Source organism: Pseudolabrys taiwanensis (assembly GCF_003367395.1).
Lineage (GTDB): Bacteria > Pseudomonadota > Alphaproteobacteria > Rhizobiales > Xanthobacteraceae > Pseudolabrys > Pseudolabrys taiwanensis.
In genome coordinates this window covers 4,737,501-4,852,843 of the sequence record NZ_CP031417.1, presented here as the reverse complement: position 1 = coordinate 4,852,843, position 115,343 = coordinate 4,737,501, and the positions used below count along the sequence as shown (strand labels likewise).

96 protein-coding genes, 1 tRNA gene and 1 riboswitch (1 of these 98 only partly in view) are annotated in these 115,343 nt (G+C 64.5%); of the genes, 44 read left to right on the top strand and 53 right to left on the bottom strand.

The features are described 5' to 3' along the window. The 3 genes in view from DW352_RS23030 to DW352_RS23020 are tightly spaced (at most 50 nt apart) and all read right to left on the bottom strand, a layout consistent with a single transcriptional unit that may run on beyond the window. Nucleotides 1-62, bottom strand: partial view of a TRAP transporter large permease gene (locus tag DW352_RS23030; RefSeq protein WP_115693517.1) — the beginning only. 1,264 nt of this gene lie to the left of the window's left edge; the window shows 62 of its 1,326 coding nt (coding positions 1-62); it begins with the start codon at nucleotides 60-62; the stop codon falls past the left edge of the window. Between the two features lie 9 nt (nucleotides 63-71). Next, nucleotides 72-557, bottom strand: coding sequence for a TRAP transporter small permease (locus DW352_RS23025; protein WP_162827140.1), 486 nt, complete (start codon nucleotides 555-557; stop codon nucleotides 72-74). Nucleotides 558-607: 50 nt separating this feature from the next. Then, on the bottom strand, nucleotides 608-1,675 hold the full coding sequence (locus DW352_RS23020; RefSeq protein ID WP_115693515.1) for a TRAP transporter substrate-binding protein: 1,068 nt from the start codon (nucleotides 1,673-1,675) through the stop codon (nucleotides 608-610). A gap of 351 nt (nucleotides 1,676-2,026) precedes the next feature. Here DW352_RS23020 and DW352_RS23015 point away from each other — a divergent pair, with 351 nt between their 5' ends. The 4 genes from DW352_RS23015 to DW352_RS23000 all read left to right on the top strand — a co-directional run bounded on the left by DW352_RS23015 (nucleotide 2,027) and on the right by DW352_RS23000 (nucleotide 6,791). After that, nucleotides 2,027-2,977 (top strand): LysR family transcriptional regulator, encoded by a 951-nt coding sequence (locus DW352_RS23015; protein WP_115693514.1) that lies wholly within the window; start codon nucleotides 2,027-2,029, stop codon nucleotides 2,975-2,977. 120 nt (nucleotides 2,978-3,097) lie between these two features. Then, nucleotides 3,098-4,306, top strand: coding sequence for a Rieske 2Fe-2S domain-containing protein (locus DW352_RS23010; RefSeq protein ID WP_115693513.1), 1,209 nt, complete (start codon nucleotides 3,098-3,100; stop codon nucleotides 4,304-4,306). Between the two features lie 103 nt (nucleotides 4,307-4,409). Then, complete coding sequence (locus DW352_RS23005) at nucleotides 4,410-5,399, top strand: Bug family tripartite tricarboxylate transporter substrate binding protein (RefSeq protein WP_115693512.1); 990 nt, start codon at nucleotides 4,410-4,412, stop codon at nucleotides 5,397-5,399. Between the two features lie 474 nt (nucleotides 5,400-5,873). Beyond that, complete coding sequence (locus tag DW352_RS23000; RefSeq protein ID WP_115693511.1) at nucleotides 5,874-6,791, top strand: dienelactone hydrolase family protein; 918 nt, start codon at nucleotides 5,874-5,876, stop codon at nucleotides 6,789-6,791. A gap of 198 nt (nucleotides 6,792-6,989) precedes the next feature. Here DW352_RS23000 and DW352_RS22995 read toward each other — a convergent pair. Both DW352_RS22995 and cpdR read right to left on the bottom strand, forming a co-directional pair. Continuing rightward, nucleotides 6,990-7,064 (bottom strand) — tRNA-Val (locus DW352_RS22995). Between the two features lie 67 nt (nucleotides 7,065-7,131). Further along, on the bottom strand, nucleotides 7,132-7,491 hold the full coding sequence (cpdR, locus tag DW352_RS22990; RefSeq protein WP_115693510.1) for a cell cycle two-component system response regulator CpdR: 360 nt from the start codon (nucleotides 7,489-7,491) through the stop codon (nucleotides 7,132-7,134). A 217-nt stretch (nucleotides 7,492-7,708) separates the two neighbouring features. On the opposite strand from cpdR, the gene DW352_RS22985 reads away from it, so the two are divergent. The 3 genes from DW352_RS22985 to DW352_RS22975 all read left to right on the top strand — a co-directional run bounded on the left by DW352_RS22985 (nucleotide 7,709) and on the right by DW352_RS22975 (nucleotide 10,997). Next, nucleotides 7,709-8,596 (top strand): N-formylglutamate amidohydrolase, encoded by an 888-nt coding sequence (locus DW352_RS22985; protein ID WP_115693509.1) that lies wholly within the window; start codon nucleotides 7,709-7,711, stop codon nucleotides 8,594-8,596. A 368-nt stretch (nucleotides 8,597-8,964) separates the two neighbouring features. Continuing rightward, on the top strand, nucleotides 8,965-9,744 hold the full coding sequence (gene hisN / locus DW352_RS22980) for a histidinol-phosphatase (protein WP_115693508.1): 780 nt from the start codon (nucleotides 8,965-8,967) through the stop codon (nucleotides 9,742-9,744). A 308-nt stretch (nucleotides 9,745-10,052) separates the two neighbouring features. Continuing rightward, nucleotides 10,053-10,997: a DUF2778 domain-containing protein gene (locus DW352_RS22975; protein WP_245434224.1), complete on the top strand. Its 945-nt coding sequence runs from the start codon at nucleotides 10,053-10,055 to the stop codon at nucleotides 10,995-10,997. Between the two features lie 86 nt (nucleotides 10,998-11,083). Here DW352_RS22975 and DW352_RS22970 read toward each other — a convergent pair whose 3' ends face one another. Beyond that, complete coding sequence (locus tag DW352_RS22970; protein ID WP_115693506.1) at nucleotides 11,084-11,755, bottom strand: TetR/AcrR family transcriptional regulator; 672 nt, start codon at nucleotides 11,753-11,755, stop codon at nucleotides 11,084-11,086. A gap of 215 nt (nucleotides 11,756-11,970) precedes the next feature. Between DW352_RS22970 and DW352_RS22965 the strand changes: the two genes are divergently transcribed. Both DW352_RS22965 and DW352_RS22960 read left to right on the top strand, forming a co-directional pair. Continuing rightward, nucleotides 11,971-15,129: an efflux RND transporter permease subunit gene (locus tag DW352_RS22965; RefSeq protein ID WP_115693505.1), complete on the top strand. Its 3,159-nt coding sequence runs from the start codon at nucleotides 11,971-11,973 to the stop codon at nucleotides 15,127-15,129. Nucleotides 15,130-15,148: 19 nt separating this feature from the next. Continuing rightward, nucleotides 15,149-16,312 (top strand): efflux RND transporter periplasmic adaptor subunit, encoded by a 1,164-nt coding sequence (locus DW352_RS22960; RefSeq protein WP_115694565.1) that lies wholly within the window; start codon nucleotides 15,149-15,151, stop codon nucleotides 16,310-16,312. Between the two features lie 11 nt (nucleotides 16,313-16,323). On the opposite strand, the gene DW352_RS22955 is transcribed toward DW352_RS22960, so the two are convergent. Further along, complete coding sequence (locus tag DW352_RS22955) at nucleotides 16,324-17,268, bottom strand: alpha/beta fold hydrolase (RefSeq protein ID WP_115693504.1); 945 nt, start codon at nucleotides 17,266-17,268, stop codon at nucleotides 16,324-16,326. Nucleotides 17,269-17,519: 251 nt separating this feature from the next. Here DW352_RS22955 and DW352_RS22950 point away from each other — a divergent pair, with 251 nt between their 5' ends. After that, nucleotides 17,520-17,975, top strand: coding sequence for an Hsp20 family protein (locus tag DW352_RS22950; protein ID WP_115694564.1), 456 nt, complete (start codon nucleotides 17,520-17,522; stop codon nucleotides 17,973-17,975). Between the two features lie 225 nt (nucleotides 17,976-18,200). Here DW352_RS22950 and DW352_RS22945 read toward each other — a convergent pair whose 3' ends face one another. Further along, entirely contained in the window at nucleotides 18,201-18,803 is a 603-nt protein-coding gene (locus DW352_RS22945; protein ID WP_115693503.1) for a hypothetical protein, read from the bottom strand. Between the two features lie 13 nt (nucleotides 18,804-18,816). Beyond that, the gene (locus DW352_RS22940; protein ID WP_115693502.1) at nucleotides 18,817-19,536 is read right to left on the bottom strand and encodes a DoxX family protein; all 720 of its coding nucleotides are present in this window, start codon (nucleotides 19,534-19,536) and stop codon (nucleotides 18,817-18,819) included. Between the two features lie 476 nt (nucleotides 19,537-20,012). Between DW352_RS22940 and gltB the strand changes: the two genes are divergently transcribed. After that, nucleotides 20,013-24,737, top strand: a complete 4,725-nt coding sequence (gene gltB, locus DW352_RS22935; protein ID WP_115693501.1) for a glutamate synthase large subunit — start codon at nucleotides 20,013-20,015, stop codon at nucleotides 24,735-24,737. A 1-nt stretch (nucleotide 24,738) separates the two neighbouring features. Further along, nucleotides 24,739-26,181 (top strand): glutamate synthase subunit beta, encoded by a 1,443-nt coding sequence (locus DW352_RS22930; protein ID WP_115693500.1) that lies wholly within the window; start codon nucleotides 24,739-24,741, stop codon nucleotides 26,179-26,181. Between the two features lie 67 nt (nucleotides 26,182-26,248). Here the strand turns inward: DW352_RS22930 and DW352_RS22925 are convergent, their stop codons facing one another. Then, a complete protein-coding gene (locus DW352_RS22925) occupies nucleotides 26,249-26,974 on the bottom strand; it encodes an SDR family NAD(P)-dependent oxidoreductase (protein WP_115693499.1) in 726 nt (241 codons plus the stop codon). A 97-nt stretch (nucleotides 26,975-27,071) separates the two neighbouring features. Here DW352_RS22925 and DW352_RS22920 point away from each other — a divergent pair, with 97 nt between their 5' ends. Beyond that, on the top strand, nucleotides 27,072-27,464 hold the full coding sequence (locus DW352_RS22920) for a winged helix-turn-helix transcriptional regulator (protein ID WP_115693498.1): 393 nt from the start codon (nucleotides 27,072-27,074) through the stop codon (nucleotides 27,462-27,464). Between the two features lie 286 nt (nucleotides 27,465-27,750). On the opposite strand, the gene DW352_RS22915 is transcribed toward DW352_RS22920, so the two are convergent. Next, the gene (locus tag DW352_RS22915) at nucleotides 27,751-29,505 is read right to left on the bottom strand and encodes an SGNH/GDSL hydrolase family protein (RefSeq protein WP_115693497.1); all 1,755 of its coding nucleotides are present in this window, start codon (nucleotides 29,503-29,505) and stop codon (nucleotides 27,751-27,753) included. 130 nt (nucleotides 29,506-29,635) lie between these two features. Beyond that, the gene (locus tag DW352_RS22910) at nucleotides 29,636-30,976 is read right to left on the bottom strand and encodes a lytic murein transglycosylase (protein WP_115693496.1); all 1,341 of its coding nucleotides are present in this window, start codon (nucleotides 30,974-30,976) and stop codon (nucleotides 29,636-29,638) included. Between the two features lie 181 nt (nucleotides 30,977-31,157). Between DW352_RS22910 and galU the strand changes: the two genes are divergently transcribed. Next, a complete protein-coding gene (galU, locus tag DW352_RS22905) occupies nucleotides 31,158-32,039 on the top strand; it encodes a UTP--glucose-1-phosphate uridylyltransferase GalU (protein WP_115693495.1) in 882 nt (293 codons plus the stop codon). A gap of 157 nt (nucleotides 32,040-32,196) precedes the next feature. On the opposite strand, the gene DW352_RS22900 is transcribed toward galU, so the two are convergent. The 10 genes from DW352_RS22900 to DW352_RS22855 all read right to left on the bottom strand — a co-directional run bounded on the left by DW352_RS22900 (nucleotide 32,197) and on the right by DW352_RS22855 (nucleotide 47,990). Further along, nucleotides 32,197-33,939: an outer membrane beta-barrel protein gene (locus DW352_RS22900; protein WP_162827139.1), complete on the bottom strand. Its 1,743-nt coding sequence runs from the start codon at nucleotides 33,937-33,939 to the stop codon at nucleotides 32,197-32,199. A 262-nt stretch (nucleotides 33,940-34,201) separates the two neighbouring features. Continuing rightward, entirely contained in the window at nucleotides 34,202-35,233 is a 1,032-nt protein-coding gene (hemH, locus tag DW352_RS22895) for a ferrochelatase (protein ID WP_115693493.1), read from the bottom strand. 134 nt (nucleotides 35,234-35,367) lie between these two features. Further along, nucleotides 35,368-36,600 carry a phenylacetate--CoA ligase family protein gene (locus DW352_RS22890; protein ID WP_115693492.1) on the bottom strand — a complete coding sequence of 411 codons (1,233 nt, stop codon included), beginning with the start codon at nucleotides 36,598-36,600 and terminating at the stop codon, nucleotides 35,368-35,370. A 19-nt stretch (nucleotides 36,601-36,619) separates the two neighbouring features. Next, entirely contained in the window at nucleotides 36,620-37,462 is an 843-nt protein-coding gene (locus DW352_RS22885; protein ID WP_115693491.1) for an ABC transporter ATP-binding protein, read from the bottom strand. A 148-nt stretch (nucleotides 37,463-37,610) separates the two neighbouring features. Next, nucleotides 37,611-38,936, bottom strand: coding sequence for an ABC transporter substrate-binding protein (locus DW352_RS22880; RefSeq protein WP_115693490.1), 1,326 nt, complete (start codon nucleotides 38,934-38,936; stop codon nucleotides 37,611-37,613). A 77-nt stretch (nucleotides 38,937-39,013) separates the two neighbouring features. Next, on the bottom strand, nucleotides 39,014-40,090 hold the full coding sequence (locus tag DW352_RS22875; protein WP_115693489.1) for a branched-chain amino acid ABC transporter permease: 1,077 nt from the start codon (nucleotides 40,088-40,090) through the stop codon (nucleotides 39,014-39,016). A 100-nt stretch (nucleotides 40,091-40,190) separates the two neighbouring features. Then, nucleotides 40,191-41,174 carry a branched-chain amino acid ABC transporter permease gene (locus DW352_RS22870; protein ID WP_210209883.1) on the bottom strand — a complete coding sequence of 328 codons (984 nt, stop codon included), beginning with the start codon at nucleotides 41,172-41,174 and terminating at the stop codon, nucleotides 40,191-40,193. 193 nt (nucleotides 41,175-41,367) lie between these two features. Continuing rightward, nucleotides 41,368-42,171, bottom strand: coding sequence for an ABC transporter ATP-binding protein (locus DW352_RS22865; protein WP_115693488.1), 804 nt, complete (start codon nucleotides 42,169-42,171; stop codon nucleotides 41,368-41,370). Nucleotides 42,172-42,370: 199 nt separating this feature from the next. Continuing rightward, on the bottom strand, nucleotides 42,371-44,335 hold the full coding sequence (locus DW352_RS22860; protein WP_425374671.1) for an AMP-binding protein: 1,965 nt from the start codon (nucleotides 44,333-44,335) through the stop codon (nucleotides 42,371-42,373). A gap of 178 nt (nucleotides 44,336-44,513) precedes the next feature. Beyond that, nucleotides 44,514-47,990: an indolepyruvate ferredoxin oxidoreductase family protein gene (locus tag DW352_RS22855; RefSeq protein ID WP_115693486.1), complete on the bottom strand. Its 3,477-nt coding sequence runs from the start codon at nucleotides 47,988-47,990 to the stop codon at nucleotides 44,514-44,516. Between the two features lie 290 nt (nucleotides 47,991-48,280). Here DW352_RS22855 and prmB point away from each other — a divergent pair, with 290 nt between their 5' ends. The 3 genes from prmB (at nucleotide 48,281) to DW352_RS22840 (ending at nucleotide 51,617) form a co-directional block, all read left to right on the top strand. Beyond that, nucleotides 48,281-49,237, top strand: a complete 957-nt coding sequence (gene prmB, locus DW352_RS22850; RefSeq protein WP_115693485.1) for a 50S ribosomal protein L3 N(5)-glutamine methyltransferase — start codon at nucleotides 48,281-48,283, stop codon at nucleotides 49,235-49,237. 101 nt (nucleotides 49,238-49,338) lie between these two features. Continuing rightward, complete coding sequence (locus DW352_RS22845; RefSeq protein ID WP_115693484.1) at nucleotides 49,339-50,559, top strand: MFS transporter; 1,221 nt, start codon at nucleotides 49,339-49,341, stop codon at nucleotides 50,557-50,559. 83 nt (nucleotides 50,560-50,642) lie between these two features. After that, nucleotides 50,643-51,617, top strand: a complete 975-nt coding sequence (locus tag DW352_RS22840) for a Bug family tripartite tricarboxylate transporter substrate binding protein (protein ID WP_115693483.1) — start codon at nucleotides 50,643-50,645, stop codon at nucleotides 51,615-51,617. 119 nt (nucleotides 51,618-51,736) lie between these two features. On the opposite strand, the gene DW352_RS22835 is transcribed toward DW352_RS22840, so the two are convergent. From DW352_RS22835 to DW352_RS22825, 3 genes are all read right to left on the bottom strand, one after another. Continuing rightward, on the bottom strand, nucleotides 51,737-52,663 hold the full coding sequence (locus DW352_RS22835) for a TRAP transporter substrate-binding protein (protein WP_115693482.1): 927 nt from the start codon (nucleotides 52,661-52,663) through the stop codon (nucleotides 51,737-51,739). 244 nt (nucleotides 52,664-52,907) lie between these two features. Continuing rightward, nucleotides 52,908-54,104, bottom strand: coding sequence for an acyl-CoA dehydrogenase family protein (locus DW352_RS22830; RefSeq protein ID WP_115693481.1), 1,197 nt, complete (start codon nucleotides 54,102-54,104; stop codon nucleotides 52,908-52,910). A 143-nt stretch (nucleotides 54,105-54,247) separates the two neighbouring features. After that, a complete protein-coding gene (locus DW352_RS22825) occupies nucleotides 54,248-55,027 on the bottom strand; it encodes an SDR family NAD(P)-dependent oxidoreductase (RefSeq protein ID WP_115693480.1) in 780 nt (259 codons plus the stop codon). Nucleotides 55,028-55,252: 225 nt separating this feature from the next. Here DW352_RS22825 and DW352_RS22820 point away from each other — a divergent pair, with 225 nt between their 5' ends. The 4 genes from DW352_RS22820 to DW352_RS22805 all read left to right on the top strand — a co-directional run bounded on the left by DW352_RS22820 (nucleotide 55,253) and on the right by DW352_RS22805 (nucleotide 57,542). Next, nucleotides 55,253-55,729, top strand: a complete 477-nt coding sequence (locus tag DW352_RS22820; protein WP_115693479.1) for a nucleoside deaminase — start codon at nucleotides 55,253-55,255, stop codon at nucleotides 55,727-55,729. Nucleotides 55,730-55,762: 33 nt separating this feature from the next. After that, the gene (gene nthA / locus DW352_RS22815) at nucleotides 55,763-56,377 is read left to right on the top strand and encodes a nitrile hydratase subunit alpha (RefSeq protein ID WP_115693478.1); all 615 of its coding nucleotides are present in this window, start codon (nucleotides 55,763-55,765) and stop codon (nucleotides 56,375-56,377) included. A gap of 119 nt (nucleotides 56,378-56,496) precedes the next feature. After that, nucleotides 56,497-57,153 carry a nitrile hydratase subunit beta gene (gene nthB / locus DW352_RS22810; RefSeq protein ID WP_115693477.1) on the top strand — a complete coding sequence of 219 codons (657 nt, stop codon included), beginning with the start codon at nucleotides 56,497-56,499 and terminating at the stop codon, nucleotides 57,151-57,153. A gap of 2 nt (nucleotides 57,154-57,155) precedes the next feature. After that, complete coding sequence (locus tag DW352_RS22805; RefSeq protein WP_115693476.1) at nucleotides 57,156-57,542, top strand: nitrile hydratase accessory protein; 387 nt, start codon at nucleotides 57,156-57,158, stop codon at nucleotides 57,540-57,542. Between the two features lie 60 nt (nucleotides 57,543-57,602). On the opposite strand, the gene DW352_RS22800 is transcribed toward DW352_RS22805, so the two are convergent. The 6 genes from DW352_RS22800 to DW352_RS22775 form a co-directional block, all read right to left on the bottom strand. After that, nucleotides 57,603-58,634: a nickel/cobalt transporter gene (locus DW352_RS22800; RefSeq protein WP_245434223.1), complete on the bottom strand. Its 1,032-nt coding sequence runs from the start codon at nucleotides 58,632-58,634 to the stop codon at nucleotides 57,603-57,605. Nucleotides 58,635-58,785: 151 nt separating this feature from the next. Further along, nucleotides 58,786-59,418, bottom strand: a complete 633-nt coding sequence (locus tag DW352_RS22795; protein WP_115693474.1) for a DUF1007 family protein — start codon at nucleotides 59,416-59,418, stop codon at nucleotides 58,786-58,788. A 63-nt stretch (nucleotides 59,419-59,481) separates the two neighbouring features. Beyond that, complete coding sequence (locus DW352_RS22790) at nucleotides 59,482-60,384, bottom strand: cation diffusion facilitator family transporter (RefSeq protein WP_115693473.1); 903 nt, start codon at nucleotides 60,382-60,384, stop codon at nucleotides 59,482-59,484. A gap of 151 nt (nucleotides 60,385-60,535) precedes the next feature. Next, complete coding sequence (locus DW352_RS22785) at nucleotides 60,536-62,131, bottom strand: gamma-glutamyltransferase family protein (RefSeq protein ID WP_115693472.1); 1,596 nt, start codon at nucleotides 62,129-62,131, stop codon at nucleotides 60,536-60,538. Nucleotides 62,132-62,294: 163 nt separating this feature from the next. Further along, nucleotides 62,295-64,352 carry a M3 family metallopeptidase gene (locus tag DW352_RS22780; protein WP_115693471.1) on the bottom strand — a complete coding sequence of 686 codons (2,058 nt, stop codon included), beginning with the start codon at nucleotides 64,350-64,352 and terminating at the stop codon, nucleotides 62,295-62,297. 23 nt (nucleotides 64,353-64,375) lie between these two features. Next, nucleotides 64,376-66,199 carry a heavy metal translocating P-type ATPase gene (locus DW352_RS22775; protein WP_115694562.1) on the bottom strand — a complete coding sequence of 608 codons (1,824 nt, stop codon included), beginning with the start codon at nucleotides 66,197-66,199 and terminating at the stop codon, nucleotides 64,376-64,378. A gap of 122 nt (nucleotides 66,200-66,321) precedes the next feature. On the opposite strand from DW352_RS22775, the gene DW352_RS22770 reads away from it, so the two are divergent. From DW352_RS22770 to DW352_RS22750, 4 genes are all read left to right on the top strand, one after another. After that, nucleotides 66,322-66,579 (top strand): hypothetical protein, encoded by a 258-nt coding sequence (locus tag DW352_RS22770; RefSeq protein ID WP_115693470.1) that lies wholly within the window; start codon nucleotides 66,322-66,324, stop codon nucleotides 66,577-66,579. Between the two features lie 531 nt (nucleotides 66,580-67,110). After that, nucleotides 67,111-68,253, top strand: coding sequence for a type III PLP-dependent enzyme (locus DW352_RS22760; RefSeq protein WP_115693469.1), 1,143 nt, complete (start codon nucleotides 67,111-67,113; stop codon nucleotides 68,251-68,253). Nucleotides 68,254-68,458: 205 nt separating this feature from the next. Next, on the top strand, nucleotides 68,459-69,031 hold the full coding sequence (locus DW352_RS22755; RefSeq protein WP_115693468.1) for a GNAT family N-acetyltransferase: 573 nt from the start codon (nucleotides 68,459-68,461) through the stop codon (nucleotides 69,029-69,031). Nucleotides 69,032-69,143: 112 nt separating this feature from the next. Next, on the top strand, nucleotides 69,144-70,580 hold the full coding sequence (locus DW352_RS22750) for a homospermidine synthase (protein ID WP_115693467.1): 1,437 nt from the start codon (nucleotides 69,144-69,146) through the stop codon (nucleotides 70,578-70,580). Between the two features lie 146 nt (nucleotides 70,581-70,726). Here the strand turns inward: DW352_RS22750 and DW352_RS22745 are convergent, their stop codons facing one another. The 3 genes from DW352_RS22745 to DW352_RS22735 form a co-directional block, all read right to left on the bottom strand. Continuing rightward, nucleotides 70,727-71,722, bottom strand: coding sequence for a WD40 repeat domain-containing protein (locus tag DW352_RS22745; RefSeq protein WP_115693466.1), 996 nt, complete (start codon nucleotides 71,720-71,722; stop codon nucleotides 70,727-70,729). A 152-nt stretch (nucleotides 71,723-71,874) separates the two neighbouring features. Beyond that, a complete protein-coding gene (locus tag DW352_RS22740) occupies nucleotides 71,875-72,930 on the bottom strand; it encodes a CobW family GTP-binding protein (protein ID WP_115693465.1) in 1,056 nt (351 codons plus the stop codon). Nucleotides 72,931-73,014: 84 nt separating this feature from the next. Continuing rightward, nucleotides 73,015-73,473, bottom strand: coding sequence for a protoglobin family protein (locus DW352_RS22735; protein ID WP_115693464.1), 459 nt, complete (start codon nucleotides 73,471-73,473; stop codon nucleotides 73,015-73,017). A gap of 379 nt (nucleotides 73,474-73,852) precedes the next feature. Here DW352_RS22735 and DW352_RS22730 point away from each other — a divergent pair, with 379 nt between their 5' ends. From DW352_RS22730 to DW352_RS22690, 9 genes are all read left to right on the top strand, one after another. Further along, complete coding sequence (locus DW352_RS22730; RefSeq protein ID WP_115693463.1) at nucleotides 73,853-74,749, top strand: metal ABC transporter solute-binding protein, Zn/Mn family; 897 nt, start codon at nucleotides 73,853-73,855, stop codon at nucleotides 74,747-74,749. 60 nt (nucleotides 74,750-74,809) lie between these two features. Further along, nucleotides 74,810-75,640, top strand: a complete 831-nt coding sequence (locus DW352_RS22725) for a metal ABC transporter ATP-binding protein (RefSeq protein WP_115693462.1) — start codon at nucleotides 74,810-74,812, stop codon at nucleotides 75,638-75,640. Between the two features lie 155 nt (nucleotides 75,641-75,795). After that, entirely contained in the window at nucleotides 75,796-76,602 is an 807-nt protein-coding gene (locus DW352_RS22720) for a metal ABC transporter permease (RefSeq protein WP_115693461.1), read from the top strand. Between the two features lie 120 nt (nucleotides 76,603-76,722). Further along, complete coding sequence (locus DW352_RS22715; protein ID WP_115693460.1) at nucleotides 76,723-77,679, top strand: TAXI family TRAP transporter solute-binding subunit; 957 nt, start codon at nucleotides 76,723-76,725, stop codon at nucleotides 77,677-77,679. A gap of 98 nt (nucleotides 77,680-77,777) precedes the next feature. Further along, entirely contained in the window at nucleotides 77,778-79,892 is a 2,115-nt protein-coding gene (locus tag DW352_RS22710) for a TRAP transporter permease (protein ID WP_115693459.1), read from the top strand. After that, nucleotides 79,893-80,261, top strand: a complete 369-nt coding sequence (locus DW352_RS22705) for a DUF1850 domain-containing protein (protein ID WP_115693458.1) — start codon at nucleotides 79,893-79,895, stop codon at nucleotides 80,259-80,261. Nucleotides 80,262-80,274: 13 nt separating this feature from the next. Continuing rightward, complete coding sequence (locus tag DW352_RS22700) at nucleotides 80,275-81,201, top strand: sugar kinase (protein ID WP_115693457.1); 927 nt, start codon at nucleotides 80,275-80,277, stop codon at nucleotides 81,199-81,201. A 96-nt stretch (nucleotides 81,202-81,297) separates the two neighbouring features. Then, nucleotides 81,298-81,570, top strand: a complete 273-nt coding sequence (locus DW352_RS22695; protein WP_210209882.1) for a hypothetical protein — start codon at nucleotides 81,298-81,300, stop codon at nucleotides 81,568-81,570. Nucleotides 81,571-81,651: 81 nt separating this feature from the next. Beyond that, entirely contained in the window at nucleotides 81,652-81,918 is a 267-nt protein-coding gene (locus DW352_RS22690; protein ID WP_115693456.1) for a cysteine rich repeat-containing protein, read from the top strand. 49 nt (nucleotides 81,919-81,967) lie between these two features. On the opposite strand, the gene DW352_RS22685 is transcribed toward DW352_RS22690, so the two are convergent. Both DW352_RS22685 and DW352_RS22680 read right to left on the bottom strand, forming a co-directional pair. Then, entirely contained in the window at nucleotides 81,968-83,569 is a 1,602-nt protein-coding gene (locus DW352_RS22685; RefSeq protein WP_115693455.1) for a regulator, read from the bottom strand. After that, the gene (locus tag DW352_RS22680) at nucleotides 83,566-84,273 is read right to left on the bottom strand and encodes a cysteine hydrolase family protein (protein WP_210210028.1); all 708 of its coding nucleotides are present in this window, start codon (nucleotides 84,271-84,273) and stop codon (nucleotides 83,566-83,568) included. Before DW352_RS22680 ends, DW352_RS22685 begins: the two co-directional genes overlap by 4 nt. Before the next feature lie 278 nt (nucleotides 84,274-84,551). After that, a riboswitch (Fluoride riboswitch) is annotated at nucleotides 84,552-84,616 on the top strand. A gap of 117 nt (nucleotides 84,617-84,733) precedes the next feature. On the opposite strand from DW352_RS22680, the gene crcB reads away from it, so the two are divergent. Then, complete coding sequence (crcB, locus tag DW352_RS22675; protein WP_115693453.1) at nucleotides 84,734-85,108, top strand: fluoride efflux transporter CrcB; 375 nt, start codon at nucleotides 84,734-84,736, stop codon at nucleotides 85,106-85,108. A 147-nt stretch (nucleotides 85,109-85,255) separates the two neighbouring features. On the opposite strand, the gene bioB is transcribed toward crcB, so the two are convergent. Beyond that, nucleotides 85,256-86,239: a biotin synthase BioB gene (gene bioB / locus DW352_RS22670; RefSeq protein ID WP_115693452.1), complete on the bottom strand. Its 984-nt coding sequence runs from the start codon at nucleotides 86,237-86,239 to the stop codon at nucleotides 85,256-85,258. Nucleotides 86,240-86,402: 163 nt separating this feature from the next. Between bioB and DW352_RS22665 the strand changes: the two genes are divergently transcribed. Next, on the top strand, nucleotides 86,403-86,642 hold the full coding sequence (locus tag DW352_RS22665) for a hypothetical protein (RefSeq protein ID WP_115693451.1): 240 nt from the start codon (nucleotides 86,403-86,405) through the stop codon (nucleotides 86,640-86,642). A 69-nt stretch (nucleotides 86,643-86,711) separates the two neighbouring features. On the opposite strand, the gene DW352_RS22660 is transcribed toward DW352_RS22665, so the two are convergent. Further along, on the bottom strand, nucleotides 86,712-87,524 hold the full coding sequence (locus DW352_RS22660) for a TauD/TfdA dioxygenase family protein (protein ID WP_115693450.1): 813 nt from the start codon (nucleotides 87,522-87,524) through the stop codon (nucleotides 86,712-86,714). Nucleotides 87,525-87,559: 35 nt separating this feature from the next. Beyond that, entirely contained in the window at nucleotides 87,560-88,486 is a 927-nt protein-coding gene (locus DW352_RS22655) for a Bug family tripartite tricarboxylate transporter substrate binding protein (RefSeq protein WP_162827137.1), read from the bottom strand. A 212-nt stretch (nucleotides 88,487-88,698) separates the two neighbouring features. On the opposite strand from DW352_RS22655, the gene DW352_RS22650 reads away from it, so the two are divergent. The 3 genes from DW352_RS22650 to DW352_RS22640 are packed head-to-tail and all read left to right on the top strand — an operon-like array spanning nucleotide 88,699 to nucleotide 90,295. Beyond that, nucleotides 88,699-89,613 carry a LysR family transcriptional regulator gene (locus DW352_RS22650; protein ID WP_115693448.1) on the top strand — a complete coding sequence of 305 codons (915 nt, stop codon included), beginning with the start codon at nucleotides 88,699-88,701 and terminating at the stop codon, nucleotides 89,611-89,613. Between the two features lie 45 nt (nucleotides 89,614-89,658). Continuing rightward, complete coding sequence (locus DW352_RS22645; RefSeq protein ID WP_115693447.1) at nucleotides 89,659-89,925, top strand: DUF3297 family protein; 267 nt, start codon at nucleotides 89,659-89,661, stop codon at nucleotides 89,923-89,925. Between the two features lie 28 nt (nucleotides 89,926-89,953). Further along, entirely contained in the window at nucleotides 89,954-90,295 is a 342-nt protein-coding gene (locus DW352_RS22640; RefSeq protein ID WP_115693446.1) for a hypothetical protein, read from the top strand. Nucleotides 90,296-90,321: 26 nt separating this feature from the next. Here DW352_RS22640 and DW352_RS22635 read toward each other — a convergent pair whose 3' ends face one another. From DW352_RS22635 to DW352_RS22625, 3 genes are all read right to left on the bottom strand, one after another. After that, complete coding sequence (locus DW352_RS22635; protein WP_115693445.1) at nucleotides 90,322-91,446, bottom strand: calcium:cation antiporter; 1,125 nt, start codon at nucleotides 91,444-91,446, stop codon at nucleotides 90,322-90,324. Nucleotides 91,447-91,719: 273 nt separating this feature from the next. Next, entirely contained in the window at nucleotides 91,720-94,632 is a 2,913-nt protein-coding gene (gene fdhF, locus DW352_RS22630) for a formate dehydrogenase subunit alpha (protein WP_115693444.1), read from the bottom strand. Nucleotides 94,633-94,772: 140 nt separating this feature from the next. After that, the gene (locus DW352_RS22625) at nucleotides 94,773-96,488 is read right to left on the bottom strand and encodes an NAD(P)H-dependent oxidoreductase subunit E (RefSeq protein WP_115693443.1); all 1,716 of its coding nucleotides are present in this window, start codon (nucleotides 96,486-96,488) and stop codon (nucleotides 94,773-94,775) included. A gap of 168 nt (nucleotides 96,489-96,656) precedes the next feature. Here DW352_RS22625 and DW352_RS22620 point away from each other — a divergent pair, with 168 nt between their 5' ends. The 3 genes from DW352_RS22620 to DW352_RS27510 all read left to right on the top strand — a co-directional run bounded on the left by DW352_RS22620 (nucleotide 96,657) and on the right by DW352_RS27510 (nucleotide 99,581). Further along, nucleotides 96,657-97,586, top strand: a complete 930-nt coding sequence (locus DW352_RS22620) for a LysR family transcriptional regulator (protein ID WP_115693442.1) — start codon at nucleotides 96,657-96,659, stop codon at nucleotides 97,584-97,586. A gap of 450 nt (nucleotides 97,587-98,036) precedes the next feature. Continuing rightward, nucleotides 98,037-99,443 (top strand): L-lactate MFS transporter, encoded by a 1,407-nt coding sequence (locus tag DW352_RS22615; RefSeq protein ID WP_115693441.1) that lies wholly within the window; start codon nucleotides 98,037-98,039, stop codon nucleotides 99,441-99,443. 15 nt (nucleotides 99,444-99,458) lie between these two features. Further along, nucleotides 99,459-99,581, top strand: coding sequence for an MFS transporter small subunit (locus DW352_RS27510; RefSeq protein WP_281011334.1), 123 nt, complete (start codon nucleotides 99,459-99,461; stop codon nucleotides 99,579-99,581). 74 nt (nucleotides 99,582-99,655) lie between these two features. On the opposite strand, the gene DW352_RS22610 is transcribed toward DW352_RS27510, so the two are convergent. From DW352_RS22610 to DW352_RS22600, 3 genes are read right to left on the bottom strand one after another with little or no spacing between them, the layout of a single operon-like run. Beyond that, nucleotides 99,656-100,363: an alpha/beta fold hydrolase gene (locus DW352_RS22610; RefSeq protein WP_115693440.1), complete on the bottom strand. Its 708-nt coding sequence runs from the start codon at nucleotides 100,361-100,363 to the stop codon at nucleotides 99,656-99,658. Nucleotides 100,364-100,373: 10 nt separating this feature from the next. Beyond that, on the bottom strand, nucleotides 100,374-100,916 hold the full coding sequence (gene ppa / locus DW352_RS22605) for an inorganic diphosphatase (protein WP_115693439.1): 543 nt from the start codon (nucleotides 100,914-100,916) through the stop codon (nucleotides 100,374-100,376). Between the two features lie 59 nt (nucleotides 100,917-100,975). Continuing rightward, nucleotides 100,976-102,220 (bottom strand): DUF2336 domain-containing protein, encoded by a 1,245-nt coding sequence (locus DW352_RS22600; protein WP_115693438.1) that lies wholly within the window; start codon nucleotides 102,218-102,220, stop codon nucleotides 100,976-100,978. Nucleotides 102,221-102,613: 393 nt separating this feature from the next. On the opposite strand from DW352_RS22600, the gene DW352_RS22595 reads away from it, so the two are divergent. Together DW352_RS22595 and DW352_RS22590 are read left to right on the top strand one after the other, a co-directional pair. Next, nucleotides 102,614-103,591, top strand: a complete 978-nt coding sequence (locus DW352_RS22595; protein WP_162827136.1) for a tripartite tricarboxylate transporter substrate-binding protein — start codon at nucleotides 102,614-102,616, stop codon at nucleotides 103,589-103,591. A 23-nt stretch (nucleotides 103,592-103,614) separates the two neighbouring features. Beyond that, nucleotides 103,615-104,493: an ABC transporter substrate-binding protein gene (locus tag DW352_RS22590; protein WP_210209881.1), complete on the top strand. Its 879-nt coding sequence runs from the start codon at nucleotides 103,615-103,617 to the stop codon at nucleotides 104,491-104,493. Nucleotides 104,494-104,659: 166 nt separating this feature from the next. Here DW352_RS22590 and DW352_RS22585 read toward each other — a convergent pair whose 3' ends face one another. The 8 genes from DW352_RS22585 to DW352_RS22550 form a co-directional block, all read right to left on the bottom strand. Further along, complete coding sequence (locus DW352_RS22585) at nucleotides 104,660-106,354, bottom strand: formate--tetrahydrofolate ligase (protein ID WP_115693435.1); 1,695 nt, start codon at nucleotides 106,352-106,354, stop codon at nucleotides 104,660-104,662. Nucleotides 106,355-106,512: 158 nt separating this feature from the next. After that, the gene (locus DW352_RS22580) at nucleotides 106,513-107,442 is read right to left on the bottom strand and encodes a methionyl-tRNA formyltransferase (RefSeq protein WP_115693434.1); all 930 of its coding nucleotides are present in this window, start codon (nucleotides 107,440-107,442) and stop codon (nucleotides 106,513-106,515) included. A gap of 120 nt (nucleotides 107,443-107,562) precedes the next feature. Then, complete coding sequence (frc, locus tag DW352_RS22575; RefSeq protein WP_245434222.1) at nucleotides 107,563-109,053, bottom strand: formyl-CoA transferase; 1,491 nt, start codon at nucleotides 109,051-109,053, stop codon at nucleotides 107,563-107,565. 133 nt (nucleotides 109,054-109,186) lie between these two features. Further along, on the bottom strand, nucleotides 109,187-110,917 hold the full coding sequence (gene oxc / locus DW352_RS22570; protein ID WP_115693433.1) for an oxalyl-CoA decarboxylase: 1,731 nt from the start codon (nucleotides 110,915-110,917) through the stop codon (nucleotides 109,187-109,189). Nucleotides 110,918-110,949: 32 nt separating this feature from the next. After that, nucleotides 110,950-111,630 carry a GntR family transcriptional regulator gene (locus tag DW352_RS22565; RefSeq protein ID WP_425374670.1) on the bottom strand — a complete coding sequence of 227 codons (681 nt, stop codon included), beginning with the start codon at nucleotides 111,628-111,630 and terminating at the stop codon, nucleotides 110,950-110,952. A gap of 140 nt (nucleotides 111,631-111,770) precedes the next feature. Beyond that, nucleotides 111,771-113,288, bottom strand: coding sequence for a tripartite tricarboxylate transporter permease (locus tag DW352_RS22560; RefSeq protein WP_115693431.1), 1,518 nt, complete (start codon nucleotides 113,286-113,288; stop codon nucleotides 111,771-111,773). A 106-nt stretch (nucleotides 113,289-113,394) separates the two neighbouring features. After that, entirely contained in the window at nucleotides 113,395-113,901 is a 507-nt protein-coding gene (locus DW352_RS22555) for a tripartite tricarboxylate transporter TctB family protein (protein ID WP_115693430.1), read from the bottom strand. A gap of 31 nt (nucleotides 113,902-113,932) precedes the next feature. Then, nucleotides 113,933-114,946, bottom strand: coding sequence for a Bug family tripartite tricarboxylate transporter substrate binding protein (locus DW352_RS22550; RefSeq protein ID WP_115693429.1), 1,014 nt, complete (start codon nucleotides 114,944-114,946; stop codon nucleotides 113,933-113,935). Nucleotides 114,947-115,343 lie beyond the last annotated feature (397 nt).

Genomic DNA, 115,343 nt, shown 5'->3' with positions numbered 1-115,343 from the left:
CGCAGGAAGAGCATGACGAGCAGAATGGCGATGCCGATCAGGCCGGTCTCAACGGGCGTCATATGAATCACTTAGATTGAAACGGGGTCACGGCGGCGCAGCGCTGCGATGTCGCAGACTGCGTTGTAGGCGCACACGATCGCCAGAAGGACGAAGACGAGAACCACCACGCTGAACACGGGCCACAGGGGAAGCTTCAGCGTGCTCGTGATATCGCCGCCGTGCCACAAATCGAGACCGCCATCGACCGAACGCCACGCCGCCACGGCGGCGAATGCCCCGAGCAGGACATTGCCGATGGCGCTGCAGAGCGGCATCAATCGCGTGTGATGATCCTTAACCAGAAGATCCACCGCAACGTTCTGCCGCTTGATCTGGCAGTAGGGGAGAAAAAGCAGCGCGGTGACCGCCGTACCGATCTCGATAAGCTCGAAGTCCCCAGGCACGGTGCGCGCCACCAGCACGCGTCCGACGATGCTGGCGACGTCCATCAGGATCATGCCGACAAGCACAACGCCACCGGCCAAGGCAAAGTACAGGCAGAGCGCATTGAGCACACGGCCCGTTCCCTGCAGCGTGGTGGCCGGCGGGGACAGCCACTCTCCGCTCATTGTCCAGCCTTCGGCGAATACTTCGCACCCAACTCTTGTGCCCGTGAAAGCACCTGTTGAGCATTGCCGCCAGCGGCGTCCAGCTTCTTGGCCCAGGCTGCAACCACGCTTTCCGACGCTTGGCGAACCTTCGCAGTCTCTTCCGCCGACAACGTGATGAAGGTCGCACCTCCGTCCTTCGAGGCCTTCATTCCGAGTTGGTCGAAGCGATCCATCACCTCGGCCGCCTTCTTCGACATTTCGATGCCGGTACTATCATCGATCAGTTTCTGCAGATCCGGCGACAGCGACTCGTAACTCTTCTTGTTCATCGCCAGCATGAAGACCGCGGTCGTTGGCCGCTGATCGCCGGCCATCAGGACGTGATAGCGGACAAGACTGTTGAGCTTGATCGACGGCAGGACGTCGAACGGCAGCAACGCACCGTCTATCACGCCACGCGACATCATGGACGACACGTCCGTCAATGTTGTCGCGATGGGCGTGGCGCCAATCGCCTCAAGCATCTCGGTCGAGATCTGACCGGGCGAACGTATTTTTTTCAGCTTGAACTGGTCGAATCGCTCCACGGCGGCGTCCTTCATGTGGATCGCGTTGCCCGCGTGAACGTGAAGCAGCAGAATTTTATAGTCCTTGAAGTCGTCGGCGAGCTCTTTCGGCAACATGTCGCGCAACGCCAGGTTGGTCGCCAGCGTACTGCGATGCGTGAACGGCAGCTCGAACACCTCGGTGCGGGGGAACCGACCCGGCGTCGCGCCGAGCAGCGTCCACACCATATCGACGACGCCGTCCTTGACCTGATCGACAAGTTGCGGCTGCCGGCCACCAAGCTGCATCAGGGGATATATATCGATCTTCAGCTTGCCGCCGGAGGCTTGCGACAAATGATCGGCCCAGGGCTTGAGCAGATGCTGCATGGGCGGCACGCTCAACGGCACGTAAGTGTGCAGCTTCAGCCGAACCTCGTCGGCGCGCAGCTCGGAAGTTGAGCCAGCGACCATGGTGGCCAGCAACGCGAACGCCGTCATGCCGGCCCGCAGCCGACACCAAGTCTCGATAATCATGCAGCTCCCCTAGCCGGCGCGCCTTTTGGAGCGCCAAATTTGCTGATGTTAGTTTTATTCGTAACCGTTCATCGGCATTTACATTGATTGCTATCTAATCTTACGAGGCGCCGGGCTGTCTAGGGTCAAAATTGGGCATGCGCTGCAAAAGATTTCGTCAATGATGGTGCGACGCACAGGTCGGCATTCACATGCCGGCACCAGCAACCGGCGCCCGCGAGCAAGGGCTACAACATGATCTTATGCACGGATGAGAGCCGCGAGGTTCATCGTCCTCGCCGAGGCACTTCAACACTCGGTCGCATCCTCCGATTGCTTCTCAACCCGGATATTGCGGTATAGCGTCGCCCCATGTTGCTCGACGGCATCGATATGACACAGTGGCGGCTGCTTGCTTCGCTGGCGGAGACGAACAATCTGTCCGCTGCAGCGGCAAGGATCGGCATCACTCAATCGGCAGCGAGCCATGCCCTCGCTAAGCTGCGCAAGCAGGTCGGAGACTCGCTCTTCGTGCGCAGCGGCGGCGGTGTAACGCCGACACCCTTCGGCGCACGACTGAGCAAAGCGGCGCAGAAAGGGCTGGAGAGCCTAACGGAAGGCCTTGCAACAGAGCATGGTTTCGACCCTGTCACGGCGACGCGTCGCTTCAATATCTACCTGAACGACGTCGGACAGTTGGCCTTTCTGCCGCAGCTCATATCGCTACTGAGCCGCGAGGCTCCGCGCGCTTCACTGAAGGTTCATCAGGTCCCCACTGAGCGTGCGCGCCACGCGCTTGCTGCGGGCGAGGTGGATCTTGCGATTGGCTTCTTCACCAATCTCACCTCGGGCTTTCATCAAAGCCTGCTCTATAGAGCGCAGTACGTCTGCGTTGCGCGTGCGGAACATCCTTTGTTCCAAGCGGGCATGTCTTTGGCGGCGTTCTTGAATGCCGAGCATGCCATTGCCGATCCGAGCGGCATGGCGCATGCAGTGATTGAACAGGCCCTGCATAAGCACGCGGGACAGCGTTTCGTACAGCTCAACATCCCCGACTTCGTCGTGCTTCCGATGTTGCTCGCGGACTCCGATCTCGTCGCGATCATGCCGGCGGGCCTCGCCAATGCGTTCGCGAAGCGCTTGCCGCTCAACGTCATGCCGTCGCCGATACCGCTGCCGAAGTATGATCTTAAGATTTATTGGCACGAGCGATTTCATCGCGACCCGGCCAACAGGTGGCTGCGTCGAGCATTCGTGAAGCTTTTCCGGGGGAACGGGGCGGTGTGGGAGGGCCGGCGCCGGGAACATGAACCTCGGTCATGAAGCTTATGAGGCCCGCGGATTTGAGCTCCGCCGCCCCGCGCGCATAGCCTCGAGTCATTCCAAAGAACGTCTGCGGCGTCGTCGGCCGCGGCGCCAACACGAACGACGTCAGGGGATCCCATGGCCGAAGCCGCGCAGAACCAGCGCCTTTCCGAACTCGTCCGCGACGTACCCGCGGGCCTGGAGCTTGGTCTCCGGAACTACTGGTACCCGATCATGCACAGCGCCGAACTGCCGCAAGGCCAGCCCGTCGGCCTCACCTGCCTCGGCGAGGACCTCGTCGTCTTCCGCGACTCCAAAGGCGCCCCGCAGGTCCTGTTCGACCGCTGCCCGCACCGCTACGTCAAGCTCTCGATCGGCCGCGTCTTCGGCGACGAATTGCAATGCGCCTATCACGGCCTCCGCTTCGCCGGCTCCGGCGATTGCACGCTGATCCCCTGGGAGCAGCAACCCAATGCGGGCATCCAACAGAAGCTGTGCGTGCGGGCCTACAAGGCGGCGGAAGTCGGCGGCATGGTGTGGGCCTATCTCGGCGACGAGAAAGCCTTTCCGGCGCCGCCGATCGAACAAAGCCTTCCGGAAGAACTCTTCGCCGACGACAAGTTCGTGCACTTCTGGCTGCCGACCGAAGTCTGGGACGCCAACTGGCTGCTCGTCGTGGACGGCAGCGATGCCTATCACGCGGTCACACTGCACGTTGAATCGCAGCAGCACGACGCGGTGATGCAGTATCTCGACAACGATGTCGTCACCCAGCTCAAAGGCAATGACGGCAACGCCAAGCGCGCTTCCATCCCGCTCGCCGACCGGCGCGTCCGCATCGTGGAAACCGACGGTCACGGTCTGCGCGGCATCTCCGTCGACCTCGAGGGCAATCACCTCGAACACGGCCACAAGCTCGCGCCGTTGCGCGGCGAACGGTTCAACCTGCCGGGGCTGATCACCAACGCGTTGCGTCCCGTCGACAATGCCGCGCCATACGTGTCGCGGCTGTTTCAGGTGCCGATCTCCTACACGCAGACGCGCATGTTCCGTTATGCCGCATGGCGCGCGGAGACCGAGAGCGAACGCACACATCTGAAGCAGCATTTCGAAAAGGTCGTGAAGCCGCGGCAACTCAAGACCTCGGCCGAAGATCGGCTGATGGCGTCTGTCGGTGGCGATCTCGTTGAATCGCGCGCCAACGAAATGCTGCTGTCGCCGGATCGCGACATGGTGCGCATTCGCCGCCGCATCGCGGCGGCATTCACGGCACAGAAACTGCAAGGGCGCCGGGCACCGGAGCAGGAAGCGACGCCGAGCCGAGAAACCCTCGTGTTCCCCGTCTAGGTTTCGCGCTTCTTGCATCCGATAAAATGTCCCGGCGCAGAAAGCCGGCGCCGGGGCATCGTCAATCTTGACGCGTCGTTATTTGCAGCGAGGTGCACCCGGTATGAAATCGACCATCATGAGCGCGCGCGGCGCGCTTGCGGCATTCGCCCTGTCGTTCGCGACTCTCTTATCAATTCATGTCGCGCGGGCGGAGACTTATCCGTCGCGCACCATCACTCTTGTCGTTCCCTATAGCGCCGGTACCGGCATCGACATCGCGGCGCGTCTGCTCGCCGACAAGATGCAGCAACGTCTCAAGCAGCCGGTGATCGTTGAAAACCGCGTCGGCGCCGCCGGCAATCTCGGCTCGGCTTTTGTCGCCAAGGCGAAGCCGGATGGCTACACGCTGCTGCTGGTCGCCAATACGCTGGCGATGAGCCCAAGCCTCTACGATCTGTCGTATGACCCGCTCACGAATTTGACGCCGGTCGGCATGCTGCTGCGCGGAGCGCTGGTGCTCGTCGTCAATCGCGACGTAAAGGCCACAAGCACCGCCGAACTGATCGCGCTCGCGAAGAGCGCGCCGGGCACCCTCAATTACGGCTCTCCCGGAACGGGAACGCCGCAACACCTCGCAATGGAACTGCTCAAGTCGGCAACCGGGATCAACGTGGTGCATATCCCTTACAAAGGCGCCGCCGATGCCTTGCTCGGCACCATTCGCGGCGAAAACAGCATGGCCTTCGTGCCGGTCCAGTCGGCGTTGCCCAATCTTGGCGACGGCCGCATCCGCGCGTTGGGCATATCGAGCCCGGTGTCGGCGCCGCAATTGGCGAACGTGCCAACGATCGCGGCGCAAATTCACGATCCCAAGTTCGACGTCGACCTGTGGTACGGACTGTTCGCGCCGGCCGACACGCCGCCGAACATTGTCCGCGCGCTCGGCGCCGAGCTGAATGCTTATGCCGCTGCCCCGGACGTGAAGGAGAGACTTGCCGCGCTCGCCTTGGTGCCTTCCGTATCGAGCCCCGGTGAACTCGAACACACGCTCAAGAGCGATATCGTGCGCTGGGGACAGCTGATCAAAACAGCCGGTATCGCACGGCAGTAGTACCGGCCGGTGCCACGCTTCGATCTGATGGACGCCGCCTTCGGGCGGCGTTTCTTTTTTCTGGCGATTGTTCTGACGAGAATCCCGGAAGCCTTCACGTACTCAATCGGCTTCACCGGTCTGGTGCTTCTCGTTTTCGGCGGTACAATTGGCTGTAATCGATGCTGCAGGCGCTTTGGTCAGCGGCCTCGTCGTTTGCGGGCGCATATTCCCTGGCGCACACCTTTGCCGAGTTGGCCACCTTACGCCCGCTACGCAGCCTTACGGATAGGTCGCGCCACGCAAACCTCCGCCAAGCTTTGGCAGACGCCCGCACATGATATTTGTCAAAGGCAAGCGATGTTCGGATCAGGCAAGCTGACAGCAACGGTAGTCTAGCGGTACCGCCAACGAAAACTTTCAAGCCTCGGCATAGATTGAGGCTGCTGACACATTGCGCACGCGGTCCGGCTGACTGTAATCGGACAAGGCTCGATGTCTCCGATGTCTCCGCGGCTTTTGCTCTTACTCTTACTGCTGGCTTATCCGGCGGCCGGTCAGGATCGCGTCGACTGGCTCTCGGCGAGAATATTGGCTGCCGCTGCCCAAGCGGACGACCTGACCTTTCCTACCGAACCAACAGCGCTGTCGGTCACCAGCCCGCGAATGGGTCTGTACAAGCCAGCGGGCCCCGGTCCATTCCCTGCGATCGTGCTGGCACCGCATTGCAGCGGACTTGGCGTGAACGGCGGCTCGCCTAATCTTTCGATAGGTCGCTGGGCCAAAGAGATGCTCGACCACGGTTACATAGTTTTATTGATCGATTCACAGGGCGCACGCGGCGTCGATAGCACTTGTTTTGAGCCGAAGGGGGCCGTCTATCACGTTCGCGGCGCGCTCGACGTATTACAGGCGACGCAGCATCTACGCACGATCGACTATGTCGACAAAAAGCGGATCGCCGCCGTCGGATTCTCTTGGGGTGCCATGGCGGATCTCATCGCCGCGAGCAAACTCTATCAAACGGCCTTTAAGACTGGCTCGGGCTTCGCCGCCTTTGTGTCGATCTATCCTGCCTGCTTCACGTTTGTGACGCCGCATGGCTCGCCCTACGAGATCGTCTTACGCGATATCAATAGACCGGGGCTCATTCTGCTTGGCGGCGAGGATTTGGAAGCCCCGGCGAGCCAATGCGTCTCGAAACTACAGGCGGCCGAGTGGTCCGGCGCGCCCGTGGAGTGGTACGTATTTCCCCACGCCACGCATTGCTGGGATTGCGCACACCTCGACGGCTATTCGAAAGTCGACTTCCGCGGGAATCGCATCACCTACCGGTTCGACGGCGACGTCACCGCCGATACAAAGCGGCGCATGTTCGCCTTTCTCGACATGGTCTGGGCCGGGCAGAAGTAGTCTAGATCATGCGCCGGCATGACCAGCGAGGCTTACGGCTGCTCTTGATCGTGCCGGCACACACCGGGACGCCAATCACGCCACACGGATGGGAGCTTCGGCTCGACATGGAGCCGGATGCATCCGGTCTGCTTGCGGTGCCGTGTCGCCCTCAGGGCCGAGGGGCATCCAAAATCTTCAAATGTTTCAGATTTTAGATGGTGGGCGCGACAGGGATCGAACCTGTGACCCCTACCATGTCAAGGTAGTGCTCTTCCGCTGAGCTACGCGCCCGAATGGGGACCATTTATCGGCTTGCCGGCCCCGTGGCAAGCGCCGTCCGGTTAAGGACATTCGGCCGTCAGGCGGCCAGCATCTTCTGCACTTCGCTGACCAGTTCGCGCAGGTGCACCGGCTTGGACAGCACCTTGGCCTGCTTCGGCGCATTGGAATCGGCGTTCAGCGCCACCGCAGCGAAGCCGGTGATGAACATGATCTTGATGTCCGGGTCGAGTTCCGAGGCCCGGCGGGCGAGCTCAATTCCGTCCATTTCCGGCATCACGATGTCCGTGAGCAGCAGTTCGAACGGTTCCTCGCGCAGCCGCTGGTAGGCCGACAGGCCGTTATCGTAGGAGGTCACTTCGAATCCGGCGTTCTGCAACGCCTTGACCAGGAAGCGGCGCATATCGGTATCGTCTTCAGCCAGCAGGATTTTGGACATTACTTCTTTCGCCCCAGCCCTGAACTTTTTGCCCCCGGCTCCGACTGTCCCACCAGCCGGCCGCACCCGGTCCATAAGCGTTATCCCGGGTAAATATCGGGTGAACCGAAGGCCCGGCTTGGAATTGTACTCCGGCGCATAGACAATAGACGGTATAAGACATAGTGCCCGACCGCCCCGCGAGAGTAACCAGCGTCCTGATGGCCGTCACTCTGCCATGAGCGAATTCCGCGACGAGCTTGACCCGCCGTTCGAGGTCATCGAGCCACCCGCCTGCCGGGCGCCGATCCTGTTCAATTCGCCGCATAGCGGCTCGACCTATCCACGCGATTTTCTCGCGGAATCGCGGCTCGACATCGCCACCCTGCGGCGCTCCGAGGACAGCTTCGTCGACGAACTGATCTCCGGCGTCGTCGGCCACGGTTTTCCGCTGATGCGGGCGCATTTTCCGCGCTGCTTCGTCGACGTGAATCGCGAGCCTTACGAACTCGACCCGCGCATGTTCGACGGCCGGCTGCCCTCCTTCGCCAACACCCGCTCGATGCGCGTGGCCGGCGGTCTCGGCACCGTGGCGCGCGTGGTCGGCGACGCCCAGGAAATCTACGATCACCGCATTCCGGTGGACGACGCGCTCGCCCGCATCGAGGCGCTGTACAAGCCCTATCACCGCACGCTGCGGCGCCTTTTCATGCGGCTGCACCGGGATTTCGGCGCCGCCGTGCTGGTCGATTGTCATTCGATGCCGTCGACCGCCGGCAACCGCGACGAGCGCCCGCGCCCGGAATTCGTGCTCGGCGATCGCTATGGCACCAGTTGCGTCGGCGCGGTGTCGGAGACCGTCGAGGACACCTTGCGCGACCTCGGCTATTCGGTGAGCCGCAACAAGCCTTATGCCGGCGGCTTCATCACCGAGCACTACGGCAACCCGGCCGCTGGCCTACACACCATCCAGCTCGAGCTCAATCGCGCGCTCTATATGGACGAGCGCCGCTACGAGCGCACGGCCGGCTTCGCGAAGGTGGCGGCCGACATGGAAACGCTGGCGCTGCGGCTGGCCGACCTCCCGTATGAAGAGCTGCGCCCCTATCGCGCGGCGGCCGAATAACGATCGCCTCGGCACAAAAAAAAGGGCCGCTCGCGGTTGCAAGCGGCCCAAGTCTAGGGAGGAAACGCCCAAGGAGGGCAGCGGTATCGCTACCGCATTGCAATAAGTTACACCGCGACGCACAAAAAGCAAGACCGAAGACGTGAAATCTCATGCAAAAAACGCATAGGTAAAGCCTACTTTTCGAACCCTGAAATCGTATTTCTTCCCGAATTCGTGGCCGAACTGCCACAAAAGTCAGAATATTGCTCGCGCTTCGGCCAAATTGAGCGCATCTTGCGCCAATCGGGCCGAATCTGCTCTGCAAAAACCTCTGATTGCTAGCCCCTCAAGTCTTGGCTACTTCGGGGCTTCACAAGGCGAGCGGCATGACGGCAGTCGATTTCACAAGCTTCGTAGACCGGCTCGCCAGCGCCTCGGGCGACACCATCCTCCCGTTCTTCCGAACCTCCCTCACCGTCGACAATAAGAAGACCGGCGGTTTCGACCCCGTCACCGCGGCGGACCGGGCGGCCGAGGACGCCATGCGCACCCTCATTCGCAAGAATTTCCCGGCGCACGGCATCCTGGGCGAGGAATACGGCAGCGAGCACGCCGACGCCGAATATGTCTGGGTGCTCGATCCGATCGACGGCACCAAGTCCTTCATCTCCGGCATGGTCGCCTGGGGCACGCTCATCGGCCTGATGCGCTTCGGCGAGCCGGTATTCGGCATGATGCATCAACCGTTTGTGCGGGAGCGCTTCAGCGGCGACGGCGGCGCAGCCGGCTACCGTGGGCCAGCGGGCGACCGCGCGCTGCACGTGCGCCCTTGCGCCTCCCTCAAGGACGCCGTGCTGTTCACCACCTCGCCTTTGCTGATGCAGCCGGCCGACCGCGCCATTTTCCAGCGTGTCGAGAACGCCGTGAAGCTGTCGCGCTACGGCGGCGATTGCTACGCCTATTGCATGCTGGCGGCCGGGCACATCGACCTGGTCATCGAGACCGAGATCAATCCGCACGACATCGTGCCGCTCATCCCCATCATCGCCGGGGCCGGCGGCATCGTCACCACCTGGGAAAACGGCCCGGCGCAAGGCGGCGGCCGCATTATCGCCGCCGGGGACAAGCGGGTTCACGCCGCGGCGCTGGAAATCCTGCAGGCCTGACCCGCCCGAATCGCGCTAAGTTCCCGCCGTGGTACAATTTTCCGGATTTTGGTGAGGCAATAACCATCCCCACCATAATTCTTCCACGGTTACCGGACTTCTTGACTCTTGCGCCACGTGAGTTGGAATCGGGGTGCGCTCAACGGGGACGTCAGCCGCCAGCAATGTCCGACACGTTCGTAATACCGGGTTTGCGTGATCGCATACTTTCGGGCGCGTGGATCCTGCGTGCTCCGGTTACGGCGACGCGCGCCAACGTACGAACCATCGCGATCGCGACTGTGTCCGCGGCCGTGATCGCGGGCGCCATGACCTGGATCGATGGCGCTTCGAGGCCCAAGCACGCGACGAGCGCCGCCGCTCAGCCACTGGCCGATACGCAGCAAACGCCGTCCGTGCCCTTCGCCACCACGATCATCGCCAAGACGCATGATCAGGTCGACAAGCTCGACGGCCTGCTGGCCGATCCGACGCTGCGCTTTTCCGAGTCGTCCGCCTGGAGTCCGGCGGGCGGCCTTGGGATCATGATGATGGCGCCGTCGGCCGCACCGAATAATCGCGTCGCCATCCTGCCGATGCAGGCACCGATGGTCACCGCGGCAAACCCGCCGCCCGCCACCACTACAGCGGAAGCCGACGACGTGCCCTTGCCGCGCGCACATCCGTTGAACATCGCCACGGTGCCGGTCACGCCGAAGAACGCGCCGCCCTCGATCATCGCGACCGCGCCGGAAGCGACAGCCGAGACGAAACCGTCGTCGGACGGCTTGTTCGGCGCGTTCAAGCGTCTCTTCACGCCGGAAGAGAAGAAGCACGTCGCGCCCGTGCTCGCCGCCAATCCGCGCACCGCGATCTACGACATCAGCGCGCGCGCCGTGTACATGCCGAGCGGCGAGACGCTCGAAGCGCATTCGGGTCTCGGCGAATGGCTGGACGACCCGAGCTCGTTCCATCGCAAGGATCGCGGCGTCACCCCGCCGGCGACCTACAAGATCACGCTGCGCGAGAAGCTGTTTCACGGCGTCAAGGCACTGCGGCTGACGCCCGTCGGCGACGCCAAGATGTACGGCCGCGACGGCATGCTGGCGCACAGCTACATGCTCGGCCCCAACGGCCAGTCGAACGGCTGCGTGTCATTCAAGGACTACGACAAGTTCCTGGCGGCGTATAGCAGCGGCGAGGTCGATCAATTGATCGTCGTGCCGCATGTCACGCCGGCCACGGCTTATGCTCAGGCGAACTCGTCGAGCTGATCAATCAGCACCGGCTCGCACCGTCGCATCGGTGCGCGCGGCGGCGCATGGCGCTCAAGCGCCGAAATTCCAACGGCTGTGAGAGTTCAAGCGTGCACCGGCTCGCGCGTGAAAGCGCGCGACGTGCTCCGTGCCTTCTCGCTTTCGTCTTGCAGGACGCCGTCGCGCTGCGCCTGCGCTTCGTGCGCGAAGGCGGCGATCACCGCTTCGGCGATCGAGATGAAGCGGCCACCAGGCCCTTCGGGCCCGACGCTCTGCATGCTGACGCGCGCGCCCTCCATCAGCAGGCACAAGGTGTCGGTGAGCTGGTCGGCTTTCGCGATGCCGGCGGACCGGCACAGGTCCGCCAACCGGTTACGGTGCGTCGTTTTGAATTCTTCGATCACGTGCCGGGCGGGATGATCGTCTTCCGCCAGCTCGATCGCGACATTGGCCATGTCGCAGCCGCGCAGATCGCCGATGGTGCATTCGGCGGCCATGCGGATCCAGGCATAGATCTGTGCCATGGGATCGCCGGGATGGGACATCTCGAGGCTCTGCCAGAGTCCCTCGACGTCGTTCGCAAAGTCACGCAGGCAGGCGATAATCAACTCGTCCTTCGAGCCGAAGTGACGATAGAGGGTCATCTTATTGGTGCCGGCCTGCTCGGCGATGGCGTCAACGCCGATGCCGCGAATGCCGTGGCGGCGAAAGAGATCGCGCGCCGTCTTGATGATCCGTTCCCGGGGCCGCGCAGGACCCGCATCGACTGTGGCCATTTTGCCTCGTCCTCTGCCTCCCCCGACAATTTTTGCGGTGCACCACTTGACCGGATGTTACCGGCTTGTAACATATAGGATGTTACTGACAAGTAACACCCTGTCATGACTCCGTCAAGCTCGATTGGGCCGAGTCAGACCAAAAAACCCTGATTTTTCATAGCCATCCCGAGATACCGCGGGCGGGCTTAAGCGCGCCCCTAGGACGTGACCCCATGGTCAGCTTTTTTACGCACCGCCCCATCTTCTCGTCGGCCATCGCCGTCATCATGGTTCTGGCGGGTTCCATCTGCTATTTCCTGCTGCCCGTTTCGCAGTTCCCGGACATTACGCCGCCGCAGGTCGTGGTTAGCGCCGTTTACCCCGGCGCGAGCGCCCAGGTCGTCGCCGACACCGTGACGACGCCGCTCGAGCAGCAGATCAACGGCGTGCAGGGCATGACGTATATGTCCTCGTCGTCGTCGAACGACGGCTCGTCCACCATCACGGTGACCTTCGACGTCGGCTATCCGCTGAGCATCGCCGCGGTGGACGTGCAGAACCGCGTGGCGCAAGCCTCGGCCGCACTGCCGCCGATCGTCAACCAGGCCGGCATCACCATCAAGAAGCAGAACCCGAACTTCGTCCTCATCGTCAACTTGACGTCGCCGGACGGCTCGGTCGATCCGGTCACGCTCAGCAATTATGCCTATCTGCAGATCGTCGATCCGTTGAAGCGGCTCGACGGCGTCGGCGACGTCCAGATCTTCGGCGAGCGGCGCTACTCGATGCGCATCTGGCTCAACCCGGACAAGCTCGCCAATCTCGGCATCACCGCCGTCGACGTGCAGCAGGCGATCCAGGAACAGAACGTGCAGGTCGCGGCCGGCAAGATCGGCCAGTCGCCCGCCCCTCCGGGCACCGCCTTCGAAATGCAGGTGAACACGACGGGCCGTCTGAGCTCGCCTGAGCAGTTCGGCGACATTGTCGTGCGCTCCGATTCGCAGGCGGGCTCCGTCGTGCGCCTGCGCGACGTCGCGCGCATCGAGCTCGGCGCGTTGCAATATTCGTCGTCCGCCTACTTCGGCAAAGATCCGACCGTCGTCGTTGCGCTGTTCCAGCGACCCGGGTCGAATGCCCTCGACCTTCAGGCCCACGTGAAGGCCAAAATGGAGGAGCTATCGCAGCGCTTCCCGAAGGGCATCGAATACGCGATGCACTACGACACGACGCGCTTCGTTTCCGAGTCGATGCACGACGTCGTCGTCACGCTTCTCGAAGCGCTGGTGCTGGTCGTCTTCGTGGTCTTCGTCTTCCTGCAAAGCTGGCGCACGACGATCATTCCGATCATCGCCATCCCCGTCTCGCTCGTCGCGACCATGGCGGTGATGTATCTCCTGGGCTTCTCGCTCAACATGCTCAGCCTTCTCGGCATGGTGCTGGCGATCGGCCTCGTGGTCGACGACGCCATCGTCGTGGTGGAGAACGTCGAGCGACAACTCGAGGCCGGGTTACCGCCACTCGAAGCGACACGAGTCGCCATGAAGGAGGTGACCGGCCCGATCGTCGCCACCACCGCGGTGCTGATGGCCGTGTTCATCCCGGTCGCCTTCATCCCCGGCGTCACCGGCCGCATGTACAACCAGTTCGCGCTCACCGTCGCGATTTCGGTGGGCATCTCCGCCTTCAACTCGCTGACATTGTCGCCGGCGCTCAGCGCCGTGTTCCTGCGCCATCGCGGCGAGACGACCTTCGCGCCCTTCCGCTGGTTCAATGACGGTTTCGGCTGGATGTCGCACGTCTACGCCAACAGCGTGCGCACCTTGGTTCGCTTCCGCTGGGCCATGATGGCGTTGTTTGTGGCGACGCTCGGCGTCACCTACCTGGTGTCCTTGCGCATTCCATCGACCTTCCTGCCGGTGGAAGACCAAGGCTACTTTTTCGTCGTGATCCAATTGCCTGACGGCGCGGCGCTGGAACGTACCGACGCCGTCGCCGCCAAGGTGCGCGACATCCTGCAGGCAACCCCGGGCGTCGACATTGTCGGTTCGATCAGCGGCCTTAACTTCCTCACCAATGCCCAGCAGTCGAATTCGGCGGTGGAGTTCGCCATCCTGAAGCCTTGGAGCGAGCGACCGCCGGAGCAGAGCGCGACCAACCTGGTCAACCAGGTGCGGCCGAAATTGCTCGGCATTCCGGAAGCCATCGTGCTGAGCTTCGATCCGCCTTCTATTCCCGGTCTCGGCGCCACGGGCGGCTTCGAATTCCAACTCGAAGATCTGGCCGGACGCGGCAGCGTCGCTCTCAACGACGCCGCACAGGCATTGATCGCGGAGGCGCGCAAGCAGCCGGAATTGAACGCGCATCAGCTGTTCACGTCGTTCAGCACGTCGACGCCGCAATACCAATACGACCTCGATCGCAACAAGGCGAAGCTGCTCGGCCTGAACCTGCCGGACGTGTTCAACACCCTGCAGATTTATCTCGGCTCGCTCTACGTGAACGACTTCAACCTGTTCGGCCGCACCTTCCGCGTGACCTTGCAGGCCAACGAAGAATCGCGCGCGTCTTCGACCGACCTCTCGCGCCTCTATGTGCGAAACAACACCGGCGGCATGGTACCGCTGAATACGCTCGGCGAGCTCAAGCCGATCGTCGGGCCGGAGACCGTGCCGCATTACAACAACTATCCGTCGGCGCTCATCAATGGCGGACCGGCGCCCGGCTACAGTTCGGGCCAGGCGGTCGAGGCGATGCAGCGCGCGGCGGCGACCGCCTTGCCGAAGGACTTCGGTTACGAGTGGACCGGTATCACTTACCAGGAACTCAAAGCGGGCTCGATCGCCACGGTGGTGTTCTCGCTCGCCGTCGTGTTCGTGTTCCTCATCCTGGCGGCTCAGTATGAAAGCTGGTCGATGCCGTTCATGGTGCTGCTCGCCGTGCCGCTCGCTTTGTTCGGCGCGCTGTTTGCCCTGTGGATGCGTGGCATGCAGACCGACGTCTACTCGCAGATCGGCTTCGTGATGTTGGTCGGCCTCGCCGCCAAAAACGCGATTCTGATCGTCGAGTTCGCCAAGCGCCGGCGCGAGGAAGGCCTCGACATCGTCGATGCCGCCATGGAGGCCGCGCGTCTGCGACTGCGTCCGATCCTCATGACGGCCTTCGCCTTCATCCTCGGCGTCGTGCCGTTGATGATCGCGAGCGGCGCTGGCGCCGCCAGCCGTCAGTCGATCGGCACCACAGTGTTCGGCGGCATGCTCGCCGCCACCGTTCTCACGCTCGCTTTCGTCCCGGTGTTCTACGTGATCATCGAGCGGATGCGCGAGCGCCGGGCCGACCGGGCGCACGCATCGGGCGGTCACCATGTCCACGGCCATGCAGAGCCGGCCGAATAGGAATTAGGAGTTGGATCTCATGAACAAATGGAAACTCTATGCCGGCGTTGCCGTTGGCGCGGTTGTCCTTGTCGGGGCCGTCCTCGCCATCCGGCCGCTGTTCAGTGAAAGCGCGGGCGCCGCGACGCCGAATCCGGCGATGATGGCGATGCCGGTGCCGGTGACGAAGATCGTGAAAAAGACGATCCCGATCTATCTCGAGTATTCGGCGCGCACCGAGGCGATCCGCAACATCGCGCTGCAGGCGAAGATCGCCGGCTACGTGCAACAGCAGCACGTGCCGGACGGGTCGGACGTGAAGGAAGGCGATCTGATCTATACGATCGATCCGCGCGACTTCCAGGCGGCGCTCGACTCGGCCAAAGCCCAGCTGCAGCGCGACACCGCCGCGCTCGATTACGCGCGCGGCAATGTCGACCGCGGCTCCAGCCTCGCCAGCAGCGGCTATCTCGACAAGAACACCTACGAGCAGCGCACCTCGGCGCTGCGCCAGGCCGAAGCGACTTTGGCGATCGACCAGGCGGCGGTGCGGACCGCCGAGATCAATCTCGGCTACACCAAGATCACCGCGCCGTTCTCCGGCCGCCTCGGCCGCAACCAGGCGTCCGTCGGCGCGCTGGTGACGGCCGCCAATTCGACCGTCAACACGCTGGTGCAGCTCGACCCGATCTACGTGACGTTCAATCCGAGCGAGACCGATCTTGCGACGATCGAAAAGGCGCGGGCTCGCGGCCCGATCCAGGCCGAAGTGTTCGTGCCGGGCGACGACAAGGCGCGTTACACCGGCACGGTGACCTTCATCGATAACAACATCGATCGGTCGACCGGTACCATCGTCGCGCGGGCGACTGTCGCCAACGCCAAGGGCACACTGCTGCCGGGCCAATACGTCCGCGTCCGCCTGGCCGTGAGCGAGAAGCCCGACGCGCTGGTGGTGCCGCAGATTGCCCTCGGCTCGAGCCAGCTCGGTAAGTTCGTCTATGTCGTTGGCAAGGACGGCAAGGCGGAGATGCGTCTCGTCTCGCTTGGGCCCACCGACGGTCCGCTCGTCGCCATCGACAAGGGCGTCGCCGAAGGCGACAACGTGATCAGCGGCAACCTGCAGAAGATCGGACCCGGCTCGCCGGTGCAACCGTTGCCGGTGAAGCAGGCATCGCAGGAGAAGCCGGCGGCGGCTGACTGAGCGCCGTCGCCTTAATAACGCGGTGTGCCGGGCACGAAGGCATCGAAGGCGGCCCAGAACTGGCCGCGGTAGTGATCCTGCTCCTGCAGGAGTTCGTGCTTGGCGCCCGCCAGGATGAGATGCCGGCCGGCGAGCAGGTTCATGCCGAACTGCTCGATGGCCGGCGTCGAGACGACCTGGTCGCGGCCGGCCGCGACCATCAGCATCGGCTGGCGAATGCGGCCGGCGTAGCTCGGCTGGGCGAAGCGCTTCATGAGGCGCAGCGCGGCGTCCGCCCATGCGACCGTCGGCGCGCCCAGCCCCAGTTCCGGCTCCTCCTCCAGCACCGCGGCGTTGCGCGCGTAGCGCACCGGGTCGGAGGTGAGCGGATTCTCGATGAATTCCTGCTTGCCGGTGAGCGCGCCGTTGCCGGTCGGCACATAGGCCGAACCGCTGCCGAACAGGCGCAAGGTGCGGGCCAGCGGGCCCGCCACGCGGGTCAGCGGCGACGGCGGCAACGCGATCATCGGCGCCGACAAGACCACCCTTTCGAACCACCGGCTGCCGTCGTGGCAGGCGGCGACGGCAATGGCGCCGCCCATCGAGTGCGCCAGCAGGTATATCGGCGGCGGGCAATCCGGCAGCACGACCTGCTCCATGATGGCGGCAAGGTCGGTGGCGTATTCCTTGAAGTTGCGGACGTAGCCCTTGCGCTTGTCCGACAGCGCGCGGTCGGACAGCCCCTGCCCGCGCCAATCGAACGTCGCCACCGCGAAACCGCGCGCGCGCAGATCACGCACCGTCTCGAAATACTTTTCGATGTACTCGGCGCGGCCCTGCAGCACGACCACGGTGCCGCGCCGGCCGGGCGGCGGCGCCCAGCGCGCAAAACGTAAGCTCACATTGTCCGGCGTCTTAACCACGCCCGACACGACATTGTCGGGCACCGGATTGGCGGGAATGGAAACGAGCTTCATGAAAGCCGGAATCGACCGGGCGGAAAGTGCCTCGGGCCTTATAGCAGGGCGGCGGACGCGCTCAATGTCAGCGTGCTGCCGGATATAAATCCATTTATAATTCATAGACTTATCGCGACAGCCCTCACCCTCTTGCGGCGCCGGAGGCACCTACCCATATCGTTTTATGCGCAGGCCAATCACGGCTGCGCACGGCGTGGTCCGGCCAGATGGCGGACCGCCGCATGTCGCTCAACACGGAGGATATGCTTATGCGTACATTCGATCTTGCTCCCCTTTACCGTTCCACCGTCGGCTTCGACCGCCTGTTCTCGATGCTGGATGGCTTCGAGTCCGCCCCGGGCTATCCGCCCTACAACATCGAGCGCACGGGTGAGAACGACTACCGCATCACGGTCGCGGTCGCCGGCTTCGGCCAGGACGACCTCTCGATCGAGACCAAAGAAAACACCCTGACCATCAAAGGCGCCAAGCAGGCGAAGGAAGAGCAGCGCGGCCAGGTATTGCACCAGGGTATCGCCGCACGCGCCTTCGAGCGCGTCTTCCAGCTCGCCGACCATGTGGTCGTGAAGAGCGCGCAGCTCGAGAACGGTCTCCTGCACGTCGATCTCGTGCGCGAGATTCCGGAGGCCAAGAAGCCGCGCCAGATTCCGATCGGGAACGGTCAGGCCAAGCCGGAAGTTATTGACACCAAGGTCGCCGCTTAATCACCCAGCGACAACCTCCAAAGAGAAGCGCCCCGGATGCCCCGGGGCGCTTTTTTTTGCGCATTCCCTCGCAGCCCGCGCATCTCCATGCACTCATTGCCGGACTTGATCCGGCAATCCATGCTGAATCTCGCGCTTGAGAGCTGTGCGTTCGTTTAAGCCTGCGGCACGGCCTCATGGATGCCCGGGTCGGGCCCGGGCATGACGACGCGTATGCGGATCGGTTTATTCGCTCGCCGGCGTATCGTTCGGTGGCACGCTGCTTTGGGGCGCGGCGCTCCGTGGCGCGACGTCCGGCGCCGGTTCTGGCGGCACCGCAGCTGCCTCCGCCGGCACATTCGACGGCGGCGTATAGCCGGGCGGCGGCGACGGCGCGAACTTCGCGCCGGTCTCCTTGACGTAGCGCGGTGTCGGCCGGATCGGCGTCGGCCCATCGTGAAGGGGAGCGCTCAGGACGGTGCGCCGCTTCACGGGAGCCGAGGGCTCGGGCGTGGCGACCGTATAAGGCTTGCGGCGCGGCGCGGACGGCGGCGCGCTGCTCTGCTGCAGCCGCGGGCGCGGCCCGCTTTGCCGGCGCGGCGGCGGCGGCGGCGCGTCGGCATCGTCATCCTCATCGGGCATCGCGCGCCCGTTCGGTACGTAGGCGGCATCCTCCTCGTCCGGCTGCGGCACATGGATGATGCGCGGACCGAAGTCATAGCGCGGCGCGTAAGCATCGGCGGCTTGCGCGACCTGCATCGACGACGGCTCCTCGCCGTATGCGGTGACGCCGCAGAACGTGGCGGCGAGCGCCGCGCCGACAATTCCGATTGTCAGGGCGCGCTTCACGTCGGCCCCCCCCTCAGCGCCGCGCGATGCGGCGGATCAACGCGTCGAGCGAAAGCTGTCCCGGGCCCTGCGACAGCAGCACGAGCAGCGCGGCCGCCCAATAAACGTGAGTAGTCCACAGCGCCTGCGGCATCACATAGACCTGGAGCAGCACGGTGACGGCCAACAACGACAGCGCCGCAAAGCGCGTCGCCAGGCCCAGCACGAGCAGAACCGGGAGCGCGAACTCGGCATAGCTCACGACCGTCGCGACGAGCGCCGGCGGCACCGGCAGCGGCGGATATTGCGTGAAGAGGCCGCCGAACGTCTCCGGTCTGACCTGCAGCGGCAGCATCGCCGCGAAGCTGAAATCCTGAACCTGCAGCGGTATGCGCGGGCCGTCGATGTGCGCCTGCCCGTCGAGGAAAAAGACCCGGGCCATCACCAGCCGCAGGGCCAGCGCGACCAGCGCGTAAGGCACCAGCGCGCAGGCCGATATGAAGCCGTCGATCAGCAGGCCCGTGACCGAGCGCGAGCGGCGCGCGCGTTCGGCGGCCCGAGCGGCGATCGCTTTGCTGGTGGCCATCGCTGCGGCGACGGCGGGCGACGGCCGCGGCATGGAAGTCGCCTGCAGTGAGGTCAGATTCAGCGGCTCCTGCGGCGCCAGCGCGGCCAACCGGTCCGCAAGGCGGGACATGGCCATATCACCGGGCATGGACTTGAGCGGACGCGGCGTGGCGGCGATGTCGCTCATGGCAGAGTTCCTCTCCCTGTTTGCGTCACCTTAGCCAAAGCCGAAAAAGCCGCGCGTAAATCCCGCGACCACGGTTAAACGGTTAATCGGTGGGCATTTTTGGAGGGCGTCCACGCGCAACGCCGTTGCGCTGGACGGGGGGACCGTGGTCTTCTCTTGCCGAGGCGCTGAGCGCGGCCGCAACAAAAGACTAGGTTGCATGCATTCTAACGTGGACCGGTCTTGTACGGCGGTGCAAAATTTGGCAATGTCCATTAGGACAGCAATGCTGTCCTAATGGCGGTGCCGTCTGGGTTGGCCTTCTCGGCAGGGGCGCGACGGACGGCATCCAACGGGAGCAGCCAAGCGGCAATCGCCGGGCAAGGCTGCCCTTCTCGAGATCGGTTTGCGGTTTGTCCGCGCGGCGCTGAGAGGTGCTGCGCACGAGGTGGGTACGCCGCGGGCCCAAACGGGGCGAGACGGCGAGGTAGGGCGAAATGAGTCAGCACGAGAAGAGCGCACAGTCGATTGAACGCGAAGCGGCGCCGAGCGCCAACGCGACTGCGCTCAAACGTATCGCCACCGCCGATCCCGGCGTGCCGGAGGCGCAGGGTCTGTACGATCCCGCGTTCGACAAGGATTCATGCGGCGTCGGCTTCATCGCCGACATCAAGGGCCGCAAGTCGCACCAGATCGTCGAAGACGGTCTGAGGATTCTGTGCAACCTCGAGCACCGCGGTGCCGTGGGCGCCGACCCGCGCATGGGCGACGGTGCCGGCATCCTGGTGCAGATCCCGCACAAGTTCTTTGCCAAGAAGGCGCAGGAGCTCGGCTTCACGTTGCCGGCGCCGGGCGAATACGCCATCGGCTACCTGTTCATGCCGACCGAGAAGAGCTGGCGGCAGATCATCCGCGACATCTATGCGGAAGTGATCGCCGAGGAAGGCCTGACCTTGCTCGGCTGGCGCGACGTGCCGACCGACAATTCCTCGCTCGGTGAATCGGTCAAGCCGACCGAGCCCAAGCACATGCAGGTGTTCATCGGCCACGGCAAAAAGAAGCTCACCGAAGACGAGTTCGAGCGCCGGCTCTACATCCTGCGCAAGGCGATCTCGAACGCGATCTACAAGCGTCGTGAGCGCCGCACCTCGAGCTATTACCCGGTGTCGATCTCGTGCCGCACGGTGATCTACAAGGGCATGTTCCTCGCCGATCAGCTCGGCAGCTACTATCCCGATCTGCACGATCCGGATTTCGAGTCGGCCATCGCGCTGGTACACCAGCGCTTCTCGACCAACACCTTCCCGACCTGGTCGCTGGCGCATCCGTACCGCTATCTGGCGCACAACGGCGAAATCAACACGCTGCGCGGCAACGTCAACTGGATGGCGGCGCGTCAAGCCTCGGTGGCCTCGCCGCTGTTCGGCAAGCAGATCAACAAGCTCTGGCCGATCTCCTACGAAGGCCAGTCGGACACGGCCTGCTTCGACAACGCACTCGAATTCCTGGTGCAGGGGGGCTACTCGCTCGCCCACGCCATGATGATGATGGTGCCCGAGGCCTGGGCCGGCAATCCGCTGATGGATGAGAAGCGGCGCGCCTTCTACGAATACAACGCCGCGCTGATGGAGCCGTGGGACGGCCCGGCGGCGCTCGCCTTCACCAATGGCCGCCAGATCGGCGCGACGCTCGACCGCAACGGCCTGCGTCCGGCGCGCTATTTCCTGACGCGCGACGACCGCATCATCATGGCGTCCGAAATGGGCGTGCTGCCGATTCCGGAAAAGGAAATCGTCAAGAAGTGGCGCCTGCAGCCGGGCAAGATGCTGCTCGTCGATCTCGACCAGCAGCGCCTGATCCCCGACGAGGAGCTCAAGGAAACGCTGGCCGCCAGCCATCCCTACAAGGAGTGGCTGGAGCGCACGCAGATCGTGCTGGAAGAGTTGCCGGACACCGGCAACGGCAAGCACATCTCCAACCAGTCGCTGCTCGATCGTCAGCAGGCCTTCGGCTACACGCAGGAAGACATCAAGATCCTGATGACGCCGATGGGCTCGACCGGCGAGGAAGCCGTCGGCTCCATGGGCAACGACGCGCCGATCTCGGCGATGTCGGACAAGCCGAAGGCGCTGTTCACCTACTTCAAGCAGAACTTCGCGCAGGTCACGAACCCGCCGATCGATCCGATCCGCGAAGAGCTGGTGATGAGCCTCGTCTCGATCATCGGCCCGCGCCCGAACATCTTCGACCTGGAAGGCACCTCGAAGACCAAGCGTCTGGAAGTGCGCCAGCCGATCCTCACCAATGAGGACCTGGAGAAGATCCGCGGCATCTCGCAGATGAGCGACGCGCACTTCAACTCGCACACCTTCGACATCACCTACCCGGCCGAGCATGGCGCCGACGGCATGGGCTGGGCGATCGATGCGCTGTGCGAGAAGGCGGAAGAAGAAGTTCGCAACGGCTGCAACATCCTCATTCTGTCCGACCGCAAGGCCTCCGCCGATCGCATCCCGATCCCGGTGCTGCTCGCCTGCGCGGCCGTGCATCATCATCTCATTCGTCAGGGCCTGCGCACCTCGGTCGGTCTCGTGCTCGAGACCGGCGAGCCGCGCGAGGTGCATCACTTCGCGTGTCTGGCCGGCTACGGCGCCGAAGCGATCAATCCCTATCTCGCCTTCGAGACCCTGATCGCCATGAAGGGCGAACTGCCCGGCAAGGCGGCGGACGACAAGGAAATCGTCAAGAAGTACATCAAGGCGATCGGCAAGGGCCTGCTGAAGGTGATGTCCAAGATGGGCATCTCCACCTACCAGTCCTATTGCGGCGCACAGATCTTCGACGCCGTCGGTCTCAAGCAGGACTTCGTCGACAAGTACTTCACCGGCACGCACACGCGCATCGAAGGCGTCGGCCTTGCCGAAATCGCCGACGAAACCGTGCGCCGTCATCGCGACGCCTTCTCGGACGCGCCGATCTACCGCACCATGCTGGACGTCGGCGGCGATTACGCCGTGCGCGTGCGCGGCGAGGAGCACGTCTGGACCGCCGAGACGGTGCAGCGGCTGCAGCATGCCGTGCGCGGCAATTCCCGCGACAGCTACCGTGCCTTCGCGCAGATCGTGAACGACCAGAACGAGCGTCTGCTCACCATCCGCGGTCTGTTCCGCATCAAGAGCGCGGAAGAAGATGGCCGCAAGCCGGTGTCGATCGACGAAGTCGAGCCCGCGGCCAACATCGTGCGCCGCTTCTCGACCGGCGCCATGTCGTACGGCTCGATCTCACGCGAGGCGCACACCACGCTCGCTATCGCGATGAATCGCATCGGCGGCAAGTCGAACACCGGCGAAGGCGGCGAAGAGTCCGACCGCTTCAAGCCGCTGCCGAACGGCGACTCCATGCGCTCGGCCATCAAGCAGGTGGCCTCGGGACGCTTCGGCGTCACCGCCGAGTATCTCGTCAACTCGGACATGATGCAGATCAAGATGGCGCAGGGCGCAAAGCCCGGCGAAGGCGGTCAATTGCCCGGCCACAAGGTCGACAAGACGATCGCCAAGGTGCGCCACTCGACGCCGGGCGTCGGCTTGATCTCGCCGCCGCCGCACCACGACATCTATTCGATCGAAGACCTGGCGCAGCTCATCTACGACCTCAAGAACGTCAACCCGGCCGGTGACGTGTCGGTAAAGCTCGTGTCCGAGATCGGCGTCGGCACCGTCGCCGCCGGCGTCTCCAAGGCGCGCGCCGACCATGTGACCATCTCCGGCTACGAAGGCGGCACCGGCGCCTCGCCGCTGACCTCGATCAAGCACGCGGGTTCGCCCTGGGAGATCGGTCTTGCCGAGACGCACCAGACGCTCGTCTCCAACCGCCTGCGCGGCCGCATCGCCGTGCAGGTCGACGGCGGCCTGCGCACCGGCCGTGACGTCGTTGTCGGCGCCCTGCTCGGGGCCGATGAATTCGGCTTTGCCACCGCGCCGCTGATCGCGGCCGGCTGCATCATGATGCGCAAATGCCACTTGAATACCTGCCCGGTCGGCGTCGCGACGCAGGACCCGGTGCTGCGCAAGCGCTTCAAGGGCCAGCCCGAGCACGTGATCAACTACTTCTTCTTCGTCGCCGAGGAAGTGCGCGAGATCATGGCCTCGCTCGGCTATCGCACCATCGAGGAGATGGTCGGCCAGATGCAGATGCTCGACCAGCGCAAGCTGGTTGAACACTGGAAGGCCAAGGGCCTCGACTTCTCCAAGCTGTTCGTGAAGCCGGTTGCCGGCAAGGGAACCGCCATCCGTCACAGCGAGCGGCAGGACCACAAGCTCGAGGCCGTGCTCGACCGCAAGCTCATCGCCGAGTCGCAGGCCGCACTCGACCGCGGCGCGCCGGTGCGGCTGCAGACCGCGATCGCCAGCGTCAACCGCACTTGCGGCGGCATGCTGTCCGGCGAGGTCGCCAAGCGCTACGGCCACGAGGGGCTGCCGGACGGCACCATCCACGTGCGCTTCACCGGCACGGCGGGCCAGTCGTTCGGCGCCTGGCTGGCGAAGGGCGTCACCTTCGAACTCGAAGGCGATGCCAACGACTATGTCGGCAAGGGCCTGTCGGGCGGCCGCATCATCATCAAGCCGTCGACCGACTCCGGCGTCGTGCCGGAAGAGTCGATCATCGTCGGCAACACGGTGATGTACGGCGCCATCTTCGGCGAGTGCTACTTCCGCGGCGTCGCCGGCGAGCGCTTCGCCGTGCGCAACTCCGGCGCCATCGCCGTGGTGGAAGGCACCGGCGATCACGGTTGCGAATACATGACGGGCGGCGTGGTGGTCGTGCTCGGCTATACGGGCCGCAATTTCGCGGCGGGCATGTCCGGCGGCATCGCCTACGTGCTGGACGAGGACGACTCGTTCAAGTCGCGCTGCAACCTCGCGATGGTCGAACTCGAGCCGGTGCCCGAGGAAGAAAAGATCGCCGAGGAAGAATACGCTCAGGAGTTGGAGAGCCACGGCCGCGTCGACGTGATGGCCGACATGTCCAACAACGACGCGCTGCGCCTCTACAAGCTGATCTCAGACCACGCGCGGTACACGGGCTCGAAGCGCGCCGCCGAGATCATCGCCGATTGGAAACGCTATCGTCCTCTCTTCAAGAAAGTGATGCCGGTCGAATATCGCCGCGCGCTCGCTGAGATGGCAAAGGAGAAGGCCGCCACGATGCAGGCCGCGGAGTAACATGGGTAAGGTCACAGGGTTTCTCGAATTCGAACGCGAAGACCGCGACTATCAGCCGGTCGCGGAGCGCATCAAGCATTGGCACGAGTTCGTCCTGCCGCTGCCGGAGGATGAGCTGCGTCAGCAGGCGTCGCGCTGCATGGATTGCGGCGTGCCCTACTGCCACGGCACGACGCGCATCTCGAACGCGCCGACCGGCTGCCCGGTCAACAACCAGATCCCCGACTGGAACGATCTCATCTATCGCGGGCGCTGGGACGAGGCCGCGCGCAACCTGCACTCGACCAACAACTTCCCGGAAGTGACGGGCCGCGTCTGCCCGGCGCCGTGCGAAGCGTCCTGCACGCTGAACATCGACGACAATCCGGTCACCATCAAATCGATCGAATGCGCGATCGCCGATCGCGCCATCGAGCAGGGCCTCAAGCCCGAGATCGCCGCGCACAAGACCGGCAAGAAGGTCGCCGTCATCGGCTCAGGGCCGGCGGGCCTTGCCTGCGCGCAGCAGCTCGCGCGCGCCGGTCACGACGTGCACGTCTATGAGCGCTGGGCGAAGGCCGGCGGCCTGCTCCGCTACGGCATTCCGGACTTCAAGATGGAGAAGGTGCATATCGACCGCCGCGTCGAGCAGATGACGGCGGAAGGCGTGACCTTCCATTACGGCGTCCATGTCGGCGTCGATCTGCCGGTCGACAAGCTGACCGCGGACTACGACGCCGTCGTGCTCTCCGGCGGCTCGGAAAAAGGCCGCGATCTGCCGATCCCGGGCCGCGAGCTCAAGGGCATCCATTTCGCGATGGAGTTCCTGCCGCAGCAGAACCGCCGCGTCTCCGGCGAAGCGCAAGGCGACGTCGCGCCGCTCCTCGCCACCGGCAAGAAGGTGGTCGTCATCGGCGGTGGCGACACCGGCTCCGACTGCGTCGGCACCTCGATCCGCCAGGGCGCCGTCTCGGTCGTCAATCTCGAGGTGGCGCCTGAGCCGCCGCAGAAAGAGAACAAGGACCTCACCTGGCCGCTGTGGCCGCTCAAGCTGCGCATCTCGTCGAGCCTCGAAGAAGGCGCCAAGCGCGAATTCTCCGTGCTGACCCAGAAGTTCTCGGGCGAGAACGGTCAGGTGAAGAAGCTGCACTGCGTGCATGCCGATGCGAAATTCCAGCCGATCCCCGGCAGCGAGTTCGAGATCGAAGCCGACCTCGTGCTGCTCGCCATGGGCTTCGTGCATCCGGTGCACGAGGGCATGCTCAAGACGCTCGACGTCGCGCTCGACAACCGCGGTAACGTCTCGGCCGACACGAACAGCTACATCACGTCGGTGCCGAAGGTGTTCGCGGCGGGTGACATGCGCCGCGGCCAGTCACTGGTGGTGTGGGCAATCCGCGAAGGCCGCCAGTGCGCGCACGCGGTCGACAAGTACCTGATGGGCTCGACCACGCTGCCGCGGTAAACGCGGCAGCAGGTCCAGCAAAACCAAGCGAAGCGAGCGCCGCATGTCGTTTGGCAGGCGGCGCAGATCAGACCTGCGCCATGCCGCCATCGACCGGCAGCTCGGCGCCAGTGATGAAGCTGCTTTGATCGCTGGCGAGGAACAGCGCGGCCGAGGCCACTTCGTCGGCACGCGCCATACGGCCGAGCGGGATCAGCTTGTTCAGCGTCTCGCGCACCTCCTCGGACGCCGCCGCCATCATGGCGGTGTCGGTCGGTCCCGGCGCCACGACGTTGACGCGAATGTTGCGCGGCGCCAACTCGTTGGCCCAGGTCCGTGCGAACGAGCGCACGGCGGCCTTGGTTGCCCCATAGACGCCATAGCCTTTGGTGCCGATCGCGCCGGCAATCGAGCCTACCAGCACGATCGAGCCGCCATCCGGCATGATCGCCGTCGCCGCCTTGGCGGCAAACAGCAGCGCGCGCACGTTGAGGTCGAAGGTCCGGTCGAAATGATCCTCGCTGACGTCGTCGAGGGTCGCGAACTCGGAGATGCCGGCGTTTACGGCCAGCAGGTCCACCCGTCCGGCCTCACGGCGCACCGCCTCGAAGAAGGCGGCGAGCGCCGTGAGATCGGAAGCATCGACGCGGCGCGCCCGCAGCCTGCCGGCCCCAAGCTCGACCTCCCCCTCGTCGGCGCGACGGCTGGTCGCGTACACCGTAGCGCCTTCCGCCGCGAACCGCTCTGCAATGGCGCCGCCGATGCCGCCATGGCCACCGACCACGACGGCGATTTTTCCTGAAAGCCTGCTCATACGTCCTCACATTCTTGGTGATGACGCAGCAGATATCTTTCTTATATCTAATCACAAGAACGCACCGGATGGTGATCAGATATAGAGGCGTATACCCATGTCCAAAGACGGGCTCACACTGCCGCTTGATGTCGCCGCGACGCGGCCGATCCTCGAACATATCGCCAACAAGTGGACGGTGCTGATCCTGAGCGTCCTCTGCACGCAGCCGGCGCGGTTCAACGACCTCAAGCGCCGCCTCGACGGCATCACCCACAAGGCTCTGTCCGAGGCCTTGAAGCGTCTGGAGCGCAACGGCCTAGTCAGTCGCAAAGTCCTGCCGACGCAGCCGGTCGGCGTCGAGTACACCATCACCGATCTTGGCTGCTCGCTGCGCGAACCCTTCGCCGCCCTCTATAACTGGTCGCTCGCCAACGGCGCCGCGCTGGAAACGGCGCAGCGTGCCTATGACACATCGAGAAAAAACGGAGGGTTGGCGGAGCAGATTTAGCAACAAGAGGGCATGCTGCATCCGTCGCCCACTGTCCCAAATTACGATCCCGCGCTGCGCGTCTGCGCTTCAACGCGCCCTGCTCGCGCGCGCTTGATCGAGATCCAGATTGTCCGGCAAACGCGACAGCAACTCACGCCACGCAATGTCGAAATGGGGATGGGTTTCGCAGTCCACTCTAAATTATCGGCCATGGGTCGGGGCCGCTTAGGACCCACATGAAGGCCAGCCCCACCGCGCGCGCCTGAGGCGGGTGACCCTGCTCACCCGGAGGAGGGTGAAAAACTCACCTGAACCAATCGAACGGGCCGCGCTGCTGCTGGCGGCCGACGGGCGCCGGCGGACGCGGCGCATTCGACGACGGCCGCAGTTCGGCGCGTGGCTCGACGCGGCGCGGCTTGGCGGTCTGCGCGGTGCGCTCCGCCGTTTCGCCGCGCGGCGCACGTTGCGCTTCCGGCTTGGTTTCAGCCTTGGGCGCGGCCCGATCGGCGGCCGCGGCTCCAACGGGCTCGGGCGTCGCGATCACGGGCGGCGCGGCCGGCGGCAGCGCGGCAGACGCGCTGGCAGCGGCCGGCGTTGTCTCGGCGACCGGCGGCGGCGCGGGCCGGTTGGTCTCGCTGCGCGGCCAGACGAAATCGTCGGCGCGGCCATAAGGCGCATAAAGCGTCTCGCCCTTGACCAGCACACGGCTCGCCAGCGCGTCGCCGTAGGAATTACCGGAGCCGCCAGTGCCGCCGAGCAGCGCGTCGGAATTGGCCGGCGTCGTCGTCAGCGCCACGACCGGGCCGGCAAGCGGCCGCTCGGCCGGCCGGCCATCGCTCGGCGCCGGCGCGATCGGGCCCGACGGCAGCGCGATCGGGCCGCGGTTTGACATGTAGCGGCGGATCTCACGCTCGACATAATGCGCGAGTTTGCGCGCGCCGTATTTGGTGAAGAACACGCCGTCGGCGCTGCGCAGGCGGCGGTTCTGACCTTCGAAGTCGGGACCGAAGGTCGTGAACTTGCCGTTCTCGTCGACGAAGCCGTCCCACACGTCGATGTAGATCGCGCCCGCCTTCTCGGCGCGGCCACGGTAGAGATCGTTGAGATAGACCATGTCGGCGGTGGACTTGGTGCCGCGGATCGCCGGCATGCCGACCCAGAACACCGGCACGCCCTTGCTCTTCAGCGCGGCGATGGTCTCATCGATGCGCCGCGAATAAATCTGCTCCCACCGCTCGGTGCGAAATTCGATCACACCATTGGCGAGCTTGCCGCGCTGCGGCTCGGGGGCAACGATGTCGTCCGGCTCGTCCGCCGCTTCCTTCTTGGCGTCCTGTTGTTCGGCGGGCGCGGCGCCATCAGCCGGCTTCTGCTGCGCCTCTTGCTTATCGCTGTCCTTCTTATCCGCCGCGTCTTTCTTGTCCGCTTCCTTCGCCTTCTTCTCGGCTTCCTTGGCGAGATCGCGCTCGCGGATGCTCTGACGATCGCTCAAGCCAAGCATCATCACGACGTAGTTCGGCTTCTCCGTCGCCAGGAGATCCTTGGCGACATGCCACCAGTCGAGATCGCCCTTCGGGTCGTAGCGCAACAAACCCGAGTTCGGCTTGTTCTTGCGCACGATGCCGATTTCCGGCGCATCGGCGAACGCGTCTTCCAGACCATAGGCGAGCCAGTCGGCCATGGCGTCGCCCATGACGACGATCGAGGTCGTCGGCGCAGGCGCGTCCTTGTCGGCCTTCTTTGGCGGCGGCGCGCGCCCCCCTGCGGCTTCGTTCGATTGCTGCGGATGCGTGACGTGCGGTTGCTGTTCGTAATAACCGCGGTCGCGGCCGTTTGGATAAGACGGCCGCTGATCGAATGGCCCGAACAGGTTCTGGAAGAAGCCGCCGCCGGAACGCTGCGGCGGTCGCTGGCGGCGATAGTTGTCGTCACCGCCGAACCACTGCGCCCGCAGGGGCGCGGTCGTCGCCAGCATGAGTCCGGCCACGCCGACGCCCTCGACGGCGACCAAAAGCGCCGTCGCGAGCAGCCAGCGCGAAAAACGGAATTTGCCAAACATGCCGTTCGCCCAGGGACTTGTGGGACGGAAACACCGCCTGAGGCGGGCCGATGCCAGCGCCCATGGGCCAATAGCACGCCAAAAATGTCAACTCGAAGGTGGCGCCCTGGTTACCCTGCCTAAGGCGCGGCTATCGCGCCCTGAGCTGTTCCAGCACGCTGGCGGAGGCAAAGCCGTCCGGCACATGGCCGAGCCGGGCCTGGAAATCACGAATCGCCGAGCGGGTGCGGGCCCCCAGCCGGCCGTCCGGTTCGCCGACGTCGTAGCCGTGACGCGCCAGCAGCTCCTGCAGCTCCAGCCGCTCCGCGCGCGTCAGCACCTTCTCGTACCGCGGCCAATCCTGGACGAAGGGGCCGCCGCCGCGCAGCCGGTCCGACAGATGCCCGATCGCGAGCGCATAGGCTTCGGCCGGGTTGTACCTCATGATGGCCCGGAAATTCTCCAGCATCAGGAAACCGGGGCCTTGCACGCCGGCCGGTACCAGAAGAAACGCCATGTCGTCGCCACGCGGAAAGGGCTGACCATTGGCGCGCAGAATTCCGTGCCGCTGCCATTCACGCAGCGACATGCGTCGGCGGTTCTCTGCCAGAAGAAAATTGAAATTCGCCGGCACGACCACTTCGTAGCCCCAGGTCTGGCCCGGCACCCAGCCATTCTTCTTCAGATTGTTGGCCGTCGAAGCAATGAGATCGGGCATGGAGTCGATGACGTCACGACGCCCGTCGTGATCGAAGTCGACCGCATAACGCTTGAAGGCGGTCGGCATGAACTGCGTCGGCCCGAATGCTCCGGCCCATGAGCCCACCAGCTTTTCCGGCCGCACGTCGCCGTGCTGCAGAATTTCCATGGTCGCGAGAAACTCGTCACGGAAATAGGCCTGACGACGACCAATGCAGGCGAGCGTCGCGGTCGAGCGCAGCACGGGCCTGTCGCCGGCGATCGTCCCGTAATTCGTTTCGACACCCCAGATCGCGGCAATGACGTAACGGTCGACGCCATAGGCGCGCTCCGCCGCGTCAAAGGTCGCGCGATGCTTCTCGAGGATCTCACGCCCTTTCCGAATGCGCTCGTCGGTGACGAGCACGTCGAGGTAATCCCAGAACGACTTTGTGAATTCCGGCTGATTGTCGAGAAGATCCATGATCCGCAGATCGGGCGTCAGCGGCGCCGTAAACGCCTGATACGTGTTGCGGCTGACACCCCGACGCGCGGCCAAAGGCCACATGCGTTCGATGCAGGTATGGAAGTTGGCGGCGCCGGAGCGAATGGCTGCGGCATCCATCTGCGGGTGGCCGGATGCCCCCGATTCGCCGCTCCAGACCGGCGCTGCCGTTCTTGCGACAGATTTTGCAGGCCCAATGCTGCCTGTTGGACCCGAATAGAGGTCTGCGCGTTGGGTCTGGGCTGTCGCGGTGGAGCATGCGGTTACCGCAAGCGCCGCCGCAATTAGATGAATATGGCCCCTTCGCATGCCGATCTGCTTGCTCGCTTCCCGCCTCGGAGCCCCTATGGAAACCGCGATATCGTTTCGACGCCGTTAATCACGCGGCCCTAGTTACCTTACGACCCCGGTCCGCTGGACCTCAGAGTTCCAGCGTGCTTTCTCGTCCCAGAACCCGTGGCAAATTCCGTCACCAACCATCATCGAGCGAATGACGCGCATCCGCAAAGCCATTTTCCCTGTCGCCGGTCTCGGAACCCGGTTCCTTCCCGCCACCAAGGCCATGCCCAAGGAGATGTTGCCGGTCGTCGACCGGCCACTGATCCAGCACGTGGTCGACGAGGCGCGCGAAGCCGGTATCGAGCATCTGGTGTTCGTTACCGGCCGAAATAAGGCCGTCATCGAAGATCACTTCGACCGACAGTTCGAACTCGAAGTCACCTTGGTCGAGCGCCACAAGAAGGCGGAACTCAAGCTGCTCGAAGAGAACCTGCCGCCGGCCGGCACGGTGAGCTTCACGCGTCAGCAGTCGCCGCTTGGCCTTGGCCACGCGGTGTGGTGCGCGCGAGAACTGATCGGACACGAGCCCTTTGCGCTGCTGCTGCCGGACGTGCTGGTGCAGCATCCGCGCGGCTGTCTCGCGCAGATGATGGATGCCGCGGCCCATCTCGATCCCAAGGCCAACATCATCGCCGTCGAGGAAGTGCCGATGGATCGCGTGCACATGTACGGCGTGGTCGGCGTCGGCGAGACGAAAGGCAAGGCATTCTCGATCACGAAGATGGTCGAGAAGCCGAAGAAAGCGGAAGCGCCCTCCAATCTGTCGATCACCGGCCGCTACATCCTGCAGCCGGAGATCTTCGATATCCTGGAAAACCAGGCGACCGGCGCCGGCGGCGAAATCCAGCTCACCGACGCGATGGTCGCGCTGGCCAAAGCGCAACCGTTCTATGGCCTGAAGTTCGAAGGCCGCAGCTATGACTGCGGCTCCAAGATCGGCTTTTTGGCCGCCAATGTCGCCTACGGCCTGCAGCGCGCCGATCTTGCCGACGAACTCCGCAGCGAGATCAAGCGGCTGGTCGGAGAGAAGTAACCGGCGCCGTCATCCTGAGGGAGCCGCGCCCGTTTTAGTCGGTGGGCGCGCCACACACGCCGCCCATTCCCGCGAAAGCGGGAATCCAGGGGCACCCGTGCAAAATTGAATTTGTGCGCTCGTCCCGCTCTCGCGCGGACGAGCGGTCAATCCAAGATCACTTCTGCAGCCGCAGCCCCAACATGAAAATGCTGGCATTGTAATCGACGCCCGTGACGTTCGAGCGCAGCCAGAGCTGCTGGAATTCGCCCTTCACCTGCACATTGCGGTCGATCTTGTAGGTGATGCCGAGGCCGAACGAATAACGGTTATCGATACGGTCGGTGATCGTCTGGGTCGTCGTTGTCGTGGTGGTCGTCGTTGCCGGCGTGCAATCGCAAATGGTCGTGGTGGTGCCGGTCGAGGTCTCGATGGCGCCGTTCTTGTAGGTGTCGACACCGAAGCCGAGCTTGAGGCTGCCGATCAGCCATTGCCGGAAGGCGTGATCGACCTGCACGCCGACGTCGCGATAGAAGACGCCGGACACGCCGGGAATGGTCGACTCGCCGATGGACGACGCGGCCGTGAGTTTCACCGTGGTGAGCGCAGTCGCCTGCCAGATCAGCGATGCATTGCCGATCAACCCGCTGAGATCGGACAGCCGCGGGTCTTCATAGGTGCGCTTCACATAGCCGACCGAAACGTCGCCGGTGAGCAAACGGGTCATCTCGAACGTGGCGCCGACGCTTCCGGTCACGCCGCGCGAGTCGCGCTGATAGCCGAAGAAGTCGGCATTGAGGTCGTGCTTGCGGCGGTCCATGCCGACTTCGACGAAGGGCTTCAGACCGGGCGACAGTTCGTAGCCGCCGCGCAGCCGCCCGCCATATTGATCGTAGTTGCGGTCTTCGTTGCTGGCGGTCGAGCCGTCGAGCAGCTTGGAGTCCTGGTAGGCGGTGCGATCGATATCGCCTTTGATCGAGACGTCGAAGCGATTGAACTTCTGCCCCAGCCCCGCCGTGCCGCCGACTGTCGTGTAGATCGGCAGCTTGTCGATGCCGGCGGGAAGATTCGGGCTGTTCGGATTGTCCGTCGCGACCAGCAAGCGGCCCGCGAGATCGATGCGTGTCGCATGCGTGACGTCGACACGGCCGTCGACCTTGCCAATGAAGTTGGGGCGGCTGAGCGTCGGCGTCTGGTCCGGCGAATAGCCCGTATAGGTGCCGCGCAGATCGGCTTTCAGCTCGTGCCGCGACCAGTTCGACTGCGCCCGGAATTCGGGCGCGACAGTGTAGAGCGACGCGCCCTTGGCATTAGGACTGCGGCCGGGATTGGTGTCGTAACCGCCGATGAGTTCGACGGCGGGGAAGAGATCGAAGCTGCCGGCGCGCAGGCCGAGCGGCGCGTAAGGGTCCACGACCGCGGGCAGCTTGCGCTTTGGCAGCGGTCGCCGGATCGGGCCGATCTCCGGTTCGGGCGGCGAACCCGGGGCCTGCGCATAAGCGCCCTGCCCCGTTTTCGGCGGTGTCTGATAAGGCGAGGCGGGAAGCGGCTGCGGCACGCCTGGGGCGATCGCGCGGGCGTCGTCCACGGGCGCCGTCGTCGTCGCCGTGCTGCTGCCGGTGCGCGCGGCGCGCGGCGGCCGAGACTTGCGGCTGTTGGTGGAGTCAAAGCCGGTGCGGCCGGCACCCGATGCCGGCGGCGTGAACACCGACGACGCCGGTGCCTGCGCAAACGGCGCGCGATTCGAACGCTGAAAAGTCGGCAGCGGCTTGCGCGGATCGGATTGCAGCCTGGGCGCCAGCGGATCCGTCGGCGCCACCATCACCTGCGCGAACGCGCTGCCGCTCCCCCCGGACCAAACGGTCACGAGCAGGCAGGCGCCAGACAGCGCCACCTTCAGGGGAAAACGAATGCGCGGCACGTCCGCCGTAAGCCTCCTTTGGCCAGCGGCGGGGCACGCAATGGACGCGCACCCACGCCGCCGGCGGGAAGTGGTTAACGGACGCTAAAACGGGATGGTTAACGAGGGGTTGATGTTCTTCATCCCTCCCCCGCGTGCGGGGAGGGGTGGCCAGCGTCAGCGAGCCGGGTGGAGTTGTCGGGCCGTGATCGTTGCCCCACCCCGCCCGCCTTCGCTCACGCTTGGCGGACGACCCTTCCCTTTCGGGGGAGGGATAAGAGGCTCAGAGCCAGCCCATCAGTTCCCGGCCGACCACGTCGCTAATCACGGCCATGCCGGCATCGGAGTCGTTCAGGCAGGGGATGTGCGCGAAGTTCTCGCCGCCGGCCTCTTTGAAGATATGCGCGTTCTCCATCGCAATCTCTTCCAGGGTCTCCAGGCAATCCGAGGCAAAGCCCGGCGTAATGACAGCGAGGTTCTTCACGCCCTTCTCGGCGAGGCCCTTCACGGTCATGTCGGTATAGGGCTTGAGCCATTCCGCCGTGCCGAAGCGCGACTGGAAGGTCATCATCAGCTTGCTCTCGTCGAGCTTGAGGCGATCGCGCAGCAGCCGCGTCGTCACCGCGCATTGACAGTAATAAGGATCGCCTTTGTGCAGATACTCCTCCGGCATGCCGTGATAGGAGGCGACGATCACATCCGGCTTGAACGGCAGCTTCGTCAGCCCCTCCTCCAGCGACGAGGCAAGCGCCTCGATGTAAGCCGGCCGGTCGTAATAGGCGGGCGCGACGCGCAGCGCCGGCTGCCAACGCATGGCGGCGAGCGCATCGAACGCTTTGTCGGCGACTGTGGCGGTCGTCGCCGCGGCGTATTGCGGATAAAGCGGCACGATGAGGATGCGGTCGCAGCCGGCCTTCCGCATCGCCTCGAGACGCGAGGCGATCGACGGATTGCCGTAGCGCATCGCCCAGTCGACCAGGATGCGCGCATCGCCCGCGTAGGCCGCCGCCAGCTTCTCCGCCTGCGACCGCGTGATGGTCTTGAGGAAGGACTCGTTCTTGTCCTTGTTCCAGATCTTGTCGTAGTCGCGGCCCTTACGGCCCGGCCGCACCGTGAGGATGATGAGATTGAGGATCAGCCACCACTTGACGGGATTGACCTCGATCACGCGGCGGTCGGACAGAAATTCCTTGAGGTAGCGCCGCATCGACCAGTAGTCGGTCGCGTCGGGCGTGCCGAGATTGACCAGCAGCACGCCGATGCGGCGCGGCGGGAGAGCCGGATGGCCGGGCGGTTTGAGGGATACGTCGCTCATGGCCGCTATCAGCGGGAAATGGCGGATGGGGTCAAGATGGCACCGTCATGCCCGGCCTTGTGCCGGGCATCCACGCCTTCACGGCCGAACGGCACAAAAGACGTGGATGGCCGGGACAAGCCCGGCCATGACGATCATGAAACAGGCCGTTCGTCGGCGATCACCTTGCCGTCGTTCGGCAGCGAGCCGGGCGCGACCAGCTTCACCGCGCCTTTGAGCTTGGTCACCGATTGCAGCGTATCGCCGACCGCGCTTTCCAACGCCGTTGCGGGCGCGTCGCATTCCGCGATCAGCGTCATCGTGTCCTGCTCGGAATCGCGGCCGACCACGAGCCGCAGCCGCTTGAGCTCGGGATGGCGCGCACCGACGTCGGCCACCTGCTTGGGGTGGACGAACATGCCCTTCACCTTCGCCGTCTGATCGGCGCGGCCCAGCCAGCCTCTGATGCGCCGGTTGGTGCGGCCGCAAGGCGACGGCCCCGGCAGGAACGCCGAGAGATCGCCGGTGGCGAGACGGATCATCGGATAGTCTGCGTTGAACGAGGTGACGACCACCTCGCCGACCTCACCCTCGGTCACCGGCTCGCCGGTGCCCGGCCGCACGATCTCGACGATCAAGGTCTCGTTGCAGATCATGCCCTCGCGCGCGCTGCTCTCGTAGGCGATCACGCCGAGCTCCGCCGTGGCGTAGCATTGCAGCACCTGGACGCCGCGGCGGCCCAGTTCGTCGCGCAACGACGCCGGCAAGGCCGCGCCCGACACCAGCGCGCGCTTGATCGACGATGCGTCCTTGCCGGTCTTATCCGCGGTATCGAGCAGGATCTTCAGGAAGTCGGGCGTGCCGACATAACCGCTCGGCTTGTAATGGGCGATCGCGTCGAGCTGCTGCTCGGTATTGCCGACGCCGCCGGGAATGACGGCACAGCCGAGCGCGAAGGCGCCCTCTTCCAGCATGTAGGCGCCGGGCGTGAGATGGTACGAGAAGGCGTTGTGCACGATATCGCCTGTGCGGAAGCCGGCGGCGAACAATGCGCGCGCGGCGTTGGCGTAGTCCTTGCCGTGACCTTCCGGCTCGAACAAAGCGCCCGGCGACATGTGCAAGCGTTTGGCCTTGTTGGCCGGCGTCAGGTTGAAGCCGCCGAACGGCGGATTCTCCTTCTGTAAGGCGGCAAGATCGGACTTGCGCAGCACCGGCAGCGTGGCGAGCGCCGCGCGCGACTCGATGGCCTTCGGATTGACGCCGGCGAGGTGCTTGGCCCAGCCGGGCGCCTTCAGCGCGCGGACGAGAATCTGCGGCAGCGCCGATGCCTCGCCGCGCGCACGCATCGCGGGGGACCGGGTTTCCAGAGAGTCGTAATGGTCGGTCATGGGCACTTTCGTCTTGTTGTCACGCCAGCCAGCGCTTGCGGCGCCGGTAATGCTTGCCTTCGCGGAAGCTCTTGCGACGGCCTTCCGATATGCCGAGATAGAACTCCTTGACGTCCTCATTCTCCGACAACGACCGCGCGTCGCCATCCATCACCACGCGGCCGTTCTCCAGGATGTAGCCGTAGGTCGCGTACTTCAGCGCCATGTTGGTGTTCTGCTCGGCGAGCAGGAACGACACACCTTCCTTGGCGTTCAGGTCCTTCACGATCTCGAAGATCTCTTCGACGATCTGCGGCGCGAGTCCCATCGACGGCTCGTCGAGCAGGATCATCTTCGGCCGCGACATCAACGCGCGGCCGATGGCGCACATCTGCTGCTCGCCGCCCGAAGTGTAACCGGCGAGCGAATTCTTGCGCTCGGACAGGCGGCGGAAGTAGCCGTAGACCATGTCCATGTCGCGCTTGATCGCGGCGCTGCCGTCGCGGCGCGTGAAGGCGCCGGTCAGCAAATTCTCTTCAATGGTGAGATGGCCGAAGCAATGGCGGCCTTCCATCACCTGGATGCAGCCGCGCCGCACCAATTCGTTCGGCGACAGCGCCTGCACCTCGTCGCCGTTGAAGACGATCGAGCCCTTTGTCACCTCGCCACGCTCGGCATGCAGCAGATTCGAGATCGCCTTCAGCGTGGTGGTCTTGCCCGCGCCGTTGGCCCCGAGCAGCGCGACGATGCCGCCTTTCGGCACAGCAAGCGACACGCCCTTCAACACCAGGATGACGTGATCGTAGATCACCTCGATGTTGTTGAGGGCGAGGATGGTCTCCGTCGCGGGGGCAACGCTTGCTGTCGCTGCAGAAGAAGTCACGATCTCTGCCTTTCTTTACCCTCCCCCTTGTGGGGAGGGTCGCTCACCGAGCGGAGCGAGGTGAGCGGGGTGGGGTGATCGCAATCACAACGCCCCCCACCCCGGCTCGCTTACGCTCCATAGCCGATGCGAAGCATCGGCGTTCTGTTCACGACGCCTTGTCACAGGCCTCGGTGCGCTTCGGCCAGCCGGTGTTCTTCTCCACGTACTCCTTCGCCGCGGCGGAGAGCAGCGGGCCGACCTTGGCCATATCCGGCTTGATCGGCTCGGACACCTTGACCCACTTGGTGCCGTCCCATTCCTGCATGAAGGCCGGGAAGTGGCCGTTGTGGTCGGCGCAGGTGAGCTTCACCGGATCGGTGAAGCCGTCGAGGCCGATCTCCTTCAGCCGCGCCTTGTCGACGTCCAGCGTCTCGAGGCCGCGGCGCACGTCCTCGCCCGTCACCACCTTCTTGCCGGTGATCTTCTGCGCGTTGCGGATCGCTTCGGCGATCAGCATCGAGTTATAGACACCGCGATTATAAAGCACCTGGCCGAGATGGTTCTTGTCGGTCTGGGTCAGGTTCTTGTCGGTGACATATTTCTTGATGTCCTGAATCGCCGGGAAGTTCGCGCCCACGGCGTGCCAATTGAGCTCTTTGAAGCCCTTGGCGCCGTCGCCGGCCGACTTCGCGTCATCCTCGCTCGGCCACCAGATCGAGACGAACTTGTCCATCGGATAGTTGATCTTCACGGCTTCCTTGATGGCCGTGGGATTGAGCGCGCCCCAGCCGTACATCACCATGTAGTTGGGACGGTCGCGCCGCACGTTCAGCCATTGCGACGACTGGTTCTGCATCTCGGTCGCCGCGACCGGATAGAGCTTCAAGGTAAAGCCGTAGTCCTTGGCGAACTGCTCGAATAGCGGGATCGGCTCCTTGCCGAAACCGGCGTCGAGATAGATGTAGCCGATCGTCTTGCCCTTGAGCTTGTCCAGCCCGCCTTCCTTGTTGCCGATGTAGCTGAGGATCATGGACAGGCCGTCCCAATAGGTGGCCGGCGGATTGAAGATCCACGGGAAGGTGTCGCCGATCGCGGCCGCCGACAGGCCATAGGCCATCGACAGCACCGGAATCTTGTCGACCGCCGCGCGCGGAATGAGCGGCAGCGTGATGCCGGTGGACCACGGGTTCACCATTACCGGTTTCTTGTCTTTGACGGCCTCGTAGCATTCGAGGCCCTTCTTGGTGTCGTAGCCGGTCTCGCACTCCTCGATCGCCAGCTTGACGCCGCCGATACCACCGTCGCGCTGATTGAGCATTTCGAGGTAGTCGTGCATGCCCTCGGCGATGAAGATGCCGGAGCCGGAGAACGGACCGGTGCGGTAAGTGAACAACGGTACGTAGATGGAATCCTGCGCCGCAGCCGGCAGCGCGGAGACGCAGATCGTCGCCGCCACCAGCGCACCCGCAAGCACGGATGTTCGCAGTCTCATGGGTATCCTCCCTTTATGTTTTCACGCCCGTTTAAGGCGCTCCGCGCATGGCGGAATTTGACGCTCAGTCTGCACTGTCAGTACGGGAATGGCCAGACCCTCAGTTTTTGCTTCGCGATCTGCCAAAGGCGTGCAAGCCCCTCGGGCTCGATGATGAGGAAAAAGACGATCAAGGCGCCGACGGTCATGAACGTCAGATGTTCGACGGTGGCCGGTGCAATCTCGAGACCGACGGCGTTCACGAAACCGCGCAGGATGATCGGCAGGCCGTAAATCAATCCGGCGCCGAAGAACGAACCGATGAGGCTGCCCAGACCACCGATGATGACCATGAACAGAATGAAGAACGACTGGTCGATGCCGAACACGCCCGGCTCGGCGCTGCCGTACCAGAGAAAGACCATCAGCGCGCCGGCGACGCCGCAGAAGTAAGAGGACACGGCGAAGGCCAGGAGCTTGGTACGATAGAGTCTGATGCCCATCAGCTCGGCGGCGAGATCCATGTCGCGCACCGCCATCCAGCTGCGGCCGATACGGCCGTGCACGAGGTTCGACGCGAACCAGGTCAACAAAGTCACGACGCCGAGAATGACCAGATAGCGGACCTGCGGCGTCGCGTTCGGGCCCGTCACCGGAATGCCGAACAAAGTGCGCGTCGGCACCTCGATGGCGCCGGAGATGTTATAATTGACGAGCCACGGCAGGCGCACGAAAGCCCAATCGAGGAAGAACTGTGCCGAGAGCGTCGCCACCGCCAGGTAAAAGCCCTTGATGCGCAGCGACGGCAGGCCGAACAGAATGCCGACGCCGCTGGCGAACAGCCCCGACACCAGAATCCAAATGACGATATTCACCTCGGGAAAGATGCTGGTCAGCTTGTAGCAGGCGAACGCGCCCACCCCCATGAAGCCGCCGGTGCCGAGCGAGAGCAGGCCCGTGTAGCCGGTGAGAATGTTCAAGCCGATCGCCGCCAGCGAGAAAATGAGCAGCGGCACCATGACCACGCTGAGGAAGAAGTCCGACGCCGTCAGCGGCAGCACGACGAAGGCGATGAGCAGGATCAGCGCAAGGCCGATGCGGTCCTGCCGGATCGGGAAGATCGCCTGATCGGCGACGTAGCTCGTCTTGAACTGGCCGGCTTCGCGATAGAGCATTTCAAGTCCCCGTACGGAGGCTAATGGCGGCCGCGCCGCGACCCTTCGAGGCTCGCTGCGCTCGCACCTCAGGGGGACGGCACTGTTCCTTCGTCATCCCTCAAATCCTCTCGATGATCTTCTCGCCGAACAGTCCCTGCGGCCGGAACAGCAGGAAAGCGAGCGCGATGAAGTAAGCGAGCCAGCTCTCGATGCCGGAGCCGAGCAGCGGCCCCCAGTAGAATTCGCCGAGCTTCTCACCGATGCCGATGATGAGGCCGCCGACAATGGCGCCCGGGATCGAGGTGAAGCCGCCGAGGATCAGCACCGGCAACGCCTTGAGCGCGATGATCTGCAACGAGAACGACACCTCCGAGCGTGCGCCCCACATGATGCCGGTGGCCAGCGCGACAATGCCGGCGGCGAACCAGACCACGACCCAGATCTGTTCGAGCGAGATGCCGACCGACAAGGCCGCCTTGTGGCTGTCGGCGACGGCGCGGAGCGCGCGGCCGATACGCGTGCGCTGGAAGAAGAAGCCGAGCCCCGCCACCATGACGGAAACGATAATCACCGCGGCAATGTCGATCTTCTGCAAGCTGACGAAACCGCCGGCCATCTTGATGTCGTAGCTGCCGCTCGGCAGGCCGAGATCGCCGGCGATCATGCGCTTGGGATTGCCGCCGAACACGAGTTCGCCGAGGCCGATGAGGAAATAGGTGAGCCCGAACGTCGCCATGAACAGGATGATGTCGGGCTGATTGACCAAGGGCCGCAGCATCACACGCTCGACCGCGAAGGCGAGGCCGAGCATGACCAGGATCGCAACCGCGAGCGCGAGATAAGCGGCGAGCATACCGCGCGGCACGCCCCAACTGCTCAAGGCCTCGTAGACGCCGACCAAGGTGAGCGCGGCGAACACCACCATGATGCCCTGGGCGAAATTGAACACGCCGGAAGCCTTAAAGATCAGCACGAAGCCGAGGGCGATCAGCGCGTAGAGCACGCCGCCGACGAGCCCTTCCCACAAGGTCTGCACCAACAGATCCGGCGCCGCGCCCATCTGCACGAAGGGATCGATGAGGATTTTGTAGAGGATGTCCATCAACGCCCTCGCCGCTTGCCGCAGCCCCCACCTCCCCCCTTGCGGGGGAGGTCGACCGGCCGCAGGCCGGTCGGGAGGGGGGTAAGCACCAAGCGACGTGCTTGCAGTTTACCCCCCTCCCTAACCCTCCCCCGCAAGGGGGGAGGGAACGATGCCGTGCCTGTCGCGCGCTCTTTGCTCACGTCATCAATCCTCAATGCGCCACACCGAGATACGCATCGATCACCGCCTGATCGCGCTTGACCTCGTCCGGCGTGCCGTCGGCGATCTTGACGCCGTGGTCGAGCACCACGACACGGTCGGACAGATCCATGACGACGCCCATGTCGTGCTCGATCAACGCGATCGTCGTGCCGTAGTAGTTGTTCACATCGAGGATGAAGCGCGACATGTCCTCCTTCTCCTCGATGTTCATGCCGGCCATCGGCTCGTCGAGCAGCAGCAGCTCCGGCTCCATGGCGAGCGCGCGGCCAAGCTCGACGCGCTTTTGCAGGCCATACGGCAGGCGGCCGACCGGCGTGCGGCGGATCTCCTGGATCTTGAGGAAGTCGATGATCTCCTCGACGAACAGCCGGTGCTCGACCTCCTCGCGCATGGCCGGGCCGTAGCGGAAGAGCTGCCAGAAGAAGCCCCGCTTCATCTTCAGCGTACGGCCCGCCATGATGTTGTCGAGCGCGGTCATGCCGCGGAACAACGCGACGTTCTGGAAGGTGCGGCCGATGCCGCCTTCGGCCGCCTCATAGGGCTGCATCTTGGGCCGTGTCTTGCCCTTGAACGTGATGCGGCCCTGTTGCGGCTGATAGAAGCCGTTGATGATGTTCAGCATCGACGTCTTGCCCGCGCCGTTCGGGCCGATGATGGCGCGGATCTCGCCCTTGCGGATGTCGAACGAAACGTCGGTGACCGCTTTGACGCCGCCGAACGCCAGCGACACGTTCTCCACCGCGAGGAGCACGTCGCCGGCCGCAATCTCCGGACCGCTGCTCGGGGCTCTCATGGCAACGCTCCGCCGCGCGCTTCTGCTCCCCTCCCCCCGCGAGCGAAGCGAGTGGTGGGGAGGGGTCGGGGGTGGGGGGGATTCTTGCAGGTGGCAAAGCGCCCCCCACCCCGGTTCATATCGCTATCGCGATATGAACCGACCCTCCCCACCGCTTCGCGGGGGGAGGGAAAGAAAGGCCGGCGTGCGACGGCCCGCGTCATGCCGCCTTCTCCAACGTCGGCGACACCGGCTGCATGTCCCTAATCTTCACCCGCGCCTTGATCACGCCCTTGCGGCCGTCTTCGAACGTCACCTCGGTCGCGATATCGGCCTCGCTCGAGCCGTCGTAGAACGCGGTGATGAGCGGCGCGTAGCGCTCGGCAATGAAGTTGCGGCGCACTTTCTGTGTCCGCGTCAGTTCGCCATCGTCGGCATCGAGTTCTTTATGCAGGATCAGGAAGCGCCTGATTTGCGCGCCCGCCATCATCTTGTCGGCGGCGAGCGAGCGGTTCACCTCGGCGACGTGTTTCTCGAGCATGTCGTAGACGAGCGGATGACCGGCCAATTCCTGATACGAAGCGTAGACGACGTTGTTGCGCTCGGCCCAGCTGCTCACCGCGGTGAGATCGATGTTGAGCATCACGCAGACGAAATCGCGCTTGTCGCCGAAGGCCACGGCCTCCCGGATATTGGGGAAGAACTTGAGCTTGTTCTCGATGTATTTCGGCGCGAACAACGTGCCGTCGGTGAGCTTGCCGACGTCCTTGGCGCGATCAATGATCTTGAGCTGCTTGGTCTTCTCGTCGAAGAAGCCGGCGTCGCCGGTCTTGACGAAACCGTCGGGCGTCAGCGCCTCGGCGGTCTTCTCGGCATCCTTGAAATAACCGGTGAACATGCCGGGCGACTTGAACAGCACCTCGCCATTGTCGGCGATGCGGATATCGACATTCGGGCAGGCCGGGCCGACCGTATCGGAGTAGATGGCGCCGTCCGGCTGCGCGGTGACGTAGAGGAACGCCTCGGTCTGACCGTAGAGCTGCTTCAGGTTCAGGCCGATCGAGCGGTAGAAGGCGAACAGATCCGGACCGATCGCCTCGCCGGCGGTGTAGGCCGTGCGCACGCGCGTGAAGCCAAGCACGTTCTTGAGCGGCCCGTAAATGAGCAGATTGCCGAGCCCATAGAGCAGCCGCCCCTGCAGCGGCACCGGCTCGCCGTTGAGGATGCGCTCGCCATAACGCCGCGCGACGCCGATGAAATAATGGAACAGCTTACGCTTGAGGAGGCCGGCGTCCTCCATGCGGATCATCACGCGCGTCAGCAGCAGTTCGAGCGTGCGCGGCGGCGCGAAGTAGAAGCTGGGACCGATCTCGCGCAGGTCCGCCATCGCCGTATCGGCGCTTTCCGGACAGGCGAGACAAAAACCCGCGACCATGCCTTGCGCGTAATTGAGATAGTGGTCGCCGACCCAGGCCAGCGGCAGATACGCGAGCGCGACATCCTGCTCGGTCAGATGATCGAACGCCACCGTATCGGACGCGGCCTTGATCGAGCGCTCGTTCGACAGCACCACGCCTTTCGAGGTGCCGGTCGTGCCGGAGGTGTAGAGGATGATGGACGGATCGGACCCCTTGCCGGCGGCAATTTCGTCATCCAGCCACGCGCGCGCCGCGGCATCTTCGGCCAGCGCCTTGCGGCCGTTGGCGATCACACTGTCGATCGCATGCAAGCGGGCATGGTCGTAGTCGCGCAGGCCGCGTGGCTCGTCGTACAGCACCTGCTCGAGTTTCGGCAGTTGCTCCTGCACCTGCAGGATCTTGTCGACCTGTTCCTGGTCCTCCACCGCGGCAAAGCGCACCTCGGCATGGTTGAGCACAAAGGCGAGTTCGTTGGCGACGGCGTCGGCATAGACCGGCACCGGGATCGCGCCCATCATCTGCGCCGCCATCACCGACCAATAGAGCTTCGGCCGGTTGGCACCGACGATGGCAATGGTCTCGCCGCGCTTGAGGCCGAGCTTGTGCAGGCCCACGGCATAGGCACGCACGATCGCCAGCGTGTCCTGCCAGGTCCAGCTTTGCCAGATGCCCAGGTCCTTGTGCCGCATGGCCGGCCGCGCGCCGTACAGATCGGCGTTGCGGATCAACAGCTTCGCAAACGTATCAGCCTGACCGGCGGCGCCCAACGCCACAGACCCCTCCTCCCAAAGGCCCCGCTTTACCGCGCGGCCGCGTTTCCCCGGCTGTCTCTTTCAGGACAGTCTCGTTGTATCGATATGAAAACACCGCCGGACGCCGGTCAAGCCTGCCGCGGTCCAGCAATTCGTCGCAAACGACGCAGAATGATTTGCAACAAGCGGTCGGCTATTCCGCCGCCTTGAGGAACGGCGTGCTGCCGGCGGCGAACTGCTCGCGCAAGCCCGCCTCTTCCGCCTTGGCGGCAGTTAGATGCCGCGCCTTCACCGGGCCGTAGCCGCGGATCTTCTCCGGAATGGAGGCGAGCGCCACGGCGGTCTGGTGGTTATCGGGCGTGAGCTCCGCCATCAGCTTTTCGAGCAACGCCTCATAGTCTGCGATCAGCTTGCGCTCGGTGCGGCGCTCCTCGCTGTAGCCGAAGATGTCGAGCGGCGTGCCGCGCAACACCTTGAACTTGGCCAGCACACCGAACGCCTTCAGCATCCAGGGACCGAAGGTCATCTTCTTCGGCTCGCCGGTGAGCGGATCCTTCTTGGCGAGGAGCGGCGGCGCCAGATGGAACTCGAAGCGCAAATCGCCGTCGAACGAGCCCTTCACCCGCTCGAAGAACGAAGTGTCGGTATAAAGCCGCGCCACCTCGTATTCGTCCTTGTAGGCCATCAGCTTGAACAGATAGCGCGCGACCGCTTCGCTCAGCGCATTCTGGCCGGGCACCTTCGCGCCTTCGGCGGCGCGCACCTTATCGACCCATTTGCGGTAGCGGCGCGCGTAACGCTTGCTCTGATACGCCGTCAGGAACGCCTCGCGGCGCGCCACGATCTCGTCGAAGCTCTGCGACAGCGTCAGTGAATCGTTCTCGACCTGCTTCGGCTCGACCAGCGACTGCACGGCGGCAAGGTCGATCGCGGCGCGGCGGCCGTAACGGAAGGCGGCGAGATTCATCTTCACCGCTTCGCCGTTCATCTCGATCGCCTTCTCGATCGATTCGTCCGACAGCGGCAGCGCGCCGAGCTGATAGGCATAGCCCAGCATGAACATGTTGGCGCCGATCGAATTGCCGAGCAGCGCGGTCGCGAGCTTGGTCGCATCAATGAAATGGCTGTTGTCGCGGCCGGCGGCGCCGGCGATCGCACGCTTGAGCCTTTCGGTCGGCAGCGAGAAGTCGGCATTGCGGGTGAAATCGCCCGGCAGGAACTCCGTCGTATTGGCGATGACGCGCGTGTTGCCTTCCTTGATCGCGGTCAGCACCTTCTTGTTGCCGGCAACGACGATATCGCCGCCGAGCACGAGGTCGGCACCGCCGGCGGCGATGCGGATGGCGTGGATTTCTTCCGGCGTGTTGGCGATGCGGATGTGGCTGTAGACCGCGCCACCCTTCTGCGCGAGGCCGGCCATGTCGATGACGCCGACGCCCTTGCCTTCGAGGTGGGCGGCCATGGCCATGACGGCGCCGATGGTGACGATGCCGGTACCGCCGACGCCGGTCACGATGATGCCGAACGGATGGTTCGTCTGCGGCAGGGTCGGCGCCGGCAGCGGCTGCCAGCCGGCCGGCTCGGCGACGCTCTCGCCCTTCTTGAGCTTGGCGCCGTGCACCGTGACGAAGGACGGGCAGAAGCCGTTGAGGCAGGAGAAGTCCTTGTTGCAGCTGGACTGGTCGATGGTGCGCTTGCGGCCCCACTCGGTCACCAAAGGCTGCACCGAGACGCAGTTCGATTTCTGGCCGCAGTCGCCGCAGCCCTCGCAGACGAGATCGTTGATGACGACGCGCTTGTCGGGATCGGGGAAGGTGCCGCGCTTGCGGCGGCGGCGCTTCTCGGCGGCGCAGGTCTGGTCGTAGATCAGCACGGTGACGCCCGGCACGGTCGCGAGATCGCGTTGCACGGCGTCGAGCTCATCGCGGTGATGGATCGTCAGCCCGCGCGGCCACTCGGTGTCCTTGGCATATTTCCACGGCTCGTCGGAGACGACGACGATGCGCTTGGCGCCTTCTGCCGCCACCTGGGCGGCGATCTGCGGCACGGTCAGCGTGCCGTCGTGATGCTGGCCGCCGGTCATCGCAACCGCGTCGTTGTAGAGAATCTTGTAGGTCATGGTCACGCCGGACGCGATCGCGGCGCGAATGGCGAGATAGCCCGAATGATTGTAGGTGCCGTCGCCCAGGTTCTGGAACACGTGGTCGCGCTTGGAGAACGGCGACTCGCCGATCCAGTTGGCGCCCTCGCCGCCCATCTGCGTGAAGCCGAGCGTCTTGCGCTCCATCCACTGCGCCATGAAGTGGCAGCCGATGCCGGCATAAGCGCGCGAGCCTTCCGGCACGCGGGTCGAGGTGTTGTGCGGGCAGCCCGAGCAGAAATAGGGGATGCGCACCGCGACGTCGCCGGTCTCGGCCAAAGCGCGCTGCGCCGACTTCAGGCGCGCCACATGCGCCGCGATCTCGTCATTCGCCCCGATGTAGCGCAGGATGCGATCGCCAATGCAGATGGCGACATCGTTCGGATCGAGCGCGCCCTTGACCGGGAACAGCCAGTTGCCCTCTTCATCCTTCTTGCCGATGCAGACCGGCTGATTGGCGGTGCCGTAAAGCTCCTCGCGCACCTGCACTTCGATCAGCGAGCGCTTCTCCTCGACGACGATGATGAGGTCGAGCCCTTCCGCGAACGCGGCCAGTTCCTGCCGGCTGATCGGCCAGACACAGCCGATCTTGAACAGGCGGATGCCAATGTCGTTGCACTTGACCTCGTCGATACCGAGTTCGTCGAAGGCCTGGCGCACGTCGAGATAGGCCTTGCCGGTCGTGACGATGCCGATCTTGGGCGCGCGTCCGCCGGTCGTGATGATCTTGTTGAGCTTGTTGGCGCGCACGAAGGCGAGCATCGCGTCGCGCTTGAAGTCGTGCAGCCGCGCTTCCTGCCCGAGAATGGTGTCGACCAGACGGATGTTGAGGCCGCCGTCGGGCATGACGAAGTCGGCCGGCGTGACGAGGTCGATGCGATCGACGCGGCCATCGACCACGCCGGTCGACTCCACCGTCTCGTGCATGCATTTGAGGGCGGTCCAGGTGCCGGTGTAGCGCGACATCGCCCAGCCGTAGAGCGCGTAATCGATGATCTCCTGCACCCCGGCCGGGTTCAGGATCGGCATCATCACGTCCACGAAATGAAATTCGGACTGGTGCGCGGTGGTCGAGGACTCGGCGGTGTGGTCGTCGCCCATCAAGGCGAGTACGCCGCCATGCTTCGACGTGCCGGCCATGTTGGCGTGACGGAACACGTCGCCGGAGCGATCGACGCCGGGGCCCTTGCCGTACCACATGCCGAAGACGCCATCGAACTTGCCTTCGCCGCGGAGTTCGGACTGCTGGCTGCCCCAGACGGCCGTCGCCGCCAGTTCCTCGTTGAGGCCCGGCTGAAACTTGATGTCGGCGGCGGTGATCTGGCGCGACGCGCGCATGAACTGCTGGTCGAGACCGCCGAGCGGGGAGCCGCGATAGCCGGTAACGAAGCCGCCGGTATTCAGGCCAGCCCGGCGGTCGCGCTCCTTCTGCATCAGGCAGGCACGGACGAGCGCGTGATAACCGGTCACCAGCACGTGCTGCTGGTTCAGATCGTATTTGTCGTCGAGGGAGACGGGTCGGAGCGTCATCAGCGTGTCCTCGAACGGCGCCCGTTGGCGCTGTGGTATCGGCCGGCTTGCCTCTACCATATAGGCGAACGCCTCCCGACAGGAAACACGTAAAGGTGAAATAAGCCCGTTTATTCAAATGCCTGCGGAGAATTTCGTGGCTACCGCACGTCTCGAAATGAAATTTCGTCCGGCCTTTTTGTCACGCATTTTGGTGCAATGCGATATCGCCCGGCCAAGGGGCGCCGTATCCCGGCAAGGCTGTGATAATCACACGAAGCGCCGAGCCCCGGCGCCCGACAGGATGTGAAATGGCCAAGACCGTAAGCAAGACCGTAAAGAAGTCCGCGGCGACGACCGGAACGAAGACCCCGCCCCGCGAACTCGCCTCCGTCCTGGACTTCGTGCGCTACGCGGTGACGCGGTTTACCGACGCCAAGCTCGCCTTCGGCCAGGGCACCCACGACGCCGTCGAGGAAGCGATCTTCCTGGTGACCGAGTCGCTCGGCCTGCCGCACGACCGCGTCGACTCGTTCCTGCCGGCGCGGCTGACGGCGGCCGAGTGCAAGAAGGTGTTCGGCCTCATCGAGACACGGGTGCGGCAGCGCGTGCCGGCGGCCTATCTCCTGAACTGCGCCTACCTTCAAGGCCACCGCTTCTACGTCGATAAGCGCGTCATCGTTCCGCGCTCGTATCTCTCCGAACTGCTCTATGGCGACCTGTTCACCGGCGAACAGCCGCTCATCGATCCCGGAGCGGTGACGAATGTGCTCGAGCTGTGCACCGGCTCGGCGTGCCTGGCGATCCTCGCCTGCGACATCTTCCCCAACGCGCATGTCGATGCGGTCGACCTGTCGAAGGATGCGCTCGACGTTGCCAAGATCAACGTCGCCGAGCATGGCCTCGAGGACCGCATCACGTTGATGAAAGGCGATCTCTTCGCGCCCGTCGGCGACACGGTCTACGACATCATCCTGACCAATCCGCCTTATGTGGACGCCGAGGCCGTCGCCGACTTTCCGCCCGAGTTCACGAAAGAGCCGCGCATGGCCCATGCCGGCGGCGACGATGGCCTCGACATTGTGCGGCGCATCCTGGCCGAGGCCGGCGCGCACCTGAACCCCGAAGGCGGCTTGCTGTGCGAGATCGGCCGCGGCCGCGACATCCTCGAACGCGATTATCCGGAGACGGAATTTCTCTGGCTCGATACAGCCGAGAGCTCCGGCGAAGTCTTCTGGCTGCCGGCGACCGCCTTGCAGGACGACTGATCGCTCTCTCTTCCGCTGTGCACCAAGCATGGCGCACCTGCGCCCGGTTCAGTGGCCAAATCGCCCAAACGCGGTACAAACGGCCCAGCCGGGTCCTTTGAATGCTGCAATCCACCACCTCGATCGAAACCAAAGCCTCGTGGGTCGTCGCCTTCGTGGCGTTGGTGACGTTGCTGATGGCGTCGGGCGGCGCGTGGATCACCGCCGTGGCGCTGACGGAAATTGCCGCCGAAGTCGGCGGTGTGCGTTCGGTCCCGGCGCTCGGCAGTTCGCTCGCCTGGCTCGGCTCGGGCATCGGCGGCATTCTCATGGGCACGCTCGCCGAGCGCGTTGGCACGCGCTGGACCGTCTTGGCCGGCGCTTTCATGATCGCGCTCGGCCTTGCGATCTCCACGCTCGGCGCACCATGGCCGTTATGGATCGGCCACGGCCTGTTCATCGGGTTCATCGGCCTCGGCGGCATCAACGCGCCGCTCTACATTTATGTCAGCCGCTGGTTCGACCGCCGGCGCGGCTCGGCGCTGGCGCTCATCTCGAGCGGCAGCTATCTCGCCGGCGCTCTCTGGCCGCCGATCTTCGAGCGCGCCATCGCAACGGTCGGATGGCGCGAGACGATGCTCTTTTACGGAGCGGCGGCGGTTATCGTGATCGTGCCGCTGGCGCTGCGTTATTTCGGCCCGGCGCCGGAAGTCGTCGTCGCCGCCCCCGCGCAACGCAAGGGCAGCACCGCGGACCATGTGCTCGGCTGGCCGCCGAATGTCGTCTTCGGCGCGATATGCGTTGCCTCCGTCCTGTGCTGCATTCCGATGTCCATGCCGCAGGGCCATCTGGTCGCGTTCTGCAGCGACCTCGGCTTCTCGCGCTCGGTCGGCGCGTTGATGCTGTCGGTGCTGCTCGGCACCGCCTTCCTCAGCCGCCAGGCCTGGGGCGCCATTTCGGATCGTATCGGCGGGCTGTCGACCGTGTTGATCGGCTCGGTCTGGCAGACCGCATCGATGATCGGCCTGCTGCTGACGCAGAGCGAAGCCGGTCTATTCACGGTCAGCGCCGCGTTCGGCCTCGGCTTTTCCGGCATCATTCCGGCTTACGTGCTGAGCCTGCGCGAACTGTTTCCGGCGTCGGAGGCTTCCTGGCGCATTCCGACGCTGCTGCTGTTCAGCGGCGGCGGCATGGCGGCGGGCGGCTGGCTCGCCGGGCTGCTCTACGACCACTTCGGCTACTACGCGCCGGCCTTCAGCGTCGGCATCGGCACCAATCTGCTCAACGTCGTCATCATCGCCGCGCTGGTGCTGCGCGTGCGCATGCGCCCGGTCCCCGCCTGACCCTCTGGCGGAATTTGGTTTCACGTGCAATCATCTTCCCAAAGCGGCTCTCTTCAGACCGCCCAGAGGGAAGGAAACCGATAATGACACTCGACCGCCGTACATTTCTCATGGCAACGGGCGCCGTTCTGGCTGCCCCATCTTCATCGTTCGCACAAAGCTGGCCGAGCCGACCGATCCATTTGATCGTCCCCTACCCCGCCGGCGGCGGCACCGACTATTTCGCACGGCTGGTCGCGACGCCGATGAGCCAGACGCTCGGACAGCAAATCGTGGTCGAGAACCGGCCCGGCGCCGGCACCAATCTCGGCGCCGAGCAGGTCGCGCGCGCGCAGCCGGACGGCTACACGTTCCTGCTCGGCGACACCGCGACTTACGCCGCCAACAAGAGCCTGTACGCCAAGCTCAATTTCGATGCCGAGAAGGACTTCGCGCCGATCTCATTGACCGGCCGCTTCGCTGTGGTGTTGCTGGTCAACACCGACAAGCTAAAGGTGAACTCGGTCAAGGAACTGATCGACGAAGCCAAGAAGGCGCCGGGCAAGATCGACTACGCCTCGGTCGGCGTCGGTTCGCCGTTCCATCTCGCCGCCGAACTGTTCGCGCAATCGGCCGGCATCAAGCTCAACCATGTGCCGTATCGCGGCGCGGCGCCGGCGATCCAGGACCTCGTCGGCGGCCAGATCGGCATGATGTTCATCGACTTCGCCACCGCGCGCGGCCAGCTCACCAACAAGCAGATCAAGGCCATCGCCGTGGCCTCGCCCGGCGAGTTCTACGGGCTGCCGGGCGTGCCGCCCGTGTCGAAGGACGTGCCGGGTTACGAGGCCTGGGCATGGCAGGGCTTCGTGCTGCCGGCGAAGACGCCGGCCGACATCGTCACCAAATTCCATGACGCCTACGTCAAGGCGGTGACCGATCCCGAAATCAAGCAGAAGCTGATCGGCGCCGGCATCGACCCGCTACAGTCGAGCCCGGCCGAGATGGCCGCCTACATGAAGAGCGAAAGCGACAAGTGGGCGAAGGTGATCAAGTCGGCGAACATCAGGATCGAGTGAGAGCTGTCATTGCGGGGCATCCGCCGGAGCCCGAAGGGCGTAGGTGGATGAGCCCGGAATCCATATTCTGCAGCGCAGCGGCGTATGGATTCCGGCTCGCTCGCGTCCCGGAATGACGGCTAGCTCGTCCCAACCATCCTGAACATGTCCTCGCCGTATGCGCTGCGCGCCTCGGCGAGGAGCGGCTGCACCGCATCGACGAAGGCCGCATGCTCGAGCGCCGTCAATGCGACGACCTCGCAGCCGGCCGCCTCGATCGTTCGGCGTGCCGCATCCTGCTCCTCGAGCGCCAGCTTGCGCTGATAGGCGACCGCGTCGGCCACGAGCTTGCGCATCGCGTCCTGCACATCCCGCGGCCAGCCTTCGAATGACGGCCGATGCAGGAAGATCGGGCGCGACACGTAGAAGTGCGAGGTCAGCGTGTGATACTTATGAAAATTGTGCACGCCATACGTGACCGTGTTGGCGAGCGGGTTTTCCTGCGCGTCGAGGGTGCCGGCCTTGATCATGGCGATCGCCTCGGTGAGATCCATGCGCATCGCCACCGCGCCGAGCAATTCAAAAGTGCGCTTGTGGACGTCGCTCGGCAGCACGCGGATCGACATGCCCTTCATGTCGGCCGGCGTATGGATCGGTCGAAGCTTGTTGGAGATGTGGCGGAAGCCGTTCTCGAACCAGCCGAGGATGCGGTAGCCGACCCGCTCCTCGATCTTGCCGACGAGATACTGGCCGAGCGCGCCGTCCATCGCAGCGCGCGCCTGCGCGTTGTCGGCAAAGAGAAACGGCAGGTCGACAAAGCCGAGCTCGGGCACGCGGTCGGTCAGATAACTCGACGACTGATAGCCGAGCGTGAGCTCGCCGTTTTCGACGAGCGTCAGGATATCCTCGGCCTTGTAGCCGTGATCCATGATGTTGAAGACGTAATCGACGGCAACGCGGTCGCCGAACGCCGCGCGCAACTTGTCGCCGATGAAGGTGAGCGATTTGGAGAAGCTGGTGGTCGGCGGCCCGTAGCCGCCCATGCGGATCGTGATCGGTGACGCCATGCTCTGCGCTCTGTTGCGCGGAGTCGTATAGCGACGTCATGGCATCCGGCCAAGCACAACAAACGTAACAACGTGCCGATATCATTTTGACGCCGTGAACACGCGCGCTGATTTTTCACCGGATAGAAATTCCATGTCATCCCGGGCGAGCGCTCTTGCGCGAGACCCGGGATCCAGTACACCGTGTGCTATCGATAGACTGCGGCGTACTGGATCCCCGCTTTCGCGGGGATGACCGAAGTCCTCATCCCCACTTCCAGAAGTCGCGGCCTTCCTCGCGCATGAAGCGCGCGAGCACCATCTTGTGCACTTCGTCAGCGCCATCGACGAGCCGCGCCGAGCGCGCATAGCGATAGACCCACTCCAGGATCGTGTCCTTGGAATAGCCGCGCGCGCCGTTGAGTTGGATCGCGACGTCGGCCGCATTGTGCAAAGTGTTGGCGACCTGGATCTTGGCCATCGAAACTTCCTTGCGCGCACGCGAGCCCTGCTGGAGCTTCCATGCCGCGTGCATGGTCAACAGGCGGCCGATCTGGATCTGATGCGCCACCTCGCCGAGCTTGATCTGCACGCTCTCGCGGTCGGCGAGCTTGATGCCGAAGCCCTCGCGATGGGCGACGTATTCTTGCGCGATCTCCATGCAGCGCTTGGAGAAGCCGAGCCAGCGCATGCAGTGCGTAAGCCGGGCCGGCCCGAGCCTGATCTGCGTCACCTTGAGGCCGTCGCCTTCGCCCATCAGCACGTTCTCGAACGGAATCTCGAGGCCGTCGAACTCGAGCTCGCAATGGCCGCCGTGTTCCTCCGGCCCCATGATCGGAATACGGCGCACGATGCGCCAACCCGGCTGGTCCTTGTGGAAGAGGAAGGCCGTGAGGCCACGGCGCGCGTCGTCCGATGTGCGCGCCATCAGGATGAAATGCGCGGCGCCTTCCGCGCCGGTGATGAACCACTTGCGGCCACGGACGACGTAGCGGTCGTTCTTCTTCTCGGCGCGGGTCAGCATCATGCCGGGATCGGAGCCGGAGCCCGGCGACGGCTCGGTCATCGCGAAGGCCGAACGCACCTTGCCCTCGACGATCGGGCGTAGCCACTTCTCTTTCTGCGCCGGCGTGCCGACCTTGGCGAGCACGTTCATGTTGCCGTCGTCCGGCGCCATGCAATGGATGGCAAGCGGCCCGAAGATCGAGCGCGCGGCTTCTTCATAGATGGCCGGCCAGGCACCGACCGGCAGGCCCATGCCGCCGTACTCTTTCGGGCTTTGCGGCGCCCACAGGCCGGCCGCCTTCGCCTTCTCGCGCACGGGCTGAAGCCGCTCATGCGGGATGTTCTCGTAGTCGGCGAAATTCTCCGGATCGGACTCCAGCGGTAGCACGTGCTCCTCGATGAACGCGCGCACGCGCAGGCGGATGTCTTCGATCTCGGGAGAAAGGGTGAAGTCCATTTCTATTGCCTCGCTCTTTTCGCTCTCCGTCATCCTGAGGTGCGCACCGAAGGTGCGCCTCGAAGGATGACGGCCGTTCAATCAGTGCCGTCATCCTTCGAAGCTCGCGCTACGCGCTCGCACCTCAGGATGACGGATCGACGCTATCCCTTGATCTGCACGACTTGCCCGCCGTCGACGACGATGGTCGTGCCGGTGATATAGCGGCCGGCATCCGAGGCGAGCAGCAGCAATGTGCCGTCGAGATCGCCCGCTTCGCCGAAGCGGCCCATCGGGATGTCGCGCTTCATGGCGGCGCCGGCCTCGCTCTCCAGATATTTGTCGTTGATCTCGGTCACGAACCAGCCCGGCGCGATCGCGTTGACGCGCACGCCCTTGAAGGCAAGTTCGACGGCGAGCGATTTCGTCACCTGGATCACCGCTGCCTTGGCCGTGGCATAAGATGCGACGCCCTTGGCGACGCCGTAGCCGAGCACCGAGGCGATGTTGACGATCGAACCCGCCGCCTTCGCCGCCACCATGCGGCGCGCGGCCTCCTGCGCCCAGTAGAACACCGCATCGAGATCGACGCCGAGCACGCGCCGCCATTCTTCCGGCGTCACGTCGGTCGCGCGCACCGGCTGCTGCGCGACGCCCGCATTGTTGATGAGGATCGTCACCGTGCCGAAGGCTTTTTCGGCTTCATCGAAGGCGCGCACCATCGCGGCGTGGTCGGTGACATCGGCCTCGATGGCGACGGCACGACCGCCCTGCGCTTCGATCTCGCTCTTGAGCTTGGCAAGACGCTCGGCGCGCCGCGCCACCAGCGCGATCGCCGCGCCGTTGTCGGCCAGGGCCTTGGCGAATTGGATGCCGAGCCCGCTCGATGCGCCGGTCACCAGCGCCACGCGGCCCTTAAGGCTGAATAGATCGGAGGCTTTCATGTCGGTCCCAGCGTTCCTCACCGTTATGGGCAGCCACGTGTTCTTGATCTCTATTCTCAAAGACGTGGATGGCCGGGACAAGCCCGGCCATGACGATTGTTGGGGCTGGCCTTCGGCCAGCCACCCTCCCCTTTCACGGGAGGGAAGTCCCGCCATACAACGCCCGCGGCCCCGTGTTCGCAAGGCTGCGATGGACAGCGTGCCGGCAACCGCTAAGTTGTGCGCATGGCGGAAAAGAATGACGAAGACCTCCTGCGCCAGACCTTCGCGGTCGCGCGACGGGCGCGGGCGCACGGCATGCATCCGTTCGGCGCGCTGCTCGCCGGACCGGACGGCGCCGTGCTCGCCGAGCAGGAAAACGGCTTCATGCCCGATCACGACATGACCGGCCACGCCGAGCGGCTGCTCGCCACCTGGGCCTCGAAAAACTACCGGCCGGCGCAACTCGCGGCCTGCACGATGTACATGTCGGCGGAACCTTGCGCGATGTGCGCCGGCGCCATCTATTGGGCGGGCATCGGACGCGTCGTCTACGGCCTGTCGGAAAAGCGCATGAAAACGATCACGGGGAACCATCCGGAAAATCCGACTTTGGACCTACCCTGTCGCACCGTTTTTGCCGCCGGCCAGCGTGCGACCGAGGTGATCGGGCCGCTGCTGGAAGACGAGGCGGCCGCGCTGCACGACGGCGCCTGGGATTGACCGCGACCTACGTGGATCGGGTAAACTCCGCTCATGGCACACGATCATCACGACCACGATCACGAGCATTCCGAACTCTCCGACACCCAGCTCCGCGTCCGCGCGCTGGAGACGGTCCTGTCGGAGAAAGGCTACATCGATCCCAAGGCGCTCGACGCCATCGTCGAGGCCTATGAGACGAAGATCGGCCCGCGCAACGGCGCCGCCGTCGTGGCCAAGGCTTGGACCGATCCCGCCTTCAAGGCCGCCCTGCTCGAAGACGCTTCAAAGGCGGTGGCGACGCTCGGCCATGTCAGCCGCGTCGGCGATCATCTCGTCGCCGTCGAGAACACGCCGGCGACGCACAACATGGTCGTCTGCACCTTGTGCTCCTGTTATCCGTGGGAAGTGCTGGGCCTGCCCCCAATTTGGTACAAATCGGCGCCCTATCGTTCGCGCGTGGTGAAGGACCCGCGCGGCGTGCTCGCCGACTTCGGCATGACACTGCCGAAGGAAACCGAGATCCGCGTCTGGGACTCGACGGCGGAGACGCGCTTCATCGTGCTGCCGATGCGCCCCGCGGGTACCGACGGCTGGAGCGAAGAGCAACTTGCCGAGATCGTCACGCGCGATTCGATGATTGGGACCGGGCAACCGAAGAAGCCATAGCCTTCTGTCATTCCGGACGCCGCGAAGCAGCGATCCGGAACCCGGTAGCTGGCGTAAACGATGGTTCTGGATTTCGGGTTCGCTCGCTACGCTCGCGCCCCGGAACGACGAGGTGAGGAATGGACGGCATTCACGACATGGGCGGCATGGACGGCTTCGGCAAAGTCGAGGTCGAGCAAAACGAGCCGCCGTTCCACGAGAAATGGGAAGGCCGCGTGATGGCGATGCAGCGCGCCATGGGCTTTGCCGGCGCCTGGCACATCGACCATGCGCGCTATGCGCAGGAGCGCCTCCCCCCGCACATCTATCTCGAGGCGTCCTATTATCAGAAGTGGGCACTCGCAATGGAAGCGAACGTGCTCGAGCGCGGGTTTGCCGGCAAGGACGAGCTCGATGCCGGTCACGCGTTGCGGCCGGGGAAGACCCTGCCGCGCAAGTTCACGCCCGACCTCGTGCCGGACAAGCTCACGCGCGGCTCGTTTTTCCGGCCGCCGCAGGCGGAGGCGCGGTTCAAGCCGGGCGACCGCGTGCGCACCAAGAACATCCATCCGGCAACGCATACGCGGCTGCCGCGCTATGCGCGCGACAAGATCGGGATCGTCGAGCGCTGCCAGGGCTGCCATCTTTATCCCGACTCGGTGGCGTCCAACCGCGGCGACGATCCGCAGTGGCTCTACACGGTCGTGTTCGACGGGCCGGCCTTGTGGGGGCCTGATTCCGATCCGACGCTGAAGGTGTCGATCGAAGCCTTCGAGCCTTATCTCGACCCGGCCTGACCATGACAGCGATCGACCAAGCCGCGGCCCGCCGCGCGACCGACCAAGTGCCGAGCATCCCCCGCGACCAGGATGGCCCGGTGTTTCGCGAGCCTTGGGAAGCACAGGCTTTCGCCATGGCCCTCGCGCTGCACGAGCGGGGCGTCTTCACTTGGCCGGAATGGGCGGCGACGCTCGGCGACGAGATCAAGCGCGCGCAGGCCGCCGGCGATCCGGACACCGGCGAGACATATTACCTGCATTGGCTCGCCGCGCTGGAGCGGCTGGTGGCGGAGAAAGGCGTGACCTCACGCGAGACCCTTCACCGCACCAAGCATGCCTGGGAGCACGCTTGCGATCGCACACCGCACGGCAAGCCGATCGAGTTGCGCGACGAGGATTTTCATTAGCCGCGCGGCGAGGCGCCGCCTCACCTCTCCCCGTAAGAACGGGAAGAGGGAAGCAAGCGATCACACCCCCACCATGCGCTCGCTGATCATGTAGCCCGTCAGCAGTGCGACGCCGAAGAAGACGATGGCGAGCGCTGCGGCGGTCTCCAGCCCGCGGATCAGCAGCATGCCGGTGCCGGCTTTGCTCTTGGCGATACGGCCGGCGAAGTGGCGCGCGGCGACGGCGATGGTCGCGATGCCGGTGACGGTAATCGCCGTGCCGATGCCCATGACGAAGGTCGAGGCGACGCCGATCCAGAAGATGCCTTGCGCCAGGGCAAACACCATGACGATGATGGCGCCCGAACAGGGCCGCAGACCCACCGCGACAATGGCGGCGAGGCCGCGTCGCAGCCAATGCTTGCCGGCAAGCTCCTGCGGCTCGGGCGCATGCGCGTGGCCCCAGGCCGACGCTTCGTGGTCGTGGTCATGATCGTGATGATGATGGCCGTGGCTGCAGGTCTGGCCATGGTGCGCGTGGCTGTGACTATGATCGTGCTCATGGCCATGGACCTCGGCATGTGCGTGGCCATGGGCATGGGCGTGATCGTGGTGATGGCCGTGATCGTGGGCATGGTCGTGTGCGGCTGCGGTCGCCTTTTCGCCGCGCCACAGACGCAGGAACGCGCGGCCTTTCACCCACAACAGCCGTAGCCCGATCAAGATAATCAGCGCGTAGCTCACCGTCTCGATGATGCGGACGGTGTTGCCCATCATCTTGGCCGTGGCGCCGAGCAGCACCGCGGCGATGCCGACGATGACGATGGCGGTGATCGCCTGCAGCACGGCCGATGCGAAGGACAGCACCACGCCGCGCCGCCACGTCTCGTTATTGGCGACGAGGTAAGACGAGATCACCGCCTTGCCGTGGCCAGGGCCCGCGGCGTGGAAGATGCCGTAAAGGAACGACAGCCCCATCAAAGTGTAGGCGGCGCTGCCATCGGTTTTGGCGGCGCGGATGAGACCCGAGAACTGCCGGTAGAATTCAGCCTGCTTGGCGAGGATCCAGCCAGTGAATCCGCCAATCTCCGGCGGCGCGGTGCTTCGCGACATACCGAACGGCTGCGCTAGCGCGGCATCGATCACCGCAAACGCGAATAATATGCACCCGACTGCAAGCACCGCTTGCAGCCAATGCGACCGACGGGCCGACCGGATCATGGTTTCACGCTTCCCCTCGCCGCCCCGCGAGCGCCCTAGACCATCAAGGGCAGTGCACCAGAATCTTGTTTGCGAACATCGCGCCCCAGGCCATGTCGACATTGGGCGCATCGGCCGGAATTTCAGCGAGCTTTCGAGCTTCCTGCGCCGTCATCTCGCGCGGGACCATCACGTCGGCCTTGCATCCCTTGCCCCCGACCATGGACACCGGATCCTTCTTGGCCCACTCGAAGTCGACGAAGATCGACGGATCGTAGACCTCGACCTTCAATTCCTTGGCCTTCAGCGGTGTCTTAAGTGGCAGCGTGAAATTGAGCGTCAGGACCGAATCCTTGAAGTCGAGCCAGTAGCCGGGCGCCGGATCATTCAGCGCGACCTTCTGACCATCGGCGGTGACATAGGTGAAGTACTCGTATTCCTTCAGCGACTCGACATTCACTTTGGCGAGCGGCGCCAGCTCCTCGCGCGTGAACTTGCCCTTCTCTTTGCTCTCCAGGCCCTGGGTGGCGAAGGCCGAGAACATATCGTCGAACGCCCAGGCATGGCGTACACCCGTGATATTGCCCGCCTCGTCGTAGACGAGCGCGGTACGCATCGTCACCCAAACATGCGGATGCGCCTGCGCCGCCGAGGCGGCAGCCAGCATGGCGGCGAGTAGAACCAGGCGTTTCAACATACGGCTTTCGACCCCGAAAAAGGCCGGGCGACTATAGGGCAATCTGCGGCGAATTAGAGGCCATCAGAAGACGTTGTCCGGTGCCAGGCCGCAACGGCCGGCATCGCCCAGCTCGATCTGCAGGGTGCAGTGGCCGATGTCGAACCGGTGATGCAATTCATCGGCAACGCGCTGCAGAAAGGCATCACCAGGATGCCCTGCCGGTGTCACGATATGACACGTCAGCGCGGTCTCGGTCGTGCTGAGCGCCCACACATGCAGATCGTGCAGGCTGGCGACTTCCGGTTGCTCATTCAAATACCGCTCTACCGCGGCAAGGTCGGTGCCGACGGGCGCGGCGTTGAGCGACAGCTTCAGGGACTCGCGCAACAAATTCCAGGTGCCGACCAGGATCACCACCGAAATGAGAAGGCTGGTCGCCGGGTCGAGCCATTGCCAGCCGGTAAAATGGATGCCGACCGCGGCAACGATAACCGCGACCGATACGCCGGCATCAGCCACCATGTGCAGAAAGGCGCCGTGGACATTGAGATCGGAGCGGCTGCCGCGGCTGAGCAGCCAGGCGGAGAAGCCGTTGACGGCGACGCCGAGCGCGGCGAGCACGATCACCGTGCCGCTCGCAACCTCCTCCGGCGCATTGAAACGCTGGATCGCTTCCCAGGCAATGGCACCGACCGCTGCGAGCAGCAGCAAAGCGTTGGCCAATGCCGCCAGAATCGACGCGCCGTGCAGACGATAGGTGTAACGGGGGCTCGGCCGCCAACTGGCGATGGCGACAGCACCCCAGGCCAGCAACAGCCCCATGACGTCGCTGAGGTTGTGACCGGCGTCGGCGAGGAGCGCGAGCGAATTGGCGTAGAAGCCAAAGATGCCCTGGCCGATCACCAACGCAACGTTCAGGCCCGTCGTAATCGCAAACGTCGGGCCGAAATCCTTCGGCGCGTGACTGTGGGAATGATCGTGCACGGTGCGGCCTCTTCGCTGGCGCGCGCACCGTAGCCATTGGGAAAACGAATACTAGAACATCGACGCGACGACGTTCGAGGCTGCGGCGCATCTGACTATGCCTTCTCCCCTCATAGGAGAGGGCACCTCGACATCCGCTGTACGTGGCTGCTTACACGCCCGCCGCGCCGCCGTCGGCGCGCGGGTCGTGGCCGCCTTCGATCGTGCCGTTGGGATGCAGAATGACGGCTCCCGCGTGGCCCATCGTGTCCGAATAGCCGTCGTCCAGCACCGCAACATCATGCCCCGCCGACATCATGCGGTCGATCAGGTTGCCGTCGAACCGCGACTCGAGGCGCAGGTTGGTATGCGTCGAACCCCAGGTGCGCCCGAGCAGCCAGCGCGGCGCATCCAGCGTCTCTTCGAGCGGCTGACCAAACAATACGTGGCGCGTGAACACCGCGGCCTGTGTCTGCGGCTGGCCGTCGCCGCCCATCGTGCCATAGGCCATCACGCGGCCGTCCTTGAGCGCGGCGAGCGCCGGGTTGAGCGTGTGGAAGGGCCGTCGCCCAGGCGCCAGCGCGTTCACCGCGCCCGATTCAAGCGAGAAGCTGGCGCCACGATTTTGCATCAGCACGCCGGTCGCCGGCAGCACGCAGCCGGAGCCGAACTCCCAGTAGATCGACTGGATATAAGACACGACGAGGCCGGACGCGTCGGCCGCGCCCATCCAGATCGTATCGCCCTCGCCGTAAGGCGCCGGCCACTGCGCCGCCTTGCGCGGATCGATCTTGGCAGCCTGCTCGTCGAGGAAAGCGGGCGACAACAAGCGATCGAGATCGACGCTGATTCGATCCGGATCGGTGATGACCCGGTCGCGCACGCGGAAGGCGCGCTTGGTCGCCTCGACCAGGCCGTGGATGTGCTCGAAGGTTTCCGCCTTCTCCACCCGCAGGCGCGAGAACAGCGCGAGTATAATGAGGGATGCCAAACCTTGCGTCGGCGGCGGCGCATTATAGAGCGTATGGCCGCCGGCCTGGACGCTGAGCGGCGCGGCGACCCAGCCGCGATAGGCTTCGAGATCGGCGCGCGTCACCGGCGAGCCTATGCGCTCCAGGTCGGCGGCAATCTCGCGGCCGACGTCGCCGCGATAGAAGTCGTCGAGGCCGGCATGGGCGAGGTGTTCGAGCGTCGCGGCAAAGGCCGCCTGCGTCAGCTTCGCGCCCTGCTCCGGCACCTTGCCGTCAGCAAGGAAGACCTTGGCGAAACCGGGCACGTCTTTCAGTTCGGCAAGCTTGTCCTGTGTCAGCGCGGCCTGGCTGCGCGTGACCGTGTAGCCCTCACGCGCATGCTTGATCGCCGGCGCCAGCAACAGGTCGAGCGGCATCTTGCCGCCGAGGGCTTCGGCCGCCTCCTGCGCCAATGACCAGCCGGCGATGGCACCCGGCACGGTGAGCGCCGCATGCGGCCCGCGGGCTGGAATCTCATCGTGACCAGCGTCGCGATAGAAGCGCGCCGTCGCCTTGGCGCCGGCGCGGCCCGCGCCCATCAGCGCGCGCACGCGGCCGGACGGCTCGCGGATCAGCCAGAAGCCATCGCCGCCGATATGGTTCATGTGCGGATAGACGGCGGCGATGGACGCCGCCATGGCGATCATCGCCTCGATGGCATTGCCGCCTTCCGAGAGGATGGCGCGGCCATCGGCGACCGCGGCGGCATGCGGCGCGGCAACCACGCCGCGTTTATGACCAGAGGTGTAACGGTTCATACGGCGCTCGCATTAAAGGAACAAAGACGCCGCGGGCACGGCGGAGCTCCCTCTCCCCGTTAGGGAAAGGGTTGGGGTTAGGGGGTAACGATCTCTCGATAAGCTACAACCCCTCACTCGGCCTATGGGAGAGGTGAAGAGCACGCGTTGCGCGCTTACGACCTTACGCCGCCACATCATCGAGACCGCGCTTCTTGAGCAGCGCATCGACCGCCGGCAGACGGCCGCGGAACGCTTTATACGCCTCGGCCGGGTCACGTAGATTGCCGGCGCTGTAAATGAAGTCGCGCAGGCGCTGCGCCGTCGCCGGATCGAAGGCGTCGCCGGTCTCCTCGAAGGCTTCGAAGGCGTCGGCGTCGAGCACCTCCGACCACATGTACGAGTAATAACCGGCCGCGTAGCCGCCGCCGGAGAACAGATGCGAGAAGTGCGGCAGGCGGTGGCGCATGACAATTTCCGCCGGCATCTTGATGCGCTCGAGATCGTCGCGCTCGAACGCGGTGACATCGAGCGGCGTGTCGTCCTGGCGGCCATGCACGTCGAGATCGACCAGAGCGCAGGCGGTGTATTCGACCGTGGCAAAGCCCTGGCCGTAGGTGCGCGTCGCCAAGAGGCGGTCCAGCAACGCCTTCGGCATCGCCTCGCCGGTCTTGGCGTGGCGCGCATACCTCTCGAGGATCGCCGGCACTTCCAGCCAATGCTCGTAAAGCTGCGACGGCAGTTCGACGAAGTCGCTGGACACCGCCGTGCCCGACAAGAGCGGATAGGTCACGTTCGACAGCATGCCGTGCAGGCCGTGGCCGAACTCGTGGAAGAGCGTCCGCGCGTCGTCGAACGACAGCAAGGCGGGCTCGCCCGCCGCCGGTTTGGTGAAGTTGCAGACATTGAGCACGACCGGGCGCGTGTCGCCGATCAGCTTCTGCTGATCGCGTAGCGAGGTCATCCAGGCGCCGGAATGCTTGGAGCCACGCGCGAAGTAGTCGCCGATGAACAGGGCGACATGCGCGCCGGACTTGTCCTTCACGTCCCAGGCGCGCGCGTCGGGGTGGTAGAGCGGCACGTTGGCCGGCGTGAAGGTGAGGCCGAACAGCCGCTGCGCCGTCTCGAACGCCGCCTCGATCATCTTGTCGAGCTGGAAGTACGGCTTGATCTCGGCTTCGTCGAGATCGTATTTCGCCTTGCGCAGCTTCTCGGCGTAATAGCGCCAGTCGTGCGGCGCGAGCTTGAAGTTGGCGCCCTCGGCCGCGATCATCTCCTGCAGCGCATCGCGCTCGACGAGCGCCTTGGCGCGGGCACGGCCCCAGACCTCATCGAGCAGTTTGCGCGCGGCGGCCGGCGTCTTGGCCATCTGGTCGTCGAGCCGGTAGTCGGCGAAGGTCGCAAAGCCGAGGAGCTTGGCCCGCTCGGCGCGCAGCTTCACGGTTTCGGCGATCGTCGCACGGTTGTCGGTCGCGCCACCGTTTTCACCGCGCTTGATCCAGGCCTCGAACACCTTCTCGCGCAGATCGCGGCGCGATGAGAACTGCAGGAAGCTTTCGCAGGACGAACGCGCGAGCGTGATAGCGTATTTGCCCTTGTGACCGCGCTCCTCGGCCGCGGCGGCCGCGGCGGCGCGGGCGAAGTCCGGCAGGCCGGCGAGATCGCCTTCCTCCAGGATCAGCGCATAGGCCTTCTCGTCGGCGAGCACGTTCTGGCTGAACTTGGTGCCAAGCGTCGCCAGTTCCTCGTTGATCGCCGCCAGCCGGTCCTGCGCCGCCTTGTCGAGGCCGGCGCCGGCCCGCACGAAGCGGGTATGATACCGCTCGAGCACCCGCGCCTGCTCGGGCGTCAGGCCGAGCGTCTCGCGGCGGGCATAGAGATCGTCGATGCGCTTGAACAAAGGCGCATTGAGATAAAGCGCGTTCGAGTGACGGGCCAGCAGCGGCGAGATGTCACGCTCCACCGCCTCCAGCGCATCCGAGGTATCGGCGCCGGCGAGCACAAAGAAGACATTGGCGACCTTCTCCAGGCTGCGGCCGCTTTTCTCGAGCGCTTCGATGGTATTGGCGAAGGTCGGCGGCTCGGCCGACGCCGCGACGGCGTCGATCTCGGCCCGGTGCTCCGCCAGCGCGGCATCGAAAGCGGGGCGGTAATGTTCCGGCTTGATCGCGGCGAAGTCCGGCAGGCCGAAGGCCGCGGCGAAGTCGGACAGGAGCGGGTTCTGGGCGGGTGTCTGGGTCATCTGCCCTATCTACGGGCGCCCCCTCAGCCGCGCAACGCCCGCAGCGCGTTGAAGATGACGGCGACGTCGATCGCCTCCTGCAGCAGGGCGCCCTCCACCGGCACGAGATAGCCCAAGGCCGCCGCGACCATCGCGAGGACCGACAGTCCCATGCCGGCGGCGACGCTCTGCAGCGCGATCGCCCGCGAGCGTCGCGCGATTTTGATCGCCGGCAGCACGCGGTCAAGCTGATCCACGAGCAGAACCACGTCGGCGGCTTCGGCCGATGCGGCCGCGCCTTTGGCGCCCATGGCGACTCCGACGTCAGCGGCGGCGAGCGCCGGGGCGTCGTTGACACCATCGCCGATCATCATCACCGGACCGTTCTTGCGCTCGGACAGCACCACCAGGATCTTCTGATCGGGCGTGAGCTCCGAGCGTACCTGGTCGAGCGAGAGACCGGCGCTGATGAAGCGTGCGACGTCGTGGCGGTCGCCGGTCGCCAGCACGATGCGTTCGATATCCAGCGCGCGGAGCGCACTGAGGAGTTGCTCGGTCCCCGCCCGCAGTTTGTCGGCCAGCACGATCACGCCGGCCAGCTTGCCGTCGACCGCCACCGCGACAGCGAGCGCGCCCGGTTGCCGATCGCGCGGCAACAGAGCGGTGCCGCCATCGGCGGTCTTCGAGGCAACGAAGTGCAGTCCGCCAACGATGACGCTGTGGCCGTCGACAAGGCCGACGAGCCCCTCACCGGGCGTCTCGACGACTTCGGCGGGGACCGCCAGGCTCAAGCCGCGCCGCTGCGCTTCGGCGACCAGGGTCTGGCCGATGATGTGCTTGGAGGCCTGGTCGAGCGAGGCCGCAAAGCGCAGCAACGCGTCCTCGCTGAGACCTGCGACCGCGCGCATGCTCACGATTCGTGCCTCGCCGACCGTGAGGGTACCGGTCTTGTCGATCACCAGAGCCCGCACGCGGGCAAGGTTCTCGATCGCCTTGCCACCCTTGATGAGGATGCCGAGCTTGGCCGCGCGGGAGAGACCCGATACCAGCGCGACCGGCACCGCCAGGATCAGCGGACAGGGCGTGGCCACCACCAGCACCGCCACCGCGCGGATCGGATCGCTCGACAGCCACCAGGCGGCCGCGGCCAGCGCCACGGTGATACCGAGGAACATCAAGGCGTAGCGGTCGGCGAGCCGGGCCATCGGCGCGCGCGAGCGCTGCGCCGCCTCCACCAGCCGGACGACGCCGGCATAGGTACTCTCTGCCGCCCGGTGCTCGGCCGTGAGGTCGAAGGCATCGCCGGCATTGGTCGAGCCGCTGAGCACGGCCTCGCCGGCCGCACGCTTCACGGGCAACGCCTCGCCGGTGAGCGCCGACTGATCGAGCACCGCGACACCGCTGGCGACGACGCCATCGACCGGCACCACGTCGCCACGCCGCAGCAGAAGCCGATCGCCCGGCATGATCAGGTCCAACGCGACTTCTTCCAGCGCGCCGTCGCGGTGACGCAGCGCGGTGCGCGGCACGCGCGACAAGAGCGCCGTCATGTCGCGGCGGGCACGCCGCTCGGCGAAGGCTTCGAGGTACTGACCTCCGGCGTACATGAGCGCAACGATGGCCGCGGCCAGCGCCTCGCCGACCAGCAGCGCGGCGCTCATCGACAGGGCAGCGACGATATCCAGCCCGACATCGCCACGCCGCAAGCTCGCCACGATCTCGACAACGAGGACCAGCAGCACCGGCAGCGTGACGGCGGTCCAGATCGCGTCCGCCCAGCCCGCGGGGCCGCCGAGCCAGGCGGCGACGCCGAGCGCAAGCCCTGCCGCCACCAATACGGCCAGCCCGGGGCGGACCAGTCTCTGCATGCTCAGAATGCCCATGGCGCAAGGGTTTCTCACTCGGATGCCGCCCGCCATGAGCAGGATCAAAGCGGCCTTGATCCCGCCGCGCATTTCGGAGACATTGCGGCCGCGTAAAGGAGAGACCCATGGCCGCATCTGGCACGAGCACTGGCCGCCGCATCGTCTGGCTGAACGTCATCACCGTGATCAGCGCCGCCATCCTGATCGGCGCGGAAGTGTTTGGCGCGGCCTTCGCTGGCTCGTGGGCGCTCGCGACGCTGTTCGATCTCGGCTCGACCGGTCAACGCATCCTCGACGGCCTCTTCGTGCTCGTCGGCATCGCTGTGATGGCGCAGTTCATCCGCAACGCACACCGCATCGAGCCCTTCACAGCACGCTCGTGAGTACGCTCGCGTCGTTGTGAGCGACGCGCAGCGGAAAAGTTAAGGATGATTGTGCGCAGCGCGAACTAATTCGCTTGCACAACGTCAGAAAAGTGTTATTTCCACTCTTGCCCAATTTCGCACGTGCCTGTGGCCGTGTGTCGATCGGTAGGTAGCCGGACAAGAGGCCGGCCAGCCGCCTGAGGTCAGCGAGCTCCTTCTCCAAGAGAGAAGAGTAAGTAGCCTCAAGTCTTCTGATCGGCAGCCGGAGGCGAAACCGGCGCACTCTGCTCTCAGCAGGGGACGCGGCTTAAAGCAACGACGGAGCGGGCTTCTTTGGTCTCTGCTGGCCATCCACCGCCAGCGACGGGTTACCGACGAGGCTTGTCCATCTTGCCAACAGTGCGGCGGGGATCGCCCCTCCAATCTCAAGGCAGCACTAGCGGTTAAGAGCTTAAGGCACGGCTGCGTCCCCATCGCGCACCTGCCCGCGGGCTCCTAAACCGCGAACCGGACGGCTATGGCCGTCCCTTGAGCTGGGAGTGTGCGCCAATGACCGAGCGCATTCGTGAGTTCCTGCGCGTCCGCCGCGAGCGTGGCATCGACGAAGGTCCCGTCCTTGTCGTCGACCTCGAGGTCGTGCGCGACAATTACACCGCATTCGCCAAGGCGCTGCCGGACACGCGCGTCTTCTACGCCGTCAAGGCGAACCCGGCGCCGGAAGTGCTCTCGCTGCTCGCCGGCCTCGGCTCGTGCTTTGACACGGCTTCGGTCGCCGAGATCGAGATGGCGCTGGCCGCCGGTGCGACGCCGGACCGCATCTCCTACGGCAACACCATCAAGAAGGAGCGTGACATCGCGCGCGCCTTCGCGTTGGGCATCCGTCTGTTCGCCGTGGACTGCAAGGCCGAGGTCGAGAAGATCGCCCGCGTCGCGCCGGGCAGCCGCGTGTTCTGCCGCATCCTCTCCGACTGCGTCGGTGCGGAATGGCCGTTGTCGCGCAAGTTCGGCTGCGAGCCGGGCATGGCGGTCGACGTCCTGGAGCATGGACTGAAGCTCGGCCTCGAGCCCTACGGCGTGTCGTTCCACGTCGGTTCGCAGCAGCGCAACCAGCACGCCTGGGATCGCGCCCTCGCTTCGGCGGCGGCGGTGTTCCGTGAGTGCGGCGAGCGCGGCATGAACCTGTCGATGGTCAACCTCGGCGGCGGCTTCCCGACCAAGTACCTGAAGAACGTGCCGACGGTGAAGACCTACGGCAACGCCATCTTCAAGGCGCTGCGCAAGCACTTCGGCAACCGCATCCCGGAAACGATCATCGAGCCGGGCCGCGGCATGGTCGGCAACGCCGGCATCATCGAGACCGAGGTCGTTCTCGTCTCGAAGAAGAGCGAGGAAGACGACGTGCGCTGGGTGTACCTCGACATCGGCAAGTTCGGCGGTCTCGCCGAGACGATGGACGAGTCCATCCGCTACCCGATCCGCACGACGCGGGACGGCGACGCGATGACCCCGTGCGTGCTCGCCGGCCCGACCTGCGATTCGGCCGACGTGCTGTACGAGAAGACGCCGTACCCGCTGCCGGTGTCGCTCGAGATCGGCGACAAGCTGCTGATCGAAGGCACCGGTGCGTACACCACGACGTACTCGGCGGTGGCGTTCAACGGCTTCGAGCCGCTGAAGAGCTACCACATCTGATCGCTCGGCGATCGGCGCACATCTGACAGTTAAGGGAGGCGGCTGGCCGCCTCCCCCTTTCCCTACTCACAGAGTTTGACCCGTCACCCTGCGGTGGCCGTGCGTTTGCGCGGCCCGCGACGGGCGACGGCCCGGCCGCTCATCCTCGACGCTCGACCTTCGGTCGAGCACCGCGGGATACGGGCCGGAGGAAGGAGCGACAGCGATGATCCAGATCCGTCACGAACGGGTTTCCGACTTCAACGCGCGCGAAGCGTTGCTCGACCAGGCCTTCGGCGACACCCGTTACCGCAAGTCGTCGGAGCGGCTGCGCGAAGACCGTCTGCCGGCTGAAGGCCTTGCCTTCATCGCCGCCGACGGCAAGCAGGTCGTCGGTACCGCGCGGCTGTGGAACGTCGGCTGCGGCAATGGCACGCCCGCGCTGCTGCTGGGGCCGGTCGCGGTGTCCGAGGACCGTCGCGGCGAAGGCATCGGCGCAGACCTCGTTCGCCGCGGCGTGCGCGAAGCCAAGCGCCTCGGCTACGGCGCGGTCGTCCTGGTCGGCGACGCGCCGTACTACGGCCGCTTCGGCTTCACCGCCGAGAAGACCGGCGCCCTCTGGATGCCGGGGCCGTTCGAGCGTCACCGCCTGCTTGCAGTCGAGCTTCAGGCCGGCGCACTCGATGGCGCGCGCGGCATGATCAACCCGACCGGCCGCCTCGAGCCGAAGCCCGACCTCGCCGCGCTGGTGGCGCAGGACCGGCGCGCCATGCGGCGCCAGCCGCGCCACGCGGCATAGCGCCATAACAAGAAAATGACGGTGGGCACCCGCCCGGGATTCCCGGGCGGAGTGTCTTCCGTTTGTCGGCCACGGCGGATAAGACGCCCGCATTGAATTGGAGAGACAAGCAATGACCGACTGGCCCGTTTACGCCACCATCACCGGACCGATCGTCATGGTCGGCTTTGGCTCGATCGGCAAAGGCACGCTGCCGATGATCGAGCGCCACTTCAAATACGATAAGTCCCGGATGGTCGTGCTCGACCCCAAGGACGAGGGCCGCAAGGCAATGTGCGAGAAGCACGGCGTGCGCTTCATCCAGAAGGGCCTGACCCGCGACAATTATCGCGAGATCCTCGCGCCGCTGCTCACCGAAGGCGGCGGCCAGGGCTTCTGCGTCAATTTGTCGGTCGACACCGGCTCTGTCGACATCATGGAACTCTGCAACGAGCTGGGCGCGCTCTATATCGACACCGTCAACGAGCCATGGCTCGGCTTCTACTTCGACAAGTCGAAGGGGCCCGAGGCGCGCTCGAACTACGCGCTGCGCGAAACCACGCTGGCCGCCAAGAAGGCGCGCAAGCCCGGCTCGACCACCGCCGTCTCCTGCTGCGGAGCCAATCCCGGCATGGTCTCCTTCATGGCCAAGCAGGCGTTGCTCAATGTCGCGGCTGACCTCAAGCTCAACGTGCCCGAGCCGAAGACCAAGGCCGAATGGGCGGACCTGATGCGCCAGGCCGGCGTAAAGGGCATCCATATCGCCGAGCGCGACACGCAGCGCTGCAAGACGCCGAAGCAAGCCGAGGTGTTCGTCAACACCTGGTCCGTCGAGGGTTTCCTGTCCGAAGGCATGCAGCCGGCCGAACTCGGCTGGGGCACCCACGAGAAGTGGATGCCTGACAATGCGAAGACGCACGAAACCGGCTGCGGCGCGGCGATCTACCTGATGCAGCCCGGCGCCAACACGCGCGTGCGCACTTGGTGCCCGACGCGCGGCGCGCAATACGGCTTCCTCGTCACACACAACGAGTCGATCTCGATCTCGGATTACTTCACCGCGCGCGATGCCTCAGGCAAGGTGACGTACCGGCCGACTTGCCACTACGCCTATCATCCGGCCGACGACGCGGTGCTGTCGCTGCACGAGCTCTTCGGCTCCGGCAAGATGCAGGAGAAGCATCACATCCTCGAAGAGGACGAGATCGTCGACGGCATCGACGAACTCGGCGTGCTGCTCTACGGCCACGGCAAGAACGCCTACTGGTTCGGCTCGCAGCTGTCGATCGAGGAGACGCGCGCGCTGGCGCCGTATCAGAACGCCACGGCGTTGCAGGTGACGTCGGCGGTGATCGGCGGCATGGTCTGGGCGTTGGAGCATCCGAACGAGGGTATCGTCGAGGCTGACGAGATGGATTTCCATCGTCTTTTGGAAATCCAGAAGCCCTATCTCGGCCCGGTGAAGGGCTTCTACACCGACTGGACGCCGCTCGAGGGCCGTCCGGGCCTGTTCCCGGAGGACCTCGACACGTCGGATCCGTGGCAGTTCAAGAACGTGCTGGTGCGGTGAGGTTGTCTGTATGAATGACAAACGGGCGGCCAAAGGCCGCCCGTTTCATTTTTGAACGGTCAATCTGTCTCCGTTCGTCCCCGCGGAAGCAGGGACCCAGCGCTGGATTCCCGCTTGCGCGGGAATGAGCGGAGAATGTGGAAACATTAAAGAGCAAGCACTCCCGCGTCGCCGCTCTCGGTGCCGTAAGCGAGCATCTGGCCGCTCGCTTCCCACGCGAGTGCGGTGACCGGCTGGCCATCTGGCTCGCGCGCGAGGATCAGCGCGCCGTCGTCGATACGCACCAGCAGGACGAGGCCGTTGGCATAGCCGGCGGCGACCACCGACTGCTTCGGATGCGCCGCGACGACGGCGACGCGCGCCTCCTCCTGCGCGAGCAGCTTGGGCTGGCGGCCCATCGGTCCGTCCTTGCCGTCGAACGGCCACAGGATCACCTGTTCGGAGCCCGAGGTCGCGAGGAAGTTGCCGCCCGCGGTCCAAGCCATCGAGCGCACGCGCGCGGAATAGCCCGACATCCGCATGTGCTTGCCGTCGACAATGCGCCAACCGTGCAGCGTCGACTCCTGCATCGTGGTGACGAGGAAGCGCCCATCCGGACTGATGGTGACCCCGAGATGCGAACCCTTCCACTCGAACTTCTCGGGCGCGGCGGCGGCGTTGGGAAACCAGAACGACACGCCGTTGTAATGCGCGACGGCGAGACGGAAGCCTTTCGGCGCAAAGCACAAGCCACCGACCGTCGACGGCGCCTCCCACGACCGCAGTTCGCCTTTGCCGGTGCGCACATGCGCCGTCTTGCCGACCGACCAGGCGACCGCGCCGTCGGGCCCGAGCGCGACCTGATCGATCCAGCGCTTCTTGTCGTCGGCGGCGATCTCTTTGGCTTCGCCGGCTCGGTTGGTGGCAACCAGCCGGCCGTCGTCGCCGCCGGTGACGATGCGCTCGCCATCGCCGGCGCTGACGAGAATGCCGCCGCTGTGCGCAGCGATGCGCTTCTCGTCGTCACCGGCAAACAGCAGATGCTCTTCGGCGAGAACGAAGACAGGCGTCTGCTTAAGGAAGTGCACGTCGACAACGGACGCGCCGGCCGCAACAGGCCGCACGCGATTGGCAAGAGAGGGAAGTGTGGAGGTGTTGGACATTCTCGGCGCCGTCATTGCCGGGCTTGACCCGACAATCCATGATGAAGTTCAGCAAAGATGGGCTTCGTGCGGTCAGCCGTGTGGGTAGGCATCGTGGATGCCCGGGTCAAGCCCGGGCATGACACTGTGCTGGGTGCACCGCAGTGCGCCTCTTAAGCCACGCAGGCTTCGAAGCCTTCGCGGATCTTGTCCTCGGGGAGATCGCGGCCGATGAAGACGATGCGGCTGACGCGCTCTTCGCCTTCCTTCCACGGACGCTGATGATCGCCGTCGAGGATCATGTGCACGCCCTGGAACACGAAGCGATCGTTATCGTCCTTGAACGACAGGATGCCTTTCGAGCGCAGGATCTTCTGCCCCTCGGTGGCGACGAGTTGCTGAACCCACGGGAAGAACTTGTCCGGGTTCAGTGGTTTGTCACTCCGGAGCGACAGGCTTTGCATGTCTTCGTCGTGGTAGTGCTTGAGACCATGGTCATGATGGTGATGGTCGTGGCCATGATGATGCCCATCGTGATGATGGTGATCGTGGTGATGGTCATGGTCGTCCGCCTCCAAAAATTTCGGTTCGATATCGAGAATGCGGTCGAGGTCGAAGGCGTTGCGGCCCAACACCTCGTCGATTGCGATCTTCGACCGCTCCGTGCGGTGCAGCGTGGCGTAAGGATTGATGGCGCGGATGCGGGCCTCGACCTCGCGCAGTTCTTCCGGGGCGACCAAGTCGGTCTTGTTCACCAGGATAACGTCCGCGAAGGCGATCTGGTTCTTGGCTTCCGGCGCATCCTTGAGCCGGTCCTTCAGCCATTTGGCGTCGGCGACAGTCACCACCGCATCGAGCTTGGTCCGGGCGCCGACATTCTCGTCCATGAAGAAGGTCTGGGCGACCGGCGCCGGATCGGCGAGGCCGGTGGTCTCGACGATGATGGCGTCGAACTTGCCCTTGCGTCGCATCAGCCCGTCGATGATGCGGACGAGGTCGCCGCGCACCGTGCAGCAGATGCAGCCATTGTTCATTTCGAACACTTCCTCGTCGGCATCCACCACGAGGTCGTTGTCGATGCCGATCTCGCCGAACTCGTTGACGATCACGGCGAATTTTTTCCCATGCGGCTCCGACAGGATGCGGTTGAGCAGCGTGGTCTTGCCGGCGCCGAGATAGCCGGTCAGCACCGTCACGGGGATTTTTTCAGGCGTCTGGGGGGTCGTCATGAATGGGGAGCTCCGTTCCCCGTCCATATAGGGATTTCGGCGCCGACCTGCAAAAGGGTCGGAATCGCCCCGTCCGGGGGCCGATTAGTCCAGGATCACCGCATCATAGGCCGACAGCGCCAGGCTCATGTCGATGGCAATGTATTTGTCGAGCGTCTTGACCAGCTGGCCCTTGGTGACGACGTGCAGGTCCGACTTGATGATGATCTCGATGAAGGCAAGCTTCAGCCGCGTGTAGCCCGCGACATACCACATCGGATTGAGCTGGATGTCGCGGTGGCGCACCCCGATACGGCCGACGCTGGCGAAGAAGTCCGCGTCGAAGCGCGAATGCAGCAAGGACAGCCAATGCTGCTTTTGCCTCTCCTTGAGCACCGGAATGGTGCGGGCCGTGACGAAGGGGTTGATCTGGAAGTCCTGAACGGTGGCGTAGAATTCCTCGATCGCCTGGTCGAAATGCGGCTTGAGCAGCTCCGAGAGCATCAGCGCCGAAGCGCGATCTTCCGAATCGATCTGTAGGAAGTCGAGCAGCTTCTGCACCATCCGAATCCCCCATTCGTTGGACCTGACACCTCGGAGGATCGTTCACTTCGCCGCAACTTCAAATCCACGCGCACGTCATCGCAGAGAAATCTGCTCGCACTGGATTGATAAAATAGGATGGCACGACAGCGTGCGGCGCCGACGTGTGGCGGCATGCCCGTCCGCGCGCGCAACCGCCCCGACGCGTAATAGCACCGCCTTACCCTCCCTGCTGGTGCCAGGAAGCAAACACATCCAAAGCGTGCACAATCCACACTATGCACGGTACTGCTGTAGAACGTCGTCGTGCTTGGGTTCCGAAGAAGACGATGCGTCCGCCCTTGCGGCTTGATATGTTATAATGTTACATCATTCGCGGGGCCCGGTACTGGACTTGGACATGCGGACGACCTTCAAAACCTGCCTTGCGGCGGCGGCTGGTGCATTGATCTTTCTGGCCGCGCACACCACCGCGGTCGCCGCGGACGGGCAGCAGACCGCCATCGCCGCCGCCGAGAATTTCTATGGCGACATCGCCCGGCAGATCGGCGGCGACCGCGTCGCCGTCACCAGCATCCTGACCAATCCGGACCAGGATCCACATCTTTTCGAAACTACGCCCGGCACCGTGCGGCAGATCGCCGACGCCCGCATCGTCATCGTCAACGGCGCCAATTACGATCCTTGGGCCGAGAAGCTGCTGCAGGCCGCGCCCCGCCCCGACCGGGTGGTGATCAATGCCGCGCAGCTCACAGGGCGGAAAGCGGGTGCGAACCCGCACCTCTGGTACGACCCGGCGACCATGCCGGCCGTGGCCAAGGCCATCGCCGCCGCGCTGACACAGGCCGACGGTACGCATGCCGCAGACTACGCGTCGCGCCTCGATGCGACTCTGTCGAAGCTCGCGCAAATCGACGCGCGGGTGGCGCATTTGAAGGGCAAACACGCCGGCAAGGCGGTGACGGCGACCGAGCCGGTGTTCGGCCTGATGGCCTCCGCACTCGGCCTCACCATGCGCAACGAGCGCTTCCAGCTCGCCATGATGAACGACACCGAACCGAGCGCGCGCGACGTCGCGGCTTTCGAGAACGACCTCAAAGAGCGCAAGGTGAAAGCCTTGATCTACAACAGCCAGGTGAGCGAGAAGCTGACCGAGCGCTTGCTTGCGGTCGCCCGCAAGGCGAAGGTGCCGGTGGTCGCGGTGACCGAGTCGATGCCCGCCAACACCAATTTCGTCGATTGGATGTTGAGCGAACTCGACACCCTCGACAGGGCGCTGAGCGATCCGAACTCGTGACGAATAATTGTCATTCCGGGGCGGCCCGAAGCGCAAACCCGGCGTGACGGAGAATATGTGATGAACGCCGTCGAGTTCGATCACGTCAGCCTGCGCGTTGGCAGGCGCACGGTCCTCTCCGACATCAGCTTCGCGATCCGCGCCGGCGAATTCATCGGCGTGCTCGGCCCCAATGGTGCCGGCAAGACCACGCTCATGCGATCGATCCTCGGCCTGCTGCCGCCGGCGAGCGGCACCGTGCACGTGTTCGGCCGCGCGCCCGAGCGCGGCAACCCGGCCATTGGCTACCTGCCGCAACTGCGCACGGTACAGCCCGACTTGCGCGTGCGCGGCTTCGACTTCATCGCCTCCTCGCTCAAAGGTCATCGCTGGGGCCTACCCTCGCATTCGGCGAAGGACAGGATGGCGATCGAGGCCACGCTCGACGCCGTCGGCGCCCGCGACCTCGCCATGCGTCCTTTGAGCGACATGTCGGGCGGGGAGCGCCAGCGCTTGCTGCTGGCGCAAGCGCTGATCGGCGATCCGCAACTGCTGCTTCTCGACGAGCCGTTGATCAGCCTCGATGCCCGCCATCAGGAAGTCGTCATCGACGTCGTGCGCAAAGTCTGCCGGGAGCGCGGCATCACCGTCCTGTTCAGCGCGCATGAGCTCAACCAATTGCTCGGTACGCTCGATCGCGTGCTCTACCTCGGCAATAAACAGGCCGAGCTCGGCACCGTCGACGAGGTCGTGACGGCACCGGTGCTGTCGCGGCTTTACGGCACGGAGATCGAGGTGGTCCGCGCCGCGGGGCACATTTTCGTCATGTCACGCGGCCGCGACGTCGAACGCGAGGCGCATATGCACGATCATGACCACGGTCATGGGCACGAGCATGAGCATCATCATTAGGCCCAGCCACACACTCTCCTCACCTCCCCCTGGAGGAAGAAGGTCGACGCGCGTTAGCGCGTCGGGGGGAAGTGATCTTGTTCGCGCCTTCTCACCTCGCCCCGATCGGCCTCCGGCCGATCGCCCCTCCCAGGAGAGGGTGACGGAGGCATTGCATGTTTCAATATGAATTCATGACCAACGCCTTCACCGCCGCAGGCATCGTCGCGGTGGTGTCGGGTCTCACCGGCTTCTTCCTGGTGATGCGCGGGCAGACGTTTGCCGGCCACGCGCTGTCGCACATCGGCTTTGCCGGCGCGACCGGCGCCGGTCTGATCGGCCTCACCCCGCTTTGGGGCCTCGTCGGCTTCACCGTCGCCGCGGGTGTGGTGATGGGCTGGCTGAGCGAGCGTCTGAGCAATCGCGACGTCGCCATCGGCGTGGTGCTGGCGCTTGCGCTCGGCTTCGGCCTGTTGTTCCTGCACTATTATACGTCGTTCGCAACGCAGGCGACCGCGCTCCTGTTCGGCAATGTGCTTGCCGTCGATCGCGCGACCATCATCGCCCTCACCGCGCTCAGTTTGCTGACGCTGCTCGGCCTCGCCGCGATCATGCGGCCTTTGATCTTTTCCAGCCTTCAGCCGGAGCTTGCCGAAGCCAAGGGCGTGCCGCTGCGCTTCATCTCGACGGCCTTCCTCGCCATCGTCGCCCTCGCGGTCGCAGCCTGTGCGCAGATCGTCGGCGTCCTCCTGGTGTTCACTCTGATGGTCGGCCCGCCGGCCGCAGCGCAGCGCGTCACCACCGGACTGTGGAGCGGCCTCATCCTCTCGGCCGTGCTGGCGCTGGCGGAAGCCTGGCTCGGCCTCACCGTCGCTTTCTACACCGACTGGCCGGTGAGCTTCTGCATCGCCGCGCTCAGTGCGATCGGTTACTTCGCGGCGCTGATGTGGCCGGCGCGCGCCGGCCATGCTGCACTGCACTAGCGCGCTCGCGCACATCCGCCAAAAGCATATTCGCCAGAGCGACAGCGGGCGGGTAAAGTGCCGCGCAATACCGGCCGCTCCGAGCCGGTTTCACTTAGAAATTGTGGAGGATGGGCACACATGTCCCGCTATTCCAAGTTTGCGCGTCTCGGTCTTTTTGCCTCGGCCGTCGCTCTGGCGCCGCTCGGCGCTCACGCCGAGCAGTTCATTAACATCCTCACCGGCGGCACTGGCGGCGTCTATTATCCGCTCGGCGTCGCGATGTCGAAAATCTACGCCGAAAAAATCAAGGATTCGAAACCGTCGGTGCAGGCCACCAAGGCTTCGGTCGAGAATCTCAACCTGCTGCAGCAGGGCCGCGGCGAAATCGCCTTCACGCTCGGCGACTCGCTCGCCGACGCATGGAACGGCAACACCGAAGTCGGTTTCAAGAGCAAGCTCGACAAGCTCCGCACCGTCGCCGCCATCTACCCGAACTACATCCAGATCGCTGCGCTCAAGGATTCCGGCGTGAAGACTCTCGCCGACCTCAAGGGCAAGCGCCTGTCGGTCGGCGCGCCGCGCTCGGGCACCGAACTCAACGCGCGCGCGATCCTCTCCGGCGCCGGCATGTCCTACAAGGATCTCGGCAAGGTCGAGTATCTGCCGTTCAACGAGTCGGTGGAACTGATGAAGAACCGTCAGCTCGACGCCACGCTGATCTCGGCCGGCCTCGGTGTCTCCGCGATCCGCGATCTTTGCGCCTCCGTCGACTGCGTCATCGTCGAAGTGCCGAAGGCCATCGTCGAGAAGATCGGCTCGCCCTATCAGTCTGTCGTCATTCCGGCCAATACCTATAACGGCCAGGACAAGGACGTGCAGGCCGCCGCCGTGCAGAACTATCTCGTCACCCGCGCCGGACTGCCGGACGACGAAGTCTATCAGATGACCAAGTCGCTGTTCGACAATCTGCCCGCGCTGCAAGCGGCGCATTCTGCGGCCAAGGCCATCAGCTTGGATACGGCCGGCAAGAATCCGCCCGTACCCCTGCATCCGGGCGCTGCGAAGTTCTACAAGGAAAAGGGCGTCGGGGGCTGATACCCCAGACGCGCAATCCGAACGCCGCAGTTCTGATAAGATGCCCGGCACGTCAGCGCCGGGCATTCGTCATATAAGATCGGGATAGGAAACACGTTATGACTGCCGAAGACGTCGCCGCTTTATCGCCGAAGCCGCTGCCGGGCCAGACCAAGACCGAGGCCCAGCTCGAAAAGGGATGGAGCGGCACCTTCGAAGGTCGCGCGTTATTCTGGATCGCTGTCGCCTTCTCCGCCTTCCAGATCGTCACCGCCATGTTCAGCCCGCTCGCGAGTCAGATCGTGCGCTCGGTGCACGTCGGCTTCCTGATGCTGATGGTGTTCGGCGTCGCCTCGACTTTGACGGGCCGGCAGCCGGTAAAGATCGCCCTCTGGGCGCTCGGCATCATCGGCTTCGTGTTGGGCCTCTATCATTGGGTTTTCTACGCCGACCTTATCGTTCGCGCCGGCGATCCCGACATGCAGGATATCATCGTCGGCGTCATCGTCGTGATCCTGGTTTTCGAAGCGGGCCGCCGCATGATGGGTCCGCTGCTGCCGATCATCTGCGCGGTCTTTCTCGCCTACGGTCTGTTCGGCCAATACCTGCCGAGCCCGCTCAACACCCGCGGCTACGACTTCTCCCAGGTCGTCGATCAGATGTTCCTCGGTACCGAGGGCATCTACGGCACGCCGATTTACGTGTCCTCGACCTACATCTTCCTCTTCATCCTGTTCGGCGCCTTCCTCGAGAAGGCGGGCATGATCAGCCTGTTCACCGATCTCGCCATGGGCACCGTCGGCCATGCGCGGGGCGGCCCGGCCAAGGTCGCGGTAATCTCCTCGGGCCTGATGGGCACCATCAACGGCTCCGGCATCGCCAACGTCGTGACCGTTGGCCAGTTCACGATTCCGCTGATGAAGCGCTTCGGCTACCCGTCCTATTTTGCCGGCGCGGTCGAAGCGACCTCCTCGATGGGCGGCCAGATCATGCCGCCGGTCATGGGCGCCGTCGCTTTCATCATGGCCGAGACGATCAACGTGCCCTACTCGGCGGTCTGCATCGCCGCTGTCGTGCCGGCCGTGCTTTATTACTATTCGGCCTTCTGGGCCGTGCATCTGGAGGCCGGCAAACGCGGCCTCGTCGGCTTGCCAAAAGATCAGTGCCCGAGCGCGCTCAAAGCGCTGAAGAGCAACTGGTTCCTCCTGATGCCGCTGGCGGCCTTGGTGGTGCTGTTGTTCGCCGGCTATACGCCGTTGTTCGCCGGCACGGTGGGCCTCGGCCTCACGGTCATGGTGATCTTCAGCTATCCGATCGTTGCGGCACTGCCCCAACCGGTCCTGCGCATCGTCTTCTGGATCCTGCTCGGCCTCAGCGCGGCGCTGTTCTTCGAGTATGGAATCTGGCTGCTGATTGGCATGGTCGCGGCGCTGATGCTCGTCACCATTTGGGTCAAAGGCGGCCGCGACACACTCACCATCGCGCTCAACAGTCTTGCCGACGGCGCCCGCCATGCGTTGCCGGTCGGCGTTGCCTGCGCTCTCGTCGGCACGATCATTGGCACGCTGACGCTTACCGGCGCGGCGACCAATTTCGTGCGCGTGATCGTGTCGGTCGGCGAAAGCTCCATCTTCCTGTCGCTGTGCCTGACCGCGCTTACCTCGCTCATCCTCGGCATGGGCATCCCGACCATCCCGAACTACATCATCACTTCTTCCATCGCGGCACCGGCATTGCTGCATCTCGGCGTCCCGCTGATCGTGTCGCACATGTTCGTGTTCTACTTCGGCATCATGGCGGACTTGACGCCGCCAGTTGCCCTCGCAGCCTTCGCCGCGGCATCGATCGCCAAGGAAAGCGGCTTCAAGATCGGATGGACGGCGGTGAAGATCGCGCTGCCGGGCTGGATCGTGCCGTTCATGGCGATCTATTCACCGGCGCTCATGTTGCAGCCGGTGGGCGCACGCGTCGACGAATGGGGCTTCGTCGCAGCCGCCGCTTATGTGATCGTCAAAGCGGTCATCGCCGTCACGCTGTGGGGCGTGACCGCCATCGGCTATTTCCTCGCCCCGGTGGGTTGGCCGGAGCGCATCATCGCCTTCGTGTCCGCGGCCTTGCTGGTGCTGGAATATCCGTGGACCGACCCCGTCGGCTTTGCGGCCTGCGGCGCCTTCTTCGCGTATCAGTTCTGGAAGGCGCACGGCGCACGCGGCGCCGTGAAGGCGGCCGAGTAGGTGCTCGAGCTCTGCCTCCTTGCGGCAGGCGCGACGATCCGCCTCGGCACCGTCGCGCTCACCTTGGCCTGGACGCATTCCATCGAGAAGACCCGCTGGGAAGAAGATTGGCGCGCGACGCCGGCCGGTCTCGCCCTTGTCGAGGACCGCATCCAGGGCACTGGCGCCGGCATGGAGCCGCCGGCGGACGCCAAATTCGATGGGCGATGGTGGCACTACGCGCCGCATGTTCCGCCGATGCCGAACGTGCTGCTGCGCCGTTCCGGCGCCACCGATGACTGGCAGGTTTGCATCGCCGGACAGTGTAAGCCGATGGGCGCTTATGTGCCGAAAGACGCCGATCCGGTGACGCTGACGACCTGTCCGTGATAAGACGCCGTGCATGACCGCAGCCCCCAAACGCACCATCGCCATCGGCGAGGCCACCATCGAGCTTGCGCGCGGCGCCGACGGCCGTTTCGCCCTGCAAAGCGGCGGCGACACCTTCAACACCGCGATCTATCTGGCGCGCGCGGGTCTGAACACCGCCTTCGCCACCGCGCTCGGCGATGATCCCTATTCCGACGCCATCGCCGCATTGGCGAAAGCCGAGGGCGTCGCGACCGATCTCATGATGCGCATTCCCGGCCGCCTGCCCGCGCTCACCCTCATCGACAGCGATGCCGCACAGGGACGGCGTCTGCATCAGTGGCGCGAGGCAACCCCGGCGCGCGATCTGTTCGAGTTGCCGGGCTGGGGCGGCATCGCGGAAGCGCTCGCCACCGCGCGTCTGATCTATTTTTCCGGCATGACGCTGTCGCTCTACTCGAATGTCGGGCTCGGCCGTTTCCTCGCGGCGATCGAACTCGCGCGCAAAGCCGGCGCGACGATCGCCTTCGACGGCAATTTCCGCCCGCGCGACTGGAAGGCCGATCTGCCGCGCACGCGCACGGTTTTCGCCGAAGCGCTCAAGCGCACCGACATCGCGTTGCCGGCTTATGACGATGAGGCCGTCCTTTGGGGCGATCCCTCCCCCGACGCCACGATTGCGCGCCTGCAGGCCTTCGGCGTCGGCGAGATCGTCGTCAAGAACGGACCGAACAGCGCCTCGCTCGCGGCCGGCGCCACGCGCGAGGAAATCCCCGTTCCCGAGGTCGTGACGCCGGTCGATAGCACGGCCGTTGGCGATGGCTTCAACGCGGGCTATCTCGCCGCGCGAATCTCCGGCAGCAAGCCAGCCGACGCGGCGCAGGCGGCGCACCGGCTCGCGGCTCATGTGCTGCGCCATCGGGGCGCGATCGTGCCGCGCACCGGCGCGGTGATGCACTAGCGCGCTACACGGCTTTTCACGCTCGCGTCAGGACCGGAACTTTCACCCGCCGCCCCCATTGTTCCTGTGATCATTCCGATCGCAAGGAGGCATGCGATGAAGACATTCATGGCGGCAACGGCCGTGGCTGCGGCCATTGTTCTCGCGCCCGCGGCAGCGAGCGCCGGGGAACGGATGGGCGATGGGCTCATGGGCGCCGGCGCCGGATTACTGGTCGGTGGACCGGTCGGCGCCGTGGCCGGTGGCGTTATCGGTTATACCGCCGGCCCGCACATTTCGCGCGGGATGGGCTTCCACCGGCACCGTTATTATCACCGCCACTCTCACTACGAGCGCACGCGCGCGAGCGTCCATCGCGCCGAGCGTTGAAAACCTCGCCATCAGCCACAAAACTAACACAGGCTGGAGACAATTTCGTCTCCAGCCTTTGTTTGCCGGAAGGAACTTGAAATGAAGCGAACCGCCGCCGCCGTTGCGTTGTTGACCATCCTGGTGAACGGCGCGGCGCTAGCCCAGACGGACGAACGTCTCCAGCCGGGAAGGTCCGGCAGCCTGTTTAGCGGCACGCCGGAAGAACAAGCCGCCTGCCGTCCCGATTCGACGAAGTACTGCCTCGACGAAATGCCGGACAGCCTGCGCGTACTGGCGTGTCTGCAACAGCACCGCACCAAACTGCGCAAAGCCTGCCTTCAGGTGCTGGAGGCGCACGGCCAATAAGAAAACAGCCCCGCCAAGCGGGGCTGTTTCGCTTTCCTAAGCGGTTGCGTCATTCGGCAGGTACGGCCACCTTCATCGGCGCTTCGACCACGGCCGGCTGCTTCGACAACGCGAACAGGAATGCCGCCACGACAAGGTAGGCGAAAGCCACGCCCGGCGTGACGCCAAAGCCGCCGCCAACGCCGACCGCTTCACCGTGCATGAAGCCGAAATAAGTCAGCACTGCTCCGGCGAGCGAGAACGCCGCCGCCTTCGTAAACTCGCGTTCGATGACGCAGACGCCGATGGCGCCAAGCACGAGGCCGGCGAGAATCGCGCCGCCACCCATGATCTCGAGGCCGTGATAGAGCACGCCCTGCGCCGCCATCTTGCCGACGAACTCCGGCGCGTGGACCGCGGCGAAGCCGAGGCCGGCGGCGCCGAGCGCGCCGTTGAGCAGCGTCGTCGCCCAGCCGGCGAGATGCGGCGTGAGCGCCAGCACGATCGCCGGCGCATGTTTGGCGGGCGTCGTCTGGAACGCCTGCGCGCCGATCAGCATGCCGATGTAGAGAAGGATCGGTGAGATCGCGACCACCGGAATGACCGCGAGCATCAGCGAAATCACGCCGAACCAGGACAGCACGATCACCATCAGGCCGGTCGCGGCCGAATAGCCAATGCGGCCGCCCATCGCCTTCCACCCCGGATGGCCGATATACACCGCGTTGATGAAGGGGTTGCCCATCAGGCAGCCGATCAGGCTGACGATGCCGTCGGCGGTAAGCACGCGCGTCGTCGGAAAATGATCGCCGGCCGCTTCGGCGCTCTCGACGTTGTCCATCGCCTCGACGAGATCGTAGATGCCGAACGGGATCGCGGTCACCAGGATCACGCCAAGATATTCAAAGCCCGAGAACACGTGACCGACGGCCGGCAGCGGCACCGAGAAGCCGAAGGACGACAAAGCTTCGGAGACCTTGGCGCCGCTCATGCCGCCGATATTCAAACCGAACAGGTTCGAACCCCAGGCGATGAGCATGCCGACCGCGATGGCGACGAGTCCAGCCGGGATACCCATCGGATACTTCACGCCACCGAACCAGCTCACCAGGATTATGGCGAAACAGACCAGGCCGATCTGCGGCGTCATGAACATCTCGAGCGCCGGACGCATCGAGATGAAGGTGATCGACACGCCGGCCAGCGTGCCGAGCAGGGCCGCGCGCGGCGTGATCTTGCGCACGTAAGGCGCGACGAAGCCGCCGATCATCAGGATGAAGCTCTGGAAGAACACCCAGACGAGGCCGGCTTCCCAGCCTTTGATGGGATCGTTGGTCTTCAGCGTGATCGGCAGCATGATCACGAAAGTGACCACGAACATGTGCGGCACGCTGACGCCCGACGGCAAGGCGCAAACATCGCTGCGACCGGTCTTCACCGCCAAGCGATACGCGAGCCATGCGTAATACAGCGTGGACAGGCACATCATGAGCCCGAGCGCCGGGAGGATGCGGCCGAACACGATCGAGTCCGGCATCTTGATGACGAAGCGCAACAAACCGGTGAGCACCAGCATGTTGACGAGGATGTTCGTGCCGAAACCGAAGAAGGCATTCCAATCGCCTGGCGTCCATAGCTTCGGCTTGAAAGCCGTCGTCGTCGCAGTGCTCATGACCCACTCCCCTGTGCATATTTCAGCGAAGGCTTGGCCGCCGTGCCGACCGCAGCGACCATTGCGCGCGAGTCCGACACCCAGCCGAAAATGCCGCCCTGGGCCTTGATCATCTTCAAGCCCATCGCATGGAATTCCGGAAAGTAAGAAGCGCAGCAGTCGCCCAAGACGACGCAGCGATAGCCACGGTCATTGGCCTCGCGCACGGTGGTGTTGACGCACACTTCGGTGGTGACGCCGCAGACGAGCAGGTTCTCGATGCCGTTGTTCTGCAGCACGAGTTGCAGATCGGTCTGGTAGAAGGCGCCCTTGCCCGGCTTGTCGATGACCGGTTCGCCCTCGATCGGATAAAGCGCGTCGATGATGTCGTGACCCGGTTCGCCGCGAATGAGGATGCGGCCCATCGGGCCCAAATCACCGATGCGCTTCGATGGCGCGCCGCGCTCGATCTTGGCCGGAGGTGCGTCGGAGAGATCGGGGCGGTGCCCCTCGCGCGTATGAATGACGAGCATGCCGGTATCGCGCGCAGCGGCGAGCACCGCTTTGCACGGGTCGACGGCGGCCTCGAGCAGACTGACGTCGTTGCCGAGCGTCTCGCCGAAGCCGCCGGGCTCCAGGAAGTCGCGCTGCATGTCGATGATGAGAAGCGCTGTTCGCGCGAGGTCAATCTGAACTGACTGCGGTTCGGCGGTGATGGTGATCATCATGCGAAGCCCCGTCGCGCCGAGGTTGGCGATAGACAGGGATCAGCAATCCGCGTGCCAGCGCGGCAAACCGTCGCGCTGTGCTTCGATTCGACAGGAGTCGCAAAAGCTTGACCGGAAAGACCCACGCCGGCCCCGTCGTGCGAAGCCGGGCGCGAAAACCCCGCTCGCTGCTCATTTAGTCGCCGATCTGCCTAGCGACGCGCCGAAAATCCGTTGTGATTATACAATAGGCGCCGCAACGGCGGATTGACGCCCGTCGGTACCGCTCATAGTTTGCCGGTGATGGGGATGGGGTTCCCCCGATAACCGCCCGCAAGGGGCTGATGACTCCTACCGCGTAAACCTTGCGCCTGATGCGAGCCGGCGAGGAAGCCGGCCGATCGTGCGCGCCAGCGGTGGGTCTTGATCGCCCTATGGGCGGTTTTGCTTTGCCCTGGAATCTTTGAAGGACGGACCCATGGGCTACCTCATCGTTTTCCTCGGCGGCGGCCTCGGCGCGACCGTGCGCCACGGCATCAATCTCGGCATCGCCCGCGTGCTCGGCACGGGCTTTCCCTACGCGACGCTCCTGATCAACATCACCGGCTCGCTGATCATGGGACTGGCCGCGGCTTATTTCGCCTTCAAGGGCGATACTTCGCAGCACTGGCGGCTGTTCTTCACCACCGGCATCCTCGGCGGCTACACGACGTTCTCGACCTTCTCGCTCGATACGGCGTTGCTCTACGAGCGCGGCGATGTCGGCCTTGCCGCGCTCTATGTGCTGCTCTCGGTCACGATTTCGATCGCCGGCCTGTTCGCGGGTTTTGCCGTGGTGCGCAGCCTGGCGTGACACGCCCGATTGGGCATATTCGCCGTCTTGCATCCTTCCGTCGTCCCCGCGAAGGCGGGGAACCATACGCCGCAGTCCATCGATAGGACACGGCGTACTGGATCCCGGGATCTCCTGCGCCCGCGCTCAGTCGCCCGGGATGACGGCCTACTCCATCACCCGCATGCCGAGCTTATCGAGGAGCGCGAAGTCGCGATCGCGCGCGGGATTGGGGGTCGTCAGCAGCTTCGGGCCGCAGAAGATCGAATTCGCGCCGGCCATGAAGCACAAGGCTTGCGTCTCGTCGCTCATATGCTCGCGGCCGGCCGACAGCCGCACGAACGACGCCGGCATGGTGATGCGCGCGACCGCGATCGTCCGCACGAAATCCAACGCATCGATCTTCGCCGACTCGCCAAGCGGCGTGCCCTCGACCTGCATCAGCATGTTGATCGGCACGCTCTCCGGATGCACCGGCAGATTGGCCAGCGACGCGATCATGCCGACACGGTCTTCCACCTGCTCGCCCATGCCGACGATGCCGCCGCAGCAGACATTGATGCCGGCGTCGCGCACGTACTCGAGCGTGTCGAGCCGGTCCTGATAGGTCCGCGTGGTGATGATCTGGCTGTAGTACTCGGGCGACGTGTCGAGGTTGTGGTTGTAGTAGTCGAGGCCGGAGTCCTTGAGCTTGCGCGCCTGGGCCGCGTCGAGCATGCCGAGCGTGACGCAGGTCTCCATGCCGAGTGCCTTCACGCCCTCGACCATGGCGCAGACCTTGTCGAGATCGCGATCCTTGGGCGAGCGCCAAGCCGCCCCCATGCAGAAGCGGGACGCGCCGCCTGCCTTGGCCGCGCGGGCCTCGGCGAGCACCGCCTCGACTTCCATCAGTTTGCCGGCCTTCAGCCCCGTGTCGAACTTCGCCGATTGCGAGCAATAGCCGCAATCCTCCGGGCAGCCGCCCGTCTTGATCGACAACAGCGTGGAAACCTGCACCTCGGCCGGATCGAAATGCTGCCGATGCACCTGCGCGGCCTGGAAAACCAAATCGGCGAAGGGCAATGCGAACAGCGCCCGGATCTCCTCGCGCGTCCAATCGTGGCGGAGCGGCAGGACGGCCGGGCCGGCCAAGGTTTCGTGGGCGAGCGACATGCAGGGATACCTCCGCGGGTCCGGCGGACCGGACGACAGGGCTCTATAGCGCAGCCGCGCGCAGGCCAAAAGAGCCGCCTGCGCAATGACTTCGTCGCGTTGAGCGGACCGGCTGGAGGTGCTATTTTAGCAGCCGGAACAGGCTCGTCTCGGGGAATGCCTCATGAAAAAACTGACCATCGGTCTCTTCGTCCTGGCGGTGCTGGCCGCGCCGGTGCACGCCCAAGGCCGCGGCGCCGCCGAGCCGCCCTCGCCCGAGGAGATGCAAAAGAAGCGTGATCAGGCCGATCTCGACAAGCAATACAAGAACGCGCTCAAGCGCTCGAACAGCGACGTCACCCCGGCGAAAGTCGATCCCTGGGCGAATATGCGCGGCAGCAACGACCAGCAGCCCAAGCGCTGAACTGCGGCTTAAGGAAAGAGGCCGGCCATCCAGGATGGCCGGCCTCTTTCGTATTCGTATGTCCGTCGATCAGGCCGCGACCGGGCGCTCCGTGCCCTCGATCTGCACGCGGAAGCCGGATCGCACGTTCGGCCAATAGTCCCAGATCGCCTTGTGATGGGTGCAACGGTTGTCCCAGAACGCGATGGAGTGCGGCGTCCAGCGAAAGCGGCAGGTCCACTCCGGCTTGTTGCAGTGGTCGATCAGGAACTGCAGCACGCGCTCGCCCTCCAGGCGCGGCAGCTCATTGATCTTTGCGGTGAAGTCCGTGTTGACGAAGATCACCTTTTTCTTACTGACAGGATGACGGATGATCACCGGATGCACGTTGCTCGGCGTGTTGGGACCGAACACGCGCTTGCCGTCGTGCGTCGCCGTCAGGCCTTCGAGGAAGGTCTTCATGCGCGGCGACAGCGCATCATAGGCGGCATACATGCTGGCGAACATGGTGTCGCCGCCGCCGTTCGGCGGGACGATGTGGTTGTAGAGCATGCTGCCCAGCGGCGGGATTTCGGCGCAGGACTGGTCGCTGTGGAAGTTCTCGCCCGAGATCTGCTTGGAGGTCTCGTCGTAGTGAAACTTGCGCACCAGCGGATTGTCGGTGGTCTTGCTGATGGTCGTCCCGCCGACATGGGTGCCGAGCGGGCCGAAGTGGCGCGCGAGGCGAATCTGGTCGTCGAACGTGATCTTCTGATCGCGGAAGAAGATCACCTGATATTCGATGAAAGCCTGATGCAGCTCTTCCACCTGCTTGTTCGGCAGCGCCTTGGTCAGGTCGATATTGCCGATCTCGGCGCCAATATGCGGCGATACCGGTGTAACGGTTATGGTCTCGTAGGCCATTGGGGCTCCCCTCTTTCAGTGCCGTTGTGAATGCGTCAATCGATCTGCGCGCCCGAGCGTTTGACGACCTCGGTCCACCGCGCCACGTCGGTGTCGACGAATTTGCGGAACTCTTCCGGCGACGACGTCGCAACGTCCGTTCCCATCTTCTTGATCTGAGCGACATAGTCCGGCGATTGCGCGATCTTCAGCGTCTCGGCGTTCAGCCGCGCGATGATCTCCGGCGGAGTGCCGGCCGGCACGAACAGTCCCGTCCACGCCGTAACGTCGAAGTCCTTCAGACCCTGTTCGGCAAAGGTCGGAACCTCGGGCGCTGTCGGCGAACGCTCGCGCGTGGTCACGCCAAGAGCGCGCAGCTGCTTGTTGGCGACGAACGGCAGAGCGGTCGGAATAGTCTCGATCATCATCGACACATTGCCCGCCAGGAGATCGGGAGCCGCACCGCCGCCGCCTTTGTACGGCACGTGCAGGATCTCGATCCCGGCCGCTTCCTTCAGCAGTTCGCCGCTGAGGTGCGAGGCCGTGCCGACGCCCGCCGACGCGAAGGTCAGCTTTCCCGGATGTGCCTTCGCATAGGCGATGAATTCTTGAAGGTTATTGGCCGGGATGTTGTTCTGCACGATCAGCATCAACGGCAGCTTGTGCAAAATGCCAACCGGCACGAGATCCTTCGCGGGATTGTAGCGCAGGTTCTTGTAGATGGCGGGGCCGATGCCGAGGGTACCGTTCGTCCCGAACAGAATGGTGTAGCCGTCGGGCCGCGCGCGCGAGACGATCTCGGCGCCGATATGTCCGCCGGCACCAGGGCGGTTCTCGACCACGACGCTCTTGCCGAGACCTTGCGATAAGGCATTGGCTACCGCCCGCGCGAGAACGTCGGACGAGCCGCCCGCGGAGAACGTGACGACCATCGTTATCGGACGCTCGGGATAGTCGGACGCAACGGCGGCGGTCGTTGCCAACACACTCGTTGCAAGCGCGACTATTAGCCTGCTCCAGAACTTGCCAGACATTATTTGAATCCCCGATTTGCTTGTTGGCCCTTCCTTCGGTCCGGCACGCGAGGAAGGGCTTGTTCGGAAACTTTACGAACGGCGGTTTGCGATTACAATTAAACAAACCCGACTAACAAATATGCCGAGGCGGCATATCCCACTTCGTCACCCAGGCAGCGATGAACCTTCGCCAGATTGAATATTTCGTCCACGTCGCCGAAAGCGGCAGCTTCAGCCGCGCCTCCGCGATCATGGGCACGACGCAGCCCGCGATCAGCCGGCAGGTGCGCGCGCTCGAACGCGAGCTCGACCGCCATCTCTTTCACCGCAACGGCCGCGGCGTGCTGCTGACCGACGACGGCACACGCTTCCTCGCTTATGCCAAAGGCATTCTGCATCAGCTCGACGGCGCGCGGCATGCGGTAACCGGCAGCGAGGCCGATCTTGTCGGCAAGGTTGTCGTCGGTCTGCCGCCATCGGTCGGCCACGTCATGACCGTGCCTCTCGTGCGCGCCTTCCGCGAACGCTATCCGCGCGCCGAGCTATCGGTCATGGAGGCGCTCAGCGTGACGCTGCAGGAGCGGATGTTGGCCGGCCGCGTCGACGTCGCCGTCATTCATAATCCCGTGCCGTCGATGCTGATCGAGGTCGAGCCTCTGCTGAGCGAGTCGCTGTGCCTGCTCACCGCGGCGCGTTCGAACCGGACGCGCCCCGTCGCCTTCAGCGATCTCGCGCGCTTCGACCTGATCTTTCCCGGCGCGCCGCATCCCCTTCGCTCTTTGGTCGACGCGGAGGCGGCAAGGCGCGGCGTCAAGTTGAAGGTGTCTCTGGAGATCGATGCCATCCCCGTGATCATGCAACTCGTGGCGGAGGGCTACGGCCATGCCGTGGTCCCCTATAACGTCGTGCGGACGGGCATGTCCGGCGCCGGCGTGGTGGCGCGGCCGATCGTCAGCCCGCGCCTCGGCAGCATGGTCGCGCTGGTGACGCCGACGCGGCGGCCGCCGACGCTGCTAGCCTCCGGCGTGACCGATCTGGTGCGGCAGATGCTGCACGCGGCGCTCGCCACGAAAAAGCCGCCGCGAAAAGCCTGACGCGACACCTTGCGCCCGGCCCGCGGAGCGTGAGAAAAGCCCGCCATGACCGAACAGCCCGACACCACCGACACGCCGCCCGACCGCCTTTCGACCGATCCGCGCAGCCCCTATTTCAATGCCGAGGTGCTGGCACGCGACGTCGGCATCCGTTTCAAGGGCGCCGAGAAGACCAACGTGGAAGAGTATTGCGTGAGCGAAGGCTGGATCCGCGTCGCCGCCGGCAACGCCAAGGACCGCCACGGCAACCCGCTCACGATCAAGCTCACGGGTCCAGTCGAGCCTTACTTCCGCGACAAGACGAGCGGCTGACGACAGGACCGGCAAACGGGCGCGCGGCATGGACGATCTCCACGACGATATCGCCCAGCTCGAGACCCGCATCGAGGAACTGCGCGCAACGCGCGAGCGCTGCCGCAAGATCTCGCTGGTCGGCCGCATCGCGCTCTACATCAGCGGGCTGTGGCTGATTCTTACACTGACGTCGCTGTTGCCGTTCTCGCCGACCCCGTTCTTCGCCGCCCTGGCGGCCGTGCTCGGCGGCTTCGTGCTGCTCGGCTCGAACAAGACGACCTGGGAGCAGACGGAAGAAGAACTGCGCAAGGCGGAAGCCATGCGCGACCAGTTCATCGGCAGCATCACCATGAAAGTCGTCGGCGACGAGCGCCCGACGCTGCATTGAGGCCACACGGGCCGACCGGCGCAGCCTCAGCCTTGAAAAATCAGCATCACGAAAGCCGCGAACAGCACGACGTGCACCACGCCTTGCAGGATGTTGGTATGGCCGCTGGCGAAGGTGACGATGCTGACGACGAGCGTGACCGCCAGCAGGAGGTTATCGGCGCTCGACAGCCCGAGATAGACCTCGTGGCTGGTGAAATAGCTAATTGCCAGCATCGCCGGCACCGTGAGCCCGATCGTCGACAGCACCGAGCCGAGCGAGATGTTGATCGAACGCTGCAGCCGGTTCGACCACGCCGCCCGCGTGGCGCCAATAGCTTCCGGCGTCGCGACCAGCATGGCGATGATGACGCCGCCGATCGCGGTCGGCACGTGCAGGGTCTCGATCAGGTAATCGATCGGATGCGCGAATTGCTCCGCCAGAAAAACGACGGGGACGATGTAAGCCAGCAGCAGGACGATATGCCAGCCGAGCCGGCCCATGCCGAGCGGCGGCTTCGTATGGGCCGTCGCGGCATCTTCGGGAGCGAAATAGCTGCGATGGCGGCCCGTCTGGATGGAAAGGAAGGCGACATACAGGCCGACGGACGTCAGCATGACGAACATCTCCTGCGGACCGGACAAGGTCGGCCCCGGCGTCGTGACGGTGAAATTCGGCAGGCTCAGCGGAAACGCCGCCATCGGAATGATCACGCCGAGATAGGCATTCGCGCCTTGCAGATTGTAGTGCTGCTCGCGGTGCCGCCAGCCGCCGGCGAGCAGCGATACGCCGATCATGCCGCCGAGGATGATCATGATGATGGCGAACAAGGTGTCGCGCACGAGCGTCGGATTGTTCTCCCCGTGCAGCATGACCGCAGTGATGCTCATCACCTCGATCGCCGTCACCGACAGCGTGAGAACCAAGGTGCCGTAAGGCTCGCCGAGGAATTCAGCGACGCGGTCGGCGTGTCGCACCACCGCCAGCGCCGAACAGAGCACGACGGCGAACAGCCAGACGAAGATGACCGCGAACCAAAGAGGATTGGCCATCGCGGCGAACATCTTCTCGCCGGCCAGCGCGAACGCCAACGTGGTCGCCAGGCTGATGCCGAGGAAGCGCTCGGCGCGGACGATCTTACGCAGCTGGCCGGCGCGGCGGTGGGCAGGCATCGGGCATCCTGACGTCGAAAGCGAATCGCTTGCCCGAGCAAAGTGAAGGCCGGGAGACGTCTGCGTCAATCACCGGACGCGCGGATGGTGTCGGCGGCTTGGCGGTCGGCACGGCTTGACCCGCCCACGGGCACCCTGCGCATCGATGACAAGGACGCGCCGTCATCGCGGGCAAGCGAACGGCAGCACACCGGGAGACGGCTGAGGTTGCCGGCGCTGCCACGCGTGGGCACGGCGCACGTGCGCCTTTGCCCACCCTACAGGGGAGCGTGATTACTCCGCCGCTTCCAGCGTGCGCGGCACGGCTTCGACCTTCGCCGCGCAGTACTTGAACTCCGGGATCTTGCCGAACGGATCGAGCTTCGGATTGGTGAGCAAGTTCGCCGCCGCTTCGACGTAAGCGAAGGGGATGAACACCACACCATCCGGCACCGCGTCGTCCTGACGCGAATGCAGCTCGACCGAACCGCGTCGAGTCGTCACCCGGATCATGTCGCCCGCCTGAATGCCGAGCTTAGCGAGCGTGCCACGCGACACCTGAGCGATCGCCGAGGGCTCGATCGCGTCGAGGACCTGGGCGCGGCGCGTCATCGAGCCGGTGTGCCAGTGTTCGAGCTGCCGGCCGGTCGACAGGATGAACGGATATTCGTGATCCGGCACTTCGTCCGGCGGCTGCAGCTTGGTCGACACGAGCTTGGCGAAGCCGCCCGGACGCGGGAAGCCATCGTCGAACACGACGTCGCGGCCGGGCACGTCCGGCCCGTCGACCGGATAAGTCACGGCGTCCTCGCGCGCGACACGGTCCCACGTGATGTTCTTGAGCGACGGCATGAGCGATGCCATCTCGGTGAACACCTCGCTCACGTGCTTGTAAGTCCAGCCGCAGCCGAGGCGGTTGGCGATTTCCTGGATGATCCAGAGGTCGTGACGCGCATCGCCCGGAAGCGGGATCGCCTGGCGGCCGATCTGCACCTGACGGTTCGTATTGGTGACGGTGCCGTCCTTCTCCGGCCAGCCGGACGCCGGCAGCACCACGTCGGCATAGACCGCGGTCTCGGTGAGGAACAAGTCCTGCACCACGAGATGCTCGAGATGCGCCAAAGCTTCGCGCGCGTGGTTGAGATCCGGATCGGACATCGCCGGGTTCTCACCCTCGATGTACATGCCCTTGATCTCGTCGGCATGGATCGCATCCATGATCTCGACGACGGTCTTGCCGCGCTTGGGATTGAGCTTCACGCCCCAGGCCTGCTCGTACTGGGCGCGGATGTCGGAAGCCTCGACCGACTTGTAGTCGGGGAAGAACATTGGGATGAGGCCAGCGTCGGACGCCCCCTGCACGTTGTTCTGCCCGCGCAGCGGATGCAGGCCCGTGCCGGGCCGGCCGATCTGGCCGGTGATCAGCGCCAGCGCGATCAGGCAGCGCGCATTGTCCGTGCCGTGCGTGTGCTGCGACACGCCCATGCCCCAGAAGATAATCGAACTCTCGGCGCGGGCGTAGGCGCGCGCGACCTCGCGCAAGGTCTCCGCCTCGATGCCGCAGATCGGAGCCATCTCCTCCGGCGTGAAGTCCTTGATGTTCTCCTTCCAGGCCTCGAAGCCCTCGACATAGGTCTGGATGTATTGCTGGTCGTACAGCTTCTCGGTGACGATGACGTTGAGCATGGCGTTGAGCATCGCCACGTCGGTGCCGTTCTTGAACTGCATCATCTTCCAGGCGTGCCGCTTCATCGCGGTGCCGCGCGGATCCATGATGACGAGCTTGGCGCCGCGCTTGGCCGCCTGCTTGAAGTACGTCGCGGCAACCGGGTGATTCTCGGTCGGGTTGGCGCCGATGACGATGATGAGTTCGGAGTTCTTCACCTCGTTGAAGGTCGCGGTGACCGCCGCCGAACCGACGCCCTCCAGCAGCGCGGCCACCGACGAAGCATGACAGAGCCGCGTGCAATGATCGACGTTGTTGGTGCCGAAGCCGGTGCGCACCAGCTTCTGGAACAGGTAGGCCTCCTCGTTCGAGCCCTTGGCCGAACCGAAGCCGGCGAGCGCTTGCGAGCCGTCGCGGTCGCGGATCGTCTTGAGGCCGTTGGCAGCCGCGTCCAGCGCTTCTTCCCAGGTCGCCTCGCGGAAATGGGTATACGGATTCGACGGACCGATGATCTCGTGCGGCACCTTGGGCACGCCCTCCTTGCGGATGAGCGGCTTCAACAGGCGCTGCTTGTTGTGCACGTAATCGAAGCCGAAACGGCCCTTGACGCACAGCCGGTTCTGATTGGCGGGGCCGTTGCGGCCCGAGACGGCCACGATCTTGTCGTCCTTGATCTGATACGTGAGTTGGCAGCCGACGCCGCAATAAGGGCAAACGCTGTCGACGGTGCGGTCCGGCGCGCCCTTATAGACGTTCTTTTCGTCGACCATGGTCGCCGGCATCAAGGCGCCGGTCGGGCAGGCCTGCACGCACTCGCCGCAAGCGACGCAGGTCGAGGCGCCCATCGGATCGTCGAAGTCGAACACGATCTTCTCGGTGTGGCCGCGGCCCGCCATGCCGATGACGTCGTTGACCTGCACTTCGCGGCAGGCGCGGACACAGAGATTGCACTGGATGCAGGCGTCGAGATTGACCGCCATCGCCGGGTGGCTGCGGTCCGGCTCCGGCACGATGATGCGGTCGCGCTTGGGGAAACGGCTCTGCGCGACGCCCTGCCGCTTTACCGTCTTCCAGAATTCCGACATCGGATCGTGCGCGACGTCCTGCGCCGGCTGGTCGGTGACGAGAAGCTCCGCGACCATCTTGCGCGCGGTCTTGGCGCGATCGGTCTGCGTCTTCACCTTCATGCCGGGAGCCGGCATGCGGATGCAGCTCGCCGCGAGCGTCCGCTCGCCTTCGACCTCGACCATGCAGACGCGGCAGTTGCCGTCGGCGCGGTAGCCGGGCTGCGGCGAGTAGCACAGGTGCGGCAGCTTGATGTCGAGCCGGCGCGCGGCGCGGAAGATCGACTCACCCTCGCGGATGTCGACCTCGCGATCGTCGATGAAGAAGGTGTTGCCGGTCGGCGCGCCGCCCTCGCCCACCGAGGTCTGCGCCGGCGCCGTGTGCGCGACATGCGGCTTGCCCTCGCCGACAGTCTTGCCGCCCGCTGCGCCGTTGCCGTCGTGTCCGTAACCCGCCGGTTTTTGAGTGTCGGTCATGGTCTTCTTCCTTCGACCTCTCCCGTCACCCTGAGGAGCGAGCGCGCTTTTGCGCGCGAGCCTCGAAGGGTCTGGGCTTCCGTTGTGGCCGTCCTCCTTCGAGGGCCGCTGCGCGGCCACCTCAGGATGACGGGTCTAACTCACCACTTCCCCAGCGGCTTCTTCAGTTCGTCGGGGAAGTATTTCAACACGCACAGCAGCGGGTTCGGCGCCGCCTGGCCGAGGCCGCAGATCGAGGCATCGCGCATGGCGGTCGACAGCTCGTTGAGCAGCTCCACGTTCCAGGGCCCCTGCGCCATCAGCGCCGCCGCCTTCTCCGTGCCGACACGGCACGGCGTGCACTGACCGCAACTCTCGTCCTCGAAGAACTTCATCAGGTTCAACGCCACGGCCTTGATGTCGTCCTGGTCGGACAGGATCACAACCGCGTGGGAGCCGACGAAACAGCCGTATTTTTCGAGCGTGCCGAAATCGAGCGGGATATCGGCCATCGACGCCGGCAGGATGCCGCCGGAAGGGCCGCCCGGCAGATAAGCCTTGAAAGCGTGCCCCTCTTCCATGCCGCCGCAATATTCATCGATCAGTTCGCGCATGGTGATGCCGGCCGGCGCGAGCTTCACACCGGGATTCTTCACCCGGCCCGACACCGAGAAGCTGCGCAGTCCCTTGCGCTCGTTGCGGCCGTGCGACGCGAACCACGCCGCGCCCTTCTCGACGATGTCGCGGATCCAGAACATCGTCTCGACGTTCTGCTCGAGCGTCGGGCGGCCGAACAGACCGACCTGCGCGACGTAAGGCGGACGATGGCGCGGCAGGCCGCGCTTGCCTTCGATGCTCTCGATCATCGCCGATTCTTCGCCGCAGATATATGCGCCAGCGCCGCGGCGCAGATGCAGCTTGGTGTGCGGCGTGAGGCCGGCCTGTTCGAGCTTCTCGATCTCTTCGAGCAGCATCAGTCGGATTTCAGGGTATTCGTCGCGGATGTAGATGTAGGTGTCGCGCGCCTCGACGACCCAGGCGGCGATTAGCACGCCCTCGAGGAAGCGATGCGGATCGCGTTCGAGATAATGGCGGTCCTTGAAGGTGCCGGGTTCGCCCTCGTCGGCATTCACCGCGAACAGTCGCGGCGCGGGCTCCGCGCGCACCAGCGACCATTTGCGTCCGGTCGGAAAACCGGCGCCGCCGAGGCCGCGCAAGCCGGCATCGCTGACGATCTTGATCAACTCGTCCGGCGTGCGCGTGCCGGCGATACAGTCCTTCAACAGCGCGTAACCGCCTCGCGCCTGATAGGCGGCGAAATCGGCATCCGGCTTCCACGCATGCGCGTGCGGCTGCGCCGCGACCGCGCCGGCAACTTTGTCCGGTGTCGCATTGAACGTCTGCACATGCCCGACGGCGACTGCCGGCGCGTGATCGCACGCGCCCATGCATGGCGCGCGCACGACGCGCACGTTCGGACCGAGCTTATCGGGCAATGCGGCCAGCAGCTTTTCGGCGCCGCGCATCGTGCATGACAGCGATTCGCACACCCGCACCGTCACCGGTGGCGGCGGTGTCTCGCCTTCCTTCACCACATCGAAATGCGCGTAGAAGGTCGCGACCTCGTACACCTCGGTCAGCGCCATCCGCATCTCGGCGGCAAGCGCGGCGAGATGCGCGGCCGACAGATGGCCGTAGTGGTCCTGAATGAGGTGGAGATGCTCGATCAGCAAATCGCGCCGGCGCGGCCGGTCGGTCAGCAGCGCCTGTACTTCCTCCAGCGCCTGGAGATCGACTTGGCGCCCTTTGGGCGTCCGTGGCGGCTTGCGCCGACTCGTATTCCCGCCGGCATGCGGCGGCGGTGCCTGCATATTCATCCGCTTCTCCCAGAGGCTGATTTGAGACCGTTCTAAAGAACAAGCAACCCCGTCCTCGCCATCGGGTCATAGGCAAAAGCTATCGTTCGCCCACCCGTCACATCTGATTGCTTTCGCAATGCAATACCCGGTATTATAGCTAACCCTCTGAATTGAAAGGGATATGGCGTGCTGGACAAGCTCGAATTCATCCTGGCACTGGCGCGCGAGCAGCACTTCGGACGCGCGGCCGAGACGTGCGGCGTGACCCAGCCGACACTGTCGGCCGGCGTAAAGCAGCTCGAAGAGCAAATGGGCGTGCTGCTGGTGAACCGCGGCTCGCGCTTTCAAGGGTTCACGCCGGAGGGGCAGCGCGTGCTCGAATGGGCGCGGCGCATCGTCGGCGATTCACACGCGATGCGTGAAGAGATCAACGCGTTGCGGCATGGCCTTTCCGGCCGCCTGCGCATCGCCGCGATTCCAACGGCGCTGGCGATGGTCGCCGCGTTGACGACGCCGTATCGCGAGCGACATCCGAACGTGCAGTTCACCGTCTACTCGCGCACGTCGATCGAGGTGCTCGACCTCTTGGAGAATCTCGAGATCGACGCCGGCATCACCTACATCGAGAACGAACCGCTCGGCCGTGTCAGCGTCGTGCCGCTTTATCACGAGCGCTATCGGTTGCTCACGTCGGCCGATGCGCCGCTCGGCAACCGCGACAAGGTCACCTGGGCGGAAGTGGCGCAAGTGCCGCTTTGCCTGCTCACGCCCGACATGCAGAACCGGCGCATCATCGATCGGCTGCTCAAGAGCACGGGCCTCGAGTCGCGCCCGACCTTGGAATCGGATTCGATGATCCTGTTGTTCTCGCATGTGCGTACCGGCCGCTGGGCGAGCGTGATGCCGGCCAAGCTCGCCGAGACATTGGGGCTCACCGATACGCTGCGCGCCATTCCGATCCTGGAGCCCGAAGCGGTGCAGACGATCGGCCTTGTCGTTCCCAAGCGCGAGCCGATGACGCCGATCACCGCGGCGCTGGTGGAAGAAGCCAAGCGCGTCGCACCCGAACTCGACCGGCTCGAAAAGATGGCGACGATTTCCACGCGGCGCGCATAACGCGTGCGACGCGGCGATACGGAGCGCTCCCGCTTCGGTGCGCGCCAAGGCGCGCAGGTGCCGTCACGCGATAATCAACACTGAGGGCCAGCCGGACGATCGGGCTCGAGTACCCTCACTGCGTCCGACCGATGCGCATCTTTCTTCTGAACATCTTGTCGTGCGGCCGCGGAACAGAAGATGCGCCGCTCCAAGCCCCAGACTTATTCTTTAGTCTAAATCATATAATTTAAGCGACTATACAAAAACAACATTTTTATATCTGAATCTTGAGCACGGCGAAATCTCTCGCTATTGCACCATTTGGATGTGCGATTGCTCAATTGATATTCGTTTATTGATTCAAATGTTGTGCCTCCTCAGTGTGCAACCGGCAGCGGTGGGGGGCGACCATCCTCCTGGCTGACCAACAAAAACAAGATGCCAACGACCTAGGGGAGTCATCGCGCAATGAGCCTATCTTTCCTCGATCGCAGTCATACGATTGCCAAACCAGGCTTCAGCCGCTGGATGGTGCCGCCCGCCGCGCTGTGCGTACATCTTTGCATCGGCCAAGCGTATGCCTTCAGCGTGTTCAACCTGCCGATGACCAGACTCATCGGCATCAGCCAACCCGCTCCGGACGATTGGAAGCTCACCGAGCTCGGATGGATATTCTCGATCGCCATCTTCTTCCTCGGCGCTTCGTCGGCCGTGTTCGGCCGCTGGGTCGAAGAAGGCGGCCCGCGCAAGGCGATGTTCACCGCCGCGCTGTGCTGGGCCGGCGGCTTCTTCGTGTCCGCCATCGGCGTCTATCTCCATAATCTGTGGCTGGTCTATCTCGGCTACGGCGTCCTCGGCGGCATCGCGCTCGGCATCGGTTACATCTCGCCGGTCTCGACGCTGATCAAATGGTTCCCCGATCGTCCCGGCATGGCGACCGGCATGGCCATCATGGGCTTCGGCGGCGGCGCTTTCATCGCCTCACCGTTATCCGTGTGGCTGATGGCCAAGTTTTCCTCCGCCACGCATATCGGCGTCGCCGAGACTTTCATCGTGCTCGGCATCGTCTATTTCGCCTTCATGATCGTCGGCTCGATCATCGTGCGCGTGCCCGCGCCGGACTGGAAACCGGAAGGCTACACGCCCCCGACGGTGGCGCAAAAGCTGATCACCAAGAACGACGTCTATGTCTATGACGCGCTCAAGACGCCGCAGTTCTGGCTGATCTGGTGGGTGCTGTGTCTCAACGTCACCGCGGGCATCGGCGTGCTCGGCCAGGCCTCGGCGATGAGCCAGGAGATGTTCCCCGGCCAGATCACGCCCGTTGCCGCGGCCGGCTTCGTCGGCCTGATGAGCTTGTTCAACATGGGCGGCCGCTTCTTTTGGGCCTCGACGTCGGACTACATCGGCCGCCGCAACACCTACTTCGTGTTCATGGTGCTCGGCTTCTTCCTTTACTGCGCGGTGCCTTACACCGGATCGGTCGGCAGCGTCTCGCTGTTCGTGATCTGCTTCCTGGTGATCATCTCGATGTACGGCGGCGGCTTCGCCACCGTGCCGGCCTATCTCAAGGACATGTTCGGCACGCGCTACGTCGGCGCCATCCACGGCCTGCTGCTGACGGCGTGGTCGGCGGCCGGCATCTTCGGCCCGGTGCTCGTCAACTACATCCGCGAGTACAACGTCACGCACGGCGTGCCGAAAGCACAAGCCTACAACACTACCATGTACATCATGGCGGCGCTGCTGGTGATCGGCTTCGTCTGCAACTTCATGATCAAGGCCGTGCACCACCGCTTCCACATGAAACCCGATCACGAAGCCCAGCGCGCGCAGACGGCTGTCGGCCCCGTGAGCGAACCGGCCGGCGCTTAAGGGAGGACAATAACAATGCAGCAAGCACAAGAAACCTCGATGGGCCTCAAGCTGACTTTGGCCTGGGCCTTCGTCGGCATTCCGCTGGCCTGGGGCGTGATCCAGACGCTCATCAACGCGATGAAGCTGTTCCAGTAGACGCCTCGTCCAAGATAAACGCCGCCGCTTGCGAAAGCGGCGGCGTTCGTCCTTTGCGCGATCTTCGCAGCCGGTCACACGGCTTGCTTCAGGATCTCCGCCGTCTTATCCGGCATATCCAGCATCACGTGGTGCCCACAAGCGAGCGCGTGCACGGTCCAGGCAGGATCGTTCCTGACCCGCTCGTAGAACGGCTTGAACGGGCTTTCACGCGGCAGCACGGTGCCATGCACATAAATGCGCCTGGCGATGCTCCGATGCTTGCCGGTGAGCTTCAACCGCTCCGCCATGGCCGCAAGCGGGAACGGCGTCGCCAAGCGGTCGACGCGTTCGGCGTCGTTGGCATTGACGTTGAAAAAAGCGGCCGGCGGCGGCGGCACCGCCAGCCCGCCGATATCACCGGCATTGGCAATGAAGCGCTGCGTGTTCGCCGGCACGTTGAGGTCGAACAGCGACTGGCCGTCCTCGGGCAGGAACGCATCGAGATAGACCAGCGCCGCGATCTTCTCCGGCATCCGGTCGGCAACGCCGGTGATCACCATGCCGCCATAGGAATGGCCGGCGAGCACCGCGCCGTCGAGCCCTTCGTTCGCGAAGACGCCGGCCACATCGGCGATGTGCGTCGAGAGGTTGACGGCGCCCGTCAGCAGGTGCGAGCGCTCGCCTTGCCCGGTCAGTGTCGGCGTGAAGACACGATGACCTTCGGCGCGCAGCATGTCGGCGACCCGTCCGTAACACCAGCCGCCACTCCAAGCACCGTGCACGAGAACGAAGGTCGCCATCACGCCATCCCTAGGCCTGCTGCTTGGCCTCCTTGGCGCGCTCGATCCCTTCCAGGATGATGGCCTCGGCACCCGCGGCGTCGATCCACTTCACGATCGTCACCCACTTGCCCTTTTCCAGATCCTTGTAGTGCTGGAAGAAGTGCGCAATCTGCTCGGTGAGAACTTCCGGCAAATCGCTGTAGTTGGCGACCCCGGTATAATACGAATGGAGGGCGTCGACCGGCACCGCGAGGATCTTCTCGTCCTTGCCGCTCTCGTCCTCCATCAGCAGCGCGCCGACCGGCCGGCAGCGGATGACCGCGCCCGGCACCACCGGCACTTGGCTCACCACGATGATGTCGCAGGGGTCGCCGTCGTCCGACAAGGTATGAGGAATAAAACCGTAGTTACCCGGGTAATACATTGCGGTGTGCAGGAAGCGATCGACGAAGATCGCGCCCGACACCTTGTCGAATTCGTACTTCACCGGCACGCCGCCGAGCGGGATTTCGATAACCGCGTGGATGTCCTTGGGCGGATTGCGGCCGATGGAAATAAGCTTCAGGTCCATTGCACGTCCAATTTTTAGCTACGACTGGGCGTGCTTCTAGCACCTCATTTTCCGTTTCACTATGTCAAAACGGTCACCAAACGCGGGGAATCCGCGATCGGAACCAGGGAAGCCTCGTCTCCGTCGATCTCCAGGCGCGCGGGGGACGCGGCTCCGGCGGTGTCCGTCTCCAGCTCCGCCTCCACGCGCGGCTTCACATAGCGCTCGTGGAAGTTGACGATGTTCTGGGCGGTCTCGCGGCTCAGTTTCTTGTAGCGGTCGAAAGCCCGCGACAGGTCGTCGGCCGAGAGGTTGCGGTCGGCGGCATACATCACGAGCAGTTCGCGCGCCGTCGTCCAGGTGCAGCCCGCCGCCTTGGCCAGCAACAGCACCATGTCCTGGCCCTGGTCGAGCAAAGCGCGCTCGACGAGGTCGACCGAGAAACGGCCGAGCCGTGCCAATGCCACCACCGTCTTCTCGAAATCCTGTGCATGCGCCGGCGCATGCACGCTCGCCTCCGTGACGCCGCGCACGCGGAAGCGGCGCTTGGCATCGCGTGCCGCAACGGCATGCTCCTGCGAAGCCTCGCGCACCTCGCGCTGCATGGACGTGGCGACGTTGTCGATGGTATCTCGGATATCCGCCGCGAGCTCCGGATTGGCCGCTTCCAGCTTGGCGCGCACCGATGACGACGCAGCCTCGAGAAGCTTGAGGAAGTACTGGCGCGGAATGTCGCTGCGCTTACCAAGCGTCAGCGTGAGCTTGGTGTCCGTCGACGCGCGGGTCGTCAGCTTGCCATAGCCGGCGAGCGAGAAGCGTGCGCCCTTGTTGCCGGCGACCTTGCGCACGACACGCTTATCGCCGCGTTCGACCAGCACGTCGGTAACGGCTTCGCTCAGCTTCAGACGCTGCGCGATCGCGAGCAGATGCTCCTGGCTTTTGGTCGCGGCGTTCTCGACAAGGTCGTCGTCGTTCAGTTGGTCGGAGAACACCAGCACGGGACCCGCGACCTCGATCTCGTCGTCGAAGGCCAGTCTGCGGATCATGTTCGGCGGCGCGTTTTCGATGCTTGCGAGCCGGTGCGCCAGCTTGGCGCGCGCCTGGCTTTCGATGTCGACCGTCAGATGCTGCAGCACATCGTCGAACAGCGCGATCTGGTCGGTGGAATAGCTGCGCGAGCCCGCCGCGAACAAATCGGTGATGCGCTGAAGGATGCGCATGCGCTCCTCGGCATCGCCCGTGGCGACGGCGTTGATGAGCTCGTCAATCAACGAACGATCCGGCTCGTTCGTGTCGGCGCCTTGAGATGGAGCACTGAAGGTCATTGGGAAGTCACTGGTTAATGAGGGATGAATGGCCGACAGGCGGTCCCGCCGGTAACGTCACACCCTCCACATACCGCAAACTTCCCAAGGCCCACTCTATGGTAGCGGTACAAACTAGCTAAAAATTGAGCGATCCCCAGCGACGCGTTTCTCTTGTCCGCAACTTCGGGCGTGCGCCGCACCCGAAGCGCCGCGCCGATAGACCGGCCGGGCGCCGACGAACCGGAGAATGCAGTTTCTTCAATCGCGCAGCGCACGAACGCTCATTTACGTTTTGTGCCGACATAGCAAAGCTTTTGTCTTTTCTTCCGCGCCTGCCTTGCGTCGGTAACTGCGAGCCACATTATGCGGCTCTCTGAAGACGCGGAGCCAATCGCAATGCGCATGCAACGGATGAGTCGGCTATTCATAAGCGCGCTTGCCGCTGCGGCGATCATCGCCGGCGCGCGTGCGAATGCGGCGGATTGGCCAAACAAACCCATCCATGTCCTTGTTCCGCTGACACCCGGCAGCGCCGTCGACATCGTGCCCCGCATCGTGCTCGAAGAGGTCGGTAAGGAACTCGGGCAGACCTTCGTTTTCGAGAACCGCGTGGGTGCGAGTGGCGCGCTGGCGGCGCGCGCGGCGGCGACGGCGCCCTCCGACGGCTACACCCTGCTCGCGACCTCGTCGGCGCTGACGATCGCGCCGTACACGATCGCGAACGCAGGATACGACCCGATCAAGGACTTTGTCCCGATTTCCGGTCTGGGCATTGTTCCCAACGTGCTGGTCATTGCGCCATCCAAGAACATCACGGCGCTGTCCGACTTGGTGGCCAAGGCGCGTACCGCGCCGGCGCCGCTGACGTTCGGCACCATCGGGATCGGCTCCCCGATGACGGTTTGGATGGATCGCTTGCAAACGAGCGGCGGCTTCACGGTCCAGAATGTCATGTTTCGCGGGGCACCCGAGGCCCTCACCGAAACGATGACCGGCCGCCTCGATTTCTATTCATCGCCGATCCTTGCGGCATTGCCGTTCATTCGCGACGGCAGACTCGTGCCGCTGGCGGTCAGCGGCAGCCAACGCAGCGCCGCCCTGCCCGACGTCGCGACCTCCGTCGAACTCGGTTACGCGGCGTCCGATTATAATTTCTGGCTCGGCTTGTTCGCGCCGGCCGGAACACCGCCGGAAATCGTGAACCGCCTCGACCGCGCGATACAAACCGCGCTTGCGAAGCCAGCGGTAGCGGCGCGGCTCAAAACTCTCGCCATCGACCCCGCCGACATGTCGCGCGAGGCGTTTGCCGAATACATCCGAAAGGAAGTAGTCTCGCTTGCGTCTCTCACGAAAAGAACCGGCACAGCACCCAACAGCCAGCCGAACTAAACTTCGTCAAAAAGGAGAGCATGATGACATCGTCCCCCACCGACAAGCCTGCCATTCGCGTTGCTCCGAACAATCCGGTTTTCGACCTGCCCGTTATCGTGGCTATCGAAGAAGGGCTTTTCGCGCAGGCCGGGCTGGATGTGAGCTTTTCAGCGACCTACGCCGACCGCGAAAAGGATCACGCCGAACGGCCGATCATGTCGCGTCTGAAGGAGGATCTGTTCGATAGCGGCTGCGCCGACAGCTACAATGTCTGCGAATGGGCCAGCATCGACCGGCTCGAGCGCGGCAAGCGCGGCGGCAATATCGCGGCATTGCGCGCCTCGGTGGCGGCGCAGGCCATCGTCACCTTCGACGAGACGCTGCAGGTGCCGCGCGACCTGGTGGATGTCCCGATCGTCGTGCAGGAACTCACCGGCTCCCACTACACCACAATTCAGATGCTGGAGAGCGCCATCGGCGCCGACCACATCAAGCTCGTCCACGGCGGCCTGCCCCAAGCGCGCTGGGCGGGACTGAAGAACGGAACCTACCGCGCCATCACCGTGATGGAGCCCTTCATCAGCCTCGCCCTGAAGGAAGGCGCACACATCGTCGCGTCCTCGTTCTATCGCGGCGGCGAAGTGATCGCTCCGGACCTCACCGAAGATCAGCGCCGTCGTTACTACGAAGCCGAGAACAAGGCCGTCGATCTCATCAACGCCGATTTCTACAAATATGCACATCACGTCGCGGCGCATGCGAAGGGCGCGCTGGAGCCGAACGAGTTGCTTCGTGCTTTCGTGCGCTACAAGCACGTCGACATCTATGACCAGACCCTCTTCGGCCGCGCCTATGACTGGATGAAGGCGCGAGGCTTCTCGGAGGGCCAGAGCCAGCACGCATCGCTGGTCGTCAACTAAGGGTCAGTAGCGACGCCGCTCCTTGAGCGAGGCGATAGACCGCCGCCAAAAAAAAGGGCCCGCTGCTTGCAGCGGGCCCTCCTTTTTTGTCCGGTCGCGCTCGGGAATGAGCGGACATTGTTTGCGGTAAGCCCGCTCTGGTGCGGGCTCCCGTGCAAAGCCGGGTCTAGAACAGACCGACGATCTTTCCGTCCTTGACGTCGATGGCGTCGGCCGACGGCACCTTCGGCAGGCCCGGCATGGTCATGATCTCACCGCAGATCGCAACGACGAACTCGGCACCGGCAGAGAGGCGCACCTCACGCACCGGGATCGAGAAGCCGGTCGGCGCGCCCTTGGCGTCCGGATTGGTCGAGAACGAGTACTGCGTCTTGGCGATGCAGACCGGCAGTTTGCCGAACCCCATCTCTTCCCACTGCTTGAGCTGATCCTTCACCGACTTGTCGGCGGTCGCATCGTCGGCGCGATAGATCTCCTTGGCGATCGTGCGCACCTTCTCGAACAGCGGCATGTCGTCGGGATAGAGCAGCTTCAGATCCGCCTTGCCGGAGTCGATGATCTTCACCACGGCCTTGGCGACGTCGGCCGCGCCCTCACCGCCCATCGCCCAGTGATCGGCCATGATCGCCTCGACGCCGAGCGCCTTGCACTTCTCCTTGACCAGCGCGATCTCGGCGTCGGTATCGGCGGAGAAGCGATTGATCGAGACCACCGCCGGCAGGCCAAACTTCTTCACGTTTTCGACATGGCGCTGCAGGTTGCTCATGCCGGCTTCGAGCGCCTTGAGGTCCTCCTTCTTGAGGTCCTCTTTCTTGACGCCGCCGTGCATCTTCAGCGCGCGGATGGTCGCGACGATGACCACGCAATCGGGCTTCAGGCCGGCCTTGCGGCACTTGATGTCGATGAACTTCTCGGCGCCGAGATCGGCGCCGAAGCCCGCTTCGGTCACCACGTAGTCGGCCAGCTTGAGCGCGGTGGTGGTCGCCGACACCGAGTTGCAGCCGTGCGCGATATTGGCGAAGGGACCGCCGTGGATGAAGGCGGGCGTGCCTTCCAGCGTCTGCACCAGGTTCGGCGCGATCGCGTCCTTGAGCAGCGCCGCCATGGCGCCGTGCGCGTTGAGATCGCGCGCGCGGATCGGCTTACGCTCACGGGTGTAGGCGATGATGATATTGCCGAGGCGCTCCTTGAGGTCCTCGAGGTCCTTGGCGAGGCAGAAGATCGCCATCACTTCCGACGCCACGGTGATGTCGAAGCCGGCTTCGCGCGGATAACCGTTGGCGACGCCGCCGAGCGAGCAGACGATCTCGCGCAGCGCGCGGTCGTTCATGTCCATGACACGACGCCAGGCGACGCGGCGGCTGTCGATGCCGAGGCTGTTGCCCCAGTAGATGTGGTTGTCGATCAGCGCCGAGAGCAGGTTATGCGCCGAGGTGATGGCGTGGAAGTCGCCGGTGAAGTGGAGGTTGATGTCCTCCATCGGGATCACCTGGGCGTAGCCACCGCCGGCCGCGCCACCCTTGACGCCGAAGGACGGGCCGAGCGAGGGCTCGCGCAGGCAGAGCATCGCCTTCTTGCCGATGTAGTTGAGCGCGTCGGTGAGGCCGACCGTGGTCGTAGTCTTGCCCTCACCCGCCGGCGTCGGCGAGATGGCGGTGACCAGGATCAGCTTGCCGTTCGGCTTGCCGGCGAGGGACTTCACATAGTCCATCGACACCTTGGCCTTGTAGTGGCCATAAGGGTCGAGGTTCTCGGCGGCGATGCCGAGCTTTTCCTTGGCGATGTCGAGGATGCGCCGCTTGGTGGCGGCCTGCGAGATTTCAATATCGGACTTCGGATTCTGATGCTGCGAGGCGGGCATGGTGCGTTTCCAATCGTTCGGTGAACCGGCAGATTTTGTTTTGTCATCACCGGACTTGTCCCGGTGATCCCGCTGAGGCGGGCATAGCACTTCTTTAAGCGGGATGGCCGGGACATAGGCGTTCCATAAGAACGCCGGCTATGCCCGGCCATGACACCTCAACTTAGAATGGCGCCCTTCGCGAGATTGACGCTCTTGGCCCATTCGGCGGCCTCGATCTTCTTGCCGCCGTCGGGTTGCACGCGCGTGACCTTGAAGCGGCCGTCGGCGCAGACGACGGTGATGCCGTCGTCCTCCACCAGCACGACTTCGCCGAGCTTGCCGGCAATGCCTTTCGGATCGCGGGCCGGCAACGGCTTGGCGTCGAAGATCTTCACGGTCGCACCGTTGAGCGTCGTCCAGGCGCCGGGCGCCGGATTGCAGCCGCGGATCAGGCGGTCGATCTGCTCCCACGGCTTGCCCCAATCGATGTGGGCGTTGCCCGCGCGGCACAGACCTTCATAGGTCGCCTTCGACTCGTCCTGCTTGATGCGCGGCGCCTTGCCGGCCTTCACCAGGTCGACCGATTCCAGCATCGCATCGACGCCCATCGGAAACAGGCGATCGAAGTAGACGGTGCCGAGCGTGTCGGTGTCGGAGATCGGCGTCTTCTTCTGCAACAGCACATCGCCGGTATCGAGGCCGTTGTCCGGCCAGAAGATCGACAGGCCGGTTTCCTTCTCGCCCTTGATGATCGGCCAGTTGATGGCCGAGGCGCCGCGATAGGCCGGCAGCAGCGACGGGTGATACTGGATCGAGCCGTGCGTCGGGATGTTGAGGAAATCCTCGGGCACGAAAAGGGTGACGAAGGCCATGACCTGAAGGTCCGGCTTCATCGCCTTGAACTCTTCCCACACCTTCGGGTCCTTGTAGGACGACGGCTGGTGCACCGGCAGGCCGGCGGCGATCGCCGCTTCTTTCAGCGGATCCGGCTTGGCGCCGGGTTTTTCCGGCGCGACATAGACGGCGATCACATTGTCTCCGCGCTTCAAGAGCGCTTCCAGCACGGCCTTGCCGAAGGCCTGCTGGCCGTGGACGACGATACGCATTTCAGACTCTCCCCGTATTTTCTCCCTGTCGTTCCGGCCGAGCGAAGCGAGGGCCGGAACCCATATCCACCGACAGGGGTTATGGGCCCCCGCCTTCGCGGGGGCGACAGCGCTCGTTGATTACGCCGCCTTCTCTTCCTTCTGCGGCGCGCTGAGCGCGCCGGAGTTCTTGATCTCGGCCACATCCTTGGCCTTGAGCCCAAGCACGCTGGTCAGGATCTCGTCGGTGTGCTCGCCGAGCAGCGGCGAACGCTTCACCTCGGTGATCGAATCCGACAACTTGATCGGATTGCCGACGCTCAGATACTTGCCGCGCACCGGATGATCGACCTCGACCACGGTACCGGTGTCGCGCAGGCTCTGGTCCTCGGCGATTTCCTTCATCGACAGGATCGGACCGACCGGGATGTCGACCGCGTTACACGCCGTCATGACGTCGAACTTGGTCATGGTCATCGTCCAATCCTCGATGCGGCGGAAGATGGCCTTGAGCTTCGGCAGACGCGCGCGGGGCGTGGCGTATTCCGGATCGGTCTTCCAGGTCGGTTCGCCGATCAGGTCGCAGATCGCGCCCCACACCGGCGCCTGCGTGATGAAGTAGATGTAGGCGTTCGGGTCGGTCTCCCAGCCCTTGCACTTCAGGATCCAGCCGGGCTGACCGCCGCCGGAGTCGTTGCCGGCGCGCGGTGTCGCTTCGCCGAACGGAATGCCCTCGCCGTACTGGCTGTATTCGGTGAGCGGACCGGCCTTGAGGCGCTGCTGGTCGCGCAGCTTGACGCGGCAGAGATTGAGCACGCCATCCTGCATGGCGGCGAGCACGCGCTGACCGCGGCCGGTGCGGTTGCGCTGATACAGCGCGGTGACGATGCCGAGTGCGAGATGTAGACCCGTGCCGCTGTCTCCGATCTGGGCGCCGGTGACGAGCGGCGGACCGTCGAGGAAGCCGGTGGTCGATGCCGCGCCGCCGGTGCACTGGGCGACGTTCTCGTAGACCTTGCAGTCCTCATAGGGGCCGGGGCCGAAGCCCTTCACCGACGCGACGATCATGCGCGGGTTGAGCTTGTGGATGTGCTCCCAGGTGAGGCCCATGCGGTCGAGCGCGCCGGGCGCGAAGTTCTCGACCAGCACGTCGCACTTCTTGATCAGCTCGTCGAGCACGCGCTTGCCCTGCGGATGCTTGGAGTCGATCGTGATCGAGCGCTTGTTGTGGTTGAGCATGGTGAAGTAGAGCGAGTCCGCGCCCTTCACGTCGACCAGCTGGCCGCGCGTGATGTCGCCGACGCCGGGGCGTTCGACCTTGATCACGTCGGCGCCGAACCAGGCGAGAAGCTGCGTGCAGGTCGGACCCGACTGCACGTGGGTGAAGTCGAGGATACGCACGCCCTCGAGCGCCTTGCCGGCCTGGCCGAAGGGCTTCGCCGAGGGACGCGCGGCGCCATTGCCGTTCGACTTCTTGACGCCGTTCGCCGCTTTCGGGCTCTTGACCACACCTTTGGCGGCGCTCCTTTTCGCGCCGGTGCTCTTGGCGACGAGCTTGACCGGCTTGCGCGCCGGTTTCTTGGCCGCGGCTTTGGATTTGGTTTTCGCTGATTTCTTCTTGGCTTTGGCCATCTCGTATCTCCTATCTGCCCGGGCCGTCATGCCCGCGAAGCAGGCATCCAGTACTCACAGCCCTATCGATTGCGCGTAACGTCGAATATCCGGCATTGCTGCGTCCCCGCTTGCGCGGAGACGACAGAAAATCTCATTTCTTCTTCAGCTTGCTCTGCGGGTTCAGGTTGCCGATGCGGCCCGACTCGCTGCCGGCGGCAGGATCGATCACCGCATTGATGAGCGTCGGCTTGCCCGAATCCATCGCTTCGTTGACGGCGCGCTTGAGCTCATCGGGCGACGTCACGTTCACGCCGATGCCGCCGAAGCCTTCCATCATCTTGTCGTAGCGCGCGCCCTTGACGAACACGGTCGTCGCCGGATCGTTGCCGGCCGGGTTGACGTCGGTGCCGCGATAAATGCCGTCATTGTTGAAGATGACGATGCACACCGGCAGCTGGTAACGGCAGATGGTCTCGATCTCCATGCCGGAGAAGCCGAACGCCGAGTCGCCCTCGATGCACAGCACCGGCTTGCCGGTCTCGACCGCGGCGGCGATGGCGTAGCCCATGCCGATGCCCATCACGCCCCAGGTGCCGACGTCGATACGCTTGCGCGGCTTGTACATGTCGATGATGCCGCGCGTGAGGTCGAGCGCGTTGGCGCCTTCGTTCACCAGCATCGCGTCCGGCCGCTCCTTGACGATCGTGCGCAGCACGCCGAGCGCGCCGTGATAATCCATCGGCACGTTGTTGTTCATCAGGCGCGGCGCCATCTTGGCGACGTTCTCGTCGCGCTTCTTGGTGACGGCGCCGGTCCAATCCGCCGAGGGCTTGGTCCAGGAACCCATACCGCCGAGCAACGCTTCGACGCAGGAGCCGATGTCGCCGACCAGCGGCGCGGCGATCTCGACGTTCGAGTCCATTTCCTTCGGCTCGATGTCGACCTGGATGAACTTCTTGCTGTGCGGCTCGCCCCAGGCCTTGCCCTTGCCGTGCGACAGCAGCCAGTTGAGGCGCGCGCCGAGCAGCAGCACGACGTCCGAATCCTTGAGCACGGTCGAGCGCGCCGCGCCGGCGCACTGCGGATGCGTGTCCGGCAGCAGGCCCTTGGCCATGCTCATCGGCAGGAAAGGAATGCCGCTCTTCTCGACGAGGGTCCGGATCGCATCGTCGGCCTGCGCATAAGCCGCGCCTTTGCCGAGGATGATCAGCGGGCGCTTGGCGCCCTTGAGCACGTCGAGCGCGCGCTTGACCGCGTCGGGCGCCGGGATTTGCGCCGGCGCCGGATCGATCACCTTGACCAGCGACTTCTTGCCTTCCTCGGCATCCATCACCTGGCCGAACAGCTTGGCCGGCAGATCGAGATAGACGCCGCCGGGGCGGCCGGAGACCGCGGCGCGGATGGCGCGCGCGAGGCCGATGCCGATGTCGGCGGCGTGCAGCACGCGATAGGCCGCCTTGCACAGCGGCTTGGCGATGGCGAGCTGGTCCATCTCCTCGTAGTCGCCCTGCTGCAGGTCGACGATTTCGCGTTCGGAGGAGCCCGAGATCAGGATCATCGGGAAGCAGTTTGTGGTGGCGTGCGCGAGCGCCGTCAGACCGTTGAGGAAGCCGGGCGCCGACACCGTGAGGCAGATGCCGGGCTTCTTGGTCAGGAAGCCGGCGATCGACGCGGCGTAGCCGGCATTCTGCTCATGGCGGAACGAGAGCACGCGAAGGCCCGCGGCCTGGCACATGCGCCCGAGATCGGTGATCGGAATGCCGGGGACGTTGTAGATCGTCTCGATGCCGTTGAGCTTGAGCGCATCGATAACCAGATTGAAGCCGTCGGTCAGTTCCCGCTCTTCGTTGGTGCCGGCGGTTTGTGCTGCTGCTTGAGCCATTGGTTACTCCCCTCACATTCCTTGTCGGACGCTCAGTCCAAATAATCGGCGTATTGCGCGACGTGCTCGGCGAGGCCGAGCGCGTGATCGCGCACGAGATCTTCCGCGCGCTCGGTGGCGCGCGCTTCCAACGCTTCGATGATCGCCATGTGATCCTTGATCGACCGGTCGGCGCGATCCTTTTCGCCGATGGTGGTGCGGCGGATCATGCGCATATGCGTGAACAGGTTCTCGGCCAAATCGATCAGCACCTGGTTGCGGCTGAGCCGGATGATGGTCTGGTGGAATTCGATGTTGGCGTCGGAATACTCGTCGAGATGGGCGCGCAGCTTGCCGTCGACGAAGGCGGCAAACATCTTGCGCAGGCCGGCGATCTCCTCGTCCGTCGCAACCTTGGTGATGAGCCGGGCCGCCATGCTTTCCAGCGCCGCCCAGGCGGTGATCATCTCGATCACCTCGGCCTTGGTCTTGCGCACGACGTAGATGCCGCGCCGCGGCACCGAGCGGACGAAGCCCTCGCTCTCGAGCTGGGCCATGGCCTCCCGCACCGGCGTCCGGCTGATGCCGAAGTCCTGCGCCAGCTTGCGTTCGTCGAGGCGGATCTCCTCGCGGCTGCGGTAGACGTCCATCGCGACGATGGCGTTCTTCAGGGCGGTGTAGGCCTTGTGCTTGAAGCTCGGCGTCGTGTCGATCGGCGCCAGCAGGGGCTGCAAAGCCAAGGGCGCCGGCCCCGGAGCGGGGCCGCGAGCGCTGGCGCGACGGGGGTTACGGTCTCTGCTCGTCATTTGTGGTATACATTATGCCAGAGCGGGAACGGGCGCAACCGCCCGCTCGAAACCGGCCCACAGGCGGCTTACGCCGCCGTGCTCAGGCCGGCCGAGCCACGCATGCGCGCCCAGCCGGCGCTGATGATCGGCCAGAACAGCGCGATCAGGCCGAGGGTCATGATCGAGGACACCAGACCGTTCGACCAGAACACGCCCAGGGAGCCCTGCGAGGCGAGCAGCGATTGGCGGAAGGATTCCTCGGCTTTGTCGCCGAGCACGATCGCCAGCACCATGGGGGCCAACGGATAGTTGGTCTTCTTCATGAAGTAGCCGACGATGCCGAACACCAGCATCATCACCACGTCGAAGGTGTTGTTGTGCACGGTGTAGGCGCCGATGGCGCAGAACACGAGAATGACCGGCGCGATCACGCTGAACGGGATGCGCAGGATGGCGGCGAACATCGGCACGCAGGTCAGCACCACGATGAGGCCGACGATGTTGCCCATGTACATCGAGGCGATCAGGCCCCAGACGAAGTCCTTCTGCTCGGTGAACAGCAGCGGCCCCGGCTGCAGGCCCCAGATCAGGAGGCCGCCGAGCAGCACGGCCGCGGTCGGCGAGCCGGGCACGCCGAGCGAGATCATCGGCAGCAGCGCCGAGGTGCCGGCGGCGTGCGCCGCGGTTTCGGGCGCGATCACGCCTTCGATTTCGCCCTTGCCGAAGTTCTTGCCGCGCTTGGAGATGCGTTTGGCGATGCCGTAGCTCATGAACGAAGCGGGCGTGGCGCCGGCCGGCGAAATACCCATCCAGCAGCCGATCAGGCACGAGCGCAGCGACAGGAACCAGTATTTCGGCAGCTCGCGCCAAGTCTGCAGCACGATCTTGAGATTGATCTTCGCCGACTTGCCGCGGAACGACAGCCCCTCCTCCATGGTCAAGAGGATTTCGCCGATGCCGAACAGGCCGATGACCGCGATGAGGAAGTCGAAGCCGCTGAGCAGACTCTCGAAGCCGAAGGTCATGCGCAGTTGGCCGGTGACCTGGTCGAGACCGACCGAGCCGAGGGCGAAGCCCAACATCATCGCCGCGATGGTCTTGAACGGCGGCTCCTTGCTGAGGCCGACGAAGCTGCAGAAGGCGAGGAAATAGACCGAGAAGATTTCGGCCGGACCGAAGCGCAAGGCGAAGCTCGCCACCAGCGGCGCGACCAGCGTGATCATGATGACGGCGAACAGCGCGCCGACGAAGGACGAGGTGAAGGCCGCCGTGAGCGCCTCGCCGGCCTTGCCCTGCTGCGCCATCGGATAGCCGTCGAATGTCGTGGCCACCGACCAAGGCTCGCCCGGTATGTTGAAGAGAATGGAGGTGATGGCGCCGCCGAACAGCGCGCCCCAATAGATGCAGGACAGCATGATGATCGCCGAGGTCGGCGACATCGAGAAGGTCAGCGGCAGCAGGATAGCGACGCCATTGGCGCCGCCGAGGCCCGGCAGCACGCCGACGAGAACGCCGAGCACAATGCCGATCACCATCAGCACGAGATTGTAGGGTTGGACGACGACCGAGAAGCCGTGCATCAAGTTGCCGATGTCTTCGAACATTGTGTCGTTTCCTCGGGCGGCCTCGCGCTCTGAATGGCGCCTTTGCCCTGTTAGTGACCCAAACTTTCGAACCGGCGCCCGCGTTGGGGCGCCGCCTGCGTGGCTGTCAGAAGCCGAGCATCCGCTCGACCGGGCCTTTCGGCAGCGGCACGAGGAACCAGATCTCGAACATGAAGAAGGTCGCGATCGGCACGAGCACGGAAATGCCGGCGACCACGCTCCAGCGGTAGTGGCCGAGCCAGCGCATGAACAGCGCGATCAGCAGCACCGAGGATACATAGATGCCGAGATAGGGAATGATGGAGACATAGACCGCGGTCGGCACCACCACCGAGGCGACCTGACGCAACTGCGTCCAGTTCGCGAACACGGCGCCGTCGTCCGGAACGAGGAAGATCTTGGCGAGATTCACCGCCGAGGCGATGATGATGATCAGGCCGATATAGAACGGAAAGAAGCCGGCTTGCGGACCATCGGCGCCCCAGCCCGAGCCGATCTGCATGCTGCCGATCACGGCGATGACGCCGACCGCCGCGATCGCCAAGGCAACACCCACTTCAACGCCCCGATGGGACGGGCCCATCCCACCGGCTTCATGTGTCATGTCGGACATTGCGTTTTCTTTCGGAAACGATCGCGCTTGATCAGTTGGACCGGGCGAGGAAACCCGCTTCCTTCATCAAGCCTTCGTGCTGCTTCTCGGCGTCCGCCACCCACTTGGCGAAGTCGTCGCCCGTCTTGAAGGACTGGTTGAAAGCGCCGTCGCTCATCAGCTTTTTCCACTCTGGCGTTTCGCGGACCTTCTGGAAGAGATCGACGTAATAGGCGACCGCTTCCTTGCTGACGCCCGGCGGCATGAAGTAGCCGCGCAGCATCAGATACTCGACGTCGAGGCCCTGCGATTTGCAGGTCGGGATCGAATCCCAGGCGAGATCGCCGGCGATCTTCTCGTGATAGTCCAACGTCTTGGAGTCGAACACGCAGAGCGGCCGCAGCTTGCCGGCACGCCATTGCGCCACCGCTTCGATCGGATTGTTGACCGACGAGTCGATGTGATTGCCGACGAGCTGCACGGCCACTTCGCCGCCGCCCTTATAGGGGATGTAGGTCATCCGCTTGCCGGTCGCCTTCTGCAGCGCGACCGTGATGATCTGGTCTTCCTGCTTGGAGCCGGTACCGCCCATCTTGAAAGTGTTGTCGGGCGCGGCCTTGATGGCGTCGATGTACTCCTTGACGTTCTTGTACGGCTTGTCCGCGTTCACCCACAGCACGAACTCGTCGAGCGCCATCATCGCGACCGGCGTCAGATCCTTCCAGGTAAAGGGAATGCCGGTGCCGAGCGGCGTGGTGAACAGGTTCGACAACGTGATGACCAGCTTGTGGTCGTTGCCCTTGGAGTTCTTGACGTCGAGGAAGCCTTCGCCGCCCGCGGCGCCGGACTTGTTGATCACCACGACAGACTGCTTGGACAGACTGTGCTTGGTGATGATGCCTTGCATCGCGCGCGCCATCTGATCGGCGCCGCCGCCGGTGCCTGCCGGCACGATGATTTCGATCGGGTGGTTAGGCTCCCAAGCGGCAGCGGGAGCCGACGACAAGGCAAGCAGGCCGCCAAAGCAAGCAGCGCCGATAGCCAGTTTTTTATGAATGGCCGACATGAATCCTCCCTTCGTTGCGTTTCCTCCACGCGGCTGATTCTATTGTCAGCTCACGTGCAATCGGGGCGATCTATCGCGCAAGAGCACAGCATACATAATCCATTATACCAAGCCCCCTCGTGATCCCGTCGTGTTGAAATCGTCATTGCAGCGCAATGACCCATCGCGGCGCAGCAAGACGAACGTATACTAATCATCGCGCGCCGCAGCGGCCTTGGAGGCAGCAGGCGCTGGCGCATCCGCATCGAAAAAATGCGAAGTGGCTGAGCATGATAATGAGAGAAGGACGCAGCAATGTGATGCGCCGGATCAGGCGCGAGCCGGTATGGGATGTAACGGATGGCGCATCGGCGACCCTTCGCAGTCGCGGGATGTACGCCCAAGTCTCACGGCCACG

Coding starts and splice junctions, on each gene's coding strand:
- DW352_RS23020 (WP_115693515.1), bottom strand. CDS start 1,675: ATGATTATCGAGACTTGGTGTCGGCTGCGGGCCGGCATGACGGCGTTC.
- DW352_RS23015 (WP_115693514.1), top strand. CDS start 2,027: ATGTTGCTCGACGGCATCGATATGACACAGTGGCGGCTGCTTGCTTCG.
- DW352_RS23010 (WP_115693513.1), top strand. CDS start 3,098: ATGGCCGAAGCCGCGCAGAACCAGCGCCTTTCCGAACTCGTCCGCGAC.
- DW352_RS23005 (WP_115693512.1), top strand. CDS start 4,410: ATGAAATCGACCATCATGAGCGCGCGCGGCGCGCTTGCGGCATTCGCC.
- DW352_RS23000 (WP_115693511.1), top strand. CDS start 5,874: ATGTCTCCGATGTCTCCGCGGCTTTTGCTCTTACTCTTACTGCTGGCT.
- cpdR (WP_115693510.1), bottom strand. CDS start 7,491: ATGTCCAAAATCCTGCTGGCTGAAGACGATACCGATATGCGCCGCTTC.
- DW352_RS22985 (WP_115693509.1), top strand. CDS start 7,709: ATGAGCGAATTCCGCGACGAGCTTGACCCGCCGTTCGAGGTCATCGAG.
- hisN (WP_115693508.1), top strand. CDS start 8,965: ATGACGGCAGTCGATTTCACAAGCTTCGTAGACCGGCTCGCCAGCGCC.
- DW352_RS22975 (WP_245434224.1), top strand. CDS start 10,053: ATGACCTGGATCGATGGCGCTTCGAGGCCCAAGCACGCGACGAGCGCC.
- DW352_RS22970 (WP_115693506.1), bottom strand. CDS start 11,755: ATGGCCACAGTCGATGCGGGTCCTGCGCGGCCCCGGGAACGGATCATC.
- DW352_RS22965 (WP_115693505.1), top strand. CDS start 11,971: ATGGTCAGCTTTTTTACGCACCGCCCCATCTTCTCGTCGGCCATCGCC.
- DW352_RS22960 (WP_115694565.1), top strand. CDS start 15,149: ATGAACAAATGGAAACTCTATGCCGGCGTTGCCGTTGGCGCGGTTGTC.
- DW352_RS22955 (WP_115693504.1), bottom strand. CDS start 17,268: ATGAAGCTCGTTTCCATTCCCGCCAATCCGGTGCCCGACAATGTCGTG.
- DW352_RS22950 (WP_115694564.1), top strand. CDS start 17,520: ATGCGTACATTCGATCTTGCTCCCCTTTACCGTTCCACCGTCGGCTTC.
- DW352_RS22940 (WP_115693502.1), bottom strand. CDS start 19,536: ATGAGCGACATCGCCGCCACGCCGCGTCCGCTCAAGTCCATGCCCGGT.
- gltB (WP_115693501.1), top strand. CDS start 20,013: ATGAGTCAGCACGAGAAGAGCGCACAGTCGATTGAACGCGAAGCGGCG.
- DW352_RS22930 (WP_115693500.1), top strand. CDS start 24,739: ATGGGTAAGGTCACAGGGTTTCTCGAATTCGAACGCGAAGACCGCGAC.
- DW352_RS22925 (WP_115693499.1), bottom strand. CDS start 26,974: ATGAGCAGGCTTTCAGGAAAAATCGCCGTCGTGGTCGGTGGCCATGGC.
- DW352_RS22920 (WP_115693498.1), top strand. CDS start 27,072: ATGTCCAAAGACGGGCTCACACTGCCGCTTGATGTCGCCGCGACGCGG.
- DW352_RS22915 (WP_115693497.1), bottom strand. CDS start 29,505: ATGTTTGGCAAATTCCGTTTTTCGCGCTGGCTGCTCGCGACGGCGCTT.
- DW352_RS22910 (WP_115693496.1), bottom strand. CDS start 30,976: ATGCGAAGGGGCCATATTCATCTAATTGCGGCGGCGCTTGCGGTAACC.
- galU (WP_115693495.1), top strand. CDS start 31,158: ATGACGCGCATCCGCAAAGCCATTTTCCCTGTCGCCGGTCTCGGAACC.
- hemH (WP_115693493.1), bottom strand. CDS start 35,233: ATGAGCGACGTATCCCTCAAACCGCCCGGCCATCCGGCTCTCCCGCCG.
- DW352_RS22890 (WP_115693492.1), bottom strand. CDS start 36,600: ATGACCGACCATTACGACTCTCTGGAAACCCGGTCCCCCGCGATGCGT.
- DW352_RS22880 (WP_115693490.1), bottom strand. CDS start 38,936: ATGAGACTGCGAACATCCGTGCTTGCGGGTGCGCTGGTGGCGGCGACG.
- DW352_RS22875 (WP_115693489.1), bottom strand. CDS start 40,090: ATGCTCTATCGCGAAGCCGGCCAGTTCAAGACGAGCTACGTCGCCGAT.
- DW352_RS22870 (WP_210209883.1), bottom strand. CDS start 41,174: ATGGACATCCTCTACAAAATCCTCATCGATCCCTTCGTGCAGATGGGC.
- DW352_RS22865 (WP_115693488.1), bottom strand. CDS start 42,171: ATGAGAGCCCCGAGCAGCGGTCCGGAGATTGCGGCCGGCGACGTGCTC.
- DW352_RS22855 (WP_115693486.1), bottom strand. CDS start 47,990: ATGACGCTCCGACCCGTCTCCCTCGACGACAAATACGATCTGAACCAG.
- prmB (WP_115693485.1), top strand. CDS start 48,281: ATGGCCAAGACCGTAAGCAAGACCGTAAAGAAGTCCGCGGCGACGACC.
- DW352_RS22845 (WP_115693484.1), top strand. CDS start 49,339: ATGCTGCAATCCACCACCTCGATCGAAACCAAAGCCTCGTGGGTCGTC.
- DW352_RS22840 (WP_115693483.1), top strand. CDS start 50,643: ATGACACTCGACCGCCGTACATTTCTCATGGCAACGGGCGCCGTTCTG.
- DW352_RS22835 (WP_115693482.1), bottom strand. CDS start 52,663: ATGGCGTCACCGATCACGATCCGCATGGGCGGCTACGGGCCGCCGACC.
- DW352_RS22830 (WP_115693481.1), bottom strand. CDS start 54,104: ATGGACTTCACCCTTTCTCCCGAGATCGAAGACATCCGCCTGCGCGTG.
- DW352_RS22825 (WP_115693480.1), bottom strand. CDS start 55,027: ATGAAAGCCTCCGATCTATTCAGCCTTAAGGGCCGCGTGGCGCTGGTG.
- DW352_RS22820 (WP_115693479.1), top strand. CDS start 55,253: ATGGCGGAAAAGAATGACGAAGACCTCCTGCGCCAGACCTTCGCGGTC.
- nthA (WP_115693478.1), top strand. CDS start 55,763: ATGGCACACGATCATCACGACCACGATCACGAGCATTCCGAACTCTCC.
- nthB (WP_115693477.1), top strand. CDS start 56,497: ATGGACGGCATTCACGACATGGGCGGCATGGACGGCTTCGGCAAAGTC.
- DW352_RS22805 (WP_115693476.1), top strand. CDS start 57,156: ATGACAGCGATCGACCAAGCCGCGGCCCGCCGCGCGACCGACCAAGTG.
- DW352_RS22800 (WP_245434223.1), bottom strand. CDS start 58,634: ATGTCGCGAAGCACCGCGCCGCCGGAGATTGGCGGATTCACTGGCTGG.
- DW352_RS22795 (WP_115693474.1), bottom strand. CDS start 59,418: ATGTTGAAACGCCTGGTTCTACTCGCCGCCATGCTGGCTGCCGCCTCG.
- DW352_RS22785 (WP_115693472.1), bottom strand. CDS start 62,131: ATGAACCGTTACACCTCTGGTCATAAACGCGGCGTGGTTGCCGCGCCG.
- DW352_RS22780 (WP_115693471.1), bottom strand. CDS start 64,352: ATGACCCAGACACCCGCCCAGAACCCGCTCCTGTCCGACTTCGCCGCG.
- DW352_RS22775 (WP_115694562.1), bottom strand. CDS start 66,199: ATGCAGAGACTGGTCCGCCCCGGGCTGGCCGTATTGGTGGCGGCAGGG.
- DW352_RS22770 (WP_115693470.1), top strand. CDS start 66,322: ATGGCCGCATCTGGCACGAGCACTGGCCGCCGCATCGTCTGGCTGAAC.
- DW352_RS22760 (WP_115693469.1), top strand. CDS start 67,111: ATGACCGAGCGCATTCGTGAGTTCCTGCGCGTCCGCCGCGAGCGTGGC.
- DW352_RS22755 (WP_115693468.1), top strand. CDS start 68,459: ATGATCCAGATCCGTCACGAACGGGTTTCCGACTTCAACGCGCGCGAA.
- DW352_RS22750 (WP_115693467.1), top strand. CDS start 69,144: ATGACCGACTGGCCCGTTTACGCCACCATCACCGGACCGATCGTCATG.
- DW352_RS22745 (WP_115693466.1), bottom strand. CDS start 71,722: ATGTCCAACACCTCCACACTTCCCTCTCTTGCCAATCGCGTGCGGCCT.
- DW352_RS22740 (WP_115693465.1), bottom strand. CDS start 72,930: ATGACGACCCCCCAGACGCCTGAAAAAATCCCCGTGACGGTGCTGACC.
- DW352_RS22735 (WP_115693464.1), bottom strand. CDS start 73,473: ATGGTGCAGAAGCTGCTCGACTTCCTACAGATCGATTCGGAAGATCGC.
- DW352_RS22730 (WP_115693463.1), top strand. CDS start 73,853: ATGCGGACGACCTTCAAAACCTGCCTTGCGGCGGCGGCTGGTGCATTG.
- DW352_RS22725 (WP_115693462.1), top strand. CDS start 74,810: ATGAACGCCGTCGAGTTCGATCACGTCAGCCTGCGCGTTGGCAGGCGC.
- DW352_RS22720 (WP_115693461.1), top strand. CDS start 75,796: ATGTTTCAATATGAATTCATGACCAACGCCTTCACCGCCGCAGGCATC.
- DW352_RS22715 (WP_115693460.1), top strand. CDS start 76,723: ATGTCCCGCTATTCCAAGTTTGCGCGTCTCGGTCTTTTTGCCTCGGCC.
- DW352_RS22710 (WP_115693459.1), top strand. CDS start 77,778: ATGACTGCCGAAGACGTCGCCGCTTTATCGCCGAAGCCGCTGCCGGGC.
- DW352_RS22700 (WP_115693457.1), top strand. CDS start 80,275: ATGACCGCAGCCCCCAAACGCACCATCGCCATCGGCGAGGCCACCATC.
- DW352_RS22695 (WP_210209882.1), top strand. CDS start 81,298: ATGAAGACATTCATGGCGGCAACGGCCGTGGCTGCGGCCATTGTTCTC.
- DW352_RS22690 (WP_115693456.1), top strand. CDS start 81,652: ATGAAGCGAACCGCCGCCGCCGTTGCGTTGTTGACCATCCTGGTGAAC.
- DW352_RS22685 (WP_115693455.1), bottom strand. CDS start 83,569: ATGAGCACTGCGACGACGACGGCTTTCAAGCCGAAGCTATGGACGCCA.
- DW352_RS22680 (WP_210210028.1), bottom strand. CDS start 84,273: ATGATCACCATCACCGCCGAACCGCAGTCAGTTCAGATTGACCTCGCG.
- crcB (WP_115693453.1), top strand. CDS start 84,734: ATGGGCTACCTCATCGTTTTCCTCGGCGGCGGCCTCGGCGCGACCGTG.
- bioB (WP_115693452.1), bottom strand. CDS start 86,239: ATGTCGCTCGCCCACGAAACCTTGGCCGGCCCGGCCGTCCTGCCGCTC.
- DW352_RS22665 (WP_115693451.1), top strand. CDS start 86,403: ATGAAAAAACTGACCATCGGTCTCTTCGTCCTGGCGGTGCTGGCCGCG.
- DW352_RS22660 (WP_115693450.1), bottom strand. CDS start 87,524: ATGGCCTACGAGACCATAACCGTTACACCGGTATCGCCGCATATTGGC.
- DW352_RS22650 (WP_115693448.1), top strand. CDS start 88,699: ATGAACCTTCGCCAGATTGAATATTTCGTCCACGTCGCCGAAAGCGGC.
- DW352_RS22645 (WP_115693447.1), top strand. CDS start 89,659: ATGACCGAACAGCCCGACACCACCGACACGCCGCCCGACCGCCTTTCG.
- DW352_RS22640 (WP_115693446.1), top strand. CDS start 89,954: ATGGACGATCTCCACGACGATATCGCCCAGCTCGAGACCCGCATCGAG.
- DW352_RS22635 (WP_115693445.1), bottom strand. CDS start 91,446: ATGCCTGCCCACCGCCGCGCCGGCCAGCTGCGTAAGATCGTCCGCGCC.
- fdhF (WP_115693444.1), bottom strand. CDS start 94,632: ATGACCGACACTCAAAAACCGGCGGGTTACGGACACGACGGCAACGGC.
- DW352_RS22625 (WP_115693443.1), bottom strand. CDS start 96,488: ATGAATATGCAGGCACCGCCGCCGCATGCCGGCGGGAATACGAGTCGG.
- DW352_RS22615 (WP_115693441.1), top strand. CDS start 98,037: ATGAGCCTATCTTTCCTCGATCGCAGTCATACGATTGCCAAACCAGGC.
- DW352_RS27510 (WP_281011334.1), top strand. CDS start 99,459: ATGCAGCAAGCACAAGAAACCTCGATGGGCCTCAAGCTGACTTTGGCC.
- DW352_RS22610 (WP_115693440.1), bottom strand. CDS start 100,363: ATGGCGACCTTCGTTCTCGTGCACGGTGCTTGGAGTGGCGGCTGGTGT.
- ppa (WP_115693439.1), bottom strand. CDS start 100,916: ATGGACCTGAAGCTTATTTCCATCGGCCGCAATCCGCCCAAGGACATC.
- DW352_RS22600 (WP_115693438.1), bottom strand. CDS start 102,220: ATGACCTTCAGTGCTCCATCTCAAGGCGCCGACACGAACGAGCCGGAT.
- DW352_RS22595 (WP_162827136.1), top strand. CDS start 102,614: ATGAGTCGGCTATTCATAAGCGCGCTTGCCGCTGCGGCGATCATCGCC.
- DW352_RS22590 (WP_210209881.1), top strand. CDS start 103,615: ATGACATCGTCCCCCACCGACAAGCCTGCCATTCGCGTTGCTCCGAAC.
- DW352_RS22585 (WP_115693435.1), bottom strand. CDS start 106,354: ATGCCCGCCTCGCAGCATCAGAATCCGAAGTCCGATATTGAAATCTCG.
- DW352_RS22580 (WP_115693434.1), bottom strand. CDS start 107,442: ATGCGTATCGTCGTCCACGGCCAGCAGGCCTTCGGCAAGGCCGTGCTG.
- frc (WP_245434222.1), bottom strand. CDS start 109,053: ATGGCCAAAGCCAAGAAGAAATCAGCGAAAACCAAATCCAAAGCCGCG.
- oxc (WP_115693433.1), bottom strand. CDS start 110,917: ATGGCTCAAGCAGCAGCACAAACCGCCGGCACCAACGAAGAGCGGGAA.
- DW352_RS22560 (WP_115693431.1), bottom strand. CDS start 113,288: ATGTTCGAAGACATCGGCAACTTGATGCACGGCTTCTCGGTCGTCGTC.
- DW352_RS22555 (WP_115693430.1), bottom strand. CDS start 113,901: ATGTCCGACATGACACATGAAGCCGGTGGGATGGGCCCGTCCCATCGG.
- DW352_RS22550 (WP_115693429.1), bottom strand. CDS start 114,946: ATGTCGGCCATTCATAAAAAACTGGCTATCGGCGCTGCTTGCTTTGGC.